The 115,343-nt window shown below is 72.4% G+C and carries 103 protein-coding genes, 4 tRNA genes, 1 pseudogene and 1 riboswitch (2 of these 109 cut by a window edge); of the genes and pseudogenes, 89 read left to right on the forward strand and 19 right to left on the reverse strand.

Annotated features, from left to right (window positions below; genetic code table 11):
- Both CTE05_RS03160 and CTE05_RS03165 read left to right on the forward strand, forming a co-directional pair.
- Positions 1-1,710, forward strand: partial view of a glycosyl hydrolase gene (locus CTE05_RS03160; RefSeq protein ID WP_146844658.1) — the 3' portion only. It extends 432 nt beyond the left edge of the window; the window shows 1,710 of its 2,142 coding nt (coding positions 433-2,142); its start codon lies off the left edge, out of view; its stop codon occupies positions 1,708-1,710.
- 450 nt (positions 1,711-2,160) lie between these two features.
- On the forward strand, positions 2,161-5,490 hold the full coding sequence (locus tag CTE05_RS03165) for a glycosyl hydrolase (protein WP_246123225.1): 3,330 nt from the start codon (positions 2,161-2,163) through the stop codon (positions 5,488-5,490).
- Positions 5,491-5,542: 52 nt separating this feature from the next.
- On the opposite strand, the gene CTE05_RS03170 is transcribed toward CTE05_RS03165, so the two are convergent.
- Positions 5,543-6,529 carry a LacI family DNA-binding transcriptional regulator gene (locus tag CTE05_RS03170; protein WP_146844660.1) on the reverse strand — a complete coding sequence of 329 codons (987 nt, stop codon included), beginning with the start codon at positions 6,527-6,529 and terminating at the stop codon, positions 5,543-5,545.
- A gap of 114 nt (positions 6,530-6,643) precedes the next feature.
- Between CTE05_RS03170 and CTE05_RS03175 the strand changes: the two genes are divergently transcribed.
- Both CTE05_RS03175 and CTE05_RS03180 read left to right on the forward strand, forming a co-directional pair.
- Positions 6,644-8,602 (forward strand): amylosucrase, encoded by a 1,959-nt coding sequence (locus CTE05_RS03175; RefSeq protein ID WP_246123226.1) that lies wholly within the window; start codon positions 6,644-6,646, stop codon positions 8,600-8,602.
- Positions 8,595-9,143: a pyridoxamine 5'-phosphate oxidase family protein gene (locus CTE05_RS03180; protein ID WP_146844661.1), complete on the forward strand. Its 549-nt coding sequence runs from the start codon at positions 8,595-8,597 to the stop codon at positions 9,141-9,143. Before CTE05_RS03175 ends, CTE05_RS03180 begins: the two co-directional genes overlap by 8 nt.
- A gap of 18 nt (positions 9,144-9,161) precedes the next feature.
- Here CTE05_RS03180 and CTE05_RS03185 read toward each other — a convergent pair.
- Positions 9,162-9,512 (reverse strand): annotated as a pseudogene (locus CTE05_RS03185) (glucuronate isomerase); the annotation flags it as partial.
- A gap of 21 nt (positions 9,513-9,533) precedes the next feature.
- On the opposite strand from CTE05_RS03185, the gene CTE05_RS03190 reads away from it, so the two are divergent.
- Genes CTE05_RS03190 through CTE05_RS03200 form a run of 3 tightly spaced genes read left to right on the forward strand, consistent with a single transcriptional unit; the run spans position 9,534 to position 11,842 of the window.
- Entirely contained in the window at positions 9,534-9,908 is a 375-nt protein-coding gene (locus CTE05_RS03190; protein WP_146844662.1) for a gluconokinase, read from the forward strand.
- 29 nt (positions 9,909-9,937) lie between these two features.
- Positions 9,938-10,885, forward strand: coding sequence for an endonuclease/exonuclease/phosphatase family protein (locus CTE05_RS03195; protein WP_146844663.1), 948 nt, complete (start codon positions 9,938-9,940; stop codon positions 10,883-10,885).
- Positions 10,886-10,900: 15 nt separating this feature from the next.
- Entirely contained in the window at positions 10,901-11,842 is a 942-nt protein-coding gene (locus tag CTE05_RS03200) for a carbon-nitrogen hydrolase family protein (protein ID WP_146844664.1), read from the forward strand.
- 1 nt (position 11,843) lies between these two features.
- Here CTE05_RS03200 and CTE05_RS03205 read toward each other — a convergent pair whose 3' ends face one another.
- Positions 11,844-12,209 carry a VOC family protein gene (locus CTE05_RS03205; RefSeq protein WP_146844665.1) on the reverse strand — a complete coding sequence of 122 codons (366 nt, stop codon included), beginning with the start codon at positions 12,207-12,209 and terminating at the stop codon, positions 11,844-11,846.
- Between the two features lie 40 nt (positions 12,210-12,249).
- Here CTE05_RS03205 and CTE05_RS03210 point away from each other — a divergent pair, with 40 nt between their 5' ends.
- On the forward strand, positions 12,250-12,708 hold the full coding sequence (locus CTE05_RS03210) for a hypothetical protein (RefSeq protein WP_246123227.1): 459 nt from the start codon (positions 12,250-12,252) through the stop codon (positions 12,706-12,708).
- Between the two features lie 3 nt (positions 12,709-12,711).
- On the opposite strand, the gene CTE05_RS03215 is transcribed toward CTE05_RS03210, so the two are convergent.
- The gene (locus CTE05_RS03215; RefSeq protein ID WP_146844666.1) at positions 12,712-15,444 is read right to left on the reverse strand and encodes a cation-translocating P-type ATPase; all 2,733 of its coding nucleotides are present in this window, start codon (positions 15,442-15,444) and stop codon (positions 12,712-12,714) included.
- An 81-nt stretch (positions 15,445-15,525) separates the two neighbouring features.
- Complete coding sequence (locus CTE05_RS03220; RefSeq protein ID WP_146844667.1) at positions 15,526-16,296, reverse strand: class I SAM-dependent methyltransferase; 771 nt, start codon at positions 16,294-16,296, stop codon at positions 15,526-15,528.
- 95 nt (positions 16,297-16,391) lie between these two features.
- On the opposite strand from CTE05_RS03220, the gene CTE05_RS03225 reads away from it, so the two are divergent.
- Positions 16,392-17,498, forward strand: a complete 1,107-nt coding sequence (locus CTE05_RS03225; protein WP_146844668.1) for a DNA glycosylase AlkZ-like family protein — start codon at positions 16,392-16,394, stop codon at positions 17,496-17,498.
- Here CTE05_RS03225 and CTE05_RS03230 read toward each other — a convergent pair.
- Together CTE05_RS03230 and CTE05_RS03235 are read right to left on the reverse strand one after the other, a co-directional pair.
- Complete coding sequence (locus CTE05_RS03230; protein WP_146844669.1) at positions 17,495-17,869, reverse strand: hypothetical protein; 375 nt, start codon at positions 17,867-17,869, stop codon at positions 17,495-17,497. The genes CTE05_RS03225 and CTE05_RS03230 overlap by 4 nt on opposite strands.
- A gap of 244 nt (positions 17,870-18,113) precedes the next feature.
- Positions 18,114-18,992: a S1C family serine protease gene (locus CTE05_RS03235; protein ID WP_146844800.1), complete on the reverse strand. Its 879-nt coding sequence runs from the start codon at positions 18,990-18,992 to the stop codon at positions 18,114-18,116.
- 204 nt (positions 18,993-19,196) lie between these two features.
- On the opposite strand from CTE05_RS03235, the gene CTE05_RS03240 reads away from it, so the two are divergent.
- Entirely contained in the window at positions 19,197-19,691 is a 495-nt protein-coding gene (locus CTE05_RS03240) for a hypothetical protein (protein WP_146844670.1), read from the forward strand.
- Between the two features lie 58 nt (positions 19,692-19,749).
- Here the strand turns inward: CTE05_RS03240 and CTE05_RS20135 are convergent, their stop codons facing one another.
- The gene (locus CTE05_RS20135; protein WP_186814719.1) at positions 19,750-19,908 is read right to left on the reverse strand and encodes a hypothetical protein; all 159 of its coding nucleotides are present in this window, start codon (positions 19,906-19,908) and stop codon (positions 19,750-19,752) included.
- 179 nt (positions 19,909-20,087) lie between these two features.
- Here CTE05_RS20135 and CTE05_RS03245 point away from each other — a divergent pair, with 179 nt between their 5' ends.
- On the forward strand, positions 20,088-20,888 hold the full coding sequence (locus tag CTE05_RS03245; protein ID WP_146844671.1) for an isocitrate lyase/PEP mutase family protein: 801 nt from the start codon (positions 20,088-20,090) through the stop codon (positions 20,886-20,888).
- Between the two features lie 112 nt (positions 20,889-21,000).
- On the forward strand, positions 21,001-21,504 hold the full coding sequence (locus CTE05_RS03250) for a GNAT family N-acetyltransferase (protein ID WP_146844672.1): 504 nt from the start codon (positions 21,001-21,003) through the stop codon (positions 21,502-21,504).
- 77 nt (positions 21,505-21,581) lie between these two features.
- Here CTE05_RS03250 and CTE05_RS03255 read toward each other — a convergent pair.
- The 3 genes from CTE05_RS03255 to CTE05_RS03265 all read right to left on the reverse strand — a co-directional run bounded on the left by CTE05_RS03255 (position 21,582) and on the right by CTE05_RS03265 (position 21,886).
- Positions 21,582-21,656 (reverse strand) — tRNA-Val (locus CTE05_RS03255).
- Positions 21,657-21,688: 32 nt separating this feature from the next.
- A tRNA-Cys gene (locus tag CTE05_RS03260) sits at positions 21,689-21,759 on the reverse strand.
- Between the two features lie 55 nt (positions 21,760-21,814).
- Positions 21,815-21,886 (reverse strand) — tRNA-Gly (locus CTE05_RS03265).
- A gap of 146 nt (positions 21,887-22,032) precedes the next feature.
- On the opposite strand from CTE05_RS03265, the gene CTE05_RS03270 reads away from it, so the two are divergent.
- Entirely contained in the window at positions 22,033-23,100 is a 1,068-nt protein-coding gene (locus CTE05_RS03270; protein WP_246123229.1) for a chorismate-binding protein, read from the forward strand.
- A gap of 4 nt (positions 23,101-23,104) precedes the next feature.
- Entirely contained in the window at positions 23,105-23,968 is an 864-nt protein-coding gene (locus CTE05_RS03275) for an aminotransferase class IV (protein ID WP_146844674.1), read from the forward strand.
- Positions 23,969-24,022: 54 nt separating this feature from the next.
- Here the strand turns inward: CTE05_RS03275 and CTE05_RS03280 are convergent, their stop codons facing one another.
- The gene (locus CTE05_RS03280; protein ID WP_056095121.1) at positions 24,023-24,451 is read right to left on the reverse strand and encodes an SsgA family sporulation/cell division regulator; all 429 of its coding nucleotides are present in this window, start codon (positions 24,449-24,451) and stop codon (positions 24,023-24,025) included.
- Positions 24,452-24,749: 298 nt separating this feature from the next.
- Between CTE05_RS03280 and CTE05_RS03285 the strand changes: the two genes are divergently transcribed.
- From CTE05_RS03285 to CTE05_RS03325, 9 genes are all read left to right on the forward strand, one after another.
- Positions 24,750-24,822, forward strand: a tRNA-Val gene (locus CTE05_RS03285).
- Between the two features lie 133 nt (positions 24,823-24,955).
- A complete protein-coding gene (gene thrS, locus CTE05_RS03290; protein WP_146844675.1) occupies positions 24,956-26,968 on the forward strand; it encodes a threonine--tRNA ligase in 2,013 nt (670 codons plus the stop codon).
- A 1-nt stretch (position 26,969) separates the two neighbouring features.
- Positions 26,970-27,521: an HIT family protein gene (locus CTE05_RS03295; protein WP_146844676.1), complete on the forward strand. Its 552-nt coding sequence runs from the start codon at positions 26,970-26,972 to the stop codon at positions 27,519-27,521.
- 7 nt (positions 27,522-27,528) lie between these two features.
- Positions 27,529-28,140, forward strand: coding sequence for a phosphatidylinositol phosphate synthase (pgsA, locus tag CTE05_RS03300; protein ID WP_146844677.1), 612 nt, complete (start codon positions 27,529-27,531; stop codon positions 28,138-28,140).
- On the forward strand, positions 28,137-29,099 hold the full coding sequence (locus CTE05_RS03305) for a phosphatidylinositol mannoside acyltransferase (RefSeq protein ID WP_146844678.1): 963 nt from the start codon (positions 28,137-28,139) through the stop codon (positions 29,097-29,099). The genes pgsA and CTE05_RS03305 overlap by 4 nt, the downstream gene beginning before the upstream one ends.
- Positions 29,096-30,322: a glycosyltransferase family 4 protein gene (locus tag CTE05_RS03310; protein WP_146844679.1), complete on the forward strand. Its 1,227-nt coding sequence runs from the start codon at positions 29,096-29,098 to the stop codon at positions 30,320-30,322. Before CTE05_RS03305 ends, CTE05_RS03310 begins: the two co-directional genes overlap by 4 nt.
- Positions 30,319-30,975 (forward strand): hypothetical protein, encoded by a 657-nt coding sequence (locus tag CTE05_RS03315; protein ID WP_146844680.1) that lies wholly within the window; start codon positions 30,319-30,321, stop codon positions 30,973-30,975. The genes CTE05_RS03310 and CTE05_RS03315 overlap by 4 nt, the downstream gene beginning before the upstream one ends.
- A 97-nt stretch (positions 30,976-31,072) precedes the next feature.
- Positions 31,073-31,996 (forward strand): pyridoxal 5'-phosphate synthase lyase subunit PdxS, encoded by a 924-nt coding sequence (gene pdxS, locus CTE05_RS03320; RefSeq protein WP_146844681.1) that lies wholly within the window; start codon positions 31,073-31,075, stop codon positions 31,994-31,996.
- Complete coding sequence (locus tag CTE05_RS03325) at positions 31,993-32,622, forward strand: NUDIX hydrolase (protein ID WP_186814720.1); 630 nt, start codon at positions 31,993-31,995, stop codon at positions 32,620-32,622. The genes pdxS and CTE05_RS03325 overlap by 4 nt, the downstream gene beginning before the upstream one ends.
- Position 32,623: 1 nt before the next feature.
- Here CTE05_RS03325 and kynU read toward each other — a convergent pair whose 3' ends face one another.
- Positions 32,624-33,856 (reverse strand): kynureninase, encoded by a 1,233-nt coding sequence (gene kynU / locus CTE05_RS03330; RefSeq protein WP_146844683.1) that lies wholly within the window; start codon positions 33,854-33,856, stop codon positions 32,624-32,626.
- A 48-nt stretch (positions 33,857-33,904) separates the two neighbouring features.
- On the opposite strand from kynU, the gene pdxT reads away from it, so the two are divergent.
- The 10 genes from pdxT (at position 33,905) to CTE05_RS03380 (ending at position 44,295) form a co-directional block, all read left to right on the forward strand.
- Positions 33,905-34,507, forward strand: a complete 603-nt coding sequence (gene pdxT, locus CTE05_RS03335; protein WP_146844684.1) for a pyridoxal 5'-phosphate synthase glutaminase subunit PdxT — start codon at positions 33,905-33,907, stop codon at positions 34,505-34,507.
- Between the two features lie 52 nt (positions 34,508-34,559).
- A complete protein-coding gene (locus CTE05_RS03340) occupies positions 34,560-35,315 on the forward strand; it encodes a YebC/PmpR family DNA-binding transcriptional regulator (protein ID WP_146844685.1) in 756 nt (251 codons plus the stop codon).
- 53 nt (positions 35,316-35,368) lie between these two features.
- Positions 35,369-35,935: a crossover junction endodeoxyribonuclease RuvC gene (ruvC, locus tag CTE05_RS03345; RefSeq protein WP_146844686.1), complete on the forward strand. Its 567-nt coding sequence runs from the start codon at positions 35,369-35,371 to the stop codon at positions 35,933-35,935.
- A gap of 84 nt (positions 35,936-36,019) precedes the next feature.
- Positions 36,020-36,631 carry a Holliday junction branch migration protein RuvA gene (gene ruvA, locus CTE05_RS03350; protein ID WP_146844687.1) on the forward strand — a complete coding sequence of 204 codons (612 nt, stop codon included), beginning with the start codon at positions 36,020-36,022 and terminating at the stop codon, positions 36,629-36,631.
- The gene (gene ruvB, locus CTE05_RS03355) at positions 36,624-37,682 is read left to right on the forward strand and encodes a Holliday junction branch migration DNA helicase RuvB (protein ID WP_056587950.1); all 1,059 of its coding nucleotides are present in this window, start codon (positions 36,624-36,626) and stop codon (positions 37,680-37,682) included. The genes ruvA and ruvB overlap by 8 nt, the downstream gene beginning before the upstream one ends.
- 114 nt (positions 37,683-37,796) lie before the next feature.
- Entirely contained in the window at positions 37,797-38,225 is a 429-nt protein-coding gene (gene yajC / locus CTE05_RS03360) for a preprotein translocase subunit YajC (protein ID WP_146844688.1), read from the forward strand.
- Between the two features lie 85 nt (positions 38,226-38,310).
- A complete protein-coding gene (secD, locus tag CTE05_RS03365) occupies positions 38,311-40,224 on the forward strand; it encodes a protein translocase subunit SecD (RefSeq protein ID WP_146844689.1) in 1,914 nt (637 codons plus the stop codon).
- Positions 40,224-41,315 carry a protein translocase subunit SecF gene (gene secF / locus CTE05_RS03370; RefSeq protein ID WP_146844690.1) on the forward strand — a complete coding sequence of 364 codons (1,092 nt, stop codon included), beginning with the start codon at positions 40,224-40,226 and terminating at the stop codon, positions 41,313-41,315. The genes secD and secF overlap by 1 nt, the downstream gene beginning before the upstream one ends.
- Complete coding sequence (locus CTE05_RS03375) at positions 41,312-41,890, forward strand: adenine phosphoribosyltransferase (protein ID WP_146844691.1); 579 nt, start codon at positions 41,312-41,314, stop codon at positions 41,888-41,890. Before secF ends, CTE05_RS03375 begins: the two co-directional genes overlap by 4 nt.
- An 80-nt stretch (positions 41,891-41,970) precedes the next feature.
- Positions 41,971-44,295, forward strand: coding sequence for a RelA/SpoT family protein (locus CTE05_RS03380; protein ID WP_146844692.1), 2,325 nt, complete (start codon positions 41,971-41,973; stop codon positions 44,293-44,295).
- Between the two features lie 3 nt (positions 44,296-44,298).
- Here the strand turns inward: CTE05_RS03380 and CTE05_RS03385 are convergent, their stop codons facing one another.
- From CTE05_RS03385 to CTE05_RS03395, 3 genes are all read right to left on the reverse strand, one after another.
- On the reverse strand, positions 44,299-44,859 hold the full coding sequence (locus CTE05_RS03385) for a hypothetical protein (RefSeq protein WP_146844693.1): 561 nt from the start codon (positions 44,857-44,859) through the stop codon (positions 44,299-44,301).
- 100 nt (positions 44,860-44,959) lie between these two features.
- Positions 44,960-46,894 carry a DUF349 domain-containing protein gene (locus CTE05_RS03390; RefSeq protein WP_146844694.1) on the reverse strand — a complete coding sequence of 645 codons (1,935 nt, stop codon included), beginning with the start codon at positions 46,892-46,894 and terminating at the stop codon, positions 44,960-44,962.
- The gene (locus CTE05_RS03395; RefSeq protein WP_146844695.1) at positions 46,891-47,658 is read right to left on the reverse strand and encodes a peptidylprolyl isomerase; all 768 of its coding nucleotides are present in this window, start codon (positions 47,656-47,658) and stop codon (positions 46,891-46,893) included. The genes CTE05_RS03390 and CTE05_RS03395 overlap by 4 nt, the downstream gene beginning before the upstream one ends.
- A 162-nt stretch (positions 47,659-47,820) precedes the next feature.
- Between CTE05_RS03395 and CTE05_RS03400 the strand changes: the two genes are divergently transcribed.
- The 6 genes from CTE05_RS03400 (at position 47,821) to CTE05_RS03425 (ending at position 54,433) form a co-directional block, all read left to right on the forward strand.
- Positions 47,821-48,537 carry an MBL fold metallo-hydrolase gene (locus CTE05_RS03400; protein WP_146844696.1) on the forward strand — a complete coding sequence of 239 codons (717 nt, stop codon included), beginning with the start codon at positions 47,821-47,823 and terminating at the stop codon, positions 48,535-48,537.
- A gap of 31 nt (positions 48,538-48,568) precedes the next feature.
- Positions 48,569-49,936 (forward strand): histidine--tRNA ligase, encoded by a 1,368-nt coding sequence (gene hisS / locus CTE05_RS03405; RefSeq protein ID WP_146844697.1) that lies wholly within the window; start codon positions 48,569-48,571, stop codon positions 49,934-49,936.
- 31 nt (positions 49,937-49,967) lie between these two features.
- A complete protein-coding gene (locus tag CTE05_RS03410) occupies positions 49,968-51,041 on the forward strand; it encodes an Rv2578c family radical SAM protein (RefSeq protein ID WP_146844698.1) in 1,074 nt (357 codons plus the stop codon).
- A 118-nt stretch (positions 51,042-51,159) separates the two neighbouring features.
- Entirely contained in the window at positions 51,160-51,834 is a 675-nt protein-coding gene (locus CTE05_RS03415; protein ID WP_146844699.1) for a hypothetical protein, read from the forward strand.
- 53 nt (positions 51,835-51,887) lie between these two features.
- Complete coding sequence (gene aspS / locus CTE05_RS03420; RefSeq protein ID WP_146844700.1) at positions 51,888-53,675, forward strand: aspartate--tRNA ligase; 1,788 nt, start codon at positions 51,888-51,890, stop codon at positions 53,673-53,675.
- Positions 53,675-54,433 (forward strand): GNAT family N-acetyltransferase, encoded by a 759-nt coding sequence (locus CTE05_RS03425; protein ID WP_146844701.1) that lies wholly within the window; start codon positions 53,675-53,677, stop codon positions 54,431-54,433. Before aspS ends, CTE05_RS03425 begins: the two co-directional genes overlap by 1 nt.
- Positions 54,434-54,550: 117 nt before the next feature.
- Here CTE05_RS03425 and CTE05_RS03430 read toward each other — a convergent pair whose 3' ends face one another.
- Positions 54,551-56,794, reverse strand: coding sequence for an MMPL family transporter (locus CTE05_RS03430; RefSeq protein ID WP_146844801.1), 2,244 nt, complete (start codon positions 56,792-56,794; stop codon positions 54,551-54,553).
- A 116-nt stretch (positions 56,795-56,910) separates the two neighbouring features.
- Between CTE05_RS03430 and CTE05_RS03435 the strand changes: the two genes are divergently transcribed.
- The 24 genes from CTE05_RS03435 (at position 56,911) to CTE05_RS03550 (ending at position 83,650) form a co-directional block, all read left to right on the forward strand.
- Positions 56,911-58,281 carry a replication-associated recombination protein A gene (locus tag CTE05_RS03435; protein WP_146844702.1) on the forward strand — a complete coding sequence of 457 codons (1,371 nt, stop codon included), beginning with the start codon at positions 56,911-56,913 and terminating at the stop codon, positions 58,279-58,281.
- A 198-nt stretch (positions 58,282-58,479) separates the two neighbouring features.
- Positions 58,480-59,106 (forward strand): 30S ribosomal protein S4, encoded by a 627-nt coding sequence (gene rpsD, locus CTE05_RS03440; protein WP_146844703.1) that lies wholly within the window; start codon positions 58,480-58,482, stop codon positions 59,104-59,106.
- A 111-nt stretch (positions 59,107-59,217) separates the two neighbouring features.
- Entirely contained in the window at positions 59,218-59,586 is a 369-nt protein-coding gene (locus CTE05_RS03445) for a DUF948 domain-containing protein (protein WP_146844704.1), read from the forward strand.
- Positions 59,586-59,945, forward strand: coding sequence for a DUF5984 family protein (locus CTE05_RS03450; protein WP_146844705.1), 360 nt, complete (start codon positions 59,586-59,588; stop codon positions 59,943-59,945). Before CTE05_RS03445 ends, CTE05_RS03450 begins: the two co-directional genes overlap by 1 nt.
- 53 nt (positions 59,946-59,998) lie before the next feature.
- A complete protein-coding gene (gene alaS / locus CTE05_RS03455) occupies positions 59,999-62,677 on the forward strand; it encodes an alanine--tRNA ligase (RefSeq protein ID WP_146844706.1) in 2,679 nt (892 codons plus the stop codon).
- Positions 62,678-62,744: 67 nt separating this feature from the next.
- Positions 62,745-63,245 (forward strand): Holliday junction resolvase RuvX, encoded by a 501-nt coding sequence (gene ruvX / locus CTE05_RS03460; protein ID WP_246123230.1) that lies wholly within the window; start codon positions 62,745-62,747, stop codon positions 63,243-63,245.
- A gap of 58 nt (positions 63,246-63,303) precedes the next feature.
- A complete protein-coding gene (gene mltG, locus CTE05_RS03465; RefSeq protein WP_246123231.1) occupies positions 63,304-64,452 on the forward strand; it encodes an endolytic transglycosylase MltG in 1,149 nt (382 codons plus the stop codon).
- The gene (locus CTE05_RS03470; protein ID WP_146844709.1) at positions 64,449-65,270 is read left to right on the forward strand and encodes a shikimate dehydrogenase; all 822 of its coding nucleotides are present in this window, start codon (positions 64,449-64,451) and stop codon (positions 65,268-65,270) included. Before mltG ends, CTE05_RS03470 begins: the two co-directional genes overlap by 4 nt.
- 91 nt (positions 65,271-65,361) lie before the next feature.
- Complete coding sequence (locus CTE05_RS03475; RefSeq protein ID WP_146844710.1) at positions 65,362-67,035, forward strand: GspE/PulE family protein; 1,674 nt, start codon at positions 65,362-65,364, stop codon at positions 67,033-67,035.
- Between the two features lie 432 nt (positions 67,036-67,467).
- Positions 67,468-68,745, forward strand: a complete 1,278-nt coding sequence (locus tag CTE05_RS03480) for a type IV pilus twitching motility protein PilT (RefSeq protein ID WP_281286147.1) — start codon at positions 67,468-67,470, stop codon at positions 68,743-68,745.
- Positions 68,745-69,974 (forward strand): type II secretion system F family protein, encoded by a 1,230-nt coding sequence (locus CTE05_RS03485; protein ID WP_146844712.1) that lies wholly within the window; start codon positions 68,745-68,747, stop codon positions 69,972-69,974. Before CTE05_RS03480 ends, CTE05_RS03485 begins: the two co-directional genes overlap by 1 nt.
- A 154-nt stretch (positions 69,975-70,128) precedes the next feature.
- Positions 70,129-70,593: a type II secretion system protein gene (locus CTE05_RS03490; RefSeq protein WP_146844713.1), complete on the forward strand. Its 465-nt coding sequence runs from the start codon at positions 70,129-70,131 to the stop codon at positions 70,591-70,593.
- Positions 70,594-70,707: 114 nt separating this feature from the next.
- Positions 70,708-72,600 carry a prepilin-type N-terminal cleavage/methylation domain-containing protein gene (locus CTE05_RS03495; protein WP_146844714.1) on the forward strand — a complete coding sequence of 631 codons (1,893 nt, stop codon included), beginning with the start codon at positions 70,708-70,710 and terminating at the stop codon, positions 72,598-72,600.
- 2 nt (positions 72,601-72,602) lie between these two features.
- Positions 72,603-73,361: a PilW family protein gene (locus CTE05_RS03500; RefSeq protein WP_146844715.1), complete on the forward strand. Its 759-nt coding sequence runs from the start codon at positions 72,603-72,605 to the stop codon at positions 73,359-73,361.
- On the forward strand, positions 73,358-75,232 hold the full coding sequence (locus CTE05_RS03505; RefSeq protein WP_146844716.1) for a pilus assembly PilX family protein: 1,875 nt from the start codon (positions 73,358-73,360) through the stop codon (positions 75,230-75,232). Before CTE05_RS03500 ends, CTE05_RS03505 begins: the two co-directional genes overlap by 4 nt.
- A gap of 240 nt (positions 75,233-75,472) precedes the next feature.
- The gene (locus CTE05_RS03510; RefSeq protein WP_246123232.1) at positions 75,473-76,258 is read left to right on the forward strand and encodes a prepilin peptidase; all 786 of its coding nucleotides are present in this window, start codon (positions 75,473-75,475) and stop codon (positions 76,256-76,258) included.
- Between the two features lie 99 nt (positions 76,259-76,357).
- A complete protein-coding gene (gene pilM, locus CTE05_RS03515; RefSeq protein ID WP_146844718.1) occupies positions 76,358-77,422 on the forward strand; it encodes a type IV pilus assembly protein PilM in 1,065 nt (354 codons plus the stop codon).
- A complete protein-coding gene (locus tag CTE05_RS03520; RefSeq protein WP_146844719.1) occupies positions 77,419-78,117 on the forward strand; it encodes a PilN domain-containing protein in 699 nt (232 codons plus the stop codon). The genes pilM and CTE05_RS03520 overlap by 4 nt, the downstream gene beginning before the upstream one ends.
- Position 78,118: 1 nt before the next feature.
- Positions 78,119-78,907, forward strand: a complete 789-nt coding sequence (locus CTE05_RS03525) for a hypothetical protein (protein ID WP_146844720.1) — start codon at positions 78,119-78,121, stop codon at positions 78,905-78,907.
- Positions 78,908-78,981: 74 nt separating this feature from the next.
- A complete protein-coding gene (gene aroC / locus CTE05_RS03530; RefSeq protein WP_146844721.1) occupies positions 78,982-80,172 on the forward strand; it encodes a chorismate synthase in 1,191 nt (396 codons plus the stop codon).
- 61 nt (positions 80,173-80,233) lie between these two features.
- Positions 80,234-81,520 carry a glycosyltransferase 87 family protein gene (locus tag CTE05_RS03535; RefSeq protein ID WP_186814721.1) on the forward strand — a complete coding sequence of 429 codons (1,287 nt, stop codon included), beginning with the start codon at positions 80,234-80,236 and terminating at the stop codon, positions 81,518-81,520.
- Entirely contained in the window at positions 81,475-82,053 is a 579-nt protein-coding gene (locus CTE05_RS03540) for a shikimate kinase (RefSeq protein ID WP_146844723.1), read from the forward strand. Before CTE05_RS03535 ends, CTE05_RS03540 begins: the two co-directional genes overlap by 46 nt.
- Complete coding sequence (aroB, locus tag CTE05_RS03545) at positions 82,050-83,162, forward strand: 3-dehydroquinate synthase (RefSeq protein WP_146844724.1); 1,113 nt, start codon at positions 82,050-82,052, stop codon at positions 83,160-83,162. Before CTE05_RS03540 ends, aroB begins: the two co-directional genes overlap by 4 nt.
- Before the next feature lie 44 nt (positions 83,163-83,206).
- A complete protein-coding gene (locus CTE05_RS03550) occupies positions 83,207-83,650 on the forward strand; it encodes a type II 3-dehydroquinate dehydratase (RefSeq protein WP_146844725.1) in 444 nt (147 codons plus the stop codon).
- 7 nt (positions 83,651-83,657) lie between these two features.
- Here CTE05_RS03550 and CTE05_RS03555 read toward each other — a convergent pair whose 3' ends face one another.
- Positions 83,658-85,565 carry a DUF6541 family protein gene (locus CTE05_RS03555; protein ID WP_146844726.1) on the reverse strand — a complete coding sequence of 636 codons (1,908 nt, stop codon included), beginning with the start codon at positions 85,563-85,565 and terminating at the stop codon, positions 83,658-83,660.
- A 204-nt stretch (positions 85,566-85,769) separates the two neighbouring features.
- On the opposite strand from CTE05_RS03555, the gene efp reads away from it, so the two are divergent.
- The 3 genes from efp to CTE05_RS03570 all read left to right on the forward strand — a co-directional run bounded on the left by efp (position 85,770) and on the right by CTE05_RS03570 (position 88,254).
- Positions 85,770-86,333 carry an elongation factor P gene (gene efp / locus CTE05_RS03560; protein ID WP_146844727.1) on the forward strand — a complete coding sequence of 188 codons (564 nt, stop codon included), beginning with the start codon at positions 85,770-85,772 and terminating at the stop codon, positions 86,331-86,333.
- A 1-nt stretch (position 86,334) separates the two neighbouring features.
- The gene (nusB, locus tag CTE05_RS03565) at positions 86,335-86,751 is read left to right on the forward strand and encodes a transcription antitermination factor NusB (protein WP_146844728.1); all 417 of its coding nucleotides are present in this window, start codon (positions 86,335-86,337) and stop codon (positions 86,749-86,751) included.
- 267 nt (positions 86,752-87,018) lie between these two features.
- A complete protein-coding gene (locus tag CTE05_RS03570) occupies positions 87,019-88,254 on the forward strand; it encodes a sugar ABC transporter substrate-binding protein (protein WP_146844729.1) in 1,236 nt (411 codons plus the stop codon).
- 7 nt (positions 88,255-88,261) lie between these two features.
- Here CTE05_RS03570 and CTE05_RS03575 read toward each other — a convergent pair whose 3' ends face one another.
- Complete coding sequence (locus tag CTE05_RS03575) at positions 88,262-90,559, reverse strand: putative bifunctional diguanylate cyclase/phosphodiesterase (protein WP_246123233.1); 2,298 nt, start codon at positions 90,557-90,559, stop codon at positions 88,262-88,264.
- An 81-nt stretch (positions 90,560-90,640) separates the two neighbouring features.
- On the opposite strand from CTE05_RS03575, the gene CTE05_RS03580 reads away from it, so the two are divergent.
- From CTE05_RS03580 to ribH, 23 genes are all read left to right on the forward strand, one after another.
- Positions 90,641-92,038, forward strand: coding sequence for an MFS transporter (locus CTE05_RS03580; protein ID WP_186814722.1), 1,398 nt, complete (start codon positions 90,641-90,643; stop codon positions 92,036-92,038).
- Positions 92,035-93,444, forward strand: a complete 1,410-nt coding sequence (locus CTE05_RS03585) for a pyridoxal phosphate-dependent decarboxylase family protein (protein ID WP_146844730.1) — start codon at positions 92,035-92,037, stop codon at positions 93,442-93,444. The genes CTE05_RS03580 and CTE05_RS03585 overlap by 4 nt, the downstream gene beginning before the upstream one ends.
- Before the next feature lie 76 nt (positions 93,445-93,520).
- On the forward strand, positions 93,521-94,120 hold the full coding sequence (gene pyrR, locus CTE05_RS03590) for a bifunctional pyr operon transcriptional regulator/uracil phosphoribosyltransferase PyrR (RefSeq protein WP_246123234.1): 600 nt from the start codon (positions 93,521-93,523) through the stop codon (positions 94,118-94,120).
- The gene (locus tag CTE05_RS03595) at positions 94,117-95,121 is read left to right on the forward strand and encodes an aspartate carbamoyltransferase catalytic subunit (protein ID WP_146844731.1); all 1,005 of its coding nucleotides are present in this window, start codon (positions 94,117-94,119) and stop codon (positions 95,119-95,121) included. The genes pyrR and CTE05_RS03595 overlap by 4 nt, the downstream gene beginning before the upstream one ends.
- Complete coding sequence (locus CTE05_RS03600) at positions 95,118-96,437, forward strand: dihydroorotase (RefSeq protein ID WP_146844732.1); 1,320 nt, start codon at positions 95,118-95,120, stop codon at positions 96,435-96,437. Before CTE05_RS03595 ends, CTE05_RS03600 begins: the two co-directional genes overlap by 4 nt.
- On the forward strand, positions 96,434-96,967 hold the full coding sequence (locus CTE05_RS03605) for a PH-like domain-containing protein (protein WP_246123235.1): 534 nt from the start codon (positions 96,434-96,436) through the stop codon (positions 96,965-96,967). Before CTE05_RS03600 ends, CTE05_RS03605 begins: the two co-directional genes overlap by 4 nt.
- Complete coding sequence (carA, locus tag CTE05_RS03610; protein ID WP_146844733.1) at positions 96,964-98,121, forward strand: glutamine-hydrolyzing carbamoyl-phosphate synthase small subunit; 1,158 nt, start codon at positions 96,964-96,966, stop codon at positions 98,119-98,121. The genes CTE05_RS03605 and carA overlap by 4 nt, the downstream gene beginning before the upstream one ends.
- Entirely contained in the window at positions 98,121-101,459 is a 3,339-nt protein-coding gene (carB, locus tag CTE05_RS03615; protein ID WP_146844734.1) for a carbamoyl-phosphate synthase large subunit, read from the forward strand. Before carA ends, carB begins: the two co-directional genes overlap by 1 nt.
- Entirely contained in the window at positions 101,456-102,301 is an 846-nt protein-coding gene (gene pyrF, locus CTE05_RS03620; RefSeq protein WP_146844735.1) for an orotidine-5'-phosphate decarboxylase, read from the forward strand. Before carB ends, pyrF begins: the two co-directional genes overlap by 4 nt.
- Positions 102,302-102,444: 143 nt before the next feature.
- On the forward strand, positions 102,445-102,756 hold the full coding sequence (gene mihF / locus CTE05_RS03625) for an integration host factor, actinobacterial type (RefSeq protein ID WP_056587928.1): 312 nt from the start codon (positions 102,445-102,447) through the stop codon (positions 102,754-102,756).
- Between the two features lie 42 nt (positions 102,757-102,798).
- Positions 102,799-103,368: a guanylate kinase gene (gene gmk / locus CTE05_RS03630; protein ID WP_146844736.1), complete on the forward strand. Its 570-nt coding sequence runs from the start codon at positions 102,799-102,801 to the stop codon at positions 103,366-103,368.
- A gap of 39 nt (positions 103,369-103,407) precedes the next feature.
- Positions 103,408-103,671: a DNA-directed RNA polymerase subunit omega gene (gene rpoZ / locus CTE05_RS03635; protein ID WP_028046344.1), complete on the forward strand. Its 264-nt coding sequence runs from the start codon at positions 103,408-103,410 to the stop codon at positions 103,669-103,671.
- A gap of 10 nt (positions 103,672-103,681) precedes the next feature.
- On the forward strand, positions 103,682-104,878 hold the full coding sequence (gene coaBC / locus CTE05_RS03640) for a bifunctional phosphopantothenoylcysteine decarboxylase/phosphopantothenate--cysteine ligase CoaBC (RefSeq protein ID WP_146844737.1): 1,197 nt from the start codon (positions 103,682-103,684) through the stop codon (positions 104,876-104,878).
- Positions 104,879-104,919: 41 nt separating this feature from the next.
- The gene (gene metK, locus CTE05_RS03645; RefSeq protein ID WP_146844738.1) at positions 104,920-106,122 is read left to right on the forward strand and encodes a methionine adenosyltransferase; all 1,203 of its coding nucleotides are present in this window, start codon (positions 104,920-104,922) and stop codon (positions 106,120-106,122) included.
- Between the two features lie 59 nt (positions 106,123-106,181).
- Entirely contained in the window at positions 106,182-108,224 is a 2,043-nt protein-coding gene (locus tag CTE05_RS03650; protein WP_146844806.1) for a primosomal protein N', read from the forward strand.
- Positions 108,221-108,832: an HAD-IA family hydrolase gene (locus CTE05_RS03655; RefSeq protein ID WP_146844739.1), complete on the forward strand. Its 612-nt coding sequence runs from the start codon at positions 108,221-108,223 to the stop codon at positions 108,830-108,832. Before CTE05_RS03650 ends, CTE05_RS03655 begins: the two co-directional genes overlap by 4 nt.
- Before the next feature lie 10 nt (positions 108,833-108,842).
- Complete coding sequence (locus CTE05_RS03660; RefSeq protein WP_146844740.1) at positions 108,843-109,781, forward strand: methionyl-tRNA formyltransferase; 939 nt, start codon at positions 108,843-108,845, stop codon at positions 109,779-109,781.
- Positions 109,727-111,292: an RsmB/NOP family class I SAM-dependent RNA methyltransferase gene (locus CTE05_RS03665; RefSeq protein WP_146844807.1), complete on the forward strand. Its 1,566-nt coding sequence runs from the start codon at positions 109,727-109,729 to the stop codon at positions 111,290-111,292. Before CTE05_RS03660 ends, CTE05_RS03665 begins: the two co-directional genes overlap by 55 nt.
- Positions 111,293-111,311: 19 nt before the next feature.
- Entirely contained in the window at positions 111,312-111,971 is a 660-nt protein-coding gene (rpe, locus tag CTE05_RS03670; protein ID WP_146844741.1) for a ribulose-phosphate 3-epimerase, read from the forward strand.
- Positions 111,972-112,024: 53 nt separating this feature from the next.
- Positions 112,025-112,157, forward strand: a riboswitch (FMN riboswitch).
- A gap of 78 nt (positions 112,158-112,235) precedes the next feature.
- Positions 112,236-113,300 (forward strand): bifunctional diaminohydroxyphosphoribosylaminopyrimidine deaminase/5-amino-6-(5-phosphoribosylamino)uracil reductase RibD, encoded by a 1,065-nt coding sequence (ribD, locus tag CTE05_RS03675; protein WP_246123237.1) that lies wholly within the window; start codon positions 112,236-112,238, stop codon positions 113,298-113,300.
- A complete protein-coding gene (locus CTE05_RS03680) occupies positions 113,300-113,911 on the forward strand; it encodes a riboflavin synthase (RefSeq protein WP_055914486.1) in 612 nt (203 codons plus the stop codon). Before ribD ends, CTE05_RS03680 begins: the two co-directional genes overlap by 1 nt.
- Complete coding sequence (gene ribB, locus CTE05_RS03685) at positions 113,908-115,275, forward strand: 3,4-dihydroxy-2-butanone-4-phosphate synthase (protein ID WP_146844742.1); 1,368 nt, start codon at positions 113,908-113,910, stop codon at positions 115,273-115,275. Before CTE05_RS03680 ends, ribB begins: the two co-directional genes overlap by 4 nt.
- Positions 115,272-115,343, forward strand: partial view of a 6,7-dimethyl-8-ribityllumazine synthase gene (gene ribH, locus CTE05_RS03690; RefSeq protein WP_146844743.1) — the 5' portion only. It continues 423 nt past the right edge of the window; the window shows 72 of its 495 coding nt (coding positions 1-72); its start codon is at positions 115,272-115,274; the stop codon falls past the right edge of the window. Before ribB ends, ribH begins: the two co-directional genes overlap by 4 nt.

Below are 115,343 nucleotides of genomic sequence, written 5' to 3' on the forward strand. Positions count from 1 at the left end.
CCGACGGTGGACTCGAAGGTCATCATCGCGCCGCACGTGCCGGCGGTGACCGTCGACGCGGGTGCGGCCTCCGCGCAGGTCAGCGCTGCCGACCCGGTGAGCGTGACCGTCGACCTGCTCGACGGCTCGGGTGCGGTCATCGGCCACGTGGTCCTGGCGGCGGGGTCCCCGTTCGTCAGCCTCACGGCCGAGCAGGACGTCACGGTCAGCTCGACCGTCACCGGCGGTGCGTTCGAGGCAGGTGACGGCGGCGCGACCGCCGACGCGGGCACCTCGCAGTGGGGGCTCGTCGGCGGCGCTACCGACGGCGGCTCGACGACGCTGGGCGCGGGGGAGACGGCGACCTGGTACGCGCTGCCCCCGGACGCGAGCGACGCAGCGGCCACCACCCTGCGCGCCGCGGCCGCCGACCCGGTCACCGGTGTCGACGTCACGTACGGCGTCGACGACCGGCTCGCCCGCACGACCCTGACGTACCGCACCGCGGGCGGCTCGCCGAGCGCCTACGTGCTCATGCCGCACCACCGCAGCGGCGACCAGCCGGAGCGTGCGGACTGCGGGCTGGGCGCGTACCCGAGCGTCTACGGGGACCTGGAGCTGTGTGCCGGTTCGCAGCTGACGTCGTTCGCACCGGCGCTGCCGCCCACCGGCTCGCTGGACCTGGCCGGGATCTCCGACGACGAGCGCACGGCCATCGTCGCCGCGCTGGAGGCCGACGTCGCAGACACGCCGGCCTTCCCGTCCGACACGTACTTCGGCGGCAAGGCGCTCAACCGCGCGGCGTCGCTGGTCGTGCTGGGCGAGCAGCTCGGGGCGCAGGACGTGGTGGCCGACCTGAAGGCCACGACCGTCGAGGCGCTGCGGGAGTGGGCCGAGCCCGACGGGTGCGCCGCACGCGACGCCCGGTGCTTCGTGTACGACGAGGCGGCCCGCTCGGTGATCGGGCTGACGCCGTCCTTCGGGTCGGACGAGCTCAACGACCACCACTTCCACTACGGCTACATCCTCGCCGCGGCGGGCCTGCTCGCGCAGGACGACCCGGAGCTGGCGAGCGAGCTCGCCCCGGTGATGGACCTGCTCGCGCAGGACATCGCCGCGGCACGGCCGTCCGACGTGCTGCCGCAGCTGCGGTCGTACGACCCCTACGCCGGCCACTCGTGGGCGTCGGGCACCTCCCCGTTCGCCGACGGGAACAACCAGGAGTCGTCGTCGGAGGCGGTCACGGCCTGGAACGGTCTGGGTCTGTGGGCCGAGGCGTCGGACCAGCCGGACCTGGCGGCCGAGGCGACCTGGCTGGCGTCCACCGAGGCGCTGACCGCGCGGACCTACTGGACTGCTCCGGACCTCGAGCAGTTCGAGGGGTTCGACCACACGATGGTGTCGCTCAACTGGGGCGGCAAGCGGGACTACGCCACGTGGTTCAGCCCGGAGCCGAACGCGATCCTCGGCATCCAGCTCATCCCCATGGGGCCGGTGCAGACGTCGATCGCCGACGGCGTGGACCCGGAGCGGATCCGCGCGTCGGTGGAGGAAGCGACCCCCGGCGGGTACGGCGTGCAGTTCGGCGGCTACCTGCTGATGTACCGGGCCCTGGCCGGTGCGGACGACGCGGCGGCGGCGTGGCAGGAGGCGACGAGCCTGCCGGACGTCGCGGTCGACGACGGCAGCTCGCGCTCCGCGATGCTCGCCTTCATCGCTGCGGCCGGCTGAGCCGCACCCGCAGGCGCACGACGACGCCCGTCCCGGACCGGGGCGGGCGTCGTCGTGAGTCGTACCTGCGCTGTCTTCGGTGATCCACCGCTTGACTTTCGTCCGGTCCGGGCAGAAGGTGAGCCCAGGAGTGACACGAGTCACCAGGGCCGACCTCCCTCACCGTCGAGGGAGCGCGTCCCGGGCCGTCTCGACATCCACCCCCAGGCCAGCGCACGGTCCCCGTGTCACGGCCGGCTCACTGCGGGCGTCCCCACCCGCACGTACCGCACCGCCCAGGGCTGACCGTGCCCAGCGCAGCGTCGCGCTGGTCCGGACGGCCCGCTGACCGGCCGTCGACCGACGGCCGGACCCTCGCGCCCTCGGGCTCGTCGTCGTCGACCCCTCGGCCGGCTCGACGTGCCGTACCGGAACGGAGACACCTGGATGTCTGCTCACCCACGACCGACCATGTCGAGTCGCCCACTGGACCGCCGCCGGCTCGTCGCGATGATCGCGGTCGGCGCCCTGCTGGCATACCTGGTGCAGGCGATCGCGCTGCCCGTGCCCCGTGCGGAGGCGGTGACGGTCGGAGCGGGCAGCTACGCGGAGGGCACCCCCACCGGCGGCGCCGTGCCCACGGAGTGCAACAACACCCCGATCACCAACCCCCGGGCGCACGTGACGTCGAACTTCCCGGCCGGAGCGATCCCGACGAACGACTGGTGGACCTCGCTGCTGTGGCGCAAGTTCAACTGCGCGTCGGTCTCCGAGAACCTCATGGCGCACCCGCTCGCCTTCCACGCGTACACGAACGGCCTCGGGGTGAGCTACCCGACGACGGTCAGCATCTCCGGGACCGCCACGGGCGTCGGGGAGTACCACTACAACTACGCCGAGGACTTCCGCCTCGGGATCGCCGGGCTCGACGCCGACGGCAAGGTCGACGGGTACTCCGACTGGACCGTCAGTGAGCTCTGGACCAACGGCAGCAGCAGCCTGCGCACCACGTTCGGGCACGGCCTGCCCTTCGTCTACGCGACGAAGACCGGCGGCAACGCCACCCTCACGGGTGCGGCGGCGCCGACCGTGTGGAGCAACGGCAACGCCGCGATCGGGTACACCATCAACGGCCACGACTACGCCGCGTTCGGACCGACCGGCTCGACCTGGTCCGTCTCGGGGAGCACCATCAGCTCGTCCCTGAACGGGGGGTCGTTCTTCTCGGTCGCGGTGCTGCCGACCACGCCGAGCAGCAGCGCCGCCGACCGCGCCGCCGCGCTGAGCGCCTACGCGCCGTACGCGCACAACCACGTGACCGGCACCAAGGTCTCCTGGTCCTACAACGAGTCCACCGCCAAGATGACCGCCACCTACGCGTTCACCACGACGGCTCGCCAGGGGTCCGGCACGGGCACCGTCTACGCGCTCTACCCGCACCAGCGTGACAACCTCACCGGCGCGACGCTGAGCAGCTACTCCTACACGTCGCCGCGAGGCCCGATGCGGGTCGTGGTCGGCAGCTCGCAGTTCCAGACCGTCTCGACGTTCAACGGCGTCCTCCCGCAGCTCGCGAACACCGGGTTCCCCGCGGGCTCCGCGGACGCCACGCAGCTGAACGGCTACATCTCGCAGGTCGCGTCCGGTGACCCGTTCGCGGGCTTCGGGGAGGACACGTACTGGACCGGCAAGGCCTTCGGGCGTGCCGCGCAGGTCGCCCACATGGCCAACCTCACCGGCAACACGTCCGCCCGGGACAGCCTCGTCGGCGCGATGAAGACCCGGCTGACGGACTGGATGACGGCGTCACCGGGGGAGACGACCCGGTCGTTCTGGTACAACCCGTCGTGGGGCACGCTGATCGGGTACCCGGCGTCCTACGGCTCCGACACCGACCTCAACGACCACCACTTCCACTACGGCTACTACGTGGTCGGTGCTGCCACGGTCGCGCAGTTCGATCCCTCGTGGGCGGCGGAGTCCGCCTACGGCGGCATGGTCAACACGGTCATCAAGGACGCGGCCAACTGGGACCGCAGCGACACCCGGTTCCCGTTCCTGCGCGACTTCGACATCTACGCCGGCCACGACTGGGCCGCCGGGCACGGCGCGTTCGCGGCCGGCAACAACCAGGAGTCGTCGTCGGAGGGCATGAACTTCGCCAGCGGGCTCATCCAGTGGGGTCAGGTCACCGGCAACAAGACGGTCCGTGACCTGGGCATCTACCTCTACACGACGCAGGCGTCCGCCATCGAGAACTACTGGTTCGACACCGACGACGAGGCGTTCCCGGCCGCGTTCGGGCACTCGACGGTCGGCATGGTCTGGGGCGACGGCGGCTCCTACTCGACGTGGTTCAGCGCCGAGCCGGAGATGATCCAGGGCATCAACCTGCTTCCCAGCACCGCGGGGCACCTGTACCTGGGCTACAACCCGTCGTACATCAGTCGCAACATCGCCGAGCTCGAACGCAACAACGGCGGCCCGGCGACGGTCTGGCAGGACATCATCTGGGAGTTCCAGGCCTTGGCCGACGCCCCGACGGCGCTCTCGCAGTTCCGCTCGCAGGCCGGGTCGTACGCGGTCGAGGAGGGGGAGTCGCGGGCACACACGTTCTACTGGCTCAAGTCCCTGTCGGGTCTGGGCACCGTCGACCGGTCCGTCACGGCGAACACCCCGCTGCACGCGGTCTTCGTCAAGAACGGCGTCCGCACCTACCAGGCGGCGAACATGAGCGGGTCGGCGATCACCGTGACCTTCTCCAACGGCGTCACGCTGGCCGTCCCGGCGCGCTCGGTGGCGAGCTCCAACACCACCGTGCCGTCCGACACGACAGCACCCACGACGCCGGCGTACCTGACGGCCTCGGGGACCACGTCGTCGTCGACGAACCTGTCGTGGACGGCCTCGACGGACAACGTCGCGGTGACCGGCTACGAGGTGCTCCGCGACGGGTCGGTCGTCGGCACCGTGTCGGGCACCACGTACACCGCCTCCGGCCTGTCCCCGTCGACGACGTACTCGTTCACGGTCCGGGCGCTGGATGCGGCGGGCAACCGCTCGTCGAGCAGCACGGCACGGTCGGTCACCACGTCGGCAGCCAGCGGTGACACGACCGCCCCGTCGGCCCCGTCCGGGCTGGCCGCCTCGGGGACCACGTCGTCGGCGACGACGCTGGCGTGGTCGGCGTCCACGGACAACGTCGGCGTGACCGGCTACGAGGTGCTGCGTGGTGGCTCGGTGATCGGTACGACCTCGAGCCGGACGTACACGGCGACCGGCCTGTCGGCGTCCACCACCTACTCGTTCACCGTGCGGGCGTACGACGCGGCCGGGAACCGGTCGGCCTCGAGCAGCGCCGTGTCCGTCACCACGACCTCCGGGTCGACGGGCACCGACGCGACGTCACGGATCCAGGCGGAGGCGTACTCCGGCATGGCGGGCGTCGCCAAGGAGACGACGTCGGACACCGACGGTGGCCAGAACATCGCCTGGATCGCGAACGGCGACCACGTCCGGTTCGACAACGTCAGCTTCGGCAACATCCCGAAGGGGACGTTCAGCGCCCGGGTCGCGTCCGGGGCGGCCGGTGGGGTCAGCGGGCTGGTCAACGTGCGGCTCGACAGCCTCACCGGCCCGTCCATCGGGAGCTTCGCCATCGCGAACACCGGCGGCTGGCAGACCTGGCGCACGATCCCGGCGAACATCCAGGCCACGACCGGTACCCACACGGTCTACCTAACGTTCGACTCCGGTCAGCCGGCCGACTTCATGAACCTCAACTGGTTCACGTTCAGCTAGGCGAGCGACACGGCGGCCCGGCAGCGAGCGATCGCTGCTGGGCCGCGGCGTGCTACGTCGAGTCCCGGGCGATGACGTGGAAGACGTCGTCCGGCTGGGCCGGCGGCTCGACCGTGTCGTCCAGCGCGGCGAGGACCGCGTCCGCGAGGTAGCGCGCCTGCGCGTCGATGGCCTGCCAGATCGTCGTGAGCGCCGGAGCGGCGAGACGCGCGGCAGGGATGTCGTCGACCCCGATGACGGCGACGTCCTCCGGCGTGCGCAGCCCTTCGGCGCGCAGCCCGGCCAGGACGGCGAGCGCCACCTCGTCGTTGTAGGCGGCGACGGCGGTCACGGGCTCGGTGCCCGACCGCCAGCTCCGGACGGCGGCGACGGCCGAGGCGACGTCGAGGGCGACGGCCTCGACCTGCGGCTCGGGCAGGCCGAGCCGTGCGCAGCCCAGCACCGCACCGGCGAGGCGCCGGTCGGCGAAGGCGGCCAGCCGGTCGTCGCTCGGGGCGGCGTACGCCACGACGCGGTGACCGCGTTCGGCGAGGTGCTCGACCTGCAGCTGCCCGATCCTGGTCTGCGGCACGGAGAAGGTGCCGGGCTGCGCGTCCGCGTCGAGCGCGCTGCCGACCACCTGGATGCCGGCCTGGCGCATCGCACGCTCGTCGTCCTCGGCGAACGGGGCCAGCCCGAGGACCACCCGCGGGGTGACCGCCCGCCACAGGTCGGACAGGGGCCGGGGCCCGCGCGACTGGTGGACCAGGACGGACAGGCCACGGTCGGCGAGCCGGGTGGCCAGGTGGTCGAGCAGGGTGTCGATGACCGGGCCGATCGTCCAGTCCGGCAGGACGCACAGGACGAGGTCGCTGCGGCCGGAGCGCAGGGTGCGGGCGGCGGCGGACGGCGTGTAGCCGAGGCGGGCTGCGGCGTCGCGGACACGCTGCCGGGTGGACTCCGGGATGGTGACGCCGGTCTTGCCGTTCAGGACGTAGCTGACGGTCGTGCGCGAGACGCCGCTCTCCCGCGCCACATCGGCACTCGTCAACCGTGGCACGGTTCTCGCCTCCCCACTCCAGCTCCGCCACACCTTAGTCCGCAGCACCAGGAGAACAGACGCGCAGGCTGCTCCCCGGTTGACGCGCGTGGCCGGGCGGGTGAGTCTGCGAGGGTGACCGGCCGACGCGGGACCCGCCTCGAGAACACCCCGTCGGGGCGTCCGGTCCCGCAGGACGCAGCGGCGGCAGTCACGGCCGCCCGCCGTCCGGGGACGACCGACGCCCAGTGGGCGACCCTGATGGCGCGCTTCGACCGGCACTTCGGGCGGTTGGAGCATCTGCTCGAGCAGGTGTACGGGCCGGGGGAGGCCACGGCCCGCGAGCTGGCGCTGCTCGCCGGTCAGCTGGCCACGAGCTGGCAGGAGCGCCCCGCCGACCTGCACGCGCTCGACGACGCCCGCGAGGCGGACCCGACCTGGTTCACATCGCAGCGGATGCTCGGCGGCGTCCTGTACGTGGACCGGTTCGCCGGTGACCTCGCCGGGGTCCGCCGGGCGATCCCGTACCTGGAGGAGCTCGGTCTGACGTACCTGCACCTGATGCCGCTGTTCGAGGCGCCGGCGGAGAACTCGGACGGCGGGTACGCGGTGTCGAGCTACCGTGCGGTCGACCCGTCGCTGGGCACGATGGCCGAGCTCGCGGACCTGGCGACCGAGCTGCGGGCGCGCGGGATCGCGCTGGTGGTCGACTTCATCTTCAACCACACGTCGGACGAGCACGCCTGGGCCCGCGCGGCGCGCGCCGGGGACCCGGAGCACGAGGCGTTCTACTGGTTCTTCCCCGACCGCACCCTGCCGGACGCGTACGAGCGCACCGTGCGGGAGATCTTCCCCGACGACCACCCCGGGTCGTTCGTGCCCGTGCCGACGCCCGACGGCGCGGGCGAGCGGTGGGTGTGGGCGACGTTCCACTCGTTCCAGTGGGACCTCAACTACGCCAACCCGGCGGTGTTCCGGGCGATGGCGGGGGAGATGCTGTTCCTCGCGAACCAGGGCGTCGACATCCTGCGGATGGATGCCGTGGCGTTCATCTGGAAGCAGCTCGGCACGTCGTGCGAGTCGTTGCCGCAGGCGCACCTGCTGCTCCAGGCCTTCAACGCGGTGTGCCGGATCGCCGCACCGGCGGTCCTGTTCAAGTCCGAGGCGATCGTCCACCCGGACGAGGTCATCGAGTACATCAGCGTCGACGAGTGCCAGCTGTCGTACGACCCGCTGCAGATGGCGCTGATCTGGAGCTCGCTGGCCACGCGGGACGGTCGGCTGCTCCAGCAGGCGCTCGAGCGGCGCCACGCGCTGCCGCCCGGGACGTCGTGGGTCAGCTACGTGCGCAGCCACGACGACATCGGGTGGACCTTCGCCGACGAGGACGCCGCCGAGCTCGGCATCGACGCCGCCGCGCACCGGCGGTTCCTCAACCGGTTCTTCGTCGACCGGTTCCCCGGGTCGTTCGCGCGTGGGGTGCCGTTCCAGGACAACCCGCGCACCGGGGACTGTCGGATCGCGGGCACCACCGCGTCGCTGGCGGGCCTGGAGGCGGGCGACGCCGGTGCGGTGGACCGGATCGTGCTGGCGCACGCGATCGTCCTGTCCACCGGCGCGATACCGCTGCTGTTCCTCGGCGACGAGGTCGGCCAGCTGAACGACTACGCCGCCCTCGACGAGCCGGGCCACGGTGAGGACACGCGCTGGGTGAACCGACCGCGCTACCCGGCCGGTGCGTACGCGCGACGGGACGACCCGTCGACGGATGCCGGGCGGATCTACGCGCGCCTCCGGCACCTGATCGACGTCCGCCGACGCACGCCGGAGCTGGCGGGGAACGCCCTCATCACCTTCGACACCCACAACCCGCACCTGGTGGCCTACCAGCGTCCGGGGCCGGGCACCTTGGTGCTGGTGGTCGCCAACATGGCCGACGACCCGCAGCACGTGGACGCCACGACGCTCTCCGGGCTGCCCTCGCCGGCGCAGGACCTGCTCGCCGGCGACGTCGTCGACCTGCGTGCCGGTCTCACGGTCCCGGCGCACGGTGTGGTGTGGCTCCGGGTCGAGCACGGAGGGACGCATGCGTGAGACGGGACCGAGCGGGGTCATCGACCCGAGGTACGGCGACGCCACGGCGACCGCACCGCCGTGGGCCGAGATCGAGCGTCGACTGAGCTCCGCGCAGCTCTACTGGATCGTCTCCGTCCGCACGGACGGCCGCCCGCACGCCGTGCCGCTCGTCGGCGTCTGGCACGACGGCTCCTTCGCCTTCTGCACCGGCCCGCACGAGCAGAAGGCGCGCAACCTCGACGGCAACGCGCACGTCGCGGTGACGACCGGCAGCACGGGAGCCGGTGGGTGGGACAGCGGCGTCGAGCTGGTGGTCGAGGGGGTGGCGGTGCGGGTCACGGAGCCCGCCGCGCTGCAGACGCTGGCCGACGCCTGGTACGCGAAGTACGGCGAGGACTGGCTGTTCGACGTGCGCGGGGAGGGCTTCGTCGAGCGGTCCGAGTCCGGCGGTGGCTCCGAGGGCGCGTGGGTCTACCGGGTCGTGCCGGACAAGGTGCTGGCGTTCGGGGGCGGGCACGGACAGACGGCGTACCGCTTCGGGTCGAGGCACGCGACCTGACCACCGCTGGGCGACCACCTAGAGCCCGAACACCTCCGTCGGCCGTCCGCGCACCAGGTCGACCACGGCCTCGGCCGCCTCGTCCTCCTCGAGCCGGTGGTCGGCCACGAGGCCGGCGAGGTAGCCGGCGTCGAGCCGTCGCGCCATGTCGTGGCGGGCCGGGATCGAGCAGAGCGCCCGGGTGTCGTCGATGAACCCGCTGGTCCGGGACATGCCCGCGGTCTCGGAGACGGAGGACCGCCAGCGCCGGATCGCGTCGGGGGCGTCGAGGAACCACCAGGGCGCCCCGACGTACACCGACGGGTAGAAGCCGGCCAACGGTGCGAGCTCCCGGGAGAAGACGGACTCGTCGAGCCTGAACAGGACGAGCGTGAGGAGAACCTGGCCAAGATGGCCCGCGGCACACCGCTCGACGACTCCGACCTGTGGCCGTGGCTCGGGTCCGTCGGCCGAGCGCTCGCCGCGCCGCCGGGCGGGGCGGTGGTCGCGTGCTCCGCGCTGCGCCGCGCCTACCGCGACCTGCTCCGGGAGGTCGTGCCCGGCCTGCGGTTCGTGCACCTCGTCGGGACCCGCGATCAGCTGGCCGCCCGGATGCGAGACCGTGCGGGTCACTTCATGCCGGTGTCCCTGCTCGACACGCAGCTGGCGACGCTCGAGCCGCTCGACGCGGACGAGCCCGGGACCGTCCTCGACTGCACCCTCGACCCTGTGACGCTGGCCGCGCGTGCCGCGCCGAGCCTTGTCGGGCGCCGCACGGGGGAGTAGACCAGAGGGGACTCGATGGGGTGGTCACCATGGTGCGGATCTGCACGTGGAACCTGGAGAACCTCTTCCTCCCTGGCGACGACGCCGGACCCGAGACCGGCGCCGCGTACCAGGCGAAGATCACGTCGCTCGCGGACGTCGTCGCGACGATGGATCCCGACGTCCTGGCGGTGCAGGAGGTCGGTGACGTCGCTGCCCTGACCGACCTCGGCGAGCGCGTGGGCGGGACCTGGCACCAGGCGACGGCCGCGCCCGACCGGCGGGGCATCCGGGTCGGGTTCCTGTCCCGGCTGCCCCTGACCGCCGTGCGCCAGTGGGCCGCGTTCCCGGCCGGCCTGCGCCCGGTCCAGGTCGACGACACCCCGGTGTCCAGCTCGACGATGGGGCGCCCCGCGCTCCAGGTGCGGGTGAACGTCGGTGGCCGGCGCATCGACCTGATCGCATGCCACCTGAAGTCGAAGCTCCTGACGTTTCCCGGGGGGCGGTTCTCGACGGACGACGAGGGTGAGCGCGCACGGTTCGGCGCCTACGCCCTGAACCGGCGGTCGTCCGAGTCGGTCACCGTCCGGGCGGCCGCGTCCCGCAGGCTCGGCGCGCTCGTCGGCAGCGCCGCGGTCGTGGTGCTCGGCGACCTCAACGACGGGCCGGAGGCGGCGACGACGCAGATCCTGCTCGGACCCACCGGCTCGGAGATCGGCACCGGCGGGTTCGCGCGACCGGACGCCGGCGACCGCCAGCGGCTCTGGAACCTGGCCGCCCGGATCCCCGAGGAGCAGCGCTTCACGCGTGAGTACCGCGGCCGCAAGGAGCTGATCGACCACATCCTCGTCAGCCACGCGCTCGTCGGCCTCGTCGCCGACGGCGCGGTCACGACCGACGGTGCCGGACCGGTCCCGTCGATCACCGACGACCCGAACGACCGCCGCGGAGAGCCGGGGTCGGACCACCGGCCGGTCCTCGCCACGATCAGCCTGTAGGGAGGAGACCCGCGCATGACTCTCACCCGCGTGGCGGCGGTCCAAGCCGCACCCGTGCTCATGGACCGTCAGGGGTGTGTCGAGAAGGCGGTCGGACTGATCGAGAAGGCCGCCGCCGACGGCGCCCACCTCGTGGTCTTCCCGGAGGTCTTCATCCCGGGCACCCCCATCTGGATGGACTCCCGGCCCATCTGGGACGGCGACGAGGAGTGGTTCGCGCTGCTCCTCGACCAGGCGGTCGTCGTGCCCGGCCCGGAGACCGCGGCGCTGGGCGCCGCCGCCGCGGAGGCCGGCGTGCACGTGGTGGTCAACGTCGAGGAGCGAGAGCCGCACGGTTCGACGATCTACAACACCACCCTCTACCTCGGTCCGGACGGGCGGCTGCTCGCCAAGCACCGCAAGCTCATGCCGACCGGCTCGGAGCGCACGGTCTGGGGGATGGGCGACGGGTCGACGCTGCCCGTCGTGGAGACGCCGTTCGGGCGGCTCAGCGGGCTGACGTGCTGGGAGAACTACATGCCGCTGGCGCGCTTCTACCTCTACGCGCAGGGGGTCGACATCTGGGCCGCCCCCACGCTGGCCACGGGTGACGGCTGGGTCGCGACCCTGCGCCACATCGCCCGCGAGGGGCGCTGCTACGTCATCGGCGTCAACCCGTGCACCCACATCGACCAGATCCCCGCCGACTTCCCGCGTCGCGACGAGGTATGGACCGTCAAAGAAGGTGACGGCGGCTGGGTGGAACCCGGCAACAGCGTGATCGTCGGGCCGAACGGGGAGCTGCTCGCGGGACCGGCCCGCCACGAGGAGACCATCCTCACCGCCGACATCGATCTCGCCCAGGTCCGCGCCGCGCGTCGGCTCTTCGACCCCACCGGGCACTACCACCGGCCGGACGTCTTCCGGCTCACGGTCGACACCCGCCCACGACCCGCGGTCACGCTGGCCGACGACTAGCTCACGGCCCCCAGCACAGGCAGAACGGGTGTCCCGCCGGGTCGGCGTAGACCTGGAACCCGTCGGGGGTCGAGACGTCGGTCGCCGCCTGGAGCAGGACCGCTCCTGCGGCCAGGGCGTGCTCGTGGGCGGCGTGGATGTCGTCCACGTACAGGTCGAGGTGCACCTGCTGCGGTTGACCGTCGGGCCACTCGGGCCGCACGTGGTCCGGAGCCGACTGGACGTCGATCCGCGGCTCACCGTCGACGAGGACGGAGTGCCAGCTCTCCTCGACCAGGACGGTGCCCCCGAGCAGCGTCGCCCAGAACGCGCTCTCCTGCTCGACGTCGGCGGCGTCGAACACCACCACCTGCCGCTTGATCCGCATCCGGACATCCTGGCACCGCCGCGTACGCCACGATGGTGCCGTGACCGCAGAACGCGAGCCCGTCGCCTCGGCGTCCGCGCGACCGGTCCGCACCTGGCTCCGGTCCCGGCCGGCCGACGTCGTGGACGTCTTCGTCTACGTGGTCGTCCTCAACCTCGCCATCGAGTACGTCCCTGCCGTCCTCAGCGAGAGCTTCACGCTGTCGCTGCTGACCGCGGTCCTGCTCAAGGTCGCCCTGGAGCTCGTCCTGAGGCTCAAGGGGAGAGTCCTCGCCCTGTTCCACGCGGCGACGTCGCGACGGGGGAAGGTCGCCGCAGGCGTGGCGCTCTGGGTCGTCGCCGCGGGAAGCAAGCTCGTCGTCCTCGCCCTGGTCGACCTCGTGTTCGGCGACGCCGTGAGCCTGGGCGGCTTCCTGCCGGTGACCCTCCTCGTCGTGGCGCTGCTCGTGTCCCGGGCGGCGGTCCGGCGGCTGCTCGACGACCCGCGCCCCTCGACCTGAGCGCTAGGCGGCGTGGCGGTCGCCCGCGCGGCGCAGGACGGCCTTCGCGGCTTCGATGACGACGAACACCACCACGGCGATCCCGGCCGTCAGGCCCCAGCTGTACAGACCGATGGGGGTGGAGTCGAACCACGCGTTCATGAACGGCGCGTAGGTGAACACGAGCTGCAGGACGAGCAGGGCGCCGGCGGAGATCCACAGGCTGCGGTTGCCGGTGAGCACCCGCACGGTGAAGGCCGACCCGTTGAGCAGGCGGCAGTTCAGCAGGAACGCGAGCTGGCCGAGCGCCAGCATCATGACCGCGGACGTCTGCGCGCCGGCATAGTCACCCGTGCGGTCACGCTCCAGGATGAAGACCACCAGGGTTGCTGCACCGATGACCACCGAGGCGATCAGGATCACCGCGATCGCGCGCGACGACAGCACCTGCTCCGTGGGGGACCGGGGCTTGCGCCGCATGATGCCGGGCTCCGCCGGCTCGCCCGCGAGCGTCAGCGAGAGCGTGATCGCGGTCGCGAGGTTGATCCAGAGGATCTGCACGGGCGACAGCGGGAGGGCCAGCCCGGCCAGGACCGCGACCAGGATCACGAGCGACTGCGCACCGTTGGTGGGCAGGAGGAACACGACAGCCTTGCGGATGTTGTCGTAGATCCGCCGACCCTCCTCGACCGCCCGCTCGATCGTCGCGAAGTTGTCGTCGGCCAGGACGATGTCCGCGGCCTCCTTGGTGGCCTCCGTGCCCTTGATGCCCATCGCGACGCCCACGTCCGCCCGCGTGATCGACGGCGCGTCGTTCACGCCGTCGCCGGTCATCGCGACGACCTCGCCGTGGGACTGCAGGGCGCGCACGATCCGGAGCTTGTGCTCGGGGGAGGTCCGGGCGTAGACGTCGACGTCGCGCACCACCCCACGCAGCTCGTCGTCGTCCATGGCCTGCAGCTCGGCGCCGGTCAGCGCCCGGACCGGGCCGTCGTCGGGGGAGATGCCGAGCTCGCGGGCGATCGCCGTGGCGGTGCCGCGATGGTCGCCGGTGATCATCTTCACGCGGATCCCCGCGGCGTGCGCCTCGGCGATCGCCGCGGTGGCCTCGGGTCGCGGCGGGTCGACGATGCCGACGACCCCGAGGAACGTGAGCCCGGCGTCGAGGTCGTCGAGGGTGAGGGCGTCGACGCCGTCGGCGGGGCGGGACGCCGCGGCGAGCACACGCAGGCCGCCCGCGGAGAGCTCGTCGATCCGCCGGTCCCAGGCGGGCCGGTCCAGCGGCCGGACGCCGCCGTCCGCGTCCCGCTCGGTGTCGCACCGGTCGAGCAGTCGGTCCGGGGCCCCGACGGCGTGGACCAGACTCGTCGCGCCCGACGGGACGTCGTCCAGGGTCGCGGCGAACTTGTGCGCGGACTCGAACGGCACCGCACCGACCCGGGTGGCGCCCGTGCGGTCCAGGCCCGCCTTCGCGGCGAGGACGTCCAGGGCGCCCTCCGTCGGCGCACCGACGACGCGCCAGCCCTCGTCCGTCGGTTCGACGTGCGCGTCGTTGCACAGGCCGACCGCCAGCACGAGTGCGGCGAGGTCGGGGTGCGAGGCCAGGTCCGCGGTCGTCCCGTCCGTGGTCGTGACCCGGCCGACGGGGTCGTAACCGGTGCCCTCGACCGAGTAGGCGCCCGCCGCGGTGACGACGCTGCGGGCGGTCATCTCGTTCTGGGTGAGCGTCCCCGTCTTGTCCGAGCAGATCGTCGTCGTCGAGCCGAGCGTCTCGACCGCCGCCATCTTGCGGGTGATCGCGTGGTGCCGGGCCATCTGCTGCACGCCCAGCGCCAGCGTGATCGTGACCAGCGCGGGGAGCCCCTCAGGGACGGCGGCGACGGCGAACCCGATGGCCGCGGAGATGAGCTCGTCGACGCCCAGGCCGTGCACGAACCGGCCGACCAGCAGCATGACGACGGCGAGCACGCCGATCAGCACCGACAGCTGGCGGCCGAGGTGCGAGAGCTGCCGGGCCAGGGGCGTGTCCATCGCATCCTGCTCGGACACGAGCGCCGAGATGCGCCCGATCTCGGTGCCCGCCCCCGTTGCCACGACCACGCCCTCACCGGTGCCGGACGTCACGAGCGTCCCGGAGAACAGCATCGAGGTCCGGTCGCCCACCCCCGCGTCCGGCTCGTTCAGGCCGTCGGCCTTGCTCGCCGCCAGGGACTCGCCCGTCAGCGCGGACTCGTCGACCTGCAGCTGCGTGGGTCCGAGGAGCCGGACGTCGGCCGGCACCCGGTCACCGCTGCGCACCCGCACGACGTCGCCCACGACGAGCGTCGCCGAGTCGACGACCCCCCAGGTGCCGTCGCGCCGGACCTGCGCGCGCAGCGACTGCATCTTGCGCAGTCCCGCCAGCGCGGACGCCGCCCGACCCTCCTGGATGAACCCGATGAGGCCCGTCGCGACGATCACCACGACGATGACGGCGAAGTCCACCCAGTCGCCCGTGAACGCCTTGAGGACCGCGGCCGCGATCAGGATGTAGATCAGCACGTCGGCGTACTGGCTCAACAGACGCTTGAGGGCCGACGGCTGCGGCGGCTCGGGCAGCTCGTTGCGCCCGTCCCGCACGAGCCGCTCGTCGGCCTCGCGCCCCGTCAACCCGTCGGGTGAGCCGTCGACGGCCCGCAGCACCTCCTCCCCGGGGAACGACCACGGTGCGGTCAGGACCGTGGTGCGTGCGTGGTGGTCGGGTGCGGCGGTCGTCATGCGGCGTGCTCCTCGGCAGGGTCGTGACGCGGTGCGGGCACGGGACCCATCCTCGCAGCGTGGCTCGGGCCGTGCGGTGGGTCAGCGGCGGGGGATCCCCAGCTGCAGGGTCACGCAGACGTGCTCGGTGAGGGCTCCGTAGGGATCCAGCCGTCGTCCGAGCTCGGCGGCGAACCTGCCGCGCTCGGGCTCCGGCGGCAGGGGCATCGCGGAGAGCACCCCGCCGACGACCGCGTCGACGCTCAGCGGTGCGGTGTACTCGACGGTGGTCTCGGTGACGTCGTACCCGGCGTCCTCCAGGGCGTCGTGGGTGAGGCGACGACCGGCGTCGTCGGTCTGGCACGTCGCACCGGGGCGACCCGTCCAGTCGCGCAGGAAGTCCCCGACCTCGCGCGACCAGTCGGCATCCTGCAACCACAGGGGCGCGCCGTTGGTGATCACGGCGATCCCACCGCCCAGGCGCAGCAGGGGCCGAGCCGCGCGGAACAGCGCGGCGCGGTCCATCCAGTGGATCGCGACGGCCACCGTGAGCGCGCCCAGCGGTCGCAGTGCCCGGCCGACGGTGGGCACGTCGCGGTCCGAGCCGAGCACCCAGGCCACCCGGTCGGTCCGGTCCGCGGCAGCCGCGGAAGCGAGCATGTCGGGCTCCGGGTCCATGCCGACCACCGTGCCGACCCGTCGGGCGAGCACGGACGTCAGCTGCCCCGTGCCGCACCCGAGGTCGAGCGCGACGTCGTCCTGCGTGAGCCCGAACGCATCGACGATCCGGCCGACGACCGCGTCCGGGTACCCGCGTCGGTACCGCGCGTAGTACTCGACGACCTCGCCGCTGAAGCCCGTCCCCGTGGTCATGGGTCGAGCCTCGCGCCCGGTGCGGTCGCGGCGCCACCGCTTCTGCGGTCGGCAGACGTCGAGCATGATGAGCACCTCGTGAGAGGGGTGTCCACATGACCGGCCCGGTGCAGGTGACCCGAGCGCAGGCGCTCGCGTGGCGGATGGGCCGGCAGCTGTTGGACCCCGTCGGCGACATGTCCGCCGAGGACGTCGTGCGACGGCTGACCGCCGTCCCTGCGCAGTCGGACGTGGAGCTCGCGGTGAGGACGCGGCGGCAGAGCTCCCGGTCGGGCGAGGTGCACGAGGCCCTGCGTGACGGTCGGCTCCTGCGGACGTTCGCGTTCCGCGGCGCAGTCCACCTCCTGACGCCCGAGGAGGGTGGCACGTATCTCGCGCTCCGTGCGGCCGGCCGGCAGTGGGAGCTGCCGAGCTGGCAGACGTACTACCGCCTGGCGCCCGAGGACTGGCCGGACTTCCGCGCTGCCGTCCGGGACGCCCTGGACGACGGCCCTCTGACGACCGACGAGCTCGGCGCCTCCCTCGCGACCCGACCCCGGTTCGAGCACCTCCGGCCGATCTTCGCGAACGAGCCGTGGACCCTGCTCAAGGCGCTCGCCTGGCAGGGCGACCTGACCTTCGGCCCCTCCCGTGACGGGACGCCGACCTTCGAGCTCCTCACGCGCAACCCCCGCTGGGCCGGGATCCCAGACCTCGCCGACGCCGGTCCCCGCGCGATCGTGGAGTACGTGCAGGCGTACGGTCCGACCACCCCGCAGCACCTGCAGTACTGGTTCGGCGAGGGGTTGAGCGCGGGGCGCCGACGCCTCCAGCGCTGGGTCGAGGAGCTCGGGCAGCGACTCGCCCCCGTCGTCGTGGACGGCGCCCCGGCCCTCGTGCTGCGCGAGGACGTCGACGAGCTCGCCAGGACCGAGCCGACGAGCGCCGTCCGCCTGCTGCCCGCCTACGACCAGTGGGTGCTGGGTCCAGGGACCGCGGACCCGCAGGTCGTGCCACCGGGTCAGCGGTCCGTGGTCAGCCGCGGGGCGAACCTCGTGGTGGCGGCTGGCGTCGTCGTCGGGACCTGGACGGTGCGTGACGACGCGCTCACGGTGACCGTGTTCCCGGGGGCCGAGCGTCCGGCGGCGGACGCGCTCGACGACGGGATCGCCCGGCTCGCGGCATGCGTGGACCGTCCGCTGCACCCGACGGTCCTGACCTAGGCGGCGCCGAGGCGAGGCGACGGCTGGGTGCGCTGCCGACCCAGGAGCGGCGTGAGCTCGACCTCGACGAGGACGGTCCCCCCGGCACGTCGCACGTGGACGTCGGCGACGTCGTCGACGAGGTTGCGCAGCTGCTCCAGCACTGCACCGGTGACGGGTGCGCCGACGTCGAGCGTCAGCTCGGCGGTCCGCAGTCCCTGTGCCCGCGCGGCGACGACGGCCTGGCGCACGAGCCTGGCTCCGGCCTGGGCGGCGTGCAGACCGTCCTCGGTGCGCACGTCGATGCGGGCGCACAGCAGACGGTCGTACCGCGTCGCCACCGAGGCGCCACGGGTTGACAGGAGCTCGGAGCACGTCGATGTGCCGATCATGAGCCCAGACCTCCTCGTCGTGCAGCATGTTGGTCCGGGTATGAGCCCATCGCTCCCGAGGTGCGCCGTCCAGGGTCGAACGTCCCATGTGACCGATCGTGCTCTCGACACGAGCTGACACGCTCGCCGTGGAACGACCGATGCTGATGCGTGGACGACGTCACGAGGCTCCCCTGGGCCAATCCCGTCGACGCCGTCGCCGCCCTGCGACGAGCAGCGGCCGACGCCGCGCGCGGGTAGCCGGCTAGGTGACGAGCTCGCGGGGGAACACGATCACGTCGACGAGCGCTCCGTTGCGCCACACGGTGATCTCGATGCGGCGGTCGATGGCGTCCTCGACCATGAGCTTCTGCACGGCGGTCGCCGTGACGACGCGGCTGCCGTCGAGCTCGACCACGATGTCGCCCCGGTGCAGGTCGGCCAGGGCGGCAGGACTGCCGGGGGAGACCCCGGCGATCTGCAACCCGGTCGGGGACCCGATCCGGTCGACCAGGTGCGGAGGCAGCGGGACCTGGGCGCCGACGATGCCCAGCCACGCCCGACGGACCCGGCCCGTCGTCATCAGCGCGGTGATGATCTCCCGGGTGGTGGTGTTGATCGGCACCGCCAGGCCGACCCCGATGCCCGCCAGCGCGGTGTTCACCCCGACCATCCGACCGGCGCTGTCCGCCAGGACACCGCCGCTGTTGCCGGGGTTCAGGGCAGCGTCGGTCTGCACGACCTCGTCGACCACCCGGCCCGACGCCGTGGGGAGCGACCGGCCGAGCGCGGAGACGATGCCGGCGGTGACGCTGCCCGCCAGACCCAGCGGGTTCCCCAGCGCGACGACGAGCTGGCCGACCCGCAGCTGGGCTGCGTCGCCGAGGGTGACCGGGGCGGGAACGTCGCCGCGGGCGAGCAGCACGGCGAGGTCGGAGAGCGGGTCTCGCCCGACCACGTCGGCCGGCAGGGTGGTGCCGTTGCTGAACGCCGCCGTGGCGAGCGTGGCGCCCGCCACGACGTGCGCGCTGGTCAGCAGGTAGCCGTCGGCGGTGATGACGCTCGCGCTGCCGGCACCGGTCCCGCGTCCGGTCCGGACGCTCAAGCTGGCGACGCTGGGCAGCACCGCCTCCGCGACGGCCATGACCGTGTGCGAGTAGGCGTCCAGGGGCTCGTCATCCACGGCGTCTACAGCGACAGCCGCAGGCCCGGTATGCCTCGGTTCGCCCCGGGCGCAACGGTTGCCAGTGCCTACCGCGTCGTCCGAGCCCTCCGGTGAACCCGACGCCTCCGCTTCTCGTCTCACCACTGTCGGGCCCGTTGTGGGCTCGCGGAGAGAGGATTGACGATGAAGACGATCCTGAGACGCGCAGCGGTGGCCGCGGTGGTCGTGCTGACCGCTGGACTGGTCGGAGCCCCGGCGGCGTTCGCCGGTGGCGGGCACGGCGGTGGGCACGACGGTGGTGGGAAGACCATCCTGAGCGCCGAGCTGGCTGGCAGCCTGACGACCGACCCCGTTCTGTTCCAGGCGGCACCCGGCGGCGCCGACTGGGTGATTCGCGACGGCGAGGTCCGCCTCCGCCACGACGGTCGGCTCGACGTCCGGGCCAAGGGCCTCGTCCTGACCTCGACCGGCGCGAACCCGGTCACGCAGGTCTCGGCGAGCGTCGCGTGCAACGGCGCCGTGGTCGCGACGACGGCCGTCGTACCGTTCTCCGCCACGGGCGACGCCAAGATCCGCGCCACCGTCACCCTGCCGCAGCGGTGCATCGCCCCGGTCGTGCTGCTGAACCCGCGCGGGAACGCGGCGGTCTACATCGGCATCACCGGCACCGAGGGCTGAGGCTCCTCCGGTCCGCGGTCGCGTCAGTCCCGGCCGCGGACCGGGTTCTTGGGGGTGCTCAGTGCGTCGCTGCAACCAGCAGACGACGCAGGAGCCACAGGTGGGGCATCGGGCGTGCGCTCTGCGGACGCGCGGCGCACGCCAGTCGGTGCTCGGCTTCGACGGCGAGCTCCCGGTCCCTGGCGTGGTAGTCGATGAGGAACAGCTCTGGATCCATGTGGGGTCTCCACTCTCTCCGGTTTCCTGGTGGCGCCGGGGTCTCCGGCTTGTCAGCACTGTGGGCCTCCAGAGGGGTGTCCACCAGGGCCGTTCGTCCCCCTCGGCGGACCGCCCACAGGTCCACCCGATCGGCATAGAGTGCGAGGACGTGGCTCGCTGACGGGGTGTGGTGCGGACATGGTCGAGGATCGGGTCGCCGAGTTCCATCGGTTGCACCGTGCGGGGTGCTTCGTGATGCCGAACCCGTGGGACGTCGGGAGCGCGCGGGTCCTGGAAGGGATGGGGTTCCCGGCGCTGGCCACGACGAGTGCCGGCCTGGCCTGGTCGCTCGGCCTCCCGGACGCCCAGGTCACCCGCGACCAGACGCTCGAGCACCTCCGGCTGATCGCGGGCGCAGTCTCGGTGCCGGTCAACGCGGACTTCACCAACGGCTACGCAGTGGATCCCGTCGACGTCGCGGCGAACGTGACGCTGGCCGCGCAGACCGGGATCGCCGGCCTCTCGATCGAGGACTCCTCCGGGGACGAGGCCGAACCGCTCTTCGCCTTCGACCTGGCCGTGGAGCGAGTGGCCGCGGCACGCCGAGCGATCGACGAGAGCGGCACGGGCATCGTCCTGACCGGCCGCTCCGAGGGGTTCGTCTGCGGCCGTCCCGACATCGACGAGACGATCAGACGGCTCCGTGCCTACGCGGACGCCGGCGCTGACTGCCTCTACGCTCCACGGATCGACAACCTGGAGCACGTGTCCGCCATCGTGGCCGCGGTCGCACCGAAGCCGGTGAACCTCCTGATCAACTCCCCGTTCACCACGGTCGCCGAGGCCGCGCAGCTCGGGGTCCGCCGCATCAGCGTGGGGGGCACGCTCGCCCGGACCGCGTGGGACGGAGCGCTGTCGGCCGCCCGAGAGATCGCCGAGCGAGGAACGTTCTCGCGGTTCCAGCGCCTCCCCGACGTCGAGGCCCTGTTCGCCGACTGAGGCCGGCAAGGAGATCGATCGCCGACGCATATCCGCTTCTGGCTCCGCGCTGTCCAGCCATACGCTGCGGGGCGCGCCCGCGACGGGCGCGCCCCGCGAGCCCGGAGACGACGTGCTGATCCGACCCGAACGCCCCGACGACGACGACGCCATCGACCGCCTGACCACCGCCGCCTTCGAGCCGCAGTCGTTCAGCAACGGCTCCGAGGCGCCGATCATCCGGAGGCTGCGCGCGTCCGGCGACCTGACGCTCTCGCTGGTGGCGGAGGACGACGGCGACGTCGTCGGGCACGCTGCGTTCTCTCCTGTCACGATCGACGGCTCGCACGACGGCTGGTTCGGGCTCGGGCCGATCTCCGTCCGGCTCGACCGGCAACGGCAGGGGATCGGACGGGCACTGGTGGCCGAGGGTCTGCGGTGGTTGCGGGAGCACGGCGCGCGCGGATGTGCGCTGATCGGTGACCCGGCCATCTACGGCCGGATGGGCTTCACGGGCGACGGGCCGCTGTCGTACCTCGACCTGGACCGCGCAGCCGTCCAGCAGGTCACGTTCTGGGGCCCTCCGCCGAGCGGCGAGCTGCGGTTCGCGCCCGCGTTCGACGTCGAGGGGCGCTGAGCCTCGGGAGGACGCGCCGGGCAAGGGGAGAGGCCGCTCCGGATTCATCCGAAACGGCCTCTGACCTGCGGTGATGATGGTGGGCGATACTGGGATCGAACCAGTGACCTCTTCCGTGTCAGGGAAGCGCGCTACCGCTGCGCCAATCGCCCATGGTGAACCACGGGTACTGCATCGTGATACGAGGTGGAGATGGGATTCGAACCCACGTATACGGCTTTGCAGGCCGCTGCCTCGCCACTCGGCCACTCCACCGTGAGACCGCAGTCCTCAGCGGCTGCGGTCAGCCGATCAGGAGTGTCTGCCTCCGAGCGGACGACGGGATTCGAACCCGCGACCCTCACCTTGGCAAGGTGATGCTCTACCACTGAGCCACGTCCGCACAGCACGTCTCCCCGGCATTCACCGGTGTTCCGTGTGCGTCCCGAACTCTAACTGACGATCTCCGCGAGAGTCCAACTGGCTCCGGGCACCCGGGTGATCGCGCGGATCGCAGGCTGCCGGGCTGCTGCTCGGTAGCGTGTGGGCGTGCCCGAGCAGACCGTCAGTCGGCGTGGCGTCGCGTGGTTCGCCGGTGTGGAGGCGACCGGCGTCGTCGAGGTCGTGGACGTCCGGGCGCAGCCGGAGCGGCTCACGGAGCCCGGCTGGTGGGCGGTCGTCGGCGACTTCGAGGGGTCGGTGCGCGCGTGGCGGTTCGAGGCGGTCGGCCCGGCGGGACCCGGGGACGGTCGCGGGTGGAGCGGCCCGTCGCCGACGTCGTGGACGTCCTCGCTCGACCGAGCCGAGTACGTCGCCGCGGTCGGTCGGGTGCGGGACCACATCCAGGAAGGGGACGTCTACCAGGCCAACCTCTGCCGGGTGCTGAGCGCTCCGCTGCCCGGCGAGCCCGACGCCCGCGCCCTCGGGGCGCTGCTGGGAGCGGGCAACCCGGCGCCGTACGCGGGTGGGGTGCAGGTGCCGGGGGAGGTGTGGGTGGTCACCGCCTCGCCGGAGCTGTTCCTGCGCGTCGAGGGCGGCGTCGTCACGAGCGGCCCGATCAAGGGGACGGCCGCGACGCCGGACGCGATGACGGACAAGGACCGTGCGGAGAACGTCATGATCACCGACCTGGTCCGCAACGACCTGCAGCGGGTCTGCGTCCCGGGCACGGTCGAGGTCACCACACTGCTGGGTGAGGAACGTCACCCCGGTCTGGTCCACCTGGTGAGCACGGTGCAGGGCGTGCTGACCGACGAGGTCGCCGCCGCCGCTGACCTGTGGACGCGGCTGCTCGACGCCACCTACCCACCCGGCTCGGTGTCGGGTGCACCGAAGTCGTCGGCGCTCGACATCATCGCGGCGCTGGAGACGACCCCGCGCGGTCCGTACTGCGGGGCCGTCGGGTGGATCGAGGTCGGTGCCGACGGGAGCGTGCGGGCCGAGCTCGCCGTGGGTATCCGGACGTTCTGGTGGGCAGACGACGTGCTGCGGTTCGGCACCGGCGCGGGGATCACGTGGGGGAGCGACCCGGAGGGTGAGTGGGCGGAGACCGAGCTCAAGGCCGCGCGGCTCGTCGGCCTGGCGTCGGGTGGGGGCGCAGGGACGATGACAGACTGACCCGATGAGTGTCGTGATCTGGTCGAACGGTCGTCTGCACGGTCCCGAGGACCTCCTCCTGTCCGGTGTCGACCACGGGCTCACGGTCGGCGACGGCGTCTTCGAGACCTGCGCGGTGTACGACGGCACGGCGTTCGCGCTGAGCCGTCACCTGCGACGCCTGAAGCGGTCCGCGGAGGGCCTGGGCCTCGCCGCTCCCGACGAGGGCGCGATCCGGGAGGGTGTCGCCGCGGTGCTCGCGGACGCCGGTCCCGACGTCGGTCGGCTGCGCATCACGCTGACGGGTGGGCCGGGGCCGCTCGGCTCGCACCGGTTCGCGGCCGAGGACCAGCACCCGAGCATCCTCGTGCTCGCGGGACCCGGAGCGCGGTCCGAGGTCTCCCGGGTGATCCGCGTGCCGTGGGTCCGCAACGAGCGGTCGTCGGTCGCCGGCCTGAAGACGACGTCCTACGCCGAGAACGTCGTCGCCGTCGCGGAGGCGTACCGGCGGGGCGCCGACGAGGCCGTCCTGGCCAACACGGTCGGGGAGCTGTGCGAGGGCACCGCGTCGAACGTCTTCGTCGAGCGCGACGGGGAGCTGGTCACCCCGCCGCTGTCGAGCGGCTGCCTGGCCGGCATCACCCGCGAGCTGCTGCTGGAGTGGTCGGCCGCCGCAGGCCTCCCGGTCCGCGAGGCGGCGGCGGGGGAGCTCCGGTACGAGGTGCTGGACGAGGTCGCCGCGGGGTCGGCACACCTCATGATGAGCGGCTCGATCCGCAACGTGTCGCCGGTGGCCAGCCTCGACGGGGTCGACATCGACCTCGGACCGGTCTCGCTCGAGGCGCAGCACCTCTTCCAGGCGCGGCTGGCCGACGACCTCGACCCGTGACACACGACGACCGGCCCCGCCTCGAGGCGGAACCGGTCGTGGAGAAGATCTGTGTCAGGCGGTCAGGAGAGCGGCGATGAGCGCCGTGATCTCGCCTTCCATCCGGTCGCTCTCCGTGCCCAGGGGCACGAGGGCCTCGGTCCCGGCGAGGAAACGCTCGATCGGCTCGGTGGGAGCGGCCAGCAGCGCACTGCCCTCGACTCCGCTGAGCGACACGAGCGTGTAGTCGGGGTCTTCGTCGCGCCACACCTGCACGTCACCGGTCCCGGCGGGAGCATCAGCCGTCGCGTGCATCCCCAAGGAGAGGAGCTCGCGGCCGATGAGCCAGGTCGACATGGTGTGGGGGCCCGTGAAGACCGCGCGCACCGTGTACGGATCGGAAGTTCTGAAGGAGAACTCGGCGCTCACCGGGATGACGCTGGCGTCGGAACCGATGAGCTGCATGGCGACGACCTCGACGACGTCGTAAGTCGAGCTCGGCATCGGGTCCTCCTGTTCACAAGGGCTGGAGGTCCCATCATGGCAGGCCAGGTGCCCGATTGGACCGGTACCGGGCCCGAGTTCACCCGGAGGGACGCGCCCCGATGGTCCGGCGACGCGCGACTGCACCCGTCCTGGCGACCGCAGGTCCCTTGACTTCGGCGCGATGACCTGCAACGAACCTTCGGGAGTCCGGTTCGGAATCTCGACCCGAGCCGGGTAGCATCCTCCTCGATGTCACCCGCGGGTCGTCGTCATCATGGCACCCAGCGTGTCGCGATCGGCGGTCCTCGCGCACGACGGGCGATTGGCTCAGTTGGTAGAGCGCCTCGTTCACACCGAGGAGGTCATCGGTTCGAGTCCGGTATCGCCCACTCGATCAGAAGGGGTCGGCCCCACCAGGCCGGCCCCTTCTGCCGTGCATATGAGGTCCGGCGGTCGACGAGCCCGCCGGTAGCATCGAGGGGCTCGCCGCCAGGGCGAGCGGCCACGAAGGAGGCTGTACCGGTGCCCGAGCTCATCACCCTCACCGTCGACGGGATCGCGACCACGGTGGAGCCGGGGACGACGGGTACCGACCTGTACTCCTCCCGGCGTGACGTCGTCGTCGCCCGCGTGGACGGTGAGCTGCGCGACCTGCACCTGCCGCTTCCCGACGGCGCCGTCGTCGAGGCCGTCACCGTCGACGAGCCCGACGGCCTCGCGGTGCTGCGGCACTCCGCGGCGCACGTGCTGGCGCAGGCCGTGCAGGAGATCAACCCGAAGGCACGCCTCGGCATCGGACCGCCGATCACCGACGGCTTCTACTACGACTTCGACGTCGACACCCCGTTCACCCCGGACGACCTCAAGGCGATCGAGAAGGTCATGGGCCGGATCGCCAAGGAGGGCCAGACCTTCCGGCGCTGGGACGTGACCGAGGAGCAGGCGCGCGCCGAGCTGCGCGACGAGCCGTACAAGCTGGAGCTCATCGGGCTCAAGGGCGACCCGCAGGCCGCCGACGGCGCGTCGGTCGAGGTCGGCCTGGGGGGTCTGAGCATCTACCAGAACGTCCGGGGCGCCGGCCGCGAGAGCGAGCAGGTCGTCTGGCAGGACCTGTGCCGCGGGCCCCACGTGCCCAGCACCAAGGTCCTGGGCAACGCGTTCCAGCTGACCCGCTCGGCAGCCGCGTACTGGCGCGGGTCGGAGAAGAACCCGCAGCTCCAGCGCGTGTACGGCACCGCGTGGCCCACCAAGGACGAGCTGCGCGCCTACCTCGAGCGCATCGCCGAGGCGGAGCGCCGCGACCACCGTCGTTTGGGCACCGAGCTCGACCTGTTCTCCTTCCCGGAGGAGATCGGCTCCGGGCTGGCCGTGTTCCACCCCAAGGGCGGCATCATCCGCATGGAGATGGAGCACTACTCGCGGCGACGGCACGTCGAGGCGGGGTACTCCTTCGTCAACACCCCGCACATCACCAAGGAGCAGCTGTTCCAGATCTCGGGGCACCTCGACTGGTACGCCGACGGCATGTACCCGCCGATGGTCCTCGACGAGGAGCGCGACGCCGAGGGGCACGTCCGCAAGCAGGGGCAGAACTACTACCTCAAGCCGATGAACTGCCCGATGCACAACCTGATCTTCGCGGCGCGCGGACGGTCGTACCGGGAGCTTCCGCTGCGGCTGTTCGAGTTCGGCACCGTCTACCGGTACGAGAAGTCGGGGGTCGTGCACGGCATGACCCGCGCGCGCGGGTTCACCCAGGACGACGCGCACATCTACTGCACGCGCGAGCAGATGAAGGACGAGCTCACCAGCCTGCTCACCTTCGTGCTCGACCTGCTCAAGGACTACGGTCTCGACGACTTCTACCTGGAGCTGTCGACCAAGAACCCGGACAAGTTCGTGGGCTCGGACACGGTCTGGGACGAGGCGACCGAGACGCTGCGGCAGGTGGCCGAGGCGTCCGGGCTGGACCTGGTTCCCGACCCGGGGGGTGCCGCGTTCTACGGCCCGAAGATCTCCGTGCAGGCCAAGGACGCGCTCGGCCGCACCTGGCAGATGTCGACGATCCAGCTCGACTTCAACCTGCCCGAGCGGTTCGAGCTGGAGTACACCGCGCCCGACGGCACCCGGCAGCGCCCGGTGATGATCCACCGCGCGCTGTTCGGCTCGATCGAGCGGTTCTTCGCCGTGCTCACCGAGCACTACGCCGGGGCGTTCCCCGCGTGGCTCGCCCCGGTACAGGTCCTGGCCGTGCCGGTCGCCGAGCCGTTCGAGGGCTACCTCGACGACGTGGTGAACCAGCTGCGGTCGCACGGGATCCGGGCCGAGGTCGACCGCTCCGACGACCGGTTCGGCAAGAAGATCCGCAACGCCAGCACGCAGAAGATCCCGTTCGTGCTCATCGCCGGCGGCGAGGACGCGGACGCGGGTGCCGTCTCGTTCCGGTACCGGGACGGACGCCAGGAGAACGGCGTGCCGGTGGCGGAGGCGATCGAGCGGATCGTCTCGGCGGTGCGCGACCGCGTGCAGGTCTGACGTGACCGAGTCCGCCGAGGACTTCGCGGGCGTACCGGACGGGTTCGAGCGGCTCTGGACCCCGCACCGGATGGCATACCTGGGCGGGCAGGACAAGCCCGTCGACGGTGCCGCCGGCGAGGGCTGCCCGTTCTGCCGCATCCCGACCCTGAGCGACGAGGTCGGGCTGGTCGTCGCGCGCGGTGCCCTCGCGTACGTCGTGCTCAACCTCTACCCGTACAACTCGGGGCACCTGCTCGTGTGCCCGTACCGGCACGTCGCCGACTACACCGAGCTGACGGAGCCGGAGGTCGCCGAGGTGGCGTCGCTGACCCGGACGGCGATGCACGTCATGCGGACGGTCTTCGCGCCGCAGGGCTTCAACCTCGGCATGAACCAGGGCGACGTCGCCGGTGCGGGGATCGCCGCGCACCTGCACCAGCACGTGGTGCCCCGGTGGGGCGGCGACTCGAACTTCCTGCCGATCGTGGCCCGCAGCCGCGCGCTGCCCGAGCTGCTCAGCGACACGCGGACCCGGCTGTCGGCCGCCTGGCCGACCGCACCGAAGGGATGATCGGCACGTGCTGAACGGACTGCGCGGTGCGATGACGCGCTTCTTCACACCCATCGCCAAGGCGTTGCTGCGCCTGGGGGTCTCCCCGGACGCGGTGACCATCGGCGGGACGCTCGTGGTGGTCGTGACCGCGCTCTGGGCGTTCCCCACCGGGAACTTCCTGCTCGGCACGCTCGTCATCGCCGTGTTCGTGCTCACCGACTCGCTCGACGGCGTGATGGCGCGGCAGGCGGGACGGTCAGGGCCGTGGGGGGCGTTCCTCGACTCGACGCTGGACCGGTTCGGTGACGGCGCGATCTTCGCCGGTCTCGTGCTCTGGTTCACCGCGGGTGGCGACGACCGGCTCTCCGCGGTCCTCGCGCTCGCGTGCCTCGTGCTCGGCTCGATCGTGCCGTACGCCCGCGCACGCGCCGAGGGGCTGGGCATGACCGCGTCGGGCGGGATCGCCGAGCGCGCGGACCGTCTCGCCCTCGTGCTCGTGGCGACGTTCGCCGTGGGCGTCGGCGCCCCGACCGTGGTCCTCACGGTCGTGCTCGGCCTGCTCACGCTGGCGTCGGCCGTCACGATCGTGCAGCGGATGTCCAAGGTGTACCGCCAGGCGGCGCAGGTGGCGGGGTGAAGGTGGACGTCGCCCGCGCCTACGCGACCGCGTGGAAGGTCGCCGGCAAGCTGCCCGGGCCCGTGCTGCGCGCGCTGTGCGACGCCGCCGCGGACGTCACGTGGCTGCGTCGCGGCGGTGGGGTGCAGCAGCTGGAGAAGAACCTCGCGCGCGTCCGCCCCGAGCTCGACGCGCGGGGCGTGCGCCGGCTGGGCCGCCTGGGCATGCGGTCGTACATGCGGTACTTCGGGGAGGCGTTCGCCCTGGCGAGCATGACCCCCGACCGCGTGGACGCGCGCGTGCGGGTGGTCGGCCTGGAGAACGTCCGGGTGCACACGGACAAGGACCAGGCCATCGTCCTCGCGCTCGGGCACACGGGGAACTGGGACCTCGCGGGTGCGTGGTGCTCGCGCGAGATCGCCCCGGTCACGACCGTCGCGGAACGCCTCGAGCCCGAGGCGCTGTTCCAGGAGTTCGTGGCGTTCCGGGCGAGCATCGGGATCACGATCCACGCACTGACCGGTGATGGCGACGTCTTCCGCAAGCTCGTGCGTGCAGCGCGTGACGGTGCAGGGATCCTGCCGCTGCTGGCCGACCGCGACCTCACCTCGAAGGGTCTGGAGGTCGACCTGTTCGGGCACCGGGCGCGGGTGGCCGCGGGTCCGGCGGCGCTGGCCATCACGACGGGCGCGCCGCTGGTGACGACCGTCATCTCCTACGAGCGCCTCCGGGGCGCCCAGCGTCGTGCGGCCGGTTCGCCGTGGGGCATCGTCATCCAGTTCAACAGGGCCATCGAGCTGCCCGAGGACGTGCCGCGAGCCGACCGGGTGCGCGCGATGACCCAGGCGTGGGTCGACGAGTTCGCCGCCGGTGTCCGGCAACGTCCGCAGGACTGGCACATGCTGCAGAAGGTGTTCGTCGAGGACCTGGACCCGGAGCGCTACGCCGCGACGCTCGCCGCGCAGGGGAGCGCCGGATGAGCCCGCGCCGCGCCGAGCGGGCGCTGCGGGTCGGCATCGTCTGCCCGTACTCCTACGACGTGCCGGGCGGCGTCCAGTTCCACGTCCGCGACCTGGCGGAGGCGCTGATCGCGCGGGGGCACACCGTCTCGGTCCTGGCACCGGCGGACGACGACACGCCGATCCCCGAGTACATGACCGCGGCCGGGCGTGCGATCCCCGTGCGCTACAACGGTGCGGTCGCCCGCATGACGTTCGGCCCGGTCACGGCTGCCCGGGTGCGCAAGTGGCTCGCGGCGGGGGAGTTCGACGTCCTGCACCTGCACGAGCCGGTCACGCCGAGCCTCGGCATGCTGGCGCTGTGGATCGCCGACGGACCCATCGTGGCGACGTTCCACACGGCCCTCATCCGGTCCCGCCCGCTCCAGATGGCCTACCCCTTGGTGCGGCAGTCGCTGGAGAAGATCTCCGCGCGGATCGCCGTCTCGGAGGACGCCCGGCGCACGCTGGTCGAGCACATGGGTGGCGACGCGGTCGTCATCCCGAACGGTGTGTACGTCGACGCGTTCACGGCCGCGACGGCCGACCCGCGCTGGACGGGGACGCCCGAGCGCCCGACCATCGCCTTCCTCGGCCGGCTGGACGAGGAGCGCAAGGGGCTGCCGGTGCTGCTCGGCGCCGTCCCCCTGGTCCTGGCCGAGATCCCGGGGGCGCGGTTCCTGGTGGCGGGCCGCGGCGAGACCGGACCCGACGAGGTCCGTGAGCTGCTGGGAGACGAGGCAGCGTCGGCCGTCGAGTTCCTCGGCGGGATCTCCGACGAGGACAAGGCCAACCTGCTGGCCTCGGTGGACGTGTACTGCGGCCCGCAGACGGGTGGCGAGAGCTTCGGCATCGTGCTCGTCGAGGCGATGAGTGCCGGCGCAACGGTCGTCGCGAGCGACCTCGGCGCGTTCTCGCGCGTGCTCGACGACGGCGCCGCCGGCGTGCTGTTCCGGACCGGTGACAGCGCGGACCTGGCTGCCACGCTCGTGCGCGTCCTGCGGGACGCGGACCTGCGCGCCACGGTCTCCGCGCACGCGCTCGAGGTGGTGCGCCAGTACGACTGGGCGACCGTGACCGACCAGGTGCTCGCCGTCTACGAGATGGTCGTCGCCGGTCGTGACGCCCCCGTCGGCGAGGACCCGTCGTCGGTGCGCGGGGCCCGGCTGCTCGAGCTGCGCCGGGGTCGGGGTGAGTCCCGATGAGATGGTCGGAGATCACCGTCTACGTGACGATCGTGCTCGCGCTCGCCCTGTGGTGGGTGTGGGTGGCGGCGACGCGGCTCGACCGGCTGCACCGCAAGGTCGGGACCTCCCGAGCGGTCCTCGACGCCCAGCTCGTGCGACGCGCGACCGTGGCGGCCGAGCTGGCGACCTCCGGGCTGCTCGACCCGGTGAGCTCCGTCCTCGTCGGGGAAGCGGCCTGGGCGGCCCTGTCCACCGGGGCGAGCGAGCTGCCCGGCGACCTGCTCGCGCTCGTCGGTCCCGACGACCTCCCGGTCGGCGGGGCGGCGCTCCTGGCGGTCGACCGCGGGGGGATCGAGAGCGAGCTCTCCGCGACGCTGCGCGAGGCGCTGGACGACCCCGACGAGGTGGCCGCGTTGCGGGCGGACCCCGCGGGCGACGAGCTGGTGGACCTGCTGGCGTCGTCCTGGTACCGGGTGCAGCTGGCCCGCCGCTTCCACAACGAGGCCGTCGCCCAGACGCAGCGAGCGCGGCGCGGTCCGCTCGTCCGGCTGCTGCGGCTCGCCGGGCACGCCCCGGAGCCGCGCAGCCTCGAGCTGGACGACGCCTGGCCGGAGAACCTCGGTCGACCCGGCACCCGCCGGGGCCCGGTGGAGAGCGCTCCGCCCGCCTGAGACGACGCCGGGACCCCCGGCGCGACGGACTACGATTGACCGATCCGGCCGCCCTGGTGGCCGTCCCCACACCGCACGAGGATCTGCGAGGCTCGACGTGACCAGCGAGAACAGCCAGCCCACCACCGCGACGCACGCCGGCGTCATCGGCACCGCCCGCGTGAAGCGGGGGATGGCCGAGATGCTCAAGGGCGGCGTCATCATGGACGTCGTCAACGCGGAGCAGGCGAAGATCGCCGAGGACGCCGGCGCGGTCGCCGTGATGGCGCTCGAGCGGGTCCCGGCCGACATCCGTGCCCAGGGCGGCGTCGCGCGCATGAGCGACCCCGACCTCATCGACGGCATCATCGAGGCCGTCTCCATCCCCGTCATGGCGAAGGCCCGCATCGGCCACTTCGTCGAGGCGCAGGTGCTCCAGTCGCTCGGCGTCGACTACATCGACGAGTCGGAGGTGCTGACCCCCGCCGACTACGAGCACCACATCGACAAGTGGGCCTTCACGGTCCCCTTCGTCTGCGGTGCCACAAACCTGGGCGAGGCACTGCGCCGCATCACCGAGGGCGCGGCGATGATCCGCTCCAAGGGCGAGGCCGGCACCGGTGACGTGTCGAACGCGACGACGCACATGCGCACGCTGCGCGACCAGATCCGCCGCCTCACGTCGCTGCCCGAGGACGAGCTGTTCGTCGCCGCCAAGGAGCTGCAGGCGCCGTACGACCTGGTCAAGGAGGTCGCCCAGGCGGGCAAGCTCCCGGTCGTCCTGTTCACCGCGGGCGGCATCGCGACCCCGTCCGACGCGGCGATGATGATGCAGCTCGGCGCCGAGGGCGTGTTCGTCGGCTCCGGCATCTTCAAGTCGGGCAACCCGGCCGAGCGTGCCGCCGCGATCGTCAAGGCGACCACGTTCTTCGACGACCCGGACGTCATCGCCAAGGTCTCCCGCGGTCTGGGTGAGGCCATGGTCGGCATCAACGTCGAGGACGTGCCGGAGCCCCACCGTCTCGCCGAGCGCGGCTGGTGACGCAGGACCCCGTCACGTCGGAGGCCGCGGACGCGTCGTCCGCGGCCTCTGCCGTCCCCTCGCGGTCCAGCGCGGACGGGGGCGGTCCCGTGCACGGCCTCGGCCCGGAGTGGCGGCGCGGTGACGACGGCCTGCTCTTCCGCGAGGCGGCGCGCGTGATCCTGCTGGACGAGGACGACAGGGTGCTGCTCATCCGCGGGCACGACGTGGACCAGCCCGACCGCAGCTGGTGGTTCACGGTCGGCGGTGGGATCGACGACGGCGAGGACTCGTCGTCCGCTGCCGTGCGCGAGGTCCGCGAGGAGACCGGGATCGTCCTCGTCGTCGAGGATCTCGTCGGCCCGGTGTTCACCCGGTCCGCGATCTTCGACTTCTATGCCGAGCACTGCCGGCAGGACGAGATCCTCTACCTCGCGCGGGTGCCCGCGTCCGCGTTCGACGCCGTCGACCGTGCCGGCTGGACGGAGCTCGAGCACGACGTCATCGACGAGGTGCGCTGGTGGTCGCTGGACGACCTCGACCGCGTCGACATCGAGGTCTTCCCGGACCGTCTGGTCGACCTGGTCCGTGGTCTGCTGCCGGTGTGGGACGGCGAGACGAGACACCTCGGGCTGGTGCGCGAGTAGGTCAGGTCACGGGGTTCCGCGTCGCCCAGGCGGGGTCGCGGTGCTCTCCGCCGTCCAGCACGTCGCGCAGCGCCCGCACGGCCGTCACCAGGTCCGCGTGGGTCAGGTAGGGCGCGGCGACGCCGAGGCGGACCACGTCGGGCGAGCGGAAGTCCCCGACGACCCCGCGCGCGGCCAGCGCCTGCACGATCCCGTACGCGTCGGGGTGCCGCAGCGCGACCTGCGAGCCGCGCGTCGCGTCTGCCTCCGGCGAGGCGAACGCGGAGCCCGGCAGCACGTCGGCGATCGCGTCCCGGAGGAACCGGGTGAGCGACAGGGAGCGTGCGCGGACGTCGCCGATGTCGACGCCGTCGAACGCCCGCAGCGCCGCCTCGAGGGCGAGCAGCGACAGCATCGGCGGCGTCCCGATGCGGGCGCGAGAGATGCCGGGTGCGCCCACGTACTCGTCCGCCATCGCGAACGGCTGGGCGTGCCCGTGCCACCCCGGGACGACGTTGACGAACGCGTCCTGGTGCCGGGCTGCCACGTAGCCGAACGCGGGCGCTCCGGGGCCGCCGTTGAGGTACTTGTACCCGCAGCCGACCGCGAGGTCGACGCCGTGCTCGTCGAGCCCGACCGGCACGGCACCCGCGGAGTGGCACAGGTCCCAGAGGACCAGCGCGCCGGCGTCGTGGGCGGCCGCGGTGATCCCGGGCAGGTCGAGCAGCTGGCCCGTCCGGTAGTCCACGTGGGACAGGACGATGACGGCGACGTCCGGGCCGAGCCTCCCGGGAAGCTCGGCAGGGGTGACGTGCTCGACGCGCCAGCCGACCTGCGCGGCGACGCCCGCGATGACGTACTGGTCCGTCGGGAACGACCCGGGCTCGGTGAGCACGACGGACCTACCCGGACGTAGCGCCGCCGCAGCATGCAGCGACTGGTGCAGGCGCACGCTCGTCGAGTCGCCGACGACGACCTGGCCGGGCGCTGCGCCGACGAGCCGGCCGATCGCGTCGCCGACCCGCAACGGCGCGTCCCACCACCCGTGGGTGTTCCACGACGCGACCAGGTCGTGGCCCCACTGCTGCTCGACGGCGTCCTGGACCGCGGCCGGCACGCTGCGGGGGAGTGCGCCGAGGGAGTTGCCGTCGAGATAGACGACGCCGGGCGGGAGCAGGAAACGCTCGCGCAGGTCGGTCGCGGCGTGCGCGAGGTCCAGGTCGGCCGCGCGGGCGTCGAGGTGGTCGAAGGTCACAACGCGGGAGCGTACGTCGTGACCGGTGCGCGCCTAGACTCGCCCGTCGTGACCGTGACCGTCGGAGTCCTCGCCCTGCAAGGAGACGTGCGCGAGCACGTGCACGCCCTGGAGTCCGTCGGAGCGCACGCCGTGCCGGTCCGGCGGCAGCGCGAGCTCGACACGGTCGACGCCCTCGTGATCCCCGGCGGGGAGTCGACGACGATCGACAAGCTCCTGCGCGCGTTCGAGCTGTTCGGTCCTGTCCAGGAGCGGCTGCGCGACGGCATGCCCGCGTACGGGTCCTGCGCCGGGATGATCCTGCTCGCGGACCGCGTGCTGGGCGGGATCGAGGGCCAGCAGACCCTCGGCGGGATCGACGTCACGGTGCGGCGCAACGCGTTCGGGCGGCAGGTCGAGTCGTTCGAGACCGACCTCGACATCGCCGGCATCGACGGTCCCGTGCACGGCGTGTTCATCCGGGCGCCGTGGGTGGAGGAGGTCGGTCCGGCCGCGACGGTGCTGGCCCGGGTGGAGTCGGGTCCTGCCGCCGGTAGGATCGTGGCCGTCCGCCAGGGCCCGTTGCTCGTGACCTCGTTCCACCCGGAGGTCACCGGGGACACCCGGGTGCACCAACTGTTCGTAGAGATCGTCCGCGACACCGTGCAATGACCGGCGCTGCAGCCGGGCACAGGACGCGGGAGACGAAGGGGTAGCTGAAGCGATGTCGGGTCACTCCAAGTGGGCCACCACCAAGCACAAGAAGGCCGTGGTCGACGCCAAGCGGAGCAAGCTCTTCGCCAAGCTGATCAAGAACATCGAGGTCGCGGCCCGCACGGGCGGCGGTGACCTCGCGGGCAACCCCACCCTCTTCGACGCGGTCCAGAAGGCGAAGAAGAGCTCGGTCCCGATCGACAACATCAACCGTGCCGTCAAGCGCGGCTCCGGCCAGGAGGCCGGCGGCGCCGACTACACGACGATCATGTACGAGGGCTACGGCGCCGGCGGCATCGCGGTGCTGGTGGAGTGCCTGACCGACAACCGGAACCGCGCCGCGTCCGACGTGCGGGTCGCGTTCACGCGCAACGGCGGCCAGATGGCGGACCCCGGCTCCGTCTCCTACCTCTTCTCCCGCAAGGGCGTCGTCATCGTGCCCAAGGAGGGCACCGACGAGGACGCCGTGATGGAAGCGGTCCTGGACGCCGGCGGCGAGGAGGTCAACGACCTCGGCGACGCCTTCGAGATCCTGTCCGAGGCGACCGACCTCGTCCCTGTCCGGACCGCTCTGCAGAACGCGGGCATCGAGTACGACTCCGCCGACGTCGTGTTCTGGCCCGCCACGCAGATCGAGGTCGACGCCGAGGGCGCCCGCAAGATCCTGCGCCTCATCGACGCGCTCGAGGACTCCGACGACGTGCAGAACGTCTACGCCAACTTCGACGCGTCCGACGAGGTCATGGCGGAGCTCGAGGAGGACTGAGCACGCGGCGCGGCCTCCCGGGAACGAGCCGGGGCGGCTGCGACCATGTGGCCGTGCGCGTCCTCGGAGTCGACCCCGGCCTGACCCGGTGCGGTCTCGGCGTCGTCGACGGCCTTCCGTCGCGCCGGCTGTCCATGGTGGCGGTCGGCGTCGCGACGTCCGACGCGCTCTGGGACGTCGACCAGCGCCTGCTGTCCATCGAGCGGCAGATCGAGGAGTGGCTCGAGGAGCACGCCCCGGACGCGGTGGCCGTCGAGCGGGTGTTCGCGCAGCAGAACCTGCGCACCGTCATGGGCACAGCGCAGGTGGCGGGCATCGCGATGGTCGCGGCCGCACGCCGGCGGATCCCCGTCGCGCTGCACACGCCGAGCGAGGTCAAGGCCGCGGTCACCGGGAACGGCCGGGCCGACAAGGCGCAGGTCCAGACGATGGTGCAGCGGCTTCTCCGGTTGGACGAGCTCCCGCGGCCGGCCGACGCGGCCGACGCGCTCGCCCTCGCGGTGTGCCACCTGTGGCGGCCCGCGGGGGCGCTGGGCACCCCGCAGCGCGCACCGGGCTCCCTGACGGCGGCACAGCGCGCGTGGGCCACCGCGGAGCAGGCCGCTCGACGCCGCGGCTGACCGCGTGTCTTCGTACACCTGTTCGCCTGGGTGTGCCACAGTGTGCGGCAGCAAGCGTTCTCTCGACGGCATGGAGGTTGACCGGTGATCGCGTCGGTCCACGGCACGGTGCAGGTGGTGCGGCTCGACGCCGCCGTGGTGGAGGTCGGGGGAGTGGGGCTGCTCGTGCACGCCACGCCGGCCACCCTGGCGGGGCTGCGTGTCGGGTCCTCCGCGCAGCTGGCCACGTCGCTGGTCGTCCGGGAGGACGCGCTGACCCTGTTCGGGTTCGCGGACGCCGACGAGCGCGAGATCTTCGAGACGGTGCAGACGGTGAGCGGCGTCGGTCCGCGGCTGGCACTGGCGATGCTCGCGGTGCACACGCCGGACGGGCTGCGTCGCGCGGTGCTCGACGAGGACACCAAGGCGCTCCAGCGCGTCCCCGGCATCGGCCTCAAGGGCGCGCAACGGATCATCCTGGAGCTCAAGGACCGGATCGGCGCACCCGCCAGCGTGACCGCCCCCGCGGCGGCGGTCTTCGGCGGGGACCGGCGCGACCAGGTCGTCGAGGCGCTCGTCGGGCTCGGCTGGAACGCGCGCGCGGCGGGCGACGCCGTGTCGACGGTCCTGGAGGGGACCGAGGGACCGGTGGCGGCCGACGAGGTCGCCGGCGTGCTGCGCGCGGCCCTGCGTACCCTGGGCGGTGGGCATGGCTGACGAGCGCGAGGAGCTCGTGACCGAGCGCTTCGCGGCCGAGTCGCTCGTCCAGTCCGGGGCCGACGACCTGGAGCGCGCAGCCGAAGCCGCGCTGCGTCCGCGCAGGCTCGAGGAGTTCGTCGGCCAGCGCGTGGTGCGCGACCAGCTCTCCCTGGTCCTCGACGCGGCCCGCGGGCGGGGCAAGGCGCCGGACCACGTCCTGCTCTCCGGCCCGCCGGGACTGGGCAAGACCACGCTCGCGATGATCATCGCGGCCGAGATGGGGGCCCCGTTGCGGGTCACCAGCGGTCCCGCCATCCAGCATGCGGGCGACCTCGCGGCCGTCCTGTCGTCGCTCGAGGAGGGCGAGGTCCTCTTCCTCGACGAGATCCACCGGCTCGCGCGGCCCGCCGAGGAGCTCCTCTACATGGCGATGGAGGACTTCCGCGTCGACGTGATCGTCGGCAAGGGGGCGGGCGCCAGCGCGATCCCGCTGACGCTGCCGCCGTTCACGGTGGTCGGCGCGACGACCCGTGCAGGTCTGCTGCCGGCACCGCTGCGCGACCGCTTCGGCTTCACCGCGCACCTCGACTTCTACTCCGCCGACGAGCTCGAGCGGGTGCTCGTCCGGTCCGCCGGGCTGCTCGGCGTGCCGCTCGACCACGCCGCCGCCGCCGAGCTCGCGTCACGGTCGCGGGGGACCCCGCGCATCGCGAACCGCCTGCTCAGGCGCGTGCGGGACTGGGCGGAGGTGCGCGGCGACGGCACCCTGAGCCTGGTCGCCGCGCGGTCCGCGCTCGACGTCTACGAGGTCGACGAGCTCGGCCTGGACCGTCTCGACCGTGCGGTGCTGACGGCACTGTGCACGCGGTTCGGCGGCGGACCCGTCGGCCTGACGACGCTCGCTGTGGCGGTCGGGGAGGAGCCCGAGACCGTCGAGACGGTGGCGGAACCGTTCCTCGTGCGCGAGGGCCTCGTCGGCCGGACGCCGCGCGGACGCATCGCCCTGCCGGCCGCCTGGGCGCACCTCGGTCTCGAGGTACCGCACGGATCGGGCACACTGTTCGGCTGAGCCGCCATTCCTGCGGGCGCGATGCGGAACCCCCACCGCTCTTCGTGCGTTGGAGCGGCGAGCCGCTGCGCCTAGACTGCGGCGGACACACCACCCGATCGGAGCCGTACCGCCGTGGAACTCATCCTCATCCTGGCCATCGCCCTGGGCGCTCTCTGGCTCATGTCGAGCCGTACCCGCAAGCAGCAGCGCGCGGCGCAGGAGTTCCGGAACAACCTCGTCGCCGGTGACGAGGTCATGACGGCGTCGGGTCTGCTGGGCACGGTCGTCGCCGTGGAGGACGACGTCATCACGCTCGAGTCGAGCCCCGGTGCGCACACGCGCTGGATCCGCGCCGCGATCGCCAAGAAGATCGAGCCGCCGGTCGACGAGATCGACGACGTGGAGGACGAGGCCGACCTCGACGACGAGGTCGACGAGCAGGACGACGTGGTGACCGATGCCGACCGCATCAGCCGCGCGAACGACGACGTGATCGACGTCCCGGACGACCTGTCCACGCTGCCGCCCGCCCGCAAGGACGGGGAGCCGGACACCAAGTAGACCGTTTCGGTCCGGGTGACGACGCCCGGACCTCGACCCCACCGGCCGCCTGCGCGGCCGGTGCGCGCACGAGAGAAGAACTCCGTTGGCTCCTCCTACACGCCGTCAGAGGCCGATCCGCACGCTCGTCGTGCTCGGCTTCATCATCTTCGCGCTGCTCGGCACCATCGCAGCGGGGACCAAGTGGTCCACCGCGACGTGGACGCCGAACCTCGCCCTCGACCTCGAGGGCGGCACGCAGATCATCCTGACGCCGGTCGCGGAGGGCGGTGAGGACATCTCGTCGGAGCAGATCGCGCAGGCGATCGACGTGATCCGCCAGCGCGTCGACTCCTCGGGTGTCGCCGAGGCGGAGATCACGAGCCAGAGCGGCGGCAAGATCGTCGTGGGGCTGCCCGGCAACCCGAGCGAGGAGACCATCGCACTGGTCGAGACCTCGGCGCAGATGGCGTTCCGGCCCGTGCTGGCGATCGGGAACCCGACGCCGACGGACGCCACGCCGACGCCGGAGCCGACCGAGTCGGCTGCGGCGACGGACCCCGCGGCACCGGCCCCGACCCCCACGCCCTCCGCCGCGGCGGAGGAGCCGTCGGACGAGCCGACGAAGGCTGCGCCCGACAACCCGAGCGACACCGCGTACTACATCACCCCCGCGGTCCAGGCGGAGTTCGACGCCCTGGACTGCACGGACCCGACGAACCTCACCGGTGGCGTCAACGGGGACCCGGACAAGGCCTTCGTCACGTGCGACCAGACCGGCAGCGCGAAGTACATCCTTGGTCCGATCGAGATCGAGGGTGCGCGGATCTCCAGCGCGACGTCCGGCCTGAACACGCTGCCCAGCGGAGGTCAGGGCAACAAGTGGGTCGTCAACATCGCGTTCGACAACGAGGGCACCACGCAGTTCACGGACGTCACCACGCGCCTGCAGGGTCTCGCCACGACTCCGCCGCTGAACCAGTTCGCGATGGTGCTCGACGGTCTCGTGATCTCGGCGCCGAGCCTCGACACCGGCGTGATCATCGCGGACGGCAAGGCGGAGATCTCCGGCACGTTCACGCGTGAGTCCGCGGCGAGCCTTGCCAACCAGCTGAACTTCGGCTCCCTCCCGCTCACGTTCGAGGTGGAGAGCAAGGAGCAGATCTCGGCGACCCTCGGGTCCGAGCAGCTGCAGATGGGCCTGCTCGCGGGTCTGATCGGTCTCGGGCTGGTCGTCGTCTACTCGCTCCTGCAGTACCGCGCGCTCGGCCTGGTGACCGTCGCGTCACTCATCGTCGCGGGCCTGCTCACCTACAGCGTCATCACGCTGCTGTCGTGGACGCAGGGCTACCGCCTGTCGCTGCCCGGTGTCGCCGGTCTGATCGTCGCCATCGGCATCACCGCCGACTCGTTCATCGTGTACTTCGAGCGCATCCGTGACGAGCTGCGGGAGGGCCGCACGCTGGTCGCGGCCGTCGACCGTGGCTGGGAGCGAGCGCGCCGGACCATCCTGGCGTCCGACGCGGTGAACTTCCTGGCGGCCGTCGTGCTCTACGTGCTCGCGGTCGGCAGCGTCCGGGGCTTCGCGTTCACCCTCGGTCTGACCACCCTGATCGACGTGATCGTGGTCTTCATGTTCACGCACCCGATCATGCAGCTCGTCGCCCGGACCAAGTTCTTCGGCCAGGGTCACCGGCTCTCCGGGCTGGACCCGCGGCGCCTCGGTGCCCCCGAGGGCAGCCGCTACGTGGGCCGCGGCCGGGTCGTGCACGGGTCCGAGACCTCCGAGGGTCGCGCGGTCGCGGACGCGGTCGTCGAGGACGCTCCCGCCGGCGCCGAGCCGACGCCCCGCGTCCCGGTCGCCGTCGGCGGTGGGGCGGGCGGTATGACGATCGCCGAGCGCCGTGCCGCGGCGCGCGCCGCGGAGCAGAAGGCGTCGTCGACCACCGACGCGCCGGTCGACGCACCCGCCCAGGAGTCCGAGCCCGAGTCCGGGCGCACCGAGGGGAACGAGCACTGATGGCCTCCGGATTCGCCCAGTGGGGCAACGACCTCTACACCGGCCGGCGGTCGTACGACATCGTCGGTCGCCGGAAGATCTGGTTCACGATCTCGACGATCCTGGTGATCCTCTCCGCGGTCTTCCTCGTCAAGCCCGGGCTCAACCCCGGCATCGAGTTCCGCGGCGGATCGGAGTTCGTCGTGTCCGGGGTCTCCGACACGGGGCAGCAGCTCGCGATCGACACCGTCACCGAGATCTCGCCCGACGAGCAGCCGAAGGTCACGACCGTCGGCGCCGACTCGCTGCGCATCCAGACCTCCACGCTCACCGAGGACGAGGTGACCGAGGTCAAGAACGCGCTGGCCGAGGCGTACGACGTCCCCGTCGAGAACGTCACCAGCTCCTTCATCGGGCCGTCGTGGGGCAAGGACATCTCCCAGAAGGCCATCACCGGCATCCTGGTCTTCCTGCTCTTCGTGACGATCGTCATGACGATCTACTTCCGGAACTGGCGGATGGCCGTCGCGGCTCTGATCGCGCTGTTCCACGACCTGATCATCACGGTCGGCGTGTACGCGGCGATCGGCTGGGAGGTGACACCGGCCACGGTGATCGGCTTCCTGACGATCCTCGGGTACTCCATCTACGACACGGTCGTCGTCTTCGACAAGGTGCGGGAGAACACAGCGGACACGCTCCTGCAGTCGCGCTACACGTACGCGGAGAAGGCGAACCTCGCGGTCAACCAGACGCTGGTGCGCTCGATCAACACCTCGGTCGTCGCGCTGCTCCCCGTGAGCGCGATCCTGTTCGTGGGCGCGTTCATCCTCGGTGCGGGCACGCTGCGGGACATCGCCCTCGCCCTGTTCGTCGGCATGCTGATCGGCACGTTCTCGTCGGTGTTCCTCGCGACGCCGTTCGAAGTCGCGCTGCGCGAGCGTGAGCCCGCCATCCGTGAGCACACGAAGAAGGTCCTGGACGCTCGCGCCGCACGCGCGGCGAGCGGTGAGGACGAGCCGGTCTCGGCCGAGGACCTGCGGGTCCCGGTGGGCGCGCTCAAGCCCGGTGCGCACCAGGGCGTCGCCGCGCAGCCGAAGCGCAAGCGATGACGGTTCCGGACGGCGCGGCGGGGGTGCCCACGGGCGCCCCCGCCGCGCGTGCGGACCTCCTGCGGCGCATCGACGAGCTCGTCCGGCTCGTGCCCGACTACCCGCAGCCGGGGATCCTCTTCCGCGACATCATGCCGCTGCTGGCCGACGCGGACGCCTTCGCGGACGTGATCGCGGAGATCGCCGGGCGCGTCGACGGCCCGGTCGACCTCGTCGCGGGGATGGAGGCGCGCGGGTTCCTGCTCGCCGCTCCCGTGGCGGTGACGCTCGGTGCCGGCGTGCTGCCGGTCCGCAAGGCGGGCAAGCTGCCCGGTCCGACGGCCGCGCAGTCGTACGAGCTGGAGTACGGCACGGCGACGATCGAGATCCACCCGGCGACCGTTCCGGCCGGGGCGCGGGTGCTCGTGATCGACGACGTGCTCGCGACCGGCGGCACCGCCGCCGCCACGGTGGCGCTGCTCGAGCGGTGCGGAGCCGAGGTCGTGGGACTCTCGTTCCTGGTGGAGCTCGAGGCTCTGCGTGGTCGCGACCTGCTGTCCGGCCACGCGATCGACGTGCTGCTCGCCGTGTCCTGACCAGGCGCCTCGTCGGGCCCGTGACCGTGTCAGCCCGTACTCGGTCGTAGACTGTCGCCTCGACCGTGGGAGGGGGTGTGATGAGCGAAGACGTCCGCACGCCCGAGACCGGTCTCCCGGCGGCGCAGAGCGACTCCCCGTCGAGCCGCATGCGCTCGCGCCTGGGCCGCTTCGGCGCCCGCAGCGGTGCCGCGTTCCCCGCCATCGAGCCCGTCCTGCAGGCTGCGCGCACCAACCACCCGAAGGCCGACCTCGCTGTGGTGGAGCAGGCGTACGTGGTGGCCGAGAAGGCGCACCGCGGTCAGCTGCGCAAGAGCGGCGACCCGTACATCACGCACCCGGTGGCCGTCGCGACCATCCTGGCCGAGCTCGGCATGACACCGTCGACGCTCGCGGCGGCGCTGCTGCACGACACGGTCGAGGACACGGACTACTCGCTCGACCAGCTTCGTCGCGAGTTCGGGCCCGAGATCGCGATGCTCGTCGACGGCGTGACCAAGCTGGACAAGGTCACCTACGGCGACGCGGCGCAGGCCGAGACGGTCCGCAAGATGGTCGTCGCGATGTCCCGGGACATCCGCGTGCTGGTCATCAAGCTCGCCGACCGCCTGCACAACGCCCGGACCTGGAAGTTCGTCGCGGCGGCGTCCGCCGAGAAGAAGGCGCGCGAGACGCTCGAGATCTACGCCCCGCTGGCCCACCGGCTCGGCATGAACACGATCAAGTGGGAGCTGGAGGACCTGTCGTTCGCGACCCTCTACCCCAAGGTCTACGACGAGATCGTGCACCTGGTCGCCGAGCGCGCCCCCGCCCGCGAGGAGTACCTGGCGACCGTCCGTGAGCAGGTCGGCGCGGACCTGGGCAAGGCGAAGATCCGGGCCACGGTGACCGGTCGGCCGAAGCACTACTACTCGATCTACCAGAAGATGATCGTGCGCGGCCGCGACTTCGCCGACATCTACGACCTGGTCGGCGTCCGGGTCCTGGTCGACTCGGTGCGGGACTGCTACGCGGCGCTCGGCTCGCTGCACGCGCGGTGGAACCCCGTCCCGGGGCGGTTCAAGGACTACATCGCGATGCCGAAGTTCAACCTGTACCAGTCGTTGCACACCACGGTGATCGGGCCGGGCGGCAAGCCCGTCGAGATCCAGATCCGCACGCACGACATGCACCGCCGGGCCGAGTACGGCGTCGCGGCGCACTGGAAGTACAAGGAGAGCGCGAAGAACGCGGGCACGACGGACAAGGACTCCGCCGGCAACGACATGCAGTGGCTGCGTCAGTTGGTCGACTGGCAGAAGGAGACCGCCGACCCGAGCGAGTTCCTCGACTCGCTGCGGTTCGAGATCGCCGGTTCCGAGGTCTACGTCTTCACGCCGAAGGGTGACGTGATCGGGCTGCCCTCCGGTTCCACGCCCGTCGACTTCGCGTACGCCGTGCACACCGAGGTCGGCCACCGGACGATGGGTGCCCGCGTCAACGGGCGGCTCGTCCCGCTGGACTCGTCGCTCGAGAACGGCGACGTGGTCGACGTGTTCACGTCGAAGTCCGAGACCGCGGGCCCGTCGCGCGACTGGCTCGGCTTCGTCAAGAGCCCCCGGGCGCGCAACAAGATCCGTCAGTGGTTCTCCAAGGAGCGCCGCGAGGAGGCGATCGAGCACGGCAAGGACGCCATCGCCAAGGCGATGCGCAAGCAGAACCTGCCGATCCAGCGCCTCCTGTCGCACGAGTCGCTCGTCGCCCTGGCCAACGAGATGCGCTACGCCGACGTCTCCGCGCTGTACGCGGCGATCGGCGAGGGGCAGGTGTCGGCCGGCACGGTCGTGCAGCGTCTCGTGCAGTCGATGGGTGGGGAGCCTGCGGCCGAGGAGGACCTCGCCGAGGTCGCACGGCCGGGCCAGACGCAGCGCCGGGTCCGCACCGGCGACCCGGGCGTCGTGGTCAAGGGCGTCGACGACATCTGGGTGAAGCTGGCCAAGTGCTGCACGCCGGTCCCGGGCGACGACATCGTCGGGTTCGTGACGCGCGGCGCCGGGGTGAGCGTGCACCGCAGCGACTGCATCAACGTCTCGAGCCTGCGCTCGGAGCCCGAGCGCATGGTCGACGTCGCCTGGAGCCACAACAGCACGTCGCTGTTCCTCGTGCAGATCCAGGTCGAGGCGCTCGACCGCAGCCGTCTGCTGTCCGACGTGACGCGCGTGCTGTCGGACTCGCACGTGAACATCCTCTCGGCGTCGGTCTCGACGTCACGGGACCGGGTCGCGCTCTCGCGCTTCGTCTTCGAGATGGCCGAGCCGTCGCACCTCGCGTCCGTGCTCGCCGCGGTCCGCAAGGTCGAGGGCGTGTTCGACGTCTACCGCATCACCGGCGCCAAGGCGGCCGAGGAGCCGGCGATCCGCGCCTGACCGTCACAGGTCCTGCAGGGTCGAGTACGCCCGACGCACCCCGCGGTGCCCCCGGAAGCCGTCGAGACGGTCCAGCGCCCGCGCGGGATCGAACCCGACGTCCTGCAGCGCGCGGAGGGCCGGGACCGCCTGGGGTGCCGGCAGCGTCCGTGCGATGTCGATCCCTGTGCGTTCGACCGACGTGGCCCGGTGGGCGCCGACGTGCACCACGTCGGTCGCTGACAGCGTCGCCTCGACCGCCACCCGCGACGGGTGCGGGTCCGTGCGACGTCCGCCCGTCCGCACCAGCACCTCGACCCGGACGGGCGGGTACCGGCCGGTGTGCACCCACGCCGCGCTCCGCCGGCCGATCACGCCTCGGGCGGGGACGAGCGGGGCCACCGCGATCGCCCGCAGCTCCGGGGTGTCGGTCAGGTCCGCCGGGATCGCGACGTCTCCCCACACGACGCGCACGACACCGTCCCGGAGCAACCCGAACCAGGCGGCGGCTCCGACCTCGTCACGGCTGACGGTGCACGGCAGGGACGGGGCGGTCGCGCGGAACTCGTCGAGACGGGTGCTCACCGCAGCAGCATGGCGCCCGGCTCGACGGCGCAGGGGCGTCAGCCGGTATCTGTGGACGACCGAGGCCCCCGTCCGCAAGGACGGGGGCCCCGGTCGGTCATCAGCCGCGCGCGTCCTGCGCGGCCCGCTGGACCTGCTCGAGCCACGCTCGGCGAGCATCGAGCGCGGCCTGCGCGTCGGCGATCTTGCGGGCGTCGCCCGCGGCCTTCGCACGGTCGAGGTCGGCCTCGAGGCCGGCGATCGCCTGCTCGAGCTGCGCCGCAGCCCCCTCGGCGCGCGCACGGGTCTCGGGGTTGGTGCGCTTCCACTGGGCCTGGTCGGTGTCGCGGATCGCCGTCTCGACCGCCCGGAGCCGGCCCTCGACGCGCTGGACGTCGGCGCGCGGGACCTTGCCGGCGGCCTCCCAGCGGTCCTGGATCCGGTGCAGCGCGGACTTGGCCGCTGCCAGGTCCGTCACGGGCAGGAGCGCCTCCGCCTCGACGAGCAGCGCCTCCTTGACCTCGAGGTTCGCGCGGAACTCCTCGTCGGTCGCGGCCGACTGGGCGTCGCGCGCCGCGAAGAAGGCGTCCTGCGCCGCACGGAAACGGGCCCACAGGGCGTCGTCGTCGGCACGGCTGGCGCGCCCGGCGGCCTTCCACTGCGCCATCAGGTCGCGGAAGACCCCCGCCGTGGCGCCCCAGTCGGTGCTCGACTGCAGCCGCTCCGCCTCGGCCACCAGGCTCTCCTTGACCTGCTTGGCCGACGCGTTGCGCGACTCCAGCTCGGCGAAGAAGTGGCGACGCTCACGGTCGAACGTGGTGCGCGCGTGGCTGAACCGCTTCCAGAGCGACTCCTCCGTCGGCCGGTCGAGGCGCGGGCCGGAGCGCTGCGCCTCCTTCCACTGGTCGAGCAGGAGACGCAGCTGCTCACCGGCGGGCCGCCACTGGATCCGCGACGGGTCGGTCGAGGCGATCTTCTCCGCCTGCTCGACGATCTCGGTCCGGGCGAGGACCGCGGCCTCCCGCGCGGCAGCCCGCTCGGCCTCGGCCACGGCACGACGCTCCGCGGCCGTCGAGCGCAGCGCCTCGAGCCGGGCGCGCAACCCGTCGAGGTCCCCGACCGCGGCCGGCTCCGCCACCTCGTCGGTCAGGCGGGCCAGCGTCTGGTCGATCTCCTTGACGGACAGGTCCGTCGCGGCCAGGCGTGCCTCGAACAGCGTGACCTTGGCCTGCAGGTCCAGGAAGCGGCGCACGTACAGGCCGAGCGCCTCCTCCGTGGTCGCGCCCGGGTACTGACCGACGACGCGCTCACCAGCGGCTTCGCGGACCGAGACGTTGCCCTCCTCGTCGACGCTGCCGAACGTGGCGGCGTGGGCCGCCTCGGCGGCGTCCTGCGGGGGTGCGACCGGGGCTGCCGGAGCGGCGGCAGCGATCGACGTCGGCGCGGGGTGTGCCGGCGGGTGCGGGACCGGGCGCGGGCGCGGCACCGGACGGGCCGACGACGGCGTCGGCACGGGGGAAGAGGCAGGCTCGGGGGTTGTGCCGGCGTCGGGCGTCGCAGCCGCCGTCTCGCCGGCGGGCTCCGGCTCGGCGGGCACGTCGGCTGCCGGCTCCGGCTCAGCGGCGGCGGGTGCCTCGGCTGCGGCCCCCGGCGCAGTGACGCCGTCGGCCGCGGGCTCGGTGTCGGCGGGTGCCTCGGCTGCGGGCTCCGGCTCCGGTTCGTTGACCGACTCGGCCGGCGGCTCAGGTTCGGTGACCGTGTCCGTCGGGGCATCGTCGACGGCGACCTCGTCGGCAACCTCTGTCACGGCCGCCTCGTCGCCGACGACGTCGCTGACGGACGGCTCGTCCGCGACGACCTCGCTGGCCGAGGCCTCGGCGACGTCCGCCTCCGTGGCGTCGTCCTCGGGGGCGTCGGCCGGGGGAGCGTCCTCCGTGACCGTCTCGGCAGCCGCGGCGTCGACCTCGTCGGGCACGGCGGGTGCCTCGGGCTGCTCGGCGTCTGCTGCCGGCACGGAGTCGTCGGGCACGGGTCCGGACGTCGGGGTCTGCGTCACTGGATGTTCACTCCCTCGATGATGACGTCGGACACCGGGACCTGGGTCCCTTCGACGGTGCCCGCGTCGGCGATGGCCTGCAGCACGTCCATGCCGGACGTGATGCGGCCGAACACGGTGTAGCCACCCGCAGAGTCTGCGGGAATAGGTGAGTCCTCGTAGACCAGGAAGAACTGGCTGCCCATCGAGCTGCCGTTGTCGCCGGTCCGTGCCATGGCGATGGTGCCCGCCGGGTAGACGTTGTCGGCGGGCGCGTTCTCGATCGGGCCCCAGGTGTAGCCCGGCCCGCCGGTGCCGCCGGTGTTGGTGTCGGCAGTGCCGAGGGCGGTCGGGTCGCCGCACTGGAGGACGAAGATGCCCTCCTGCGTCAGCCGGTGGCACTTCGTCGTGTCGAAGTAGCCCTCCTGGGCGAGCGTGACGAAGTTGGCGACGGCCTGCGGGGCGGCGGCCCCGTCGAGCTCGATCCCGAGCGAGCCCTGCGTGAGGGCGATGTCGCCGGTCCACGTGCGGTTCTCGGCGAGCGCCGGGTCCGGGACCTCGGCCGAGTTCACCGGGACCGTCGCCGACGGCGTCGGCGTCGCGGAGGGTTCGCCGTCGTTGGTCAGGGCGAGTGCGGCGACGACACCGGTGGTGAGCACGAGGGCAGCGACGATGCTGCCCGCGATCACGCGCTGGCGATGGCGGCGGGCGCGCGCCTTGGTCTGGCGCTCCTGCCACTTCTCGTACCGGCGGCGCTCGTACTCACGCTCGCTCTTGGTGGACACGCACACGCTCCTCGCGTCGTCGTGCGGTGCGGCAGGTCGTCCGCCAGCCGCACTGCATGAAGGGGACCCGGGACAGTCTAGGCAAGCCTTGGCGACGGGCCACCAGCAGCACCGCCGTGCGACATCACAGTCCGGACACGCCGGGCGGCTACCGTGCGTCCCATGCAGGTCATCACGGTCGTGTCAGCGGTCTTCGGGGCCCGGTGCTCCGTCCTCGTCGACGACGACGGGTCGTGCGTCGTCATCGACGCCGGGGCAGGGGTCACGGACGACGTCCTCGCGCTCGTCGAGGAACGAGGACTGCGTCCGGCCGCGGTGCTGGCCACGCACGGCCACGTCGACCACACGTGGGACGCCGGCCGGCTGTCCGCGGCGCTCGACGTGCCCGTCGTCCTGCACGCCGCCGACGTCTACCGGCTCGCGGACCCCTTCGGCACGCTCGGGCTGCTCGGCTCGTCCGGGCGCCCGGCGCACGACCCGTCGGGTCCGCTCGCCCAGGCGATCGCCGCGACCGGGATCGACCCCGCGAGCTACGAGCCACCGCGCCGCGTGGAGCCGTTCGGGGCCGTGACCGGCGAGCGCTCCGCCGACACCCTGCTCGAGCTCGGCGGCCTGCGCATCGTCGCGCGGCACGCGCCCGGGCACACAGAGGGGTCGACGCTGTACCTGCTGGGGTCGCTGGCCTTCACCGGGGACGTCCTGTTCGCGGGCTCGGTCGGGCGCACGGACCTGCCGGGTGGGGACGACGCCACGATGCAGACGACCCTGCGGGAGGTCGTCGCGACCCTGCCGCCCGAGACGGTCGTCGTCCCGGGACACGGACCCACCAGCGACATCGCGACCGAGCTCGTCCACAACCCGTACCTCACGCGTCTCTGACACCCCGGCCGGTCTGGAAGGATCGGGCCCCATGGCACGACCGACCCCCCTGTCCGGATTCCCCGAGTGGCTGCCCGAGGGCCGCCTCGTCGAGCAGCACGTGCTCGACGTCCTGCGCCGCACGTTCGAGCTGCACGGGTTCGCGGGCATCGAGACCCGCGCCGTCGAGCCGCTCGACCAGCTCCTGCGCAAGGGCGAGACCTCCAAGGAGGTCTACGTCCTGCGGCGCCTCCAGGAGGACCCCGACGAAGCTGCCACCCGCGGACACCGCGAGACCGAGCGCGGCCTGGGCCTGCACTTCGACCTCACCGTCCCGTTCGCGCGCTACGTGCTGGAGAACGCCGGGCACCTGGCGTTCCCGTTCCGCCGGTACCAGATCCAGAAGGTGTGGCGCGGTGAGCGGCCGCAGGACGGCCGGTTCCGCGAGTTCGTGCAGGCCGACATCGACGTCGTCGGTGCCGGCACCCTGCCGTACCACTACGAGGTCGAGCTCCCGCTGGTGATGGCGGAGGCCCTCGGGGCGCTGCGGGAGATCGGCGTCCCTCCGGTGCGCATCCTGGTGAACAACCGCAAGGTCGCCGAAGGCTTCTACCGCGGTCTCGGGTTGACCGACGTCGAGGCGGTGCTGCGCAACATCGACAAGCTCGACAAGATCGGGGCCGACGCCGTCGCCGCGCTGCTCGTCGCCGAGGCGGGCGCGACCGAGGAGCAGGCCCGCGCGTGCCTCGCGCTCGCCGCGATCAGCGGCTCCGACGAGTCGGTCGTCGAGCGCGTGCGCGAGCTGGCCGGGGAGTCCAACGACCTTCTCGACGAGGGCCTCGCCGAGCTGGGTGCCCTCATCCGGGCCGCGTCCGTCCGCGCGCCCGGGGTCGTGGTGGCCGACCTCAAGATCGCGCGCGGGCTCGACTACTACACGGGATCGGTCTACGAGACCGTGCTCGTCGGGCACGAGCAGCTCGGCTCGATCTGCTCCGGAGGGCGCTACGACACCCTCGCCTCGGACGGGGCGAACACCTACCCCGGCGTCGGCCTGTCCATCGGAGTGTCGCGGCTGGTCTCCCGCCTCCTCAGCAAGGGTCTGGTGACGACCACCCGGTCGGTGCCCAGCGCCGTCCTGGTCGCGGTCAGCAACGAGGACGACCGGGGTCGCTCCGACGCCGTCGCCGCCGCGCTGCGGGCGCGGGGGATCCCGGTCGAGGTCGCGCCGTCCGCGGCGAAGTTCGGCAAGCAGATCCGGCACGCCGACCGCCGGGGCATCCCGTTCGTGTGGTTCGTGGGCGACGACGAGTCCGGGGCCGACCAGGTCAAGGACATCCGCTCGGGTGAGCAGGTCGACGCGGAGGCCTCGACGTGGACCCCGGTCGAGGCCGACCTCTGGCCGCGCGTCGTGCCTGCTTGACAGTCGTTCGAACACATGTTCGCATGAGGGCATGCGATGGGATGCGCAGCGCCTGGGGACCGACGACGCGACGGCTCTGCCCGGCCTGACGCTCGCCGGGCTGCAGCGGAGCGTCCGCACACCCGAGTTCGCGGGCGTCACGTTCCACGAGGTCGTCTGCAAGAGCGCGCTGAACAAGGTCCCGGAAGCCTCCAGCATGCCTTTCAGGTGGACGGTGAACCCCACGAGGGGCTGCCTCCATGCCTGCACCTACTGCTTTGCCCGGCCCACGCACGAGTACCTGGACCTGGACGCCGGGCGGGACTTCGAGACGCAGATCGTCGTGAAGACCAACGTCGTCGACGTGCTGCGGGCCGAGCTCGCGCGGCCGTCGTGGGAACGGGAGCACGTCGCGCTCGGCACCAACACCGACCCGTACCAACGCGTCGAGGGCCGGTACCGGTTCATGCCCGGGATCATCGAGGCGCTCGCCCACAGCGGCACGCCGCTGTCGATCCTCACCAAGGGCACGCTGCTGCGTCGTGACCTGCCCCTGCTCGGGGAGGTCGCGGGCACCGTCCCGGTCGGGATCGGCGTCTCGCTGGCGATCCGGGACGAGACGCTGCAGCAGGCCGTCGAGCCGGGCACACCGACGCCCCGGGCGCGCCTCGACCTCATCCGCGCGGTGCGGGAGGCCGGGCTGCCGTGCGGGGTGATGGTCGCCCCGGTCCTGCCGTGGCTGACCGACGACCGCGCGCACCTCGACACCCTCCTGCGCGACCTGGCCGATGCCGGGGCGACGGGTGTGACGGTGCTCCCGCTGCACTTGCGCGGACCGGTGAAGCCGCTCTTCCTCGCCTGGCTGCGTGAGCACGCGCCGGCGCTGGTGCACCGCTACGAGGGGCTGTACGGACGGGGTGCCTACGCACCGCGGGAGTACGTCCGATGGCTCGACGAGCGGGTCCGCCCGCTCCTCGTGCGGCACGGGTTCGCCGACCGGGCGGGCCACCGTGCCGGACGGTACGAGAGACCCGGAGAGGGCTCGTACCCGGCCGGGAGCATCGCACCAGGTGGTCTGCCGGTGCTCGAGCCGACGGTCGCGGCAGCACAGCCGGTCCTGTTCTGAGGCCGTCGACGAGGGGCGAAACCTCCGTGGTGCCCGCACGATGAACAGCGTGGCGCTCCCGTGGTCCGCCATCCCGCGCACCCCGCGGGTCCCTCCGGCACGAGGTGTGATGCGACAGATGACGAGCCTGACCGGTACGGCGACCGCGGGGAGCACCGCCGCCCGCCGCCTGATCTTCGACGGGCACATCGCCGGGTTCGGCACCACGGAGGGCACCCGGATCGTCGTGGGGCGGTGGCGGTCGTCGCCGCTCGGGTCGTTCACCGACGTCATGGTCGAGCGCGCCGACGGACTGCGCGTGCTGCTGGCACCGCGCGACGACGTCGCGGAGCTCGTGGCCGGTACCTACGCGTTCGATGCGGTGCACGTGGTACCGGTCGGCCTGCGAACGGACGAGGGTCGGCGACGCTGGCGCCTGCGCGCCGGACCGCTGACGGCGGACCTGTCGCTGGGCGCGCGGACGCGCATCGGGCACCTGCTGCTCGCGGTGCCACGCCACCGCGCCGTCGCCCCGCTCGTCGCCACCGCGGCGGACCCGTTCGCCCGCGTGCTCCTCGACGGCGTCCGCACGCGCGGCACTGCCGGTCAGGGCAGCCGCGAGTGGTACGTCGCCAGCGACCAGCACGCCGTCACGGCGGTCCGGGCGCTGTGGGGGTCGGCCGACCTCGGCGCCCTCGCACCCGTCGAGCCCCCGGTGCGGTTCGGGTTCTCGTCCGTGCCTGCGGCTCCGACCGTGACCCGGGTGCGCACGGTCATCGAAATGTCGGCGGGGCGCACGCGACCCGGGCACTAAGATCGTGCGGGCGTCCGCTGGGCGCTCCCACCCCCGACCCCGAAGGACCTTCCGTGCTCCGCACCCACACGGCCGGCTCGCTGCGAGCCGAGCACATCGGCACCACCGTCACCCTCACGGGCTGGGTGGACCGGCGTCGCGATCACGGTGGGGTCGCGTTCGTGGACCTGCGGGACGCGTCGGGGATCGCGCAGGTCGTCGTCCGCGACGAGACGGTCGCGCACGGGCTGCGCGCGGAGTACGTGCTCCAGGTGACCGGTGAGGTCGGTCGTCGGCCCGCGGGCAACGAGAACCCGAACCTGGCCACGGGCGAGGTCGAGCTTGTCGCCACACAGGTCGTGGTCCTCAACGAGTCCGAGCCGCTGCCGTTCCAGGTCTCGTCGTCCCTCGACGAGACGGTGGGCGAGGAGGCGCGCCTCAAGTACCGCTACCTGGACCTGCGGCGGCCCGCCCCGGCCCGCGCGATGCGCCTGCGCGCCAAGGCGAACCAGGCCGCGCGGCGGGTGCTCGACGCGCAGGACTTCGTCGAGGTCGAGACGCCGACCCTGACGCGGTCGACGCCCGAGGGCGCTCGTGACTTCCTCGTGCCCGCACGCCTGTCGCCGGGGTCCTGGTACGCCCTCCCGCAGTCGCCGCAGCTGTTCAAGCAGCTGCTCATGGTCGGCGGGCTCGAGCGGTACTACCAGATCGCCCGCTGCTACCGGGACGAGGACTTCCGTGCCGACCGCCAGCCGGAGTTCACCCAGCTCGACGTCGAGATGAGCTTCGTCGAGCAGGACGACGTCATCGCGCTCGGCGAGCAGATCCTCGTCGCGCTCTGGGACCTCATCGGCGTGACGGTGCCGACGCCGATCCCGCGCATCACGTTCGCGGAGTCGATGGCGCGCTACGGCAACGACAAGCCGGACCTGCGGTTCGGGCTCGAGCTGGTCGAGCTGACGTCGTACTTCGCGGAGACGCCGTTCCGCGTCTTCCAGGCCCCGTACGTCGGCGCCGTCGTGCAGCCCGGTGGCGGCTCGACGCCGCGGCGCGGGTTCGACGCGTGGCAGGAGTGGGCCAAGCAGCGCGGCGCCAAGGGCCTCGCCTACGTCACGGTCGGCGAGGACGGCGAGCTGGGCGGCCCCGTGGCCAAGAACCTGTCGGAGTCCGAGCGTGCGGGCCTCGTGGCCGCGGTCGGCGCGAGCCCCGGCGACGCGGTGTTCTTCGCGGCCGGGCCGGTCAACGACGCGCGCGCGCTGCTCGGTGCCGCCCGCCTCGAGATCGGTCGCCGCGGCGGGCTCATCGACGAGAACGAGTGGAAGTTCGTCTGGGTGGTCGACGCCCCGCTGTTCAAGCCCACGGGCGAGGACGACGACGTGGCGGTCGGCGGCGGTGCCTGGACGGCGGTGCACCACGCGTTCACGTCCCCGACGCCGGAGTGGATCGACACGTTCGAGCAGGACCCGGGCGCCGCGCTGGCCTACGCGTACGACATCGTCTGCAACGGCAACGAGATCGGCGGCGGCTCCATCCGTATCCACCGTCGGGACGTCCAGGAGCGCGTGTTCGACGTCATGGGCATCGGACCCGACGAGGCGCAGGAGAAGTTCGGCTTCCTGCTCAACGCGTTCCAGTTCGGCGCGCCGCCGCACGGCGGGATCGCGTTCGGCTGGGACCGGATCCTCGCTCTGCTCACGGGGTCGGAGTCGATCCGCGACGTCATCGCGTTCCCGAAGTCGGGCGGCGGGTTCGACCCGCTCACGGCGGCTCCGGCACCGATCACGCCCGAGCAGCGTCGTGAGGCGGGCGTGGACGCCAAGCCGAAGGCCGACGCCCAGCCGAAGGCCGCTGCCGAGGTCTGATGGGGGACGTGCTCGAGGTCCTGCCGCCCGGGTGGCGGCAGGACCGGATGCTGCTCGGTGACCGGCACCGCTGGGACACCGTCGACGTGCTCGGCGACGACGACGCGCTCGTGCTGCTCATCGGCGGACCGGACCGGCCGAGCGTGCTCGGCCGTGGCGACGCCGCGAAGGTCGACCGTCTGGTCGCCGACGCAGGCCTCGGGCCCGCCCGGTGGATGAGCGTGCCGCGCGGGTCGCAGCCGCAGGCGTCGACGCTCGCCGGCCTGGGTCTCGTGCCCTTCTCCACCTGGGACTGGCTCTCGACGGACGTCGTGCCGCCGACGGTGGCGGGGGAGGACGCGGTGCACGCGCTCGACCGCGACCGGGACGCGGACGCCATCCGCGCGTGCCTGGCCGAGGCGAACCCGGGGACGTCCGCCGACCCGGCCGGACCCGACGAGCTGGGCTGGTGGGGCGTGCACGTCGACGGTGTGCTCGGTGGCGTGGTCGGCGTGTCCGAGCGGGGTGGTCCGGGCGACGCGTGCTCCTGGCACGTGCACGGCCTCGGCGTCCGGCCGCGCCTGCGTGGGACCGGGACCGGGACGGCGCTCACTGCGGCGGCGGTCCGCGCCGGGCTGCGGTCCGGGGCAGCGTGGGTGTCGCTGGGCATGTACGCCGAGAACGACGGTGCCCGCCGGATCTACCGGCGGCTCGGGTTCCGCACCGACGCCGAGCTCACCTCGTTCTCCCCGCCCGGGACGCAGCGACCGCCTGCCTGACCGCGGTGCACGTCACGCGGGGTCGAAGGCGCTCGACCTCTCACCGCTCGGCGACTGGTGGCGTCCGTCGGCGGCATCCCGCTCGGGTGCGCCGCGGCCCGGGACGACGCGGACACCTCAGTGCCTGATCGCCATGCGCCCGTGCGCACGCCGCAGGAACGGCGGGGCCCACCAGTTGGCTCGTCCGAGGATCGTCATGGTGGCCGGCACGAGGAGCATCCGCACCAGGGTCGCGTCGATGAGCACCGCGACCGCGAGGGAGAAGCCGACCTCCTTGATCACCAGCAGCTCACCGGCCACGAAGCCCGCGAACACCACGATGACGATGAGGGCCGCCGAGGTGATGATGCGCCCGGAGCGCTGCAGGCCGAGCCGTACCGCGCGGTCGTTCGGGACTCCCTGGTCGACGAGCTCCTTGATCCGGGACAGCAGGAAGACTTCGTAGTCCATCGCCAGCCCGAACCCGAAGGCGATGACGAGGGCGATCACGTACGTCTCGATGCCGCCGGTGGGCGTGAAGTCGAGCAGGCCGGACAGGTGGCCGTCCTGGAACACCCAGACGAGCACACCCAGGGACGCAGCGAGGGAGATCGTGTTCGTGATCAGGGCCTTGACCGGCACCACGACCGAACCGGTCATGAGGAACAGCAGGATCAGACACGTGACGGCCACGATCCCCACCGCCCAGGGTGCCCGTTCCACCACGGCAGCGGTGAAGTCGATCTGCGACGCCGCCTGACCGGTCACCCACGTGGGGAAGGGGGCGTCGAGGGCGCGGAGCTGGTGCACGACGTCCCGGGCCACGGCGTCGCCCGGGTCGTCGGTGGCAGGCCGGACGCCGATCACCACGTAGGAGTCGACCGGGGACGGCGGGTCGACGGACGCGACGCCGTCGAGGTCCTCCAGCGTCGCGGCCCAGGCGGTCGCCTCGTCGAGCGACGTCTGCGCGACGACGGTGATCGCGGGGGTCGAGGCGGCGGGGTAGTTGCGCGCGAGGGTCTCCACGAACTCGCGCTGGGCGCTGCCCGCCGGCAGCAGCTCGGTGGTCGAGTTGCGCAGCTCCAGGTGAGCCAGCGGGAGCGCCAGGATGCCGAGCACGGCGAGCGACCCCAGCAGGACGCGCCACGGTCGGCGCTGCACCCAGGCCGCGAGCCGCGAGAAGATCCCTTCCTCGGTCTGCACGTCGGCGGTGCGCGCGAGGATGCCACGCAGCCCGGGGACGCGGGCCAGGATGCTCGGCCGGATCATCCGACGGCCGGCGAGGACGAGCATCGCCGGGACCAGGGTCAGTGCGGTCGCCGCCGCCACGACGATCACGGCGACCCCCGCGGCGCCGAACGCCCGCAGGATCGGCGGCTCGAACACGAGCAGCCCGGCGATGGAGATGGCCACGATCAGCGCGGAGAACATCACGGTGCGGCCCGCCGTCGCCATCGTGCGCTCGATCGCGGTGAGCACGGCACCGTCGCCGCGCCGCCGTCGGCTCCGGGCACCTCCGTCGTCGTCGACCAGGTGGTGCAGCTCCTCGCGGAACCGCGACACCATGAGCAGGCCCCAGTCGATCGAGAGCCCCAGGCCGAGCACCGTCACGATGTTGACGACCGACGAGTCGAGGTCGAGCACGTAGGAGAAGCCGAGCAGGGCGGCGAGGCCACCCGCGATGGACGCGACCGCGCCGACCATCGGCATCCCGGCAGCGAGGAACCCGCCGAAGACGAGGATCATGATGAGCAGCGCGATCGGCAGCGCGATGGTCTCGCCGGTCCGCAGGTCCGTCTCCACCTGGTCCGTGATCGCCTCGACGATGAGGGTCGTGCCGCCCACGATCCCGGTCACTCCGGGCGCCACCGCGTCGAGGTCCGACGGGATGTCGAGCAGACGTGCCTCGACCTCGTCGAGCGCCGCCTCCTGGTCCTCCGGCGAGAGCTCCGGTGCGAGCTCGACCACCACGAGGAAGCCGTCGCCGTCCTGGGCGACGAGGGGCGCCGCTGCGGGGTTCGCGGCTCCGTCGGGCAGCGCCAGGGGGTCGATGACCGAGACGACGCCGTCGATCGCGACGAGATCCTCCCGCGCGGGCGCGAGAGCGGTCGCCACGTCGGGGTCGGCCGGGTCGACGCGGTCCAGCACCAGGGTCAGCGACGGACCGCTGTCGTCGGCCTCGTCGAGGATGGCGAAGGCCTCCGAGCTCTCCGACCCCGGGACGCCCGGCGCCCCCGTGCTGAGCCGCTCGAACAGGTTCTCCCCGTGCACACCGAGGACGGCCAACCCGTACCCGAGCACGGCGAAGACCAGCCACGCCACGACGGTGAGGCGGGGGTGGTGGGCGACTGCGCGACCTACTCGGGCGAACACGCGGCACATCGTCGCAGGTGGAACAGGCGTCTCGCACACGTTCTCACCCGGTCGACGGCCACCGGTGCTGTCACGATCGCCGTCGGACCGGGCCGGACGTGGGTGCGCGTGCGTACCCTGCCCGCATGGACCTGTTCGATGCCGTGACGTCGACGGCCTCCGGGCTGCCCGCCGTCGGGGCCGGTGCACCCCTCGCCGTCCGCATGCGGCCTCGGGACCTGGGGGAGGTCGCCGGGCAGGAGCACCTGCTCGTCGGCGGCTCGCCGCTGCGCCGACTGGTCGAGCCCGCCAACGAGGCTGCACGCCGGGCCGCGCCCACCTCCGTGGTGCTCTGGGGGCCGCCCGGGACGGGCAAGACCACCCTCGCCTACCTGATCGCGGCGACGTCCGGGCGCCGGTTCGTCGAGCTGTCGGCCGTCACCGCGGGCGTCAAGGACGTGCGCGCGGTGATCGAGGACGCACGCCGGCGACTGGCCACGGACGGCACGGAGACCGTCCTGTTCATCGACGAGGTGCACCGGTTCACCAAGGCCCAGCAGGACGCCCTGCTGCCCAGCGTCGAGAACCGCTGGGTCACGCTGGTCGCCGCGACCACGGAGAACCCGTCGTTCTCGGTGAACTCGCCGCTGCTCTCGCGGTCGTTGCTGCTCACGCTCCAGCCGCTCGACACGGACGACGTCCGCCGGCTGGTCCGTCGTGCGGTCGAGGACGAGCGTGGGCTCGACGGCTCGATCGCGCTCACCGACGACGCCGAGGAGCACCTGCTGCGCCTCGCGGGCGGGGACGCGCGCAAGGCGTTGACCATCCTGGAGGCGGCCGCGGGCTCCGCGCTCTCGGAGGACGGTGCGGTCCCGCCCGTCCCGGTGGACCTCGCGACGATGGAACGGGCGATCGACGTCGCGGCCGTGCGCTACGACCGCGACGGGGACCAGCACTACGACGTCATCAGCGCGTTCATCAAGTCGATGCGGGGTTCCGACGTCGACGCGTCCCTGCACTACCTGGCGCGGATGATCGCGGCGGGGGAGGACCCGCGGTTCATCGCCCGGCGGATCGTCATCGCCGCGGCCGAGGACGTCGGGATGGCGGACCCGAGCGCCCTGCAGACGGCGGTGGCGGCGGCGCAGGCGGTGGCGCTGATCGGCATGCCGGAGGCGCGGATCATCCTGGCGGAGGCCGTCGTGCACCTGGCGACCGCCCCGAAGTCGAACGCGGCGTACGTCGGCATCGACCGCGCGCTGGCCGACGTGCGCGCGGGGCGGATCGGCTCGGTCCCGGCCCACCTGCGAGACGCGCACTACCCGGGCGCGAAGCTGCTCGGGCACGGCGCGAGGTACGTGTACGCGCACGACCAGCCGCACGCCGTCGCCGCCCAGCAGTACCTGCCCGACGAGCTGGCGGGCACCCGGTATTACGAACCGAGCGACCGCGGCTACGAGCGGCAGGTCACCGAACGGCTCGACCGGATCCGGGCGATCCTCGACGACCAGGCGTGATTCGGGGATCGGGGGCGTCGCAGGGTAGAGTGTCGAGGTCGTCCGCGGGACGGGTGTGCTTGCACGCCCCGGCACGGACGGCCACCTGGGGCCTTAGCCAGCGTCGAGAACAGACGCGACGCATCCACGGTCGGCCCCACGCCCGTCGGAACATCTCCGTCTTCGGGTGTGACGTCTACAACGACAGGAAGTAACTCTGTGAGCAGCGTGACCCGCTCGCGTCGCCAGGTGCGCCTTTCCCGCGCCCTCGGCCTCGCGCTGACGCCCAAGGCCGTCAAGCACTTCGAGAAGCGGCCGTACCCCCCCGGCGAGCACGGTCGTGCGCGTCGCCGCACCGAGTCGGACTACGCCGTCCGTCTGCGGGAGAAGCAGCGTCTGCGCGCGCAGTACGCGCTGCGCGAGAAGCAGATGGCTCGTGCGTACGAGGACGCCCGCAAGGCCCCGGGCCTGACCGGTGAGGCGCTCGTCGAGAACCTCGAGACCCGCCTGGACGCCCTCGTCCTGCGCTCGGGCTTCGCCCGCACCATCCTGCAGGCCCGCCAGGTCGTCGTGCACCGTCACGTGCTCGTCGACGGCAAGATCGTGGACCGTCCCTCCTTCCGCGTGAAGCCGGGCCAGACGCTCCAGGTCAAGCCGAAGAGCCAGGCCACGGTGCCGTTCCAGGTCGCCGCCGCCGGTGCGCACCGCGACGTGCTCCCGACGGTCCCGGGCTACCTCGACGTGCAGCTCGAGAAGCTCAGCGCCGTCCTGGTGCGAGCCCCGAAGCGCGCGGAGATCCCCGTGACGTGCGAGGTCCAGCTGGTCGTCGAGTACTACGCCCGCTGATCTGATCGCCACCCGGACGCCCCGCCGCGCACCTGCGCCGCGGGGCGTCCGTGCGTCCGGGGCGGGTAGGGTTTCGGCGGGGTCGAGGGCCCCGGAACCAGGAGGCTGGACATGTCGGTGGGTGACGTCGCGGGACTGATCGCCGCGATCGCGTTCGTGCTGCTCGTGGGCTTTCTCGCCGTGCCGCTGATCAAGCTGGGGCGCGTGCTGGACGAGACGCGGACCTCGGTCAAGGAGATCACCGACCACACGGTCCCCGTGCTCGACGAGACCGCGACCCTCGTCGCGTCGTCGAACACCCAGCTGGAGAACATCGACACCGTCACCACGGCCGCGGCCCAGGTCTCGGAGAACGTCTCGGCGCTCACGTCGCTGTTCGCCGCCACGGTCGGTGGCCCCATGATCAAGATGGCCGCGTTCTCGTACGGCGTGCGCACCGCGCTGTCGGGTCTCGCGGCGAGCGCCCGCCGGAGCCGATGATGGGGCGCCGGCTCACCTGGCTGGCCGTCGGGGTCGTCCTGACGGTCGTCGTGGTCCGCAAGGGGCGCGCGGTCGTGGAGACGTACCTGCCCCCGGGGACGACGGACGCGATCGACGGCGCGCAGCGGGTGACGCACGCCGTGGCGTCGTTCCGGTCGACCTTCGCCACCGCGATGGCGCAGCGCGAGCAGGAGCTCCGGCACGACCTCGTGGGTGACGTCGACGTCGAGGCGCTCCGGGCGGAGCGACCCGAGCGTGTCGCGAACCTGCGTCGAGCCTGGTCGTCCCGCCACGGCGAGGACTGGGCCGGCAGCCCGACCGAGGACCCCGACGACGACGACGGCTACACCTTCTTCTGAGCCGCACCCGCACGAGCACCACCCGCACACCACCGATAGACGACGAGGACACGATGCGTACCGCCGAGATCCGCCAGCGCTGGCTCGACTACTTCGAGGGCAACGGCCACGCCGTCGTGCCCTCGGCCTCGCTGATCTCGCCGGACCCGTCGACCCTGTTCGTCATCGCCGGGATGGTGCCGTTCATCCCGTACATGCTCGGGGAGCAGACGCCGCCGTGGCCGCGCGCGACCAGCGTGCAGAAGTGCGTGCGGACCCTCGACATCGAGGAGGTCGGCAAGACCACCCGGCACGGCACGTTCTTCCAGATGAACGGCAACTTCTCGTTCGGCGACTACTTCAAGCACGGGGCGATCACCTACGCCTGGGAGCTGGTCACGGGGTCCCGGGAGACCGGCGGCTTCGGGTTCGACCCGGACACCATCTGGGTGACGGTCTTCCACGACGACGACGAGGCGGCGGACCTCTGGAAGGAGATCGCCGGTCTCCCGGCCGAGCGCATCCAGCGCCGCGGGTGGAAGGACAACTTCTGGTCCACCGGAGCGCGCGGTCCGTCGGGTCCGTGCTCCGAGATCTACGTCGACCGCGGCCCCGAGTACGGGGCGGAGGGCGGTCCGGTCGTCGACGAGGACCGCTACCTCGAGATCTGGAACCTCGTCTTCATGCAGTACGAGCGCGGTGACGGGGGCGGCAAGGAGGACTTCCCGATCCTCGGGGACCTCAAGCAGAAGAACATCGACACCGGCATGGGGCTCGAGCGGGTCGCGTACCTGCTGCAGGGCGTCGACAACCTGTACGAGATCGACGAGGTGTTCCCGGTCATCCAGGGTGCGCAGGAGCTGTCCGGCAAGCGGTACGGCGCGGTGCACGACGACGACGTGCGGATGCGAGTCGTCGCCGACCACGTCCGCAGCGCGCTCATGCTCATGGGCGACGGCGTCACGCCGTCCAACGAGGGCCGCGGGTACGTCCTGCGCCGGCTGCTGCGCCGTTCGATCCGCTCGATGCGGCTCCTGGGGGTCGAGGACGTCGCTCTGCCCACGCTCCTGCCGATGAGCCGCGACGCGATGAGCCCGTCGTACCCCGAGCTCGCGCAGAACTTCGACCGGATCAGCCAGGTCGCGTACGCCGAGGAGGAGGCGTTCCGCCGCACGCTGGCGGCGGGCACGACGATCCTCGACACGGCCGTGCAGACCGTCAAGAAGCAGGCGCTCCAGGTGCTCTCGGGGTCGCACGCGTTCCAGCTGCACGACACCTACGGCTTCCCGATCGACCTCACGCTGGAGATGGCGGCCGAGCAGGGCGTGTCGGTCGACGAGACCGCGTTCCGGACCCTCATGAAGGAGCAGCGGGACCGGGCACGTGCGGACGCCCTGGCGAAGCGCGCGGGCCGTGCGGACACCGCGGCGTACCAGGACCTGCACAGCACGCTGAGCAGCGAGAGCCCGAAGCCCGTCCAGTTCATCGGGTACACCGACGCCACCGCGCGCTCGCGCGTCGTCGGCCTTCTCGTCGACGGCGTTCCCGCCCCGGCGGCCACCGCGCCGGCGGACGTCGAGGTCGTCCTCGACGTGACGCCCTTCTACGCCGAGGCGGGCGGCCAGCAGGCCGACACCGGCGTGATCGTCCTCGACGGCGGCGCGCGCATCGAGGTCGACGACGTGCAGGCCCCGGTCAAGGGCCTGTCCGTCCACCACGGCCGGCTGGTCGACGGCACCGTCACGTTCGGTGAGTCCGGCACGGCGACGATCGACGTCGACCGCCGCCGCGCGATCGCGCGCGCCCACACCGCGACGCACCTGGTGCACAAGGCGCTGCACGAGTCCGTGGGGGAGACCGCCACGCAGGCGGGCTCGCTCAACGCCCCGAGCCGTCTCCGGTTCGACTTCCGCTCTCCGTCGGCGACACCGTCGCAGGTCGTCGCGGAGATCGAGGCGCGTGTCAACGAGCGGCTCCAGGACGACCTCGAGGTCACCGACTCCGTCATGCAGATCGACGAGGCGCGTGGCCGGGGCGCGATGGCGCTCTTCGGTGAGAAGTACGGCAACGAGGTCCGCGTCGTCGACATCGGCGACGGCTGGTCGCTCGAGCTGTGCGCGGGGACGCACGTCAAGCGGTCCGGTGAGCTGGGGCTCGTCACCCTGCTGTCCGAGTCGGCGATCGGCTCCGGCGTGCGGCGTGTCGACGCGCTCGTCGGCGCAGGGGCGTACGGGTACCAGGCGAAGGAGCGCGCACTCGTGGGGCAGCTCTCGGGCCTCCTCGGGGCTCGTCCCGACGAGCTGTCCGAGCGGGTGTCCTCCTTGATCACCAAGCTCAAGGAGTCCGAGAAGGAGCTCGCGACGCTGCGGCAGGCGACGCTCCTGGCGCAGGCGGGCACGCTCGCGGCGGGCGCGGCGACCGTGGGCCAGACCCGGGTCGTGACGCACGACGCGGGGGAGGTCGGCGGGGACGAGCTGCGCACGCTCGTGCTCGACGTCCGCGCACGGCTCGGCGAGGCGTCGCCGGCGGTCGTGGCGATCGGTGGCGTCAGCAAGGGCCGACCGGTCGTGGTCGTCGCGACCAACGCCGCGGCGCGCGAGCAGGGCGTCCGGGCGGGTGCTCTCGTGCGCACGGCGTCCGGCATCCTCGGCGGTGGCGGCGGCGGCAAGGACGACCTGGCGCAGGGTGGCGGGACCGACCCCGGCCGGCTCGCCGACGCCCTCGCGGCGGTCGCGACGGCGGTGGGCGGCTGACGTGAGCCAGACACCCGATCACGGTGCGGTCGTCCGCGGTGCACGCCTCGCGGTCGACGTCGGGACCGTGCGTGTCGGCCTCGCGAGCAGCGACCCGGACGGGCTCATCGCCACGCCGGTCGCCACCCTCGCCCGTGCGGCTGCCGCGAAGGGTCGGTTGCCGGCGGACATCGCGCAGGTGGTGCACGAGGTGCAGGAACGCCGTGTGGGTGTTGTGTACGTCGGGCTGCCGGTGCACATGTCGGGCGCCGAAGGTTCCGCATCGGACGCCGCGCGCGCGTACGCTGTCCAACTGGCGCAGGCCATCGCACCGGTGACGGTGCGGCTGGTCGACGAGCGGATGAGCACGGTGTCCGCCCATCACGCGCTGCAGGCGTCCGGCCGATCCGGGCGCCGCCACCGTCAGGTCGTCGACCAGGCAGCTGCGGTGGTGATCTTGCAGTCCGCGCTGGACGCGGAGCGTGCGTCGGGACGACGTCCCGGTGAGCGGGTCGTGATCGACCCAGCACAGCATGCTCCAGTGGCGCGCGGGGGGGCTGCGGGCGACGCACGGACGACGGTGGAGTGACGCGCACGTGACCAACAGCCAGACCGAATGGTGGGCCCCTGTGGAACGGAGTGACGAGGTGAGCGACCTGTTTGCGGGCGACACCCGTGTCGCCACCGCCGAGCGCAAGCCTTCCCGCTCGCGCGGCCGGGCGAAGCAGCAGCGTGAGCGCAAGCGTCGTCGTCGACGCTCGATCTGGGTGCTGGTCGTCGCGACCCTCATGGTCGCCGGGGCGGCCTACGTCGTCGTCGAGCTCATGGGCGGGCTGTTCCAGGGCGGCGACGGGCAGGCGGCCGGTGTCGAGGACTACACCGGAGTCGGGCACGGCGCCGTCGAGGTCGTCATCAAGCCCGGTGACACCGGTGCGGACATGGCAGCGACGCTCGTCGAGGCCGGTGTCGTCGCGACCGCCAAGGCGTTCAACGAGGCGTTCGCCGCCAACCCGCAGGCCGCCTCGATCCAGCCGGGCACGTACAACCTGCTGCTCGAGCAGCCCGCCGCCGACGCCGTCGTCGCGCTGCTCAACCCGTCGAGCCGCGTGTCCTTCAGTCTCGGGATCCCCGAGGGGCTCACCGTGAGCCAGATCGCTACGAAGATCAGCGAGAAGCTGGCCATCCCGATCGAGGAGGTCAACGCGGCGCTGGCCGACCCGGCAGCGATCGGCCTGCCGGCCGAGGCGAACAACAACCCGGAGGGCTGGCTGTTCCCGGCCACCTACGACATCGAGCCCAACGCGACGCCCGCGAGCGTGCTGTCGCAGATGACCGCCCAGACGGTGGCCGTCCTCACCCAGAAGGGCGTCCCGCAGGACCAGTGGGCGACCGTGCTGAACAAGGCGTCCATGGTCGAGCGGGAGGCACGCCTGCCCGAGGACCGTCCCAAGGTGGCGCGGGCGATCGAGAACCGGCTCGCGAAGGAGATGAAGCTCGACGTCGACGCGACGGTGGCCTACGGCCTCGGCAAGCCCGGGACCGGTCTGACCACGGCCGACATGGAGGACGCGAGCAACCCGTACAACACGTACCGGCACCTCGGCCTGCCTCCGACGCCCATCGCGTCGCCCGGCGCTGCGTCGATCGACGCGGTGCTGGCACCTGCCGAGGGCGACTGGCTCTTCTGGGTCGCGGTGAACCTCGACACCGGTGAGACGCTCTTCGCCAGCACGTACGACGACCACCTGGCGAACGTCGCCCAGCTGCGGGCCTGGCAGGAGGCGAACAGCCAGTGACGGCCGCCGCCCCGCGACGGGCGGCGGTGCTCGGGCACCCGGTGGCGCACTCGCTGTCGCCGGCGCTGCACCGTGCCGCCTACGCGGCGCTCGGTCTCACCGGGTGGCGCTACGACGCGGTCGACGTCACCGAGGACGGCCTCGCCGACTTCGTCGCCGGCCTGGACGAGTCCTGGGCGGGCCTGAGCCTGACCATGCCGCTCAAGCAGACCGTCATCCCGTTGCTGGACCACGTCGAACCGCTGGCCGAGGTCGTCGGCGCGGTGAACACGGTCCTGTTCCAGGGGCGCACGCTCGTGGGTGCGAACACCGACGTGCACGGGATCGTGGCAGCTCTCGGGCTCGACCGGCCGATCACGAGCGCCGCGGTGCTCGGCGCCGGCGCCACGGCGTCGTCCACGCTCGCAGCGCTCGCCCAGCGGGGCTGCACCTCTCCCGTCGTCTACGTGCGAGCCGTCGCCCGTGCAGGCGGGCTCATGCGCGCGGCCCACCGGATGGGCGTGACCCCCGTGTACCGCACGCTGGACGAGGCTCCCGCCGAGATCGGCCGCGCGGACGTCGTGGTCTCGACCCTCCCTCCGTATGCCGCGGACCCGCTCGCGACCCGGCTCGACCACGCGGACGGCGTTCTCCTCGACGTCGCCTACGACCCGCGCCCGACCGCGCTCTCGGTCGCCTGGGCAGCCGCCGGGGGAGTGGTCGTCGGTGGCGAGCAGATGCTGCTGCACCAGGCCGCAGAGCAGGTGCGGCTCATGACGGGGCACCCCGCACCGCTCGCTGCGATGGCGGCCGCGCTCGAGGACAAACTGACCGCCTGAGTTCCTCAGGCACGTCGTCCTTCCTGCCGATTGATCCGGAAGACACCCGTGCGGTCGCCACCTGGCCGCCGGCTCGACCGGAGGGACACGCGTGAAGCAGCTCGGGGAGATCCTGCTCGACGACGGCCTCGTCACGGAGGCGCAGCTGCTGGCAGCGCTGGACGAGACGCTGGCCCGCGGCACGACGTTGGGGCGAACACTCGTCGAGCTCGGGGTGCTCACGGAGTCCCAGCTGGTCAAGGCCCTCGCCAACCAGGTCGGGATGGACTTCGTCGACCTCGACGACTATCCCGTCGACCGCACCGCCGTGAGCCTGGTCCCCGGAGCCCTGTGCCGCCGGTACTCCGTGCTTCCCGTCGCCCTCGAGGGCGGGTCGATCGTGCTCGCGACGTCCGACCCCGGCAACGTCATGGCCGTCGACGACGTGCGGTCGGTGTCGGGGATGTCCGTGATCCCCGTCATCGCCACCCACGACAACCTGCTGCGTGCCATCGACCGGTTCTGCCGCGCCGACGACGAGATGGAAGACCTCTCGCAGGCGTTCGAGGACCAGGTCGACGACACCCAGGCCGACCTGACGAAGATGGGCGACATCGGCGACGAGGACGCGCCGATCGTCCGCTTCGTCAACCTGCTGGTCACGCAGGCGATCACCGACCGGGCGTCGGACATCCACATCGAGCCGTCCGAGAAGGACCTGCGGGTCCGGTACCGGATCGACGGTGTGCTGCACGAGACGCAGCGCGCGCCCAAGCAGATCACGGGCGGCGTCATCAGCCGCGTCAAGATCATGAGCGACATCGACATCGCCGAGCGCCGCAAGCCGCAGGACGGGCGCATGTCCATCGTGCACAACGGTCGCAAGATCGACCTCCGGGTGGCGACGCTGCCGACCGTGTGGGGCGAGAAGATCGTCATGCGAATCCTCGACAACTCCACCGCGAGCCTCGACCTGCGCGACCTGTCGTTCCTCGACGAGAACTACGAGACGTACAGGGAGTCGTACACCAAGCCCTACGGGATGATCCTCGTGACCGGGCCGACCGGTTCCGGGAAGTCGACCACGCTGTACGCGACGCTCAACGCGGTGTCGAAGCCCGAGATCAACGTCATCACCGTCGAGGACCCGGTCGAGTACCGGCTGCCCGGGATCAACCAGGTCCAGGTGAACCCGAAGGCCGGGCTGACGTTCGCAGGCGCCCTACGATCGATCCTGCGGTCCGACCCCGACGTGGTCCTGCTCGGTGAGATCCGCGACCACGAGACTGCGCAGATCGCCATCGAGGCCGCGCTCACCGGCCACCTCGTTCTGTCGACGCTGCACACCAACGACGCACCGTCGGCCGTCACGCGGCTCACCGAGATGGGGATCGAGCCGTTCCTCGTCGGGTCGGCCCTGGACGCCGTGGTCGCGCAGCGCCTCGCTCGCAAGCTGTGCGGCAAGTGCAAGGCGCCGTACACGCCGACGCCGGAGGAGCTGGCCGCGGCGCGCTTCCCGTGGCTGCCGGGGGAGCCGCTGCCCGAGCTGATGCGCCCAGTGGGGTGCGTCACGTGCTCGAAGACGGGATACCGCGGCCGCCTCGCCCTGCACGAGGTGATGCGCGTGACCGAGGAGATCGAGCGCCACGCGGTGGCCCACTCGTCGAGCGCGGACATCGCCGCGACGGCCGTCAAGCAGGGGATGATCCCGCTGCGTGACGACGGCTGGCAGAAGGTCGCCCTCGGTCACACATCGATCGAGGAGATCCTCCGCGTCGTGGCGTAGTGGCGTCGACGCACCTGCGTCGATGTCTCAAGTCGGGCATCCGTCCCGCCGATGAACGGTCCAGAACGATGGCCCGGTACCGGCACGTCCGTGTCGGTCGAACCAGGCGACCAGGTGGAGGGAAGAGACGTGAGCGAGAACTATCAGGCACCCATGGGGGAGCCCTCGCGGCCGTTGCCGCCCTACCGACCGGTCGGGCCCCAGGCGGGCGCGCCGGCGATGTTCTCGCCGATCCCGTCGCAGAGCACCGCGCCACCTGCATCGGCGCCGCCACACCACGTCCCTCCGCAGGCGTCGGCGCACCCTGCACCCGCCGGTTCCTACCAGCCCGGTCCGTCCGGTCCGCCGTCGTACACGGGAGTCGCGCAGCCGACGACGTCCTTCGCGCCCCCGAGCCCGGGGACCGCGCCGATGGGCGCGACCAAGGTCTTCATGCCGGCTCCCGTCGCCGAGCCGGCCGCGAGCGCACCGGCCCCGCAGGAGCCCGCCCGCGCGGTCGCGGCCGTGCCTGCTCCCGCCCGCGACCGTGCGCAGCGCCGCGGGATGGGTCAGGAGCGGCAGGAGGGTGACCTCCCGATCGATGAGATCCTCACCGAGATGGTGCGGCTCGGCGCGTCGGACGTGCACCTCACCACGGGCACGACGCCGATGGTGCGCATCAACGGCTCGCTCAAGGCTCTCGACGGTTTCGGGCAGGTCATGCCGGAAGGGCTGCGCCGCTCGCTCTACGCCTTCCTCACCCAGAAGCAGCGCGAGAGGTTCGAGACCAACCTCGAGCTCGACCTGTCGTACTCGGTGCGCGGGCTCGCACGGTTCCGCGTGAACATCTACCAGCAGCGCGAGTCCATCGGCGCCGCCTTTCGCGTGATCCCTTACGAGATCAAGCCGCTCGAGGCGCTCGGGGTACCCGCGGTCGTGGGGACGTTCGCAGGCCTTCCCCGGGGGCTCGTGCTGGTCACCGGGCCGACCGGGTCGGGCAAGTCCACGACGCTCGCCTCGATCGTCGACCTCGCCAACCGGACCCGCGAGGACCACATCATGACCGTCGAGGACCCGATCGAGTTCCTCCACCGGCACAAGAAGTGCGTGGTCAACCAGCGCGAGGTCGGGCAGGACACGCACTCCTTCGCGAACGCGCTCAAGCACGTCCTGCGCCAGGACCCCGACATCATCCTCGTCGGCGAGATGCGCGACCTCGAGACGATCTCGGTGGCGCTGACCGCTGCCGAGACCGGTCACCTGGTCTTCGCGACGCTGCACACCCAGGACGCCGCCCAGACGATCGACCGCGTGATCGACGTCTTCCCCGCCCACCAGCAGGCGCAGGTGCGCACACAGCTGGCCGGGGCGATCCAGGGCGTCGTCTGCCAGACGCTCGCCAAGCGGTCGGACTCGCCGGGGCGTGCGGTGGCGACCGAGGTGCTCGTCGCGACCCCCGCCATCCGCAACCTGATCCGCGAGGGCAAGACCCACCAGATCTACTCGGCGATGCAGGCCGGTGCCAAGCAGGGGATGCACACCATGGACCAGCACCTCTCCGAGCTGGTGAAGACCGGGAAGATCAGCTACGAGACCGGACTGGAGAAGTGCCACCACGTGGAGGACTTCAACCGACTGACGGGCCGGTTCTCCGGCGGGTCGCAGGGCGCCGCAGGAATGGGTGACCAGGCGAGCATGGGCGGCGCCTCCTTCGGAAGCCAGGCCGTGTGATGGCCACCGCGAAGACGTACGAGTACGCCGTCCGGGACAAGTCCGGCAAGATCGTCAAGGGCCGCGTCGAGGCGAGCAACCAGGCCGCCGTGGCCAACCGCCTGCGGGAGGTGGGCCTCGCGGCCGTCTCGATCTCCGAGGTCAGCACAAACGGCTTCAACACCGAGATCAACATCCCCGGCTTCGGCGGCAACAAGATCTCGCTCAAGGACCTGGCGATCATGTCCCGGCAGCTCGCCACCATGATCGACTCGGGGCTGTCGCTGCTGCGTGCCCTGACGATCCTGGCGGAGCAGACGGAGTCCAAGGCGCTCGCCAAGGTCGTCGCCCAGGTGCGCAACGACGTGGAGGTCGGGACGGCGTTCTCGACCGCGCTGGCCAAGCACGCCGAGGTGTTCCCGCCGCTGATGATCAACATGGTCAAGGCGGGAGAGGTCGGCGGGTTCTTGGACCAGACCCTGGTCTCGGTGGCCAACAACTTCGAGGCCGAGGTCAAGCTTCGCGGCAAGATCAAGTCAGCGATGACCTACCCCGTCGTCGTGTTCTGCGTCGCCATCCTGGCGACCGCCGGCATGCTGCTGTTCATCGTCCCGGTGTTCGCCGGAATGTTCACGTCGCTCGGCGGGGAGCTCCCGCTGCCGACGAAGATCCTCATGTGGCTCTCGCAGGCGCTGAAGGTCGCGATCCTTCCGCTCATCGCGCTCCTGATCGGTTTCTCGATCTGGTGGGGACGGAACAAGAACAATCGCAACATCCGCGAGCGCGTCGATCCGTGGAAGCTCAAGGTGCCCGTCTTCGGGCAGCTGTTCCGCAAGATCGCGGTCTCACGTTTCACGCGCAACTTCGGGACGATGATCCACGCCGGCGTTCCCTTGCTGCAGGCATTGGACATCGTCGGGGAGACGTCCGGGAATCTCGTCATCGAACGTGCCGCGAAGGCTGTGCAGGAGTCCGTGCGCCGCGGTGAGTCCCTGGCAGGGCCCCTGTCCCAGCACCCGGTGTTCCCGCCGATGGTGGTGCAGATGATGGCCGTCGGTGAGGACACGGGCGCGCTGGACACGATGCTTGCCAAGGTCGCGGACTTCTACGACGACGAGGTCGAGTCCACGACGGAGCAGCTCACGAGCCTCATCGAGCCCATCATGATCGTCGTCATCGGGGCAATTGTCGGATCCATGGTGATCGCCATGTACATGCCGATCTTCGGGATCTTCAACCTCATCAGCTGACGGTTGCTCCGCCTGGGTGAATCGGCCGGAGATTGGAACTGCACCTCAAGATGCAGGTCAGAGGACCCGATACACGCATTGCACGACTGAACCGGCCCCGGCCGGACTGGGCAAGACATCGACAATTCGCAACTCATTCTTAGGGGAGCTGACCGTGATCGCTCGCATCCGCAAGTCCATCGAGGAGAAGGACAAGGGCTTCACCCTTATCGAGCTCCTCGTCGTCATGATCATCATCGGGATCCTCGCGGCCATCGCGATCCCGGTGTTCCTGAACCAGCGCAAGAAGGCCAACGACACGGCCGCCACCTCGGACGTCTCGACCCTCGGCAAGGAGGTCGCGACCTACTACGTGGACGCCACCGCCGCCCTGGCGACGACCGGCGTGACGCTCACCGCGGCCACGTCCTCGGCGCCCGGCAAGCTGAACGTCAACGGCGAGTCCGTCGGCAACGCGTCCGCCGCCACGACTGCGGTCGCCCTGAGCTACAGCCCGGCCAGCCCCACCACGGCCTCGGCCGGTGCCACGACGTGGTGCGTCACGCTCACCTACACCGGTGGCACGCGCTCCACGGTGTACTACTCGGCCGCCAACGGCCTCAGCAAGACCAGCTGCTGATCTAGGCAGCGCGCAGTGGGGCGGAGGCGTAGGCCTTCGCCCCACTGCTGTACGCGCGGGACTCCACCCCGCACCCATGGACGGACGGCAGTGCGACGGCGAGAGGGGCCCGAGATGGCGCGCAGGAGTGTCCGCGCTCAGGACGAGAGCGGCTTCACCCTGATCGAGCTGGTTGTCGCGATGGTCTGCCTGACCGCGATGGCCATGGCCGTGATCGGCGTGATCGTGAACTCGCAGTCGCAGAGCATGACGAACCGCAACCGGGTCGCCGCGGCAAACCTCGCGGCGCGTGAGATCGACCTGGTGCGAGAGCAGTTCGGCGCCAGCGACTCCGGCCCGATCGACGTCGCCAACGAGGGTCTGCGTGTCAACCCGCACCCGCTAACCGGTGGCACTGCCGGTCAGCCGCTCGTCGTCGACGGCGTCCCCTACACCGTGACGCGTGCCGTCGAGTGGAACATCACCGGCACAGGTGCGTCGGCGTGCGAGGGCGGATCGCTCGTTGCCTACCCGAGCCTCGGCGTGACCGTGAGCGTCACGTGGCCGTCGATGGGCTCCGTCCAGCCGGTCCAGAACAGCGCCGCCTTCGCTCCGGACAAGGACACCGGCGTGTCCACCACCGACTCGTTCATCGCGTCGAAGGTCGTCGACCAGGACGGCAAGCCGCTCGCCAACATCCCGGTGAACGCCGGCTCCACGGCCTACACGGACTCGACCGGCTGCGCGATCATCCGCGTCAGCCCTGGACTGTCCGGCAGCACCTACGCCGTGTCGATCGCGGACCCCTCGTACGTGGACCTGTCCGGCACGGTCAACCCGACCAAGAGCACCGGCACACTGCAGCGCGGACGCATCTACTCCGGCGCCAGCTTCGCGGTCGGCAAGGCCGGGTCGGTGACCGTGAACCTGGTGCGCGCCGACGGCGCGCCCCTCACCAACGCCCAGGTCAACGGCTCGACCGTGACACTGGTCGCCTCGCAGTACTCCGGCTCGAGCGGGAAGACCTCGCGCGTGATGACCGGCGTGACGACAACCTTCACAGGTCTGTACCCGACGTCGTACGGCGCGTACTTCGGCAGCACCGCACCGGCAGGTGGCTTCACGGTCACCAAGCTGAACCCGGGCGGATCACTGGCGATCGACGTGGTGTTCGAGATGGCGCACATCACCGCGGTGAACCTTCCGGCGGGGACCACTCAGCTGGCTGCGGTGCCCGCGGGGACCGCCTGGTCGCCCACTCTGTGCAGCTCCGCCCCCCTCCGGGTCGCGGTCTCCGGGTCGACCGCAGAGCTCGACGCCCTGCCCGGCTCGTACGACCTGTACGCCGTCGGCCCGACGTTCGCCTGCTCGCCCGGGCCCGCCGCTCAGCCCTTCACCTCGGGCGACAACCCCGACACGACCTGGAGCCAGACGCAGCTGCAGATCACCGGTGCACCGGGAGCGACGATCATGGCCGTCGACCAGGCGCTGTCGGGCGTCCTCACGCTGACCACCTGCCCGTCCGGGCTCCCGGCGGGGATCGTGCGGAACATCGACGGTGCGCGCGGCGGGTTCATCGACATGCCGGCGGGCACCTGGTACGTCTGGCAGGTCAGCGGGACCGGGACGTGCGCGAGCTACCCGATCGGTCTCGGCGCGATCGGCGTCCCCTACGGCATGCAGACGAGCAAGGCGTGGGCGCTCGGCTCGGTCAACCTCGAGGTGACGGGCATCCCCAGCGGGCGGAGCCTCGTCGTCCACACGGCTCCGGTCACCGCGTGCTCGTCCACTGCGACGACGCCGACGACGACGCTCTACAAGTCGGCGACTGCGACCACGACCACGTCGTACATGACGTCGGTGTCGCGCAGCACGGCCAACACCACCTACTACGCCTACATCTGGAACAAGTCGGCGTCGACGACGAACAAGTGCACCGCGATCGGCACGTTCGTGGTGGGTCCCCTCACCGGGCCGACGCTCACGAAGCCGGCGAGCTCGTCCACCACCGACGTGAAGGGGCCCTGACGATGCACAGGCTACGTGGGCGGCTCGGGGACCCCGAGCGCGGGACGTCGCTGACGGAGATGCTCGTCTCGATGGTGATCACCGGGATCATCATCGCGGCCGTCGCCTCGATGACGATCACGTTCGCCCAGTCCAACGCCCGCAACATCAGCCGTCAGGACCAGGTGGACACCGGGCGCGTGGTGGTCGAGACCGTCAGCAAGAAGCTGCGCACGGCGGTCATGCCCAGCCAGCTGACCTCGACGTGCACACTGTGCACGCAGGACGCGTTCGTGCTGGGCAAGGACTTCTCGGTGCAGTTCTACGCCAACATCAACAACGCAGGGAACTCCGTCGGGCCCAGCCGCGTGACATACACCCTCACCACGACAGGCGCGACAGCGGGCACCCTCGTGGAGAAGGTCCAGGTGCCCGACTCCAACACGCCGACAGCCTCCGGCTACGTCTACTGCAATGCCGAGATCGCGGGTGCCACCGCCGCGTGCAGGGCTCGCCTCACCACCCGGACCCTGGCCACCGGAGTGCGGTGGGACACCGGCGTGCCGATCTTCGCCTACTACAACGGCGACGGCGCGGCGATGCTCCCCGCGACCTCGGGCGGCTCCCTGACCGCCGACCAGCTCTCGAAGGTCCTGTCCGTCGAGCTGACCGTGACCGTCCAGGCTCCGACCGCGACTCGGGCCCGTGCCACCACCTACATCCAGCGGCTGACCCTGCCCAACGCGCAGGCGATCCTCCGGCAGAGCGAGGACACCCCGTGAACCGATTCCGGCGCACATTCCACGCGAACGATGAGGGCATCGCCCTCGTGCTCGTCGTCGGCACCATGCTGGTGCTGGCGATGCTGGCCATGACGGCGCTCGCCTACACGATGTCCGGGCAGAAGTTCGCCCGATACGACCAGGACCACTCGAGCGCCATGACCGCCGCGCAGTCCGGGGTCGACGACTTCATCTCGCGGTTGAACCGTGACGACGGCTACTACCGCACGATCGACTGCACGAACCTGGCCTTCAAGGGACCGAACGTCCCCGGGAACACGTGCGGCTGGACGACCGGCACGCCGGTCGGGTGGCTCCCCGTCGTGCCTGGGACGACGGACCCCCGCGGCGCCTACTTCCACTACGCGCTCGACGCTTCGCGCGCCGGGACCGAGGGCACGATCACGCTCACCGTCACGGGCAAGGCGAACGGCCGCTACCGCACCGTGGAGGCAGCGGTCGGCAAGGGTGGATCGACCGACTACGTGTACTACACCGACTTCGAGTCCGCGGACCCGTCGAACGTCCAGGCCTACGGCAGCACGCCGTCTGCCGCCTGCGGGGGCACCGGCTACGCGAACGCCAAGTACTGGTGGGCGGGCCGCAGCTCCGCGAGCTGCTCGGAGATCACCTTCGTCTCCGGTGACACCCTCGACGGCGCGGTGTTCTCCAACGACTCGGTCCTCTCCGACGGCGCGACCTTCACCAGCGGCTTCACCACCGCCAACCCGGAGTGCGACAGCGCGACCGTGACCTCGTCGCAGAGCACCTGGAAGTACTGCCTGCGCAAGACCGGCAGCAACTACGCCACGGCGAACTTCAACGGCGTCAAGCCGCAGTACTCGCGCAACGGGCCCCTGTACCTGGACGACACGTCGGCGGCGTTCGCCGACTACCCCGGGTGCCACTACACCGGCTCGACCCGCATCATCTTCAACGCGGACGGGACCATGACCGTGTGGAGCAAGACGCTCAACAACGGGGGAGTGGAGCCCGACGAGATCGCGCCGGCTGGCGGGTCGGAGCCGGACTGCGGCACCGCGACCGCCCTGAACAGCGCCGCCGGTGCAACGGTCGCCGTGCCCGACAACATGGTCGTCTACGTCTCGGACAACACGTCGTCGTCGATCTCGAGCGCGCAGTGCGACGCCGGGCAGATCGGTGGGCCGAGCGGCTCGACACTGCCCCTCGGGACGTACACGAAGGCGATCGCCGCGGGGCGACCGACCGGCAACAACCAGTCGTACACGTACGACCGGACGATGACCGAGACCACGAAGTACTGCCAGGTGGGCAACCTGTACGTGCAGGGTGTGGTCAAGGGTCGCGTGACCCTGGCCTCGTCGCAGTCCGTGATCACCACGGGCGACCTGGTGCTCGCCGGCGGGCTGAACGGCACCGACATGCTCGGTCTCGTCGCGACGAACTCGGTCGAGGTGTACCACCCCTGGATGATGCGGGTGAACGGCCCGTCGTCCGGCTGCCCGGCGTCCACCTGCAAGTGGGCCACGTCGGCGTCGGAGGTGGGGGAGGTCGTGGGCTGGCCGGTCCACTACGCCGACCCCACCGGTGCCGTCACGGTCTCGGGGCTCAACATCATGGGTTCCATCCAGACGCTCCAGCACTCGTTCTACGTCCAGCAGTACAACGAGGGCGACACCGAGGGCCTGCTGCAGGTCAACGGGTCCATCGCCCAGCGCTGGCGCGGCATCGTCGGTACCGGCAACGGCAACACGGGCTACCTGAAGAACTACGTGTACGACAGCAGGCTCAAGTACGCCGCGCCGCCGTACTTCCCTCGCTGGGTCAATGCCCAGTGGTCGCAGCGGTACTTCGGCGAGATCACCACGCCGCAGGCCGTCCGGAGCTGAGACTCGCGACGGGCCGCGTCGCAGGTCACGCCGATCGGTCCGCCGGACTCAGGTCGATGCCCGCAGATGCCGAGAGCATCTGCGGGCATCGACCTGCCCCGGCCCCCGACGACCACCCCACGCGCTGGAGATGACGACGATGACCCTCGACGGACGCCTGTACCGTGGCCGCGTGCTGCGCAGCTCGACGAGGTCCGACCGTCCTGGCGACATCGTCGCCCCAGCAGGGACCGCGGCACTGTGACGGGTGCGGTGATCGCGTTCGCCGGGCTCCTCGGGCTCGCCGTCGGCTCCTTCCTGAACGTCGTGGTCTGGCGCGTCCCGCGCGGTGAGTCCGTCGTGCACCCGCCGAGCGCCTGCCCGCGGTGCGGCCACGCGATCCGCAGCCGCGACAACGTGCCGGTCGTCTCGTGGCTCCTGCTGCACGGACGCTGCCGGGACTGCGACAACCCGATCTCCGCGCGTTACCCGTGGGTCGAGGCCACCACCGGTGTGCTGTTCGCGCTCACGGCCTGGTTCACGGGCGTGAGCTGGGTGCTTCCTGCGCTGCTGTACCTGGTCGCGATCGCGGTCGCGCTGGCTCTCATCGACATCGACACCAAGCGGCTCCCGGACGCCATCGTGCTGCCGTCGTACGCCGTGGGACTCGTCCTGCTGACCCTGGCCAGCTGGAACCCCGGCGGGGAGCCTGACTGGGCCGCACTGACGCGCGCGCTCATCGGCGCGGCCGCGCTGTTCACCGTCTACTTCGTGATGATCATCGTCTACCCGGCCGGCATCGGGTTCGGCGACGTGAAGCTCGCCGGTGTGCTGGGCTTGTACTTGGGCTGGTTCGGCTGGGGCTCGCTCCTGATCGGCTGGTTCGCCGCGTTCCTGCTGGGCGGGGTGTACGCCGTCGGCCTGATCGTGGCCGGTCGGGCGGGCCGCAAGTCGGGCATCCCGTTCGGTCCGTGGATGCTCCTCGGCGCCCTCGTCGGCATCGCCGTCGGCGAGCAGGTGTGGGCCTGGTACCTCGACGTCCTCTGACGTCCAGGTTCTCGACGACGCCTTGTCCGACGCCCTCAAGTCGGGGCACGTCGGTCCCGATAGGACGAAAGAACTCATCTGAGCGTCGGAAGGACCCTCGTGGCCACCACTCGTGTCATCGGGCTGGACATCGGCTCGTCGTGCGTACGCGCGGCGGAGCTCGAGTTCGGCAACGGCGGGCCGGCAGGCAAGACGCCGCCGACGCTCGTCCGCTTCGGACAGGTCGCGCTCCCTCTCGGTGCCGTGCGGGACGGCGAGGTCGTCCAGCCGGAGACCGTGTCCAGCGCGCTGCGCCAGCTCTGGGCGCAGGCGAAGTTCGAGTCGAAGGACGTCGTGATCGGCGTCGGCAACCAGCGCGTGATCGTGCGTGAGCTCGACCTGCCCTGGATGCCGCTCGCGCAGCTGAAGGCGTCGCTGCCGTTCCAGGTCAGCGAGCTGCTGCCCATGTCGACGGACGACGCGCTGCTCGACTACTTCCCGACGGCCGAGTACGACGGCCCGCAGGGTCGGACGGTGCACGGCATGCTCGTGGCCGCGCAGCGCGACACCGTCAACGCGAACGTCATCGCGGTCGAGGGAGCCGGGCTGCGGCCCCGCATGGTCGACCTCAACGCGTTCGCGCTGCACCGGGCGCTCGCCCGCGGCGAGCTGGCGACATCCACCGCCGCGCTCGTCGACATCGGCGCGACCATCACGACGGTCGTCATCTCGGCGCAGGGCTCTCCGCGCCTCGTCCGGTCGCTGCCGACGGGCGGGCAGAACGTGACCGCCGCCGTCGCGAGCGCCCTGGGCATCTCCGGCCCGGAGGCCGAGATCGTCAAGCGCGAGATCGGCATCGGGTTCGCCGTGGGCGCCGACCGCGCGGATGCCGCCGAGGCGATCAGCACCGTGGTGCGCGCCCTCGTGGAGTCCGTGCGCAACACCTTCGTGTACTACTCGAGCAACAACCCCGCGGCCGGCATCGACGTGTGCGTCCTGACCGGCGGCGGGTCCCACCTGCCCGGACTGGGGCAGTACCTGTCGAGCGCGAGCCGGCTCCCCGTGACGCTGGGCGACCCGCTGGCGGGCCTGCGGTCCGCGAAGACGGTCCAGCGTGACTCTCTGAACGGCCACGAGTCGTTCATCGCCCTCCCCGTCGGACTCGCGTACGGAGTTGCCGCATGACCACCGTCCTCGAACGCCCGCGATCCCGGTCCAGCGCCGGCTCCGTGCTCAGCGGTTCGCTCCCGCAGGTCAACCTCCTGCCCCCCGAGGTCAGGGCGGCGCGCGGTCTGAGGAAGACGAAGCAGTGGCTGGTGATCAGCCTCGTCGTGACGCTGCTCGTCGCCGTCGGTGTGTTCGGCCTCGCGCTGATCTCCTCGGCGACCGCCACCTCCGAGCTGGTGCAGGCGCAGGAGGAGACCGCGCGTCTGCAGCTCGAGCAGACGAAGTACGCGGAGGTTCCCCAGGTGCTGGGGGTGCTCGAGCAGACGAAGTCGGCCCGCGAGCTCGGCATGTCCACCGAGGTGCAGTGGAAGCCGTACCTCGACGCCGTGGCAGCGGTCCTGCCTGCCAACGTCAACATCGACACGTTCCAGGTCACGGGCGCGACCCCGATGGTCCCGCCCGCAGCCTCGGGCAACCCGCTGCAGGAGCCGAGCGTGGCCACGATCCAGTTCAGCGCCCGCGCCTCGACGGTGCCGGACTCCGCCGCCTGGATCGACGCCCTCAACTCTGTCCCGGGCTTCGCGGACGCGTGGCTGTCCGCAGCAGCGGTGACCGAGGACGAGACCGGCATCTACTACACGGTCTCCGGGTCGGTCCAGGTCAGCGAGCTGGCCTACTCCAACCGGTTCGACGCCACCGAAGGTGAGGGCTGACATGGTCGGCGCCAAGAAGAGCACGTGGATCGGCGGCACGATCTTCGTCGCGCTCATGATCCTGGTCGCCGCATGGTTCCTGGCGATCTCGCCCACGTTCGCGGCGGCCTCCGAGGTCCGGGCACAGGCGGAGGCCACGGTGCAGTCGAACGAGATGCTCGAGCTGCAGGTGGCCAAGCTGAAGGCGGACTTCGAGAAGCTGCCCGAGTACAGGGAGGAGCTGGCTGGACTGCAGGTGCAGATCCCCACCGAACCGCACCTGAGCGACTACCTGCGCCAGCTCGACGCGATCGCGGTCGCGCACAGCGTCACGCTCACGGCCATCAGCCCGTCGGCACCGCAGGCCGTCGTCGTGACGCCTCCGGTCGCGGACGTCGCCGCCGCACCCGTCGACGGTGCGGCACCGCCCGCGGAGGGTGCCGAGGTGCCCGCCGCCCCCGTCGCGCCGGAGGTACCCGTCACCCCGAGCGGCTTGACGTCGATCGCCTTCACGCTCACCGCGGTCGGTACCTACGACAACGTCATGGCGTTCACCTCGGACCTGCAGAACGCGACCCCGCGGCTCTTCCTGGTCACGACCCTGAACGGCACGGCACAGAAGGACACGCCGGCGAGCGGCGGTCGTCCGGCCACCGTGCCCGGCGACGTCGAGCTGGTCATCGGCGGCTTGGTGTACGCCATGCCGGACGCACTCGCCGTGCCCCCCGTGGTCGACCCGAACGCAGCTCCGCCCGCGCTGCCGGGTGCAGTCCCGGGCAAGAACCCGCTCGTGCCCATCGTCGGGCGCTGACGAGCCGTTGAGCGAACGTCCACCCTCCGGGCCCCGGCCCGGAGGGTGGACCTCGTCATGGGAGGATCCGTCACATGCTGCGTTGGTTGACCTCCGGTGAGTCGCACGGTCCGGCGCTCGTCGGCATCCTCGAGGGGATCCCCGCGGGCGTCGAGGTCACGAGCACGGACGTGCAGGCTGCGCTGGCTCGTCGTCGGCTCGGGTACGGACGTGGCGCCCGCATGAAGTTCGAGCAGGACGAGGTCCGGATCCTCGGCGGCGTACGGCATGGGCTCACCCAGGGCGGCCCGGTGGCCATCGAGGTCGGCAACACCGAGTGGCCCAAGTGGGTCGACGTCATGGCGTCGGATCCCGTCGAGGACGCCGATGTGCTCAACCGGGCGCGGAACGCGCCGCTCACCCGGCCGAGGCCGGGGCACGCGGACCTCGTCGGGATGCGCAAGTACGGCTTCGACGATGCGCGGCCCGTGCTCGAGCGCGCCAGCGCCCGCGAGACCGCCACGCGCGTCGCCCTCGGGACCGTCGCGGCGCACCTGCTCGAGCAGGCTGCCGGCATCCGTCTCGTGTCCCACGTCGTCGGGATCGGGCCGGTCGCGGTGCCCCAGGGCGCGCAGCTCCCGACGCCTGACGACGCAGGCGCGCTCGACGCCGACCCCGTGCGCTGCTTCGACCCGGCCAGCTCCGCGGCGATGGTCGCCGAGATCGACGAGTGCCACAAGGACGGTGACACCCTCGGTGGCGTCGTCGAGGTCCTGGCCTACGGGGTGCCGTCGGGCCTCGGCTCGTACGTGCACAGCGACCGTCGGCTCGACGCCCGCCTCGCGGGCGCGCTCATGGGCATCCAGGCGATCAAGGGTGTCGAGGTGGGCGACGGCTTCCTCACAGCGACGCGCCGCGGCTCGCTGGCGCACGACGAGATGGAGCGCGACGCGAGCGGACGCATCGTGCGCCGGACCAACCGGGCGGGCGGTCTCGAGGGTGGTATGACCAACGGTGAGATCCTGCGGGTCCGTGCCGCGATGAAGCCGATATCCACGGTCCCGCGGGCGCTGGCCACCGTCGACACCGCCACCGGTGAGCCCGCGAAGGCGCAGCACCAGCGCTCGGACGTCTGTGCCGTGCCTCCTGCGGCGGTCGTCGCGGAGGCGATGGTCGCGCTCGTCCTGGCCGATGCGCTTCTCGAGAAGACAGGCGGCGACTCGGTCGCCGAGGTCCGGCGCAACCTCGCCGCGTACCTCGAGGCGATCCCGGACCTGCTCGCCTGACTCAACTTTCGCGACGCCCGTGCCGAGGTACAGGGAGCAGATCGTCGTCGGAAGGTACTCCGTGAGCTCGTCCCCGTCCGGCTCGCCCGCGCCTGTCAGCGCGTCCCACCGATGGCTGCGGGCCGAGCTCGACCGGCTCGACGCACAGCACCCTCGGGTGCACAGGGCTGTGCGGGCCCTGTGGCTGCGCCCTGTGCCCTTCGTGATCGTGCTGAGCGTCCTCGCGGAAGGCGCCCTGGGCGCCGTGATCAGTGGTGGCGACGCCGCGTGGTTCCGGGACGCGGGGGTCGACATGGTCGGCCCCGGCTTCCTCGACGTGTTCTCTCAGTCGGGTCTCCAGATCGGTCCGCTCTACCTGCTGGCGCTCGGCCTCGCCACCAGGGTGCTGGAGGCCCTCGGACTCCCGGTCCTGTTCACCCTGGCGGCGGCGCAGGCGGCGGGCGTGGCGTGGTTCGCGCTGTGGACCGCGCGCCGGGTCGCGCAGGCCGTCGGGGCGGCCGTGCTACCGGTGCAGTGGGCCCTCGGTCTGACGCTCGCCCTCGGCGGGTTCCTCGCGGAGGGCATCGGGAACGGTCATCCCGAGGAGATCCTCATCGGGCTCCTGCTCGCGAACGCCGCCCTCGTCACGTCGTCCGGGCGACATGCCCTCGCGGGCCTGCTCGTCGGCCTGGCCACCGGGGTGAAGCAGTGGGGAATCATCGGTGCCGGCATCCTGGTCCACGGACGCCGGCTGCGCGGGACCGTCGTCGGTTCCCTCGTGGTCGCCGGGGTCGTGGCGGCCGTCTATCTGCCGTTCGCCCTCGGTGGCGAGATGAACACCTTCGACATGGCATGGGGGATACCGGACAGCTCGCTGCTCGCGACCATCGCCGGATGGACGGGCGGCTCCGACTGGACGCTGCGCTTGGTGCAGGGCGCCGCCGCTGGTCTGGTGGGCACCGCGATCGCGTGGCGTCGGCGGGGATCGCCCTTGGTCGCGATCATCGGGGTCATCAGCACGCGGCTGCTCCTCGACCCTCTCCGGCTCACGTACTACTCGGGCCCGCTCGTCGCCGTGGGGGTGCTCTGGATGTGGACGTCCGACATCCCCGTCGTCCGGCGCTGGCGGCTCGCCGTGACGCTGTGCATGCCCGCGGTCGTGCTCGCGCCGTACCTCCTTCCGCGCCCCACGCTGTGGCACGTCGGTGACGTCCTGCTCCTGCTGGTGCCGGTGGCCTGTCTCGTCGTCGAGGCCCGAGCAGGCCGCTCCCGGATGGTGGGCGACGACCTGATCCCCCAGGTGCCAGCGACTACCCTTCCTCCGTGCCCGACTCCCGCAGCGCCGCCCCTGGTCCGCGCGTCGTCCTGATCGGCCCGCCCGGCGCGGGGAAGTCCACCGTGGCCGCCGCGCTCGCCGGACGCTGGCAGCTGGTCGCGCGCGACACCGACACCGACGTGGAGTCCGCGGCGGGCAAGTCCATCGCGGACATCTTCGTCGAGGACGGTGAGCCGTACTTCCGCGAGCTGGAGCGGGCGGCTGTCGCACGGGCGCTCGTCGAGCACGACGGTGTGCTGGCTCTCGGTGGCGGTGCCGTGCTGGACGAGGAGACGCAGGCGGACCTCGTCGACTACGCCGGCCGAGGTGGTGTCATCGTCTTCCTCGACGTGACGCTGGCCGCTGCCGGTCCTCGCGTCGGCTTCAACCAGGCACGCCCGCTCCTGCTCGGCAACCCCCGGGCCCAGTGGCAGGCACTGATGGAGGCGCGCAGGCCGATCTACGAGCGGCTGGCGCTGGTGTGCGTGCTCACCGACGGGCACCGCCCGCTGGACGTGGCGGAGCTGATCGAGCTGGAGCTCGCGGCCGCGCGCCGCGTGCCCGCAGGAACGGAGGAGGGCGCATGAGCACCGTGCGGGTCGAGGGTGACAGGCCGTACGACGTCGTCATCGGGCACCACCTGCTCGGTGCCCTGCCGGGTCTCCTGGGCGAGGGTGTGCGCCGGGTCCTCATCGTGCACCCCGCCGCACTCGCCACGACCGCGGAGGGTGTCCGCCACGACCTGCTCGAGCACGGCTACGAGGCCTACCTCGCTGAGGTTCCCAACGCCGAGGAGGCCAAGACCGCACAGGTGGCGGCGTTCCTGTGGCAGGTGCTCGGGCAGGCGGACTTCACGCGCACCGACGCGATCGTGTCGGTCGGCGGCGGGGCGACCACCGACCTCGGTGGGTTCGTGGCAGCAACCTGGCTCCGGGGGATCCGTGTGGTGCACGTCCCTACGACACTGCTCGCGATGGTCGACGCCGCGGTCGGCGGCAAGACGGGGATCAACACGGCGGAGGGCAAGAATCTCGTCGGCGCGTTCCACCCGCCCGCCGGCGTCCTGTGCGACCTGGCGGCACTGGAGTCCATGCCGCGGCACGACTTCGTGGCCGGGCTCGCGGAGGTGGTCAAGTGCGGTTTCATCGCCGACGAGCGCATCCTCGACCTCGTCGAGGCGAACGTCGCACTGCTCTCCGACCCGGTGACCGCCGCGGCCTCGCCCGTCCTGCTCGAGCTCGTAGAGCGTTCGGTCGCGGTGAAGGCCCGGGTGGTGGGAGAGGACCTGCGCGAGGCAGGTCTGCGCGAGATCCTCAACTACGGGCACACGTTCGCCCATGCCATCGAGCACGTCGAGCGTTTCCAGTGGCGACACGGAGCCGCGGTCTCCGTCGGCATGGTGTTCGTCGCGGAGCTGGCCCGGCTGGCCGGGCGGCTCTCGGACGACGTGGTGGACCGGCACCGGACCGTTCTGGGCGCTCTCGGACTGCCGGTCTCCTACCGGGGCGACCGGTGGGACCAGCTGCTGGCAGCCATGCGACGCGACAAGAAGAGCCGAGGCGACCTGCTGCGGTTCGTCGTGCTCGAGGACATCGGCCGCCCGGTGCGGCTCGAGGGCCCCGACCCGACGCTGCTCGCGGCGGCCTACGCCGAGGTCAGCGAGGGCGCCTCTGCACCACGGACCGTCGCCCTCTGAGCGTCGCAGCCCGGTGAGCGTGCCCGTCGCCTAGGCTGCGCGACATGACGCGCGTCCTGGTGCTCAACGGTCCCAACCTCGCACGCCTGGGAGTGCGGGAGCCCGAGGTGTACGGGTCCGCCACGCACCCGGACCTGGTGGACGCCGTGCAGCGGTGGGCGGTCGAGCTGGGGCTGGAGGCCGAGGTCCGGCAGACGGATGACGAGTCCGCCCTTGTCGGGTGGCTCCACGAGGCCGTCGACTCGCGCGCCCACGTCGTCCTCAACCCGGCGGCGTTCACTCACTACTCGTACGCGCTGCGGGACGCGGCGGCGCAGGTGACGACAGCGGGGCTGCTCCTCGTCGAGGTGCACCTCACCAACCCGTACGCGAGGGAGTCCTTCCGGCACGTCTCCGTGATCGGGCCGGTGGCGACAGGCACCGTGGCGGGCTTCGGGCTCGACTCCTACAGGCTCGCTCTCTCGGCGATCGCGCGACCGCGGGTCTGACCGGCCGTCAGTCGCACGCCGTGATCACGTAGACGGCGGCGGCACCCCCTCTGTCGACGAGCCGCACGCCGGCGGACGGGGCGACGCGGACGTCGGGCTGCTCGTGGCGAGAGTTCCAGGGCTGGCTGTCGACGTAGAGGAAGCGCACGCCGAGGGTGTCGAGCGCGCGGCAGAGCCCGGGGTCGTGGCCGAGGTCGGCGAGGTGCTCGGCCACGTAGCGCGAAGCAGGGCCTGAGGGCGTGTGCCACGAGCGGGGGACGACCGGCAGCCCGGCGAGTCCGTACAGGTGCGACGCACCGGAGAAGGGGGAGCCGTAGACGGCGCCACCGCCGGTGATCTCGGTGGGAAGGCGGTGCATCATCGCCAGCTCGGCATCGTCGGCGAGCAGGCCGCGGCCGTCGGAGTCGCGGAACGCCTGCCCGACCACCTGGGCCGTGCCCAGCGCTGTCTGCCCGACCGGGACGGCGACCAGCAGGAGGACGGCACCGGTGGCGACCGCACGGGGACGACCCGACCGGGCGACCAGCAGCACCAACCGACGCCAGACGGCGTCCACGGCCAGTGCGGCCGGCGGCACCAGCGTCGCCGCCAGGACGGGTGCGAAGCGGTGACCCTCCCCGTACCACGCGAGGTCGACGTCGCGAAGGAGCGGGATGCGGGACGTCGCGAGGAGGTACCAGGTCACCGCTCCGGCGCACGCGAGCACCGCCCACCGCGCGCGCGGCAGGCGTCGACCGAGGATGCAGCCCACGATCGCGGCGGCGCCGACCACGAAGCCGGCGGCAGTGCCCTCGTAGGTGCCGTTCCCGGAGACCACCTGGATCAGCGCGACCCACGTGGGCAGGGGAGCGTCCCCCTCGGTGGCCGCGACACCGGACACGTTGACGTAGCTGTCGGTGCGCGTCATGGCGAGCAACGCCGCCGAGGCCCCGAGCGTGAGGGCCGCGACGGCGGCGAGCTGGGCACGTGACCGGCGCACGACCACGACGACGCTGTACACCGCCCAGGGCGCGAGGACGACGGCGGCACCCAGGACGGCGTTGGGGTGGCACAGCCCGACCCCGATGGTGGCCGTGGCCAGCAGCGGAACCCGCCGCCTCGCCTGCATCGTCGTCGTCGCCGGGACGAGCGCGACGAGTGCGGGCACGAGGGCCGCTCCCATGGCGTTCGCGACGAGCCCTTGCTGGGAGAGGCCCAGGTAGAGGGGGAGGCCGAGACCAGCCGTGCTCAAGAGGGCAGCCCACGTCCAGGTGGACGGCCGCGCGGGCAGGGCGGTCCGGGTGACGAAGACGATGCCCGTGGTCCACGCCAGGAGGGCGGGAACCACAAGTGCTGCCGTGGCGATCGTGGAGGCGTCTGTGACGCGTGGCACCAGGGCCGCGACGGCGTGCCAGGCTGCCCCGTAGAAGCTGCCGTCCGTCGTGTCGGTCAGCGAGTAGAGGGCGGTGAACCGGAAGCTCGATGCCGACGACGTCTGCCGGATGTGCTCGATGCCGTTGAGGTGGAAGATCGCGTCGTAGGCGGTGAGCAGACGTCCTGGCCGGCCGACAGCGATCGCGACGGCGAGAAGCTGGAGCAGCACGACCCCGGCCACGACGGGCGCGAGGAGGCGCGGCGCCGGTGACGCGGTGCGCCGTGGATCTGGCCCGTGCGCCGACGAGCGGAGGCGCCGGACCAGCGCGGCGGGGAGCGTGGCGAGCGCCAGGACGACGAGCGCAGTCCCAAGGTGCCAGGGCACCCACCCGTCCAGCACGATCGTCGCGGCGCCGAACAGTCCGAGCGTCAGCAGGGGCGCCACGGCCCAGCGGACGATCCAGGAACTGATGCCTCCCCAGGCCCACAGCAAGGCGAGCCCCGGCCCCCAGTACGCCAGGAGGACCAGGACAGCTGCCGCGATCGCCCCCAGCCACTCCACGCCGGTACAACGGCGTCCACCCGGTCCTTCTTGAGCGGACACGTCGCCGGGAGTGGAGCCGTGCGCGCGGGGTCGGTGCCGGTGCGGCGCGGCCGCACGGTACGATGGACGACGGTCTGCGGCCGTGGAGGTAGCCGACGCCCCGTTCGGGGACGCACCTCCGGTGGACCGCGCAGCAACTTCACTCGACAGGAAGCGACGATCGTGGCGACCACCAACGACCTCAAGAACGGCACCGTGCTGAAGATCGACGGCCAGCTGTGGACCGTCATCGAGTTCCAGCACGTCAAGCCCGGCAAGGGTGGCGCGTTCGTCCGCACCAAGCTGAAGAACGTCCTGTCCGGCAAGGTCGTCGACAAGACGTTCAACGCCGGCCTGAAGGTCGAGACGGCGAACGTCGACAAGCGCGACATGCAGTACCTGTACAAGGACGGCACGGACTTCGTGTTCATGGACACGGACAACTACGACCAGATCCACATCTCGGAGGTCACGGTGGGCGACGTCGCCCACTTCCTCCTGGAGAACCAGAACGCGATGGTCGCGACGAACGAGGGCGTCCCGCTGTACGTCGAGCTCCCGCCGTCGGTGGTCCTCGAGGTCACCTACACGGAGCCGGGCCTGCAGGGCGACCGTTCGTCCGCCGGCACCAAGCCCGCCACCCTGGAGACCGGGTACGAGATCCAGGTCCCGCTGTTCCTCGAGGCCAACACGAAGGTCAAGGTGGACACCCGCGACGGGAGCTACCTGGGCCGCGTGAACGACTGAGGTGGGTGCTCGCTCCAAGGCCCGCAAGCGGGCCCTCGACGTCCTCTTCGAGGCGGACCAGCGCGGCGTCGACCCGGTGCGCCTGCTCGCGGACCGGATCGCCGAGCCGGGCACCGAGGCGTCGTTGCCGCAGTACTCGGTCGACCTGGTCGAGGGGGTGATCGCCGAGCAGGACCGCATCGACGAGCTGCTCGCGACGCATGCCCACGGCTGGACGATCGACCGGATGCCTGCCGTCGACCGTGCCCTGCTGCGGCTGGGCACGTGGGAGATCCTCTTCAACGACGACGTGCCGGACGCCGTCGCGGTGGACGAGGCGGTCGAGCTCGCGCGGTCGCTGTCCACGGACGAGTCGCCGCAGTTCGTCAACGGGCTGCTCGGGCGGATCGTCGACCTGAAGCCGACGCTCCTCGCCTGACCTCTGCACCGACGACGCCCCCGCCGGCGAGCGGGGGCGTCGTTGTGTCCGGGGGTGGGCGGAAGGTCGTGTTCGCGTCTCCGGCGGCCGTCCGGGTGATCGTGGGTGGTGGGGACGAGGCGTCGACGCAGGTAGGGACCCACGACGCGTTGCGCAAGGCGGCTGCAAGTTGCTGCAAGGCGTTGCGCAACGAGGTCCAGGCCCCCTAGCGTCGGCTCGCGACGGCCCGACGACGAGCCGTCACCCGCCGACCACCCGGAGCGCCCGATGCACCGCCGCATCCGTCACCTCGCCCTCGCCGCCGCCCTGCTGCCCCTGACCGCCTGCTCGGCGGCCGCCACGGACGACCCCTGGACGCTCGACCCGAGCATCACCGTGTGGGCCGACGAGTCGCGCGCGGCGGCCCTCGAGGAGCTCGGGGCGCTGTACACGGCCGAGACCGGGGTCACCGTCGACGTCGTCGGCCGCGACAACGAGACGATCCGCGACGACTTCACCGCTGCCGCGGACCGTGGCGACGGTCCGGACGTCCTCGTCGGCGCGCACGACTGGCTGGGAGAGCTCGTCGTCGCCGGCCGGGTCCTCGCGATCGAGCTCCCGGACCCTGCGGCGTTCGTCCCGGTGGCGGTCGAGGCCATGGCCTACGACAGCGTCACCTACGGCGTCCCGCTGTCCACCGAGAACGTGGCCCTCGTGCGCAACGACGCGCTGGTGTCCACCACGCCCGCCCGGTTCGACGAGCTCCTCGCGCAGGGCGACGAGCTGGTCCGGCGCGGCGCCGCCGACTACCCGGTCCTGGTGCAGCAGACCGAGGGGGCGAGCGACCCGTACCACCTGTACCCGCTCCAGACCTCGTTCGGTGCGCCGGTGTTCGCCACCCACGAGGACGGGTCGTACTCCGACCAGCTGGCGCTCGGCGGCGACGCCGGCCACGCCTTCGCGGACTACCTCGCCGTGCTGGGGGAGAAGGGGGTGCTGAGCCCGGCGATCACCGCGGACGTGGCCAAGGCGGCGTTCCTGGCCGGCCGGTCGCCGTACATCGTGACCGGTCCGTGGAACACGGGGGAGTTCCTCGACGCGGGTCTGCAGATCAGCGTGCTGCCGGTCCCGTCGGCTGGGCCCCTGCCGTCCCAGCCGTTCGTGGGCGTCCAGGGCGCGTTCGTCAACAGCGGCAGCCTGCGCCCGACGGAGTCCGTCGACTTCGTGACCCGCTTCCTGACGACCCCGGAGGCGCAGGTCGCCCTCTACGAGGACAGCGGTCGCGCACCTGCCCTGCGCGCCGCGGTCGAGCAGATCACCGACGACGCCGTGGTCCGCGGGTTCTCCGCCGCCGGGGCCGACGGGGCGCCCATGCCCTCGATCCCGCAGATGGCCGTCGTCTGGACGTACTGGGGAGGCTCGGAGCACCTCGTCATCTCGCGCAGCGGCGACGCCCACCAGCTCTGGGACGACCTGGTGACGAGCATCTCGTCCGCCATCGCCGCGGGAGCGGTCGACCAGTAGGGCTCCGTCAGCCCCGCCGACGCACCGTCGCCAGCCGCGAGCCGTCGCGGCTGGCGTTCGGCGTCGGGACCCCGATCGCCCGCAGCGGTCGGGCCCGCTCAGGCACGAACGCGGTCGCGCCGGTGGAGGGTCGCGGGCCACGGACGGGCAGGTTCGGTGCAGCGCGGCCGAGGAAGTTGCCCTGGACGCGGGTCACACCCATCTCGGCGAGGGCGGTGAGCTGGTGCGGCGTCTCCACGCCCTCCGCGACGACCGCGAGGCCGTGCGTGCTGGCCAGCGCGACGATCGCGCGCACGACCCCTCGGCCGCGCTCGGTGCCCATGTCCCGCACGAAGGACCGGTCGATCTTCAGCTCGTCGACGGGCAGCCGCGCGATCCGGGCGAGCGAGCTGTAGCCGGTCCCGAAGTCGTCGACGGCGATCCGGGCCCCCCGCGCCCGCAGCTCGGAGAGCACGGGGATCGCGGACGACGTCTGGACCAGGGCGCTCTCGGTGATCTCCAGCGTCAGGTGCTCCCAGAAGGCGTCGCCCCAGGCGGTCTCGATCTGCTCGAGCGCGTCCGGCTCGGCGAGCTGCCGGGCCGCGATGTTCACCGAGACGGGCATCTGGAAGCGCTCGAGCGCGCGCCGGGCCTGCCGGAGCACCTCGAGCCCGATGGGCACGATGAGACCCGACTCCTCGGCGAGCTCCAGCCAGTCGGCCGGCAGGATCAGGTGCCCGTGGTGGTCCCACCGCGCGAGCGCCTCCACCTGCACGATCTCGAGGGTCTCGGCGTCGACGATCGGCTGGAAGTACGCCGTGAAGTGCCCGTCCGCGACGGCGGCCTCGAGCGCAGCGCGCTGGTGCCGCTCGGCCTCGACGCGGCGCCTCAGGGCACGGTCGAAGACGCGGAACCCCGACCGGCTGCGCTTCGCCTCGAGCATCGCCGTGTCCGCGTGCCGGACCAGCGCGTCGGCGTCGACGATGTCGCCCGGCAGCCAGGTGGCGACGCCGACCGTGAGGCGCGCCGGCCGGCTCCCGCCGTTGCGGTCGATGAAGCCCTCGCGGATCGACCGGGCGATCACGACCAGGTCGACGTCCTGGGGGGCCCGGGCGAGCACGACGACGAACTCGTCACCCCCGACCCGTCCGACGTAGGAGTCGTACTCCGTGAGCGCGTGCCGCAGGTAGTCGGAGACCCGTACGAGGAGCGCGTCGCCGTGCGCATGCCCGAACGAGTCGTTGACGCGCTTGAACCCGTCCAGGTCGCAGTAGATGAGCGACACGCGGGTCCGCTCGACGTTCGCACGCTCGAGCATCGCCAGGAGGTGCTCCTCGACGGCGCGCCGGTTCGGCAGACGGGTCAGGGGGTCGGCGAACGCGGTGACGTGCAGTCGCTCGCCCAGCTGGTAGCGCTCGGCCGCGGCGGACACGATCTGCGCGAGGTCGATGAGGAACGTCCGGGCCTGCGGGGGGTGGTCGACCTTGTCCGCGGAGAAGAGCTCGGTGACGAACCGGTCCCGGGCGATCGGGCGCAGCGACCCCTCGATGCTCGGGTCGCGCAGGATGGTGCGCGCCTCGTCGCGGGCGGTGAGCAGCAGCCCGTCGGCGTCCTTGACGAACCACGCCGAGTTGGCCAGGCGGGCGAGGGCGTCGCGCATGCGGTTCTGCTGGGCCGCGGCGTCCTGCGCGTCACGGAGGCGGTTGAGCGCGAGCACCTCGAGGCCGACCGCCAGCGGGATCGCCCACAGGGCGCCGAACATCGGTCCCAGGTAGTGGTCCTGGACGACGACGCTCGCGGTGAAGATCGCGAGCGACTCGGCACCGGCGACGACGAGCAGGGACCCGAAGCCCGTGAGCCGGGTCCGGCCCACCGCGACCACGACGTACGACACGACGACCGCGGTCGGGACGAGCAGCAGGACGGCGTCGAGGACGGGGGCGTCGGCGATGTACTGGTCCAGGGGGACCCACCACAGCCCGGCGCGGGCGACGAAGAGCGCGATCGCGGCCCAGAGCCAGTAGCGGATCTTGGGTCCGCCCGCGATCGCGCGCGTCGTGGGGATCGCCATGACGAGGAAGGCGGCGACGAGCTGCGCGTGGACGAAGACGAGGACGTCGCGCACCGGTCCGGGCGTCGTCAGGGCGTACAGCCCGCCGCCGAGCAGGATCAGGGACATGACGAGCGACCAGGCGAGCGACCACGCGGCGCTGGCGGGCCGGACCTCACCACGCCACCACACCCACTGCAGCGCGCAGAAGCCGGCGACCAGCCCTGCAGCGAGCAGCTGCAGCACGGTGACCCACGCGGGAACGGTTCCGAGCACGACTGGGGAATCGTCACGTGTCCCCCCGGGGATGACGTGGCATCCGGGTGACTGGGACAACCGGGCTGCCATCATGGCGCCGTGACCTCGACCTCCGGCCCCGTGCTGCTCCCGCGGCGCACCGTCGTCGGCTACGCGCTCGGTTCCGTCGGGACGGGTGGGTTCGGGACGCTGCCCGGGCTCGTCCTCGCCTACTACCTCACCGACACGCTCGGGGTGGCAGCCGGCCTCGCGAGCCTCGTCGTCACCGTCCCGAAGCTCTGGGACGTCCTGATCGACCCGCTGATCGGCGCACGGTCGGACGTCTCGGCGGCACGCCACGGGAGCCGGCGGCGGTTCCTGCTCGCGGGGGCCGTCTCGATCCCGCTGCTGTTCACGGCGCTCTTCGCCACGCCGACCGCGCTGACAGGCCCGGCGGCGGCCGGATGGGTGGTCGTCGCGTTCGTGGCCGCGGCGACGGCGTTCAGCGTGTTCCAGGTGCCGTACATCGCCCTCCCGGCGGAGATCGCCCCCGACTACGACTCCCGGACCCGGCTGCTCGCACCCCGGATCGCGGTGCTCGCGGTCGCGATCCTCGCGTTCGGCGCGGGCGGCCCGCTCGTCCGGGACGCGGCCGGCGGCGGTCGCACGGGCTACGCCGTGATGGGCGTGGTCGGTGGCCTCGTCATCGGGCTGGGCATGCTCGCGGCCTGGTGGGGTGCGCCCCGGCGGGCCGGCATCGCGGTCCCGGCGGCGACGCCGGTCGCCCCGCGACCCGAGCGCCGCGGTGACGCCCTGCGACTGGGGCTCACGAGCCTGCGCGAGCTCCCCGCGTTCCGCCGCCTGCTGGCGACGTTCGTGCTCCAGGCGCTGGCGACGGGGGCGATGCTGGCCGGCGCCCAGTACGTCGCCACCTACGCGCTCGGGTCCGAGGGTGCGGTGACGTTCCTGTTCGCCGCGCTCGTCGCGCCCGCGCTCCTGGTGATGCCGCTCGCGACCCGGCTGAGCCGCCGGATCGGCAAACGCCGGGCGCTCGCCGGCGCGACGACGCTCTTCGCCCTCGCCGCGCTGTCCCTGCTGCCGATGCGCTGGGCGCCGGGCGAGTGGGTCTACCTGTCGGTCGCCCTCGCCGGTCTGGCGTACGCCGGGATGCAGCTGTACCCGCTCGCGATGCTGCCCGACGTGGCCGCGGTGGACGCGCGCGAGCGTGGCGTCGACCGCGCCGGCGTCCTCGGCGGGGTCTGGACGGCGGGGGAGACGGCGGGCCTCGCGCTCGGGCCCACGCTCGTGCTCGGCATGCTCGCGGTCACCGGCTTCGTGTCCCGGACCGGTGACACCCTGGTCGTCCAGCCGGCGTCGGCGCTGACCGGCATCGTGGTCGCCTTCTCGGTGCTGCCCGCGGCCCTGGCCCTGCTGAGCCTGCTGCCCCTGGCGCGCTACCCGTTGTCCGAGGCCGTCGTCGACGCGCCCGCCGTCCCGTCGGAGGAGACCCGATCATGAGCGCCGGACGACCGATCGACGACGTGCTGGCGGACCTCGCGGCGCTGCGGGCCGCCGACCCGCCGACGCACGGCGGGCGGGTGCTGTCCTACGTGTACGACCCTGGCCGCCCGGACCTGGACGAGGTCGCCGCTCAGGCGGTCCGGTTGTTCCTGCCGGTGAACGGCCTCGACCCGACCACGTTCACGTCGGTCGCGGCGCTCGAGCGCCGGATCGTCGCGTTCGCCCGCGACGTCCTGCACGGCGACGAGGGCACCGTCGGGTCCGTCACGTCCGGGGGCACCGAGTCGTGCATGCTCGCGGTGAAGTCCGCCCGCGACCTGTGGCGCGCCGTCGATCCTGCGCGGGCGCACGCCCGGCCGGCTCTCGTCCTGCCCACCACCGCGCACCCGGCGTTCCACAAGGCGGCGCACTACCTCGACCTCGACGTCGTGCCCGTGCCGGTCGACCCGGTGACGGGCACCCCGTCTGCCGCCGACGTCCTGGCCGCCGTCGACGACCGGACCGCGCTCGTCGTCGTGAGCGCACCGAGCTACCCCTTCGGCGCCGTCGACCCGGTCGCCGAGGTGGCCGCGGGTGCGGCGGAGCGCGGGGTCGCCTGCCACGTGGACGCGTGCGTCGGCGGGTGGGTGCTGCCGTGGTGGGGCGACGACGTCGACCAGCCGTGGGACCTCGCCGTGCCCGGTGTCACGTCGATCTCGGCGGACCTGCACAAGTTCGGCTACGCCCCCAAGGGTGCGTCGGTGGTGCTCTACCGGGCGCGCGAGCGGCACCACGCCCAGTACTTCGCGACGACAGCCTGGCCCGGCTACCCCGTCGTCAACCCGACGATCCTGGGTTCCCGCGGAGCGGGTGCGATGGCCGCCGCGTGGGCCGTCCTCGAGGTGCTCGGCACGCAGGGACTGGCGGAGCTCGTCGCCGCGACGCGCCGGGCGACCGATCGCCTCGTCGAGGCGGCCGGCGCCGTCCGCGGGCTGCGCCTCGTCGGCACCCCGACGGGACCGTTGCTCGCGCTCGCCGCGGACGACGCCCTGCCCGCCGCGGAGCAGGTCGACCCCTTCACGCTCGTCGACGAGGTCCGGCGCCGGGGTTTCCTGTTCCAGGCGCAGCCCGCGATGGTCCAGCCGGACGGCTCTGTGCTGCCACGCACGGCGCACCTGACCGTCACGGCCGTCACCCACCGGGTCGTCGAGGAGCTGGTCGCGACCCTGGCCGCTGCTGCCGACGCCGTGCGAGGACGACCCGCCGCGGTCCCGGACCCGTCGCTCGCGGGACGCGTGCTCACCGAAGGGCTGCCCGACGAGCTCGCCGGGGTCATGGCCACGCTCGAGGCGCTGCCGGGCGACGTCGTCCACCCGCTCCTGATCGCGGTGCTGGCAGCAGCGGTGGACCCCGCGCGGGGCTGACCCGTCGGCACGCTAGAGTGCCAGGCGAGACATTCCTTTAAGACCCGTCCCGTGAGGCGGGGAAGGAGCTTGCGTCATGAGCACTGGCACGCCCGCGCCCGCCCCGGCGGGACCCGACAGCGTCGAGGTCGACGCCAACGTGGTCCTCGGCGCCCCGGAGATCAACCGGGCCCTCACGCGCATCGCGCACGAGATCCTCGAACGCAACAAGGGCGGCTCCGGCGTCGTCCTGCTGGGCATCCCCACCCGCGGCCTGCCGCTCGCCCGCCGCCTGGCGGAGCGCCTGATCGCGGTCGAGCCCGGCCTCGACCCGGCCCTGCTGGTCGGCAGCCTCGACGTGACGATGTACCGCGACGACCTCGCGCACCACCCCACCCGCACCATCGGCGCCACGGACATCCCCGGGGGCGGCCTGGACGGGAAGGTGGTCGTGCTCGTCGACGACGTCCTCTACTCCGGCCGCACCATCCGCGCGGCCCTCGACGCGATCAGCGACCTCGGCCGCCCGCGCGCGGTGCAGCTCGCGGCGCTCGTCGACCGGGGGCACCGCGAGCTCCCGATCCGCGCGGACTACGTCGGCAAGAACCTGCCCACCTCCACGAGCGAACGGGTGCGCGTGCTGCTGGAGGAGACCGACGGTCGCGACGCCGTCCTCATCGAGGGAGGCGCCCGATGAAGCACCTGCTCTCCACCGCCGACCTCGACCTCACCGACGCCGTCCGCATCCTCGACACCGCGGGCTCGATGGCCGCGACGCAGGCACGCGAGATCAAGAAGCTGCCCACGCTGCGCGGCCGCACGGTGGTCAACCTGTTCTTCGAGGACTCCACCCGCACGCGCATCTCGTTCGAGACCGCCGCGAAGCGCCTGTCGGCGGACGTCATCAACTTCTCCGCCAAGGGTTCCAGCGTGTCCAAGGGCGAGTCGCTCAAGGACACCGCCCTGACGCTGCAGGCGATGGGCGCGGACGCGGTCGTGATCCGGCACCACGCCTCCGGGGCGCCGCACACGCTCGCCACCTCGGGCTGGACCCACGGAGCGGTCATCAACGCCGGGGACGGGATGCACCAGCACCCCACGCAGGCGCTGCTCGACGCCTTCACGCTGCGCCGCCACCTGGCCGGTCCCGGTGACGTCACCGGGCGCGACCTGTCGGGTCTGCGGGTCGCGATCGTGGGGGACGTCCTGCACAGCCGGGTCGCCCGCTCCAACGTGCACCTGCTCCACACGCTCGGCGCCGAGGTCGTGCTCGTCGCGCCGCCCACCCTGCTGCCCGTCGGGGTCGGCGCCTGGCCGGCCCGCGTCTCGTACCACCTGGACGAGGTCCTGGCCGACGAGAAGCCGGACGCGATCATGATGCTGCGGGTCCAGCGCGAGCGGATGTCGAGCGCGGGCGGCGGGTTCTTCCCGAGCCCGCTGGAGTACACCCGGCGCTACGGCCTCGACGCGCGACGGCTCGCCCTCCTGCCCGAGCACGCGATCGTGCTGCACCCCGGGCCGATGAACCGGGGCCTGGAGATCTCCGCGGACGCCGCGGACTCGACGCGCGCGGTCATCGTCGAGCAGGTGGCCAACGGCGTGGCGGTCCGCATGGCCGTCCTGTACCTGCTGCTCGCGGGCGGCGACGCCCCCGCTCGAGCAGCCACACCGACCGACGACACGAAGGTGGACGCGTGACCAGGAACTATCTGCTGCGGGACGTGAGCCCGCTCGGCGAGGGCACGACCGACGTGCTGCTCGCCGACGGGATCATCGCGGCGATCGGCGCCGGCGCGGAGGCCCAGGCCAAGGACCCGGTGATCATCAACGGCAGCGGCCTGGTCCTGCTGCCGGGGCTCGTCGACCTGCACACGCACCTGCGCGAGCCCGGTCGCGAGGACGCCGAGACCGTCCGCTCCGGCACGCGCGCCGCGGCGATGGGCGGGTTCACCGCCGTGCACGCGATGGCCAACACGACCCCCACGCAGGACACGGCGGGCGTCGTCGAGCAGGTCTGGCGGCTCGGGCGCGACGCCGGCTGGGTCGACGTCCGCCCCGTCGGGGCCGTCACCGTCGGTCTCGAGGGCGAGCGGCTGGCCGAGCTCGGTGCCATGGCCGAGTCGGCCGCGCAGGTCCGGGTGTTCTCCGACGACGGGAAGTGCGTGCACGACCCGGTGGTCATGCGGCGCGCCCTGGAGTACGTCAAGGCGTTCGACGGGGTCATCGCCCAGCACGCCCAGGAGCCGCGCCTCACCGAGGGCGCCCAGATGCACGAGGGCGTCGTCTCCGCGGAGCTGGGGCTCGCGGGCTGGCCCGCCGTCGCCGAGGAGGCGATCATCGCCCGCGACGTGCTGCTGGCCGAGCACGTCGGCTCGCGCCTGCACGTCTGCCACCTGTCCACCGCGGGCTCCGTCGAGATCATCCGCTGGGCCAAGTCGCGCGGCATCGACGTCACCGCGGAGGTCACCCCGCACCACCTCGTCCTGACCGACGAGCTGGCCCGCGGGTACGACCCGGTGTTCAAGGTCAACCCCCCGCTGCGCACCCAGCGGGACGTCGAGGCCGTCCGCGAGGGCCTCGCCGACGGCACGATCGACATCGTGGCCACCGACCACGCGCCGCACACCCGCGAGGACAAGGACTGCGAGTGGGGCGCGGCGGCCTTCGGCATGACCGGGCTCGAGACGGCGCTCTCGGTGGTCCAGGAGACGATGGTCGACACCGGCCGGATGACCTGGGCGGACGTCGCGCGCGTGCTCTCGACCGCGCCCGCCCGGATCGGCCGGGTCAGCGACCACGGCAGGCCCCTCGCCGTGGGGGAGCCCGCCAACCTCACGCTGGTGGACCCGGGCATCCGCCGGGTCGTCGTGCCCGAGGAGCAGTCGACGCAGAGCGTCAACTCGCCCTTCCGCGGACGCGAGCTGTCGGGCTGCGTCATCGCCACCTGGCTGCGCGGTCGCGCCACCGTCATGGACGGGTCCGCGTGCGACGAGAGCGTGGTGGTCAGCTCGTGACCCGTCAGGCGGTCTCGATCGTGGTCCTGCTGCTCGTCGTGGTCGTCGTGTTCTGGGGCATGCGCGCGGGGTGGCGGGCCCGCACGAGACGGTCCGCGGGGCTCGTCGCGACGCTCCCGCCCGTCCCGTCCGACCGCGGCGCGCAGAGGTTCGGCCCGGTCGACGCGACCTACGTGTCGACCACGAGGGCGGGGGACTGGCTCGACCGGGTCACCGCCCAGGACCTCGGCGTCCGCAGCCCGGCGCAGGTGGCCGTCTTCGACGCCGGGGTGCAGATCACGCGCCGGGGTGCGACGGACCTCTTCGTGCCCACCGCCGTCCTGCTCGGCGCGACCAGCGCACCCGGCATGGCCGGCAAGGTCGTCGGGGGAGACGGGCTCGTCGTCCTCACCTGGCAGGCCGACCCCGCCGACCCCCGCGGCCTGGACACCGGGCTGCGCCCGAAGCACGCCGCCGACCGCGAGCGGCTCCTCGCCGCACTCCAGACCTTGACCCCGGGCCAGGCGCCCGCGCAGGAGGAGAACTCATGACCGACGCAGTGCTGATCCTGGAGGACGGCCGGACCTTCCGGGGCCGCCCCTACGGCGCCGAGGGCTCGACGCTGGGCGAGATCGTCTTCAACACCGGCATGACCGGCTACCAGGAGACCCTCACCGACCCGTCGTACCACCGGCAGATCGTCGTGATGACCGCCCCGCACATCGGCAACACGGGGGTGAACGACGAGGACGACGAGTCGACGCGGATCTGGGTGGCGGGCTACGTGGTGCGCGACCCTGCGCGACGCGCGTCGAACTGGCGCGCGGAGCGCACGCTCGACGACGACCTGGTCGCCCAGGGCATCGTCGGGATCAGCGACATCGACACGCGCGCCCTGACCCGCCACCTGCGCGAGCGCGGGGTGATGCGGGCCGGGATCTTCTCCGGTGCCGCCCTCCTCGACGAGAACGGCGAGCGCCGACCCGACGACGAGCTCCTCGACGACGTCCTGGCGGCACCGGCGATGATCGGTGCCGACCTGGCCGGCGAGGTGTCCACGGATACGGCCTACGTGGTCGAGCCGGTCGGCGAGCACGTCGCCACGGTCGCGGCCGTCGACCTCGGCATCAAGGCCATGACGCCGCAGCGGCTGGCCGAGCGCGGGGTCCGCGTCCACGTCCTGCCCTCGGACGCGACGATCGACGACGTCCTGGCCACCGCGCCGGACGGCGTCTTCTTCTCCAACGGCCCGGGCGACCCGTCCGCGGCGACGCACGAGATCGACCTGCTGCGCGACGTGCTGGACCGCAGGATCCCGTTTTTCGGCATCTGCTACGGCAACCAGCTGCTCGGCCGGGCGCTCGGCTACGGCACCTACAAGCTGGGGTACGGCCACCGCGGCGTGAACCAGCCGGTGATGGACCGCGCCACGGGCAAGGTCGAGATCACCGCGCACAACCACGGCTTCGCGGTGGACGCGCCCCTCGAGGGGGAGTCCGTCGCGCCGCACGACGGCGGACGCTACGGCCGGGTCGTCGTCAGCCACGTCGACCTCAACGACGACGTCGTGGAGGGTCTGCGCGCGCTGGACCTGCCGGCGTTCTCGGTGCAGTACCACCCGGAGGCCGCGGCCGGCCCGCACGATGCCGCGTACCTCTTCGACCGCTTCGTCGACCTCATGACCTCACAGAAGGGTGCCGCCTGATGCCCCGGCGCACAGACATCACCAGCGTCCTGGTCATCGGGTCCGGCCCGATCGTCATCGGCCAGGCCTGCGAGTTCGACTACTCGGGGACGCAGGCGTGCCGCGTGCTCAAGGAGGAGGGCCTGCGGGTCATCCTGGTCAACTCCAACCCGGCCACGATCATGACGGACCCGGAGTTCGCCGACGCGACGTACGTCGAGCCGATCACGACCGAGATCCTCACGACGATCATCGCCAAGGAGCGTCCCGACGCGATCCTGCCGACGCTGGGCGGCCAGACGGCGCTCAACGCAGCGATCGCGCTGGACGAGGCGGGCGTCCTGGAGAAGTACGACGTCGAGCTCATCGGCGCGAACATCGCCTCCATCCAGAAGGGCGAGGACCGCGAGCAGTTCAAGGAGGTCGTGGAGGTCTGCGGTGCCGAGAGCGCACGCTCGGTCATCGTGCACAGCATCGAGGACGCCCTCGCGGCGGTCGACGAGCTGGGCTACCCGATGGTCGTGCGCCCCTCGTTCACGATGGGCGGTCTGGGGTCGGGCATCGCGTACGACGAGTCCGACCTGCGCCGGATCGCCGGGCAGGGCCTGCACTACTCGCCGACCACCGAGGTGCTCCTGGAGGAGTCGATCCTCGGCTGGAAGGAGTACGAGCTCGAGCTCATGCGCGACAAGCACGACAACGTCGTGGTCGTCTGCTCGATCGAGAACGTCGACCCCGTCGGCGTGCACACGGGCGACTCGGTCACGGTCGCCCCGGCGCTGACGCTCACCGACCGCGAGTACCAGCGGCTGCGGGACATCGGCATCGCGGTCATCCGCGAGGTCGGTGTCGACACGGGTGGCTGCAACATCCAGTTCGCCATCGAGCCGTCCACGGGCCGCATCGTCGTCATCGAGATGAACCCCCGCGTCTCCCGGTCGAGCGCCCTGGCGTCGAAGGCCACCGGCTTCCCGATCGCCAAGATCGCCGCCAAGCTGGCGATCGGCTACACGCTCGACGAGATCCCCAACGACATCACCGGCGGCTCGACGCCCGCGTCCTTCGAGCCCACGCTCGACTACGTCGTCGTGAAGGTCCCGCGGTTCGCGTTCGAGAAGTTCCCGGCCGCGGACGACACCCTGACCACCACGATGAAGTCGGTCGGCGAGGCGATGGCCCTGGGCCGCAACTTCACCGAGGCGCTCGGCAAGGCCATGCGCTCGATCGACAAGAAGGACTCGGTCTTCCACTGGGCGGGCGACGCCCTGACCGGTGACGCGCTCGACGCGCTCGTCGCGACGATCTCCCGCCCCACCGAGCACCGCCTGGTCGACGTGCAGCAGGTGCTGCGCGCCGGGGTCCCGCTGGAGAAGGTCTACGAGCTCACGGGCATCGACCCCTGGTTCCTCGACCAGATCCAGCTGATCAACGAGGTCGCCGAGCAGACCCGGACGGCCGAGGCGCTGACCCGCGAGGTGCTGCTGCACGCCAAGCGGCACGGCCTGTCGGACGCGCAGATCGCGACGCTGCGCCGGACCTCGGAGGACGCGGTCCGCCGCGGCCGCCACGCGGTGGGTCTGCGCCCGGTGTTCAAGACGGTGGACACCTGCGCCGCCGAGTTCGCGGCGAGCACGCCGTACCACTACTCGTCCTACGACGAGGAGTCCGAGGTGGCCCCGCGCACGCGGCCCGCGATCCTCATCCTCGGCTCCGGACCCAACCGGATCGGCCAGGGCATCGAGTTCGACTACTCGTGCGTGCACGCCGCCCTGGCGCTCAAGGGCGAGTACGAGACCGTGATGATCAACTGCAACCCCGAGACGGTCTCGACCGACTACGACACCTCGGACCGCCTGTACTTCGAGCCGCTGACGTTCGAGGACGTGCTGGAGGTCTACCAGGCCGAGCTTGCGGCCGGCCCGGTCGAGGGCCTCATCGTGACGCTCGGCGGCCAGACGCCCCTGTCGCTCGCGCAGCGCCTCTACGACGCCGGACTGCCGATCCTGGGCACCTCCCCGGCCGCGATCGACGCCGCCGAGGACCGCGGCGAGTTCGGCAAGGTGCTCGAGGCGGCAGGGCTGCCGGCTCCGGCGTTCGGCACGGCGACGACGCAGGCGGGCGCCCGCGACACGGCCCGCCGGATCGGCTTCCCGGTCCTGGTCCGCCCGAGCTATGTGCTCGGCGGGCGCGGCATGGAGATCGTGTACGACGAGCCCCAGCTCAACGAGTACGTGCAGCGCGCGCTCGACAACGCCGCCGACGGGGGGCGCGCGGGCACGCTGCCGCCCCTGCTCATCGACCGCTTCCTCGACGACGCCATCGAGATCGACGTCGACGCGCTGTTCGACGGCACCGAGCTGTTCCTCGGCGGTGTCATGGAGCACATCGAGGAGGCCGGCATCCACTCCGGCGACTCGGCGTGCACCCTGCCGCCGGTGACGCTGTCGACGTCCGAGCTCGAACGGATCCGGTTGTCCACCGAGGCGATCGCGCGGGGCGTCGGGGTGCGCGGTCTGCTGAACATCCAGTTCGCGCTGGTGTCCGACGTCCTCTACGTCCTGGAGGCCAACCCCCGGGCGTCCCGCACGGTGCCGTTCGTCTCCAAGGCCACGGGTGTGTCGCTGGCCAAGGCCGCGGCGCTCGTCATGGCCGGCCGGTCGATCGCCGACCTGCGCGCGCTGGGCATCCTCCCGGTGGACGACGCGAGCGTGCTCGACCTCGACTCGCCGATCGCGGTCAAGGAGGCGGTGCTGCCGTTCAAGCGGTTCCGCACCAAGGAAGGCGTCGTCGTCGACACCGTGCTCGGCCCGGAGATGCGCTCGACGGGCGAGGTCATGGGCTTCGACGTCGACTTCCCGACGGCGTTCGCCAAGTCCCAGGACGCGGCGTTCGGCGGCCTGCCCACGGGCGGGCGCGCGTTCATCTCGGTGGCCGACCGCGACAAGCGCTCGATCGTGTTCCCGGTCAAGCGCCTGGCCGAGCTCGGCTTCGAGATCCTCGCCACGGAGGGCACAGCGGCGGTCCTGCACCGCAGCGGCATCGCGTCCAGCGTCGTCCGCAAGTACTCGTCGGGCCGCGGCGAGGCGGGGGAGCCCACGATCGTCGACCTCATCACCGCCGGCGAGGTGGACATCGTCGTGAACACCCCGTCCGGGCAGGGCGCCCGTGCCGACGGCTACGAGATCCGCGCGGCGACGACCGCCGCCGACAAGGCGATGGTCACCACCGTGCAGCAGCTCGGCGCGGCGGTGCAGGCGATCGAGGCGCGGCAGGCGGGTCCGTTCCGCGTGACCAGCCTGCAGGAGCACGATGCTGCCGCGCTGCTGCGTCGCGAGGCACGCGCGGCGGCCCGCGCATGACGGCGCCGTTCGGGGCCCGCCTGGCCGCCGCCATGGACGCCTACGGCCCCCTCTGCGTCGGCATCGACCCGCACACCAGCCTGCTCGAGGCGTGGGGCCTCCCGGACGACGCGTCCGGGCTGCGCTCGTTCGCCCTGACGGTGATGGACGCGGTCGGCGGTCGGGTGGCGGCCGTGAAGCCGCAGGCCGCCTTCTTCGAGCGCCACGGCTCCGCGGGGGTCGCCGTGCTCGAGGAGGTCGTCGCAGCCGGCCGCGACTCGGGCACGCTCGTGATCATGGACGCCAAGCGGGGAGACATCGGGTCGACGATGGCGGCGTACGCCGAGGCGTTCCTGCGCGACGGCTCTCCGCTCGCCGGCGACGCGCTGACCGTGTCCCCGTACCTCGGGTTCGGTTCGCTGGACCCGGCGGTCGACCTGGCGCTGTCGTCGGGACGGGGCCTGTTCGTCCTGTGCCTGACCTCCAACAAGGAGGGCCACGAGGTCCAGCACGCCCGCACCGACGACGGGGTCACCGTCGCGGCGCTCATCGCCGCCCGCGCTGCAGCCCTGAACGCCGACGTCGACCCGCTGGGGTCGATCGGGCTCGTCGTGGGCGCCACGGTCGGCGACGCCGCGCAGCGCACGGGCGTGGACCTCGCGGCGGTCAACGGCCCCCTGCTCGCACCGGGGGTGGGCGCCCAGGGCGCAGGACCGCGCGAGCTCGCCCAGGTGTTCGGCACGGCGCGGCGGCAGGTGCTGGCCTCCTCGTCGCGTGGGGTGCTCGCCGCAGGACCGGACGTCGCAGCTCTGCGCACCGCCGCGCGACGTGCCGCGGACGAGGCGGCTGCGGCGCTCTCCTGAGCTCACGGGAGGGTGTCGCTGCAGGTCCGGGCGCACTGGACGGTCGTCCGCATTGCCGATCGGGGTAGTGCTCGCTAGTTTCGTTCTCACGATCCCGCGCACTCCACGTGGGTCGCCGGCCCACTGACGAGAAGGTGACGCGCGTGGCACTCCCTCCGCTGACTCCCGAACAACGAGCGGCAGCGCTCCAGAAGGCCGGCGCCGCCCGCCAGGCCCGCGCTGAGGTCAAGAACCGCCTCAAGTACTCGCAGGGCACGCTCTCCGAGGTGATCGCGCAGGGCCAGGCGGACGAGACGATCGGCAAGCTCAAGGTCCTCGCCCTGCTCGAGTCCCTGCCCGGCGTCGGCAAGGTCAAGGCGCGTGCGATCATCTCCGAGATCGGAATCTCCGAGACCCGTCGCGTGCGTGGGCTCGGTCCGCACCAGGTGAAGGCTCTCGTCGACCGTTTCGGGTGACGACCGGGCTCCACCGCGCAGCTTGAGGAGCCCGCACCACCCATGACGACGACGCCTGCCCGGCTGACCGTTCTCGCCGGACCGACCGCCGTCGGCAAGGGGACGGTGTCCGCCGACGTCCGGACCCGCTATCCGGAGGTCTGGCTGTCCGTCTCCGCGACCACCAGGCCCCCGCGGCCCGGCGAGGTCGACGGGGTGCACTACCTGTTCGTCTCGGCGGACGAGTTCGACCGGATGGTCGAGCGCGGCGACCTGCTCGAGTGGGCCGTCGTGCACGGCCGGAACCGGTACGGCACCCCGAGGCGGCCGGTCGAGGAGCGGCTCGCCGACGGCAAGCCGGCGCTCCTGGAGATCGACCTGCAGGGTGCGCGTCAGGTGCGGAAGTCCATGCCGGACGCGCACTTCGTCTTCCTGGCACCGCCGTCGTTCGCCGAGCTGGAACGGCGGCTGGTCGGCCGGGGGACGGAGGACGCGGAGGAGCGGGAGCGACGGCTCAGCACGGCGCGCGTCGAGCTGGCGGCCGCGGCCGAGTTCGACCTGGTGATCGTCAACGACGACGTCCACCGGGCGACGGACGAGCTGGTCCGCGGGATGGGGATCGCGACCAGGTAGGATCAGCGGAGCCCAACCTCTTATCTTCGGGAGTTCACCGTGTCCGGAACCGTCGCCGCCCCCACGGGCATCACCGACCCGCCCATCGACCGTCTGCTCGAGCGCGCCGACTCCAAGTACGCGCTCGTGCTGTACTCGGCCAAGCGCGCGCGTCAGATCAACGCCTACTACTCGCAGCTCAACGAGGGCCTGCTCGAGTACGTCGGCCCGCTGGTGGACACCCGCCCGCAGGAGAAGCCGCTCTCGATCGCGATGCGCGAGATCGACGCCGGCCTGCTGACGTCCGAGGCCACCGAGGGCTGATCCTCTCCCTATGCACATCGTCCTCGGCGTCGCGGGCGGCATCGCCGCCTACAAGGCGGTGCTGCTGCTGCGCCTGCTGCGCGAGCAGGGCCACAGCGTCCGTGTGGTCCCCACCCGGGCGGCGCTCGAGTTCGTCGGGCGTGCGACGTGGGAGGCGCTGTCCGGTCAACCGGTGACGACCGACGTCTTCGAGGACGTCGACCAGGTGGCGCACGTCGCCGTCGGCAAGCAGGCCGAGCTCGTCATCGTCGCCCCTGCGACGGCCGACCTCCTGGCCCGGGCGGCGACCGGGCAGGCCGACGACCTGCTGACCGCCACCCTCCTGGTCGCCCGGTGCCCCGTCCTGCTGGCCCCGGCGATGCACACCGAGATGTGGGAGCACCCCGCCACCGTCGCGAACGTGGCGACGTTGCGCGCGCGCGGCGTGCACGTGCTGGAGCCCGCCGCCGGTCGCCTCACCGGGTCGGACACCGGTCCTGGCCGTCTGCCGGAGCCCGAGGAGATCGCCACCGCCGCGCTCGCGCTGGTGAGCGACCGCCCGCGCGACCTCGAGGGCAGGCACGTGGTCGTCTCCGCCGGCGGCACCCGGGAACCGCTCGACCCCGTCCGGTTCCTCGGCAACAGGTCGTCCGGCCGGCAGGGCGTCGCGCTCGCGCAGGCAGCCCACGCCCGCGGAGCCCGGGTCACGCTGGTGGCGGCGAACGTCGACGTCCCCGTCCCCGCCGGTGTCGACGTGGTCCACGCCGAGACGGGTGCCGAGCTGCGGGACGCCGTGCGCGCCGCAGCCAAGGATGCGGACGTCGTGGTGATGGCCGCGGCCGTGGCCGACTTCCGCCCCGTCACCAGCGCGGAGTCCAAGATCAAGAAGCAGCCGGGCGGTGCGCCGACGGTCCTGGAGCTCGTGGAGACCGTGGACATCCTCGCCGAGCTCGCCGCCGAGCGGCTGCGGCCGGGCCAGGTCGTCGTCGGCTTCGCCGCGGAGACGGGTGACCAGGCCGGCAGCGTGCTCGAGCACGGCCGCGCGAAGGCGCAGCGCAAGGGAGCCGACCTCCTCGTCGTGAACGCCGTCGGCGGCGGGCGCGGGTTCGGCACCGACGTGAACGACGTGACGATCCTGGACGGCTCCGGCGCGGTGGTCGGTGAGGCCACCGGGACCAAGATCGAGGTGGCCCACGCGGTCTGGGACGCGGTGCTGTCGCGCGGTTGACGCGGCACGGGGCCGGCCGGGAGCCCATTACGCTGTCCGCCATGACCGAGCCTGACATGCGCCTGTTCACGTCCGAGTCCGTGACCGAGGGGCACCCGGACAAGATCTGTGACCAGATCTCCGACTCCATCCTCGACGCGATCCTCGAGCAGGACCCCCAGGCGCGCGTCGCGGTCGAGACGATGGTCACGACCGGGCTCGTGCACGTCGCCGGCGAGGTCACCACGAGCGCGTACGTCGAGATCCCGCAGATCGTGCGCGAGGTGGTCCGGGGGATCGGGTATACCTCGTCGGCGATCGGCTTCGACGGGGACTCCTGCGGCATCTCGGTCTCGATCGGTCAGCAGTCGCCGGACATCGCCGCGGGCGTGGACAAGGCGATCGAGGTCCGGGAGGACTCCGCGGACCTCGACCCGCTCGACGCGCAGGGCGCGGGCGACCAGGGCCTGATGTTCGGCTACGCCTCCGACGACACCCCGACCCTGCTGCCGCTGCCCATCTGGCTCGCCCACCGGCTCGCCGAGCGGCTGACGCTCGTGCGCAAGGAGGGGATCCTGCCGGGTCTGCGACCCGACGGGAAGACGCAGGTCACCATCGGCTACGACGGCGACCGCGCCGTGCGGCTGGACACCGTCGTGCTGTCCACGCAGCACGACCCCGACGTGCACCTGGACACGACGCTGCGCCCGGCCGTCTCCGAGCTCGTCGTCGCCCCCGTCCTGGAGCAGCTGGACCTGGACGTGACCGACTACCGCCTGCTGGTGAACCCGACCGGGACGTTCGTCGTCGGTGGGCCGCAGGGGGACGCCGGGCTGACCGGCCGCAAGATCATCGTCGACACCTACGGGGGGATCGCCCGGCACGGTGGCGGGGCCTTCTCCGGCAAGGACCCGTCGAAGGTCGACCGCTCGGGCGCGTACGCGATGCGCTGGGTGGCCAAGAACGTCGTCGCCGCCGGGCTCGCGCGCCGGTGCGAGGTCCAGGTCGCGTACGCCATCGGCAAGGCCAACCCGGTGGGCCTGTACGTCGAGACGTTCGGCACGGAGACGGTCCCGCTGACCAGGCTCACGGCCGCCATCCGGGACGTGTTCGACCTGCGTCCGGCCGCGATCGTGCGGGACCTCGACCTGCTGCGGCCGATCTACCGCAAGACGGCCGCGTACGGGCACTTCGGTCGGGAGCTGCCGGAGTTCACCTGGGAGCGCACCGACCGCGTGGCGGACCTGCAGTCCGCGGTGGGCTGACGCCGGTCGACCGGTCCGGGTCGCCCGGCGTGGAGACGAGCGCGGAGGGCGAGCAGCTGATGCTCGAGGGCCTGCCGCAGCCGAAGCGGCGTACCCGGACCGCACCGGACGGTGTGACGCCCGCGGAGCACCTGCCGGTCGCCCGGGTGTGCGTCGACCTGGTCCCGGCGCACCTCGACCGGGTCTTCGAGTACCTCGTCCCAGCCGCTCTCGCGGAGGCCGCCGTGCCGGGCACCCGCGTCAAGGTGCGCTTCGGTGCGCAGGACGTCAACGGGTACGTCCTGGAGCGCGTCGCCGAGGCCGACCACGACGGCACCCTGCAACCGGTGCGCAAGGTCGTCTCCACCGAGCCGGTGCTCACCCCGGAGGTCGCCCGGCTCGCGCGCGCCGTCGCCGACCGGTGGGCGGGCACGCTGAACGACGTGCTGCGGCTCGCGATCCCCGCGCGGCACGCCCGCGTCGAGGCCGAGGCACCCGCAGCGGCGGACGACGTGGTCACACCGTCGCCGTCGGCGACCGCCTGGGCGCCGTACCGCGGGGGAGCGGCGTTCCTCCAGCACGTGACCGCCGGCGGGGCCCCGCGGGCCGTGTGGTCCGCGCTGCCGGGCGCCGAGGGCGACCGCTGGCCCGACGCGATCGCGCAGGCGGTGGCGGCGTGCGTCCTGGGCGGGCGCGGCGCGCTCGTCGTGGTGCCCGACGCGCGGGACATCGACCGCGTGCTCGCAGCGCTGGAGTCCGCCGGGGTCCCGCGCTGGACGCCCGGCACGACCGGGGGAGCCGTCCGGCTCGCGGCCGACGACGGTCCCGCCGGGCGCTACCGGTCGTTCCTCGCGGCGCTGCGCGGCCGGGCCACCGTCGTCGTCGGCACGCGGGCGTCGGCATTCGCCCCGGTCACGGATCTCGGCCTCGCGGTGGTGTGGGACGACGGGGACCCGCTGCACGCCGAGCCCCGGGCGCCGTACCCGCACGTCCGCGAGGTGCTGGCCCTGCGCTCCGAGCTGGAGCGGTGCGCCCTGCTCGTGGCTGCGCACGGGCGCAGCGTCGAGGCGCAGGCACTCGTCGAGTCGGGGTGGGCACGGGAGGTCGCCGCGGACCGCCCGACGACGCGAGCCCGGACGGCACGGGTGCTGGCCCTGACGTCGGTCGAGCTCGCCCGGGAGGGGCCCGCCGCCGCCGCGCGGCTCCCGGCGCCCGCATGGCGCACGCTCCGCGACCGGCTCGCCGACGGCCCCGTCCTGGTCCAGGTGCCGCGCGCGGGGTACGTCCCCGCGGTCGCGTGCGGACGGTGCCGGGCCGCGGCGCGCTGCGGGGTGTGCCACGGGCCGCTCGGCCTGACCACGGCCGACGGCGTGCCGACGTGCGGCTGGTGCGGGCGGCTGGCCACCGACTGGCGGTGCACCGAGTGCGGCGCCGGTGCGCTGCGGTCCGTGCGCGTGGGGTCGGAGCGCACGGCCGAGGAGCTCGGCCGGGCGTTCCCCGGCGTCCCCATCCGCGTCTCGGGCGCACGTGCGGCCGGCGGTGTGCTGGCGTCCGTGCCCGACGCGCCGGCCGTTGTCGTCGCGACCCCGGGCGCCGAACCGGTCGCCCCCGGCGGGTACGCCGCGGCGCTGCTGCTCGATGCGGCGGTGAGCACGGCCGGCGCGGGCCTGCGGACCGGGGAGGAGGCGCTGCGCCGGTGGCTCACCGCTGCCGCCCTGGTGCGCGCGGGCGGGGCGGTCGTGCTCGTGGGCGATGCCGAGGAGCGCGCCACGCAGGCGCTGGTGCGCTGGGACCCCGCCGGGTACGCCTCGCGCGAGCTCGCGGAGCGGGTCGAGCTGGCCCTGCCGCCCGCCGTGCGGATCGCCTCGGTCACCGGTCCCCGCGACGCCGTCGACACCCTGGTGTCCCGGCTCGACCTCGCCGACGCCGAGATCCTCGGCCCGGTCCCGGTCGACTCGGCCGAGCACGACGCGCTCGAGCCGGCCGTCCGGGCCCTCGTCCGCGTGCCGCGCACCGCCGGCGCCGCCCTGGCGCGCGCGCTGTCCGCGTCTCTCGCGGTCCGCAGCGCCCGCCGGGAGGGTGGCACGGTCCGGGTCCAGCTGGATCCCGAGGAGCTCGGATGATCGACACGGTCGTGCTCGACCTCGGCCAGGTGCTCGTCCAGTGGGACCCGTACCAGGCGTTCACCGGTCGGCTCCCGGTGCGGGACACGGAGGCCTTCCTCGCCGAGTTCGAGTTCAAGGAGTTCAACGAGCGCCAGGACGCCGGGCGCTCGTGGGCCGACGCGCGCACGGACCTGGCCGCCCGGGCGCCCCAGCACCTTCCGGCGCTCGACGTGTTCGTCGAGCACTTCGCCGACACGCTGACCGGTCCCGTCCCCGGCATGCACGACGTCGTGCGCGACCTGCGCGGGCTCGGCATCCGGCTGCTGGGGCTCACGAACTGGTCCGCGGAGACGTTCCACCTCGCCGAGCCGGCGGCGCCCGCGATCGGGCTGCTGGAGGACGTGGTGGTCTCGGGAGAGGTCGGCATCGCGAAGCCGGACCCCCGCCTGTTCGCGCTGCTGACCGAGCGGTTCGATCTGCGCCCGGAGCACGCGGTCTTCGTCGACGACACCGCGGTGAACGTCGCCGCCGGTGCCGCAGCCGGGTTCGACGCCATCCTGTTCACGTCCGCCGAGGACCTGCGGGCGGCGCTCGTGGCGCGCGGGCTCGACCTGCCGCGCACCTAGGATCGACGCCATGCGACTGCTCTTCGCCGGAACTCCCGCGGCCGCGGTGCCGTCGCTCGAGGCGCTCCTCGCCTCCCGCCACGAGGTGGTGGCCGTCCTCACGCGCCCAGACGCCCGGTCCGGGCGCGGTCGCGCCTCCGCGCCGAGCGAGGTCAAGGCGCGCGCCCTGGAGGCGGGTCTCGAGGTCCTGACGCCGCAGCGACCCCGGGACGAGGACTTCCAGGCACGACTGGCCGAGCTCGCCGTCGACGCCGCACCGGTCGTCGCGTACGGCGCCCTGATCCCCCCGCCGCTGCTCGACGTCCCGACCCACGGCTGGGTCAACCTGCACTTCTCGGTGCTGCCCGCCTGGCGCGGCGCGGCTCCCGTGCAGCACGCGATCATCGCCGGCGACGAGGTGTCGGGTGCCTCGACGTTCCGGCTCGAGGCAGGTCTGGACACGGGACCCGTGTTCGGGTTCCTCACCGAGACGATCCGCCCGCGCGACACCGCCGGCGATCTCCTGGGTCGGCTGGCGGTCGCCGGTTCCGGTCTGCTGGTGCAGACGCTGGACGCCCTGGAGGACGGCATCCTCAGCCCGGTCGAGCAGTCCCGGGACGGGGTCAGCCTCGCGCCGAAGCTCGAGGTCGACGACGCACGGGTGCGCTGGTCGCACCCGGCGCACGCGGTCGACCGGCTGGTCCGCGGCTGCACCCCCGCGCCGGGTGCGTGGACGACGCTGCCCGACGGCTCCCGGCTCGGCCTGGCGCCCGTCGTCCCGGTCGCCGACGTCACCCACCTCGCGCCGGGGCAGCTGCTCGCCGGCAAGAAGGAGGTGCTCGTCGGCACCGGCGGGCACGCGGTGCGGCTGACCGAGGTGACACCGCAGGGCAAGCGCGCGATGGCCGCGGCGGACTGGGCCCGCGGGGCCCGGCTCGACGCCGGCACCGTGCTGGGAGGTGCCGCGTGAGCCCCGCCGACGACCGTCGTGACGCGAGCGGCCGCCAGCGCGGCGCAGCCCGGTCCCAGGGGCGGACGCAGCGGTCGGCCGCCGCACCCTCGCAGCGCCGGCGAGGCAGCGACCCGGCGCGGACCGCCGCCTACGACGTCCTGCGCTCCGTCGACGGCTCCGACGCGTACGCCAACCTCGTGCTCCCGCCCCTGCTGCGCGAGCGGCGGATCACCGGACGGGACGCGGCGTTCGCCACCGAGCTCGCCTACGGGACGCTGCGGCTGCGCGGCCGGTACGACGCGGTCATCGCCCAGGCGGCGAACCGCGAGGTCGGCACGATCGACGCCCCCGCGCTCGACGTCCTGCGGCTCGGCGCCCACCAGCTGCTCGGCATGCGCGTCCCCGCGCACGCGGCGGTGTCCGAGACCGTCGGCCTGGCGCGCGAGCAGCTGGGCACCGGCCCGTCGCAGTTCGTGAACGCCGTGCTGCGCACTGTCGGGCGGTCCTCGCCGCACGAGTGGGAGCAGAGGATCCGCGACTCGGCCGGCGACGACGAGCTGGCCCAGCTCGCCGTCGTCCAGAGCCACCCCCTGTGGGTCGTCCGGGCGCTGCGCGAGGCACTCGTGGGCAACGGCAGGGACGCCGGCGAGATCGGGGCGCTGCTCGCTGCCGACAACGCCGCGCCGCGTGTGACGATCGTCGCGCGTCCCGGGCTGGCCGGGACGGACGAGGTCGTCGAGGACGCAGGCGACGGCGTCGGGACGGTGGGAGCGCTGGCGCCCACGGCCGTGATCCTGTCCGGCGGTGACCCGGCCGCGCTGGACAGCGTGCGCGACGGCCGCGCGGGAGTGCAGGACGAAGGCAGCCAGCTGGTCACCCTCGCTCTCACCGACGCGCCCCTCGACGGTCCGGACGAGCGATGGCTCGACCTGTGCGCAGGTCCCGGTGGCAAGGCTGCACTCCTCGCCGCCGTCGCGGGGGAGCGCGGCGCGCGGATCGTCGCCAACGAGGTGCAGCCGCACCGCACGCGGCTGGTCGAGCAGGCGCTGCGGGCCGTGCCCGCCGACGCGGTCGAGGACGTGCGCACCGGTGACGGGCGGACGGTCGGGACGGACGAGCCCGGGGCGTACGACCGCGTGATGGTCGACGCCCCCTGCACCGGGCTCGGGGCGCTGCGGCGGCGTCCCGAGGCACGCTGGCGCCGGACCCCGGCCGACCTCGCGAGCCTCAGCGCGCTGCAGCGCGACCTGCTCGTCTCGGCGCTGCAGGCCGTCCGGCCCGGCGGAGTCGTGGCGTACGTGACCTGCTCGCCGCACCTCGTCGAGACCCAGCTCGTCGTCAAGGACGCCGTGCGGGCCGTCGGCCGCCTCGGAGTCGAGGTGGACCACCTCGACACGCCCGCGGTCGTCCGCGCGATCGCCCCCGGCGGTGCGGTGGACCTGGATGACACCCGGACCGACGTGCAGCTGTGGCCGCACGTGCACGGCACGGACGCGATGCACCTGACCCTGCTGCGTCGGACCCGCTGACGCCCTCTACGCTGGCCGGGTGCCTGCGCTGATCAACCCGAGCATCCTGTCCGCCGACTTCATGAACCTCGAGCGCGAGCTCCAGGCGATCGCCGCCGCCGACTTCGTGCACGTGGACGTCATGGACAACCACTTCGTGCCCAACCTCACGCTCGGGCTGCCGGTCGTGAAGCGCATCGCCGAGGTGTCGCCCGTCCCGCTCGACGTGCACCTGATGATCGAGGACGCCGACCGCTGGGCGCCCGAGTACGCCGCCCTCGGTGCCGCGTCGGTGACGTTCCACGCGGAGGCGACGCAAGCGCCGGTGCGGCTGGCTCGGGAGCTGCGGTCGCGCGGCGTCCGCGCGGGCATCGCCCTGCGCCCGGCCTCGCCGGTCGAGCCACTGCTCGACCTGCTGCCGGAGTTCGACATGATCCTGGTGATGACCGTCGAGCCCGGGTTCGGCGGTCAGTCGTTCATCGAGGGGATGCTCCCGAAGATCCGCCGGGCGCGGCAGGCCGTCGTCGAGTCGGGCGCGGACACCTGGATCCAGGTCGACGGGGGAGTCGCGCGCGACACCATCGGCCGGATCGCGCGGGCGGGCGCGAACGTGTTCGTGGCCGGGTCCGCCGTGTACGGGGCACCCGACGTCGCCGCCGAGATCGTCGCGCTGCGCGGCTTGGCGGACGCGAGCACCTGACGAGCGGGAATGCCCGGTGTGGCATGATCGTTGGCGCACTACGAACACATACACACGTGCTCCGGGGTCGGTGTAATTCCGAGCCGGCGGTGACAGTCCGCGACCCGCACGATCCGCAAGGACCGCGCGGTTGACCTGGTGGAATTCCAGGACCGACGGTGAAAGTCCGGATGGGAGGATCACGTGGCGGCGCCTCGGCGCCGTGGCTGCGGGACCCTTCCTGCCGCCCTCACCCCGGAGCGCCCTGCGCGTCCGGAGGTGAGCATGACCAGCAGCGACACCGCCGTGCGCGCACCCTCCGAGCTCGAGGCCATGCGTCGCGCGCTCCAGATCGCCCGGTTCGGACCGGCGAACGGTCCGAACCCGCGCGTCGGCTGCGTCCTGCTGAGCCCGGACGGTGACGTCCTGGGCGAGGGCTGGCACCGGGGTGCCGGGACGCCGCACGCCGAGGTCGCAGCGCTGGCCGACGCGGCAGACCGCGGACGGTCCGCCCGGGGAGCCACGGCCGTCGTCACGCTCGAACCCTGCAACCACACCGGACGCACCGGCCCGTGCTCCGAGGCGCTGCTGGCGGCCGGTGTCGCCCGCGTCGTGGTGTCCGTGCCCGACCCGAACCCCGTCGCGTCGGGCGGCGCCGAGCGGCTGCGCTCGGCGGGCGTCGACGTCGCGACCGGTCTGCTCGCCGACGAGGGGCGCGCGCTGCTGGGCGCCTGGCTGCCCTCGGTCGAGCGCGGGCGCCCGTTCGTCACGCTGAAGCTCGCCACCTCGCTCGACGGCCGCGTGGCGGCAGCCGACGGGACCAGCCGGTGGATCACCTCCGACGTCTCCCGGCACCACGCGCACGACCTGCGCGCCGAGGTCGACGCCATCGTGGTCGGCACCGGCACCGCGCTCGTCGACGACCCGTCGCTCACCGCGCGCAACGCTGCGGGCGAGCTGCACGGGCAGCAGCCTCTGCGCGTCGTCGTGGGTCACCGCGACCTCCCGGCGGGTGCGCGTCTGCACGGGCCCGGCGGGGAGCTCGTCCACGTGCGCACGCACGACCCGGCGCAGGTGCTGGCCGTGCTCGCGACGCGCGAGGTCCGGCACGTCCTGGTCGAGGGCGGACCCACGCTGGCCGCCGCGTTCCTGGCCGCCGGGCTCGTCGACGAGGTGCACGCCTACGTCGCGCCCGTCCTGCTGGGCTCCGGCCGTCCCGCGATGGCCGACCTGGGCGTCACCACGATCGGCGACGCCGTCCGCCTCACCACCCGATCCGTCATCCCGCTCGGTCCCGACGTCCTGATCGTCGCGACCGTCGACCCGCACAGCACCACGGAGGAGCACTGATGTTCACCGGAATCGTCGAGGAGATCGGCACCGTCGAGGCGATCGAGCACCGAGGGGAGGGCATGGACGCGCGACTTCGGGTCCGCGGACCGCTCGTCGTGTCCGACGCCCACCTGGGTGACTCCATCAGCGTCTCCGGGGTCTGTCTGACGGTCACGGAGCTCCCCGGCGACGGCACGTTCTTCGCGGACGTCATGCCGGAGACCCTGCGGCGCAGCGCGCTGGAGGACGTCGGGGTGTCCAGCCCGGTCAACCTGGAGCGTGCGCTGCCGGTCGGCGGCCGGTACGGCGGGCACGTCGTGCAGGGCCACGTCGACGGCGTCGGCACGATCCTGAGCCGGTCGCCCGGGCCGCGCTGGGACGACGTCGAGATCGGCCTCGCGCCGGAGCTCGCGCGGTACGTCGCCGAGAAGGGCTCGATCGCGGTCTCCGGCATCTCGCTCACCGTCACGCACGTCACCGACGAGTCGTTCGGTGTCTCCCTCATCCCGACCACGCTCGAGGCGACGACCCTCGGCACGCTCGCGCCCGGTGCGCGGGTCAACCTGGAGGTCGACGTGCTGGCCAAGTACACCGAACGGCTGCTCTCGACGGCGGGGGTGCTGCGATGACGGCCCCCACCGGTGTGCGGCTCGGGACCGTCGAGGAGGCGCTGGAGGCGCTGCGCGCCGGCCGTCCGGTGCTCGTCGCGGACTCGCCCGACCGCGAGAACGAGGCCGACGTCATCCTCGCCGCGCAGTCGGCGACACCCGAGTGGATCGCGTGGACGATCCGGCACTCGTCCGGGTACCTGTGCGCGCCGATGCCAGCCTCCCGGGCCGACGCGCTCGACCTGCCGCTGATGGTGCCGAGCAGCCAGGACCCGCGACGCACCGCGTACACGGTGACGGTCGACGCGGCGACGGGCGTCACGACCGGCATCTCGGCCGCGGACCGCGCGCGGACCATGCGGGTGCTGGCCGACCCGGCCTCGGGCCGCGAGGACCTCATCCGCCCGGGCCACGTGCTTCCCCTGCGCGCCGTGCCGGGCGGCGTCCTGCACCGCACCGGCCACACCGAGGCGGCGGTGGACCTCTGCCGGCTCGCCGGTCTCGAGCCCGTGGGCGCCATCGCCGAGCTGGTCAACGACGACGGCTCGATGACACGGCTGCCTGAGGCTTCGGCGCTCGCAGAGGCCGAAGGGCTCGTGCTCCTGACCATCGAGGACATCGTCGCCTGGCGCATCGGCCACGGGGACGACGTGACCGCCGAGGTGGCCGTCGCCGCGCCGCCCAAGGAACGCGTGCACGCGACGCACACGGCGTACCTGCCCACCAAGCACGGCGACTTCCGCATCCACGGGTACCGCGACCTGCGCACCGGCGCGGAGCACGTCGCGCTCGTGCCGACCGCGGGCCTCGCCGAGACGCCCGTCGTGCGGGTGCACTCCGAGTGCCTCACCGGGGACGCGTTCGGCTCGGCACGCTGCGACTGCGGACCCCAGCTCGACGCAGCCCTGGAGCTCGCCGCCGAGCAGGGCGGGGCGGTCGTCTACCTGCGCGGGCACGAGGGGCGGGGGATCGGCCTGCTGGCCAAGGTCGCGGCGTACGCGCTGCAGGACCAGGGCCGGGACACCGTCGAGGCCAACCTCGACCTCGGGTGGCCCGCGGACCGGCGCGAGTACGGTGCGGCCGCTGCGATCCTCACCAACCTCGGGGTGCAGCGCGTGAGCCTGCTGACCAACAACCCCGCGAAGGTGGCGGGGCTGCGCGCGCACGGCATCGAGGTCGCGGAGATCCGCAGCCTCGAGGTCGGGCGCACGCCGCAGAACGAGGCGTACCTGCGGACCAAGGCCACCTCGATGGGCCACCTGCTCCACCTGCCCCCGGGCACGGAGCGCGAGCCCATCGCGGTCTCACCTGTGCACGCCACGCCGGCCACCCCCGGCGCCGACCACGACGACCACGCGTTCGAGAACCTGGAGGACCTGGCATGAGCGGTGCTGGAGCACCCACCCTGACCGTCGACGGCACCGGCCTGAAGGTCGTGGTCGTCGCCGCGAGC

The sequence above is a fragment of the Cellulomonas terrae genome, assembly GCF_007990265.1.
GTDB classification, from domain to species: domain Bacteria; phylum Actinomycetota; class Actinomycetes; order Actinomycetales; family Cellulomonadaceae; genus Cellulomonas; species Cellulomonas terrae.

What these genes read in the sequence shown, in the direction of transcription:
- CTE05_RS03165 (WP_246123225.1), top strand. Translation starts at nt 2,161, where the DNA reads ATGTCGAGTCGCCCACTGGACCGCCGCCGGCTCGTCGCGATGATCGCG.
- CTE05_RS03180 (WP_146844661.1), top strand. Translation starts at nt 8,595, where the DNA reads ATGCGTGAGACGGGACCGAGCGGGGTCATCGACCCGAGGTACGGCGAC.
- CTE05_RS03190 (WP_146844662.1), top strand. Translation starts at nt 9,534, where the DNA reads ATGGCCCGCGGCACACCGCTCGACGACTCCGACCTGTGGCCGTGGCTC.
- CTE05_RS03195 (WP_146844663.1), top strand. Translation starts at nt 9,938, where the DNA reads ATGGTGCGGATCTGCACGTGGAACCTGGAGAACCTCTTCCTCCCTGGC.
- CTE05_RS03200 (WP_146844664.1), top strand. Translation starts at nt 10,901, where the DNA reads ATGACTCTCACCCGCGTGGCGGCGGTCCAAGCCGCACCCGTGCTCATG.
- CTE05_RS03205 (WP_146844665.1), bottom strand. Translation starts at nt 12,209, where the DNA reads ATGCGGATCAAGCGGCAGGTGGTGGTGTTCGACGCCGCCGACGTCGAG.
- CTE05_RS03215 (WP_146844666.1), bottom strand. Translation starts at nt 15,444, where the DNA reads ATGACGACCGCCGCACCCGACCACCACGCACGCACCACGGTCCTGACC.
- CTE05_RS03220 (WP_146844667.1), bottom strand. Translation starts at nt 16,296, where the DNA reads ATGACCACGGGGACGGGCTTCAGCGGCGAGGTCGTCGAGTACTACGCG.
- CTE05_RS03225 (WP_146844668.1), top strand. Translation starts at nt 16,392, where the DNA reads ATGACCGGCCCGGTGCAGGTGACCCGAGCGCAGGCGCTCGCGTGGCGG.
- CTE05_RS03230 (WP_146844669.1), bottom strand. Translation starts at nt 17,869, where the DNA reads ATGATCGGCACATCGACGTGCTCCGAGCTCCTGTCAACCCGTGGCGCC.
- CTE05_RS03235 (WP_146844800.1), bottom strand. Translation starts at nt 18,992, where the DNA reads ATGGCCGTCGCGGAGGCGGTGCTGCCCAGCGTCGCCAGCTTGAGCGTC.
- CTE05_RS03240 (WP_146844670.1), top strand. Translation starts at nt 19,197, where the DNA reads ATGAAGACGATCCTGAGACGCGCAGCGGTGGCCGCGGTGGTCGTGCTG.
- CTE05_RS20135 (WP_186814719.1), bottom strand. Translation starts at nt 19,908, where the DNA reads ATGGATCCAGAGCTGTTCCTCATCGACTACCACGCCAGGGACCGGGAG.
- CTE05_RS03245 (WP_146844671.1), top strand. Translation starts at nt 20,088, where the DNA reads ATGGTCGAGGATCGGGTCGCCGAGTTCCATCGGTTGCACCGTGCGGGG.
- CTE05_RS03275 (WP_146844674.1), top strand. Translation starts at nt 23,105, where the DNA reads ATGAGTGTCGTGATCTGGTCGAACGGTCGTCTGCACGGTCCCGAGGAC.
- CTE05_RS03280 (WP_056095121.1), bottom strand. Translation starts at nt 24,451, where the DNA reads ATGCCGAGCTCGACTTACGACGTCGTCGAGGTCGTCGCCATGCAGCTC.
- CTE05_RS03310 (WP_146844679.1), top strand. Translation starts at nt 29,096, where the DNA reads ATGAGCCCGCGCCGCGCCGAGCGGGCGCTGCGGGTCGGCATCGTCTGC.
- CTE05_RS03315 (WP_146844680.1), top strand. Translation starts at nt 30,319, where the DNA reads ATGAGATGGTCGGAGATCACCGTCTACGTGACGATCGTGCTCGCGCTC.
- CTE05_RS03340 (WP_146844685.1), top strand. Translation starts at nt 34,560, where the DNA reads ATGTCGGGTCACTCCAAGTGGGCCACCACCAAGCACAAGAAGGCCGTG.
- ruvB (WP_056587950.1), top strand. Translation starts at nt 36,624, where the DNA reads ATGGCTGACGAGCGCGAGGAGCTCGTGACCGAGCGCTTCGCGGCCGAG.
- secF (WP_146844690.1), top strand. Translation starts at nt 40,224, where the DNA reads ATGGCCTCCGGATTCGCCCAGTGGGGCAACGACCTCTACACCGGCCGG.
- CTE05_RS03375 (WP_146844691.1), top strand. Translation starts at nt 41,312, where the DNA reads ATGACGGTTCCGGACGGCGCGGCGGGGGTGCCCACGGGCGCCCCCGCC.
- CTE05_RS03380 (WP_146844692.1), top strand. Translation starts at nt 41,971, where the DNA reads ATGAGCGAAGACGTCCGCACGCCCGAGACCGGTCTCCCGGCGGCGCAG.
- CTE05_RS03400 (WP_146844696.1), top strand. Translation starts at nt 47,821, where the DNA reads ATGCAGGTCATCACGGTCGTGTCAGCGGTCTTCGGGGCCCGGTGCTCC.
- hisS (WP_146844697.1), top strand. Translation starts at nt 48,569, where the DNA reads ATGGCACGACCGACCCCCCTGTCCGGATTCCCCGAGTGGCTGCCCGAG.
- CTE05_RS03410 (WP_146844698.1), top strand. Translation starts at nt 49,968, where the DNA reads ATGCGATGGGATGCGCAGCGCCTGGGGACCGACGACGCGACGGCTCTG.
- CTE05_RS03415 (WP_146844699.1), top strand. Translation starts at nt 51,160, where the DNA reads ATGACGAGCCTGACCGGTACGGCGACCGCGGGGAGCACCGCCGCCCGC.
- CTE05_RS03425 (WP_146844701.1), top strand. Translation starts at nt 53,675, where the DNA reads ATGGGGGACGTGCTCGAGGTCCTGCCGCCCGGGTGGCGGCAGGACCGG.
- CTE05_RS03430 (WP_146844801.1), bottom strand. Translation starts at nt 56,794, where the DNA reads ATGTGCCGCGTGTTCGCCCGAGTAGGTCGCGCAGTCGCCCACCACCCC.
- CTE05_RS03435 (WP_146844702.1), top strand. Translation starts at nt 56,911, where the DNA reads ATGGACCTGTTCGATGCCGTGACGTCGACGGCCTCCGGGCTGCCCGCC.
- CTE05_RS03445 (WP_146844704.1), top strand. Translation starts at nt 59,218, where the DNA reads ATGTCGGTGGGTGACGTCGCGGGACTGATCGCCGCGATCGCGTTCGTG.
- CTE05_RS03450 (WP_146844705.1), top strand. Translation starts at nt 59,586, where the DNA reads ATGGGGCGCCGGCTCACCTGGCTGGCCGTCGGGGTCGTCCTGACGGTC.
- alaS (WP_146844706.1), top strand. Translation starts at nt 59,999, where the DNA reads ATGCGTACCGCCGAGATCCGCCAGCGCTGGCTCGACTACTTCGAGGGC.
- CTE05_RS03480 (WP_281286147.1), top strand. Translation starts at nt 67,468, where the DNA reads ATGCCGGCTCCCGTCGCCGAGCCGGCCGCGAGCGCACCGGCCCCGCAG.
- CTE05_RS03485 (WP_146844712.1), top strand. Translation starts at nt 68,745, where the DNA reads ATGGCCACCGCGAAGACGTACGAGTACGCCGTCCGGGACAAGTCCGGC.
- CTE05_RS03495 (WP_146844714.1), top strand. Translation starts at nt 70,708, where the DNA reads ATGGCGCGCAGGAGTGTCCGCGCTCAGGACGAGAGCGGCTTCACCCTG.
- CTE05_RS03500 (WP_146844715.1), top strand. Translation starts at nt 72,603, where the DNA reads ATGCACAGGCTACGTGGGCGGCTCGGGGACCCCGAGCGCGGGACGTCG.
- CTE05_RS03520 (WP_146844719.1), top strand. Translation starts at nt 77,419, where the DNA reads ATGACCACCGTCCTCGAACGCCCGCGATCCCGGTCCAGCGCCGGCTCC.
- CTE05_RS03525 (WP_146844720.1), top strand. Translation starts at nt 78,119, where the DNA reads ATGGTCGGCGCCAAGAAGAGCACGTGGATCGGCGGCACGATCTTCGTC.
- aroC (WP_146844721.1), top strand. Translation starts at nt 78,982, where the DNA reads ATGCTGCGTTGGTTGACCTCCGGTGAGTCGCACGGTCCGGCGCTCGTC.
- aroB (WP_146844724.1), top strand. Translation starts at nt 82,050, where the DNA reads ATGAGCACCGTGCGGGTCGAGGGTGACAGGCCGTACGACGTCGTCATC.
- CTE05_RS03550 (WP_146844725.1), top strand. Translation starts at nt 83,207, where the DNA reads ATGACGCGCGTCCTGGTGCTCAACGGTCCCAACCTCGCACGCCTGGGA.
- CTE05_RS03570 (WP_146844729.1), top strand. Translation starts at nt 87,019, where the DNA reads ATGCACCGCCGCATCCGTCACCTCGCCCTCGCCGCCGCCCTGCTGCCC.
- CTE05_RS03585 (WP_146844730.1), top strand. Translation starts at nt 92,035, where the DNA reads ATGAGCGCCGGACGACCGATCGACGACGTGCTGGCGGACCTCGCGGCG.
- pyrR (WP_246123234.1), top strand. Translation starts at nt 93,521, where the DNA reads ATGAGCACTGGCACGCCCGCGCCCGCCCCGGCGGGACCCGACAGCGTC.
- CTE05_RS03595 (WP_146844731.1), top strand. Translation starts at nt 94,117, where the DNA reads ATGAAGCACCTGCTCTCCACCGCCGACCTCGACCTCACCGACGCCGTC.
- carA (WP_146844733.1), top strand. Translation starts at nt 96,964, where the DNA reads ATGACCGACGCAGTGCTGATCCTGGAGGACGGCCGGACCTTCCGGGGC.
- carB (WP_146844734.1), top strand. Translation starts at nt 98,121, where the DNA reads ATGCCCCGGCGCACAGACATCACCAGCGTCCTGGTCATCGGGTCCGGC.
- pyrF (WP_146844735.1), top strand. Translation starts at nt 101,456, where the DNA reads ATGACGGCGCCGTTCGGGGCCCGCCTGGCCGCCGCCATGGACGCCTAC.
- gmk (WP_146844736.1), top strand. Translation starts at nt 102,799, where the DNA reads ATGACGACGACGCCTGCCCGGCTGACCGTTCTCGCCGGACCGACCGCC.
- coaBC (WP_146844737.1), top strand. Translation starts at nt 103,682, where the DNA reads ATGCACATCGTCCTCGGCGTCGCGGGCGGCATCGCCGCCTACAAGGCG.
- metK (WP_146844738.1), top strand. Translation starts at nt 104,920, where the DNA reads ATGACCGAGCCTGACATGCGCCTGTTCACGTCCGAGTCCGTGACCGAG.
- CTE05_RS03650 (WP_146844806.1), top strand. Translation starts at nt 106,182, where the DNA reads ATGCTCGAGGGCCTGCCGCAGCCGAAGCGGCGTACCCGGACCGCACCG.
- CTE05_RS03655 (WP_146844739.1), top strand. Translation starts at nt 108,221, where the DNA reads ATGATCGACACGGTCGTGCTCGACCTCGGCCAGGTGCTCGTCCAGTGG.
- CTE05_RS03660 (WP_146844740.1), top strand. Translation starts at nt 108,843, where the DNA reads ATGCGACTGCTCTTCGCCGGAACTCCCGCGGCCGCGGTGCCGTCGCTC.
- ribD (WP_246123237.1), top strand. Translation starts at nt 112,236, where the DNA reads ATGACCAGCAGCGACACCGCCGTGCGCGCACCCTCCGAGCTCGAGGCC.
- CTE05_RS03680 (WP_055914486.1), top strand. Translation starts at nt 113,300, where the DNA reads ATGTTCACCGGAATCGTCGAGGAGATCGGCACCGTCGAGGCGATCGAG.
- ribB (WP_146844742.1), top strand. Translation starts at nt 113,908, where the DNA reads ATGACGGCCCCCACCGGTGTGCGGCTCGGGACCGTCGAGGAGGCGCTG.